Source organism: Pseudocolwellia sp. AS88 (assembly GCF_030551755.1).
In the GTDB taxonomy this organism is placed as follows: Bacteria; Pseudomonadota; Gammaproteobacteria; order Enterobacterales; family Alteromonadaceae; genus Pseudocolwellia.
In genome coordinates this window covers 1-113,927 of the sequence record NZ_JAUPEC010000014.1, presented here as the reverse complement: position 1 = coordinate 113,927, position 113,927 = coordinate 1, and the positions used below count along the sequence as shown (strand labels likewise).

Below are 113,927 nucleotides of genomic sequence, written 5' to 3'. Positions count from 1 at the left end.
CTTAAAATATAAAACGCCCAATGAAGTACATCAGGCGTTTTAATTAAATGACTGTCAACCTATATTAGGACGGGTCACTAAAATTCATTTAAAACTCAATCTTACACTGAAGTAACTCTCTCCCTTTCACGCTTTCCTTTATATAAATAAAATCCTGACTGTAAGCCGAGATCTCTGTATCGATTGTTTGCCTTAGTGCAACAATAGTTCAATTATTATATTAACGAAAAACAACTTATATAAATCTTGTTCATCATCTATTTTAGAAACATTGGTGTTATATGTTAAAAGAAAGTTCTATTCACAATCAAAAACATATAGATGTGTTTAACTTAACAATGAAAATCAGTTGGATAAGAGGAAAGGTAATTGAGGTAATTAATTAGGCTTAATAATTTAAACCTAATTAATATCATTGTATAAAGCTAATATTACTTATTAATTGAGGTAGAAATCACATCCACTAAAGCTTCAATATGTAGTTCATCGTCATTTAATGCTGGAATATAATGGTAGGTTTCACCGCCTGCATCCATAAATACCGCTCGGTTTTCATGTTCTAATTCTTCTAATGTTTCTAAACAATCAGCGCTGAATGCAGGACTAATAATGGCGATGTGCTTATGACCATCCTGAGCAAGTTTTTCTAAAGTTACATCAGTATATGGCTTTAACCATTTAGCTTTACCAAAACGTGATTGAAAGGTCATTTCAAAGTCGTCTTTGTCAAAGCCTAACTCTTCAGTGACTAAACGTGTTGTCATACTACAAAAGCAATAATACGGGTCACCCTGCTCTAAAAAAAGTTTAGGCATACCATGGTAAGAAAGAACTAATTTATCAGGTTTTCCGTGTTGTTCAATATGCTGAGTTACACTATGAGCTAACGCTTTAACATATTTAGGATTATCGTGATAACCACTAATAAAACGTAAGCTTGGTATCCAACGCCATTTTTGAATAGTTTTAACAACCGCATCAAAGGTCGAAGCCGTTGTGGGCCCTGAGTATTGTGGATATAGTGGTAAAATAACGATGTCATTAACACCTGACTCTTGAAAACTGTTCAATGCTTTTTCTATCGTTGGTTCGCCATAACGCATAGCAAGTGCCAAAGTAACATCATCACCGTATTTTTCTGTTAAAGATTGGCGGATTTTAACTTCTTGTTGCTTACTGATCACCATTAAAGGTGAACCTTCATCTGTCCATACAGATTTATATAAAGCCGCAGACTTTTTAGGTCGAACACGTAAAATAATGCCGTGCAGAATAATCATCCAAACAACACGAGGTATTTCTACAACACGAGGATCTGATAAAAATTCTCTTAAAAAGTTTCTTAAACCAGCAGATGTTGGAGCCTCAGGTGTACCTAAATTGGTTATCAATACACCGACATTTGCTTTTTTGTTATGAAGTTCTTTGGTACGACCTAAAAATCTCGCCATGATAGTTTTTACCTAAACGCCTATTTAAGGAACAATTGTATCTATAAGAAGTGATACAGGTTCTGTTGATAATACATCAGCATTAAGTAACTCTGTTTTAAAGTCGCCCGATTTAACGCCTACGCCACCACTAGCAGAAACTACAGCGTATATATTCACAGCTGGAACATCACTTAGTTTCGCTTGAGGAGACATAGCCTTGCTGTCATCTAGAACAATAGTGACAGGTAAATCGCTGGCTTTTAACTTAACCGCTGCAACAGGCATTCTGCCATGTTTAGCGTCTGCTGATACTGCATAGATAAATACGACTTTATCTTCACCTTGGATCAGTAGTTGTTTAATTTCTTCACTAAGATCAACATTAACTGTTAATTGAGGACCTGAAACTGCAGCTTCTTGTGTATTAGCCTGAACACTACCATTTTCATTATTAACTTGTTGTAATCTATTTTTAGCTTCATTTACTGCTTCACGAAGAGCATCTGACTGCACATTGGTTTTATTAGAATTAATAACAGTTTCCCAATGTTGAATAGCCAATGAGTAGTTTTCGTTTCTAAAGTTATGCATACCTATTAAGATATTTGTTGATGCATCAGTAGGATCTAAAGCTAAAGCTTTATCTATTAAATTTCTAACATCATCAGACATAGCTTGCTGATCTCGGTAATAAAACGCTTGAGCTTTAGCACCATAAATCTCAGCAGACTCACCTTCAATTTGCATAACTTTATCGAAAGCTTCTCCAGCTCTATTAAACTCACCTATGTTGATAAAGGCTTGCCCTAAGGAATACCAAGCATCAGAATTTTCAGGCTCTTTTACTGTTAAATCAATAATAGACTTAATTTGAGCAATAATCTGTTGGGCCTGATCTTCAGAACTAGCTTGTTGATTAAGTGGTTGGCTTAATTGTTGGTAAGCACCATTAAAGTTATACATCCAAAAACTAAATACGAGTACAAATACCGTTAAAGATGCTGGCCAAATTATTGATATGGTTTTGTTCTCAATAACTTCATTAGAAGAAGCTTTTTTATTTTCTTCTATGTCTTGAAGTAGGCTTTTATCTAACTCTGCAATTAAGTACTGGTAATTTTCATCATCTATACGACCTTGTTTGAAATCATTTTCAATTTCGGCTTTATGTTCGTGATAGAGAGTAACATTGGTATCGTCACGGTCTGAGTTATTTACGATAATTGTTTTGTTATTGCGTTTAATAAAATGTCCCCACACTACAATGAGTATGAGAAGAAGAAAAACGACAGTAAATATAATGAGTTCAGGCATGAATTTATTTTTCTTTTAGTAAGTTATCAAGTTTACTTTGCTGTTCAGCAGAGAGCGTTTCTTCAGCTTGTATTTTAGGCTTTTTACGAATGACCATAACAACCACTACTATCCCTATAAGTACTAAGAGCGCAGGCCCAAACCATAAAATATAAGTCAGGCTAGATACTCTAGGTCGATACAACACAAACTCACCATATCGAGCCACCATAAAATTAACGATTTCAATATCCGCTTTACCTTCATTAAGTAGATCATAAACTTCTCTTCTTAAGTCGGCAGCAATAGGTGAATTAGAATCTGCTAAATTTTGGTTTTGGCATTTAGGGCAACGAAGTTCCTTAGTTAAGGCATTAAATCTAATTTTGGTGACTTCGTCTTTAAATTCATACGTGTCTACAGGACTTGCTTGTACGTGTGAAGATGATAATGAAATCAATACAAATAAAAGTGCTGAGGTAATAATTGCTATAAATTTAGTATTCATTATTTACCTGCCTTTTGTTCCGCAAGAATTTGATTAATTAAATCTTCAAACTCATTTCGCCAAATATTTGCATCTAATGGCCCTGCAAAACGTTTACGAATAACATTATTATGATCAATAACAAAGGTTTCTGGTGCAGCATAAACGCCAAGATCAATACTTAACTTGCCTGCTTCATCAAACATTGAAAACTGATAAGGATTACCTAAATTAGCTAACCATTTTTGCGCTAATACGCGTTCGTCATCATAATTTAAACCATAAATAGTAAAACGTTCTGTATCCGCTATTTCCAATAAAAACTCATGTTCTGCACGACAAGATGGACACCAAGTTCCCCAAACATTAACTAATTTAATACCTTCTTTTAAATCAGCATTAGTTTTTAAGTCTTTAGCATCTTCTACTGTATATAACGCAAAAGCAGGAAATGTTTTCCCTACTAAAGCAGAAGGAAGTTCCGTTGGGTTTAACGATAAACCACGATATAAAACCACACCTAATACAACAAATAATATAAGAGGAATAAACCTAATAACTTTATTCACTATTCCGCTCCTGCTATTTTTGCACTTGTGTCATTTGAATATTGTAAGCTAGTAGCTTTTTTCTTAACCGTTTTCCTTCTACGATAGCGTTTATCTAATATCGTAAATAGACCACCAATTGACATAAAAATAGCACCGAACCAAATCCATCTAACAAATGGTTTATAGTGAACACGAACAGCCCAAGCATTATTAGGTAGAGGATCGCCTAATGCGACATATACATCTCTAAATAAACCTGGATCAATAGCTGCTTCTGTCATTCCCATTGTTTGTACTAAATAAGTACGTCTCTCTGGTTGTAATAAGCTGACAAACTCACCATCTTTATAAACTTCAATTTGCCCCTGTACTGCCGAGTAGTTTGGCCCTTTAACATCTTTCACACCGTTAAATTTAATATCGTAGCCAGAGATATAAGAAGTTTCTCCCTGTGACATTTTTATGTTGGTTTCCGTTTCGTACGTAGAAACAAGTGTCACGCCAACAATCGTTATGGCAATACCTTTATGCGCTAATGTCATCCCTATTTGGCTAAGAGTTAAACGTGACCAAGTTAGAGTCCCATCACTATTTTTAGCGTTATTGTATAGTTCTTTTAATACAACAAGTTCAACCCAACAAGCTAAGGTGATCCCCATAGCGACCCAGGCATCAAATTCCCCACCGTATAAAAATGGAAAAGCTAAACCTACAACAACACTAATAATTGAAGGTGAAAATAACTGTTTACGTAACTCACCTTTTTTAGCTTTTTTCCAGCGGATCATAGGGCCAATGCCCATCACAATGAAGAGTAAACTCATTATTGGAACAAATACCGCATTAAAATAAGGAGGTCCAACAGATATTTTTCCGTAACCTAACGCATCAACTAATAATGGATATAAGGTTCCGAGTAGTACGGTAACAGCAGCGATAACCAGAATAACATTACAAATAAGTAACGCTGTTTCTCTTGAGTAAAAGGCAAAACGGCTAAAGCTGGCAACATTAGATGCTCTAATAGCAAACAAGGTTAATGAACCACCAACAGCTATACCTAATAACATCAATATAAATAAACCGCGACCTGGATCAGCAGCAAATGAATGTACAGAAGTAATAACACCTGAACGAACAATAAAGGTTCCTAATAAACTTAAGCTAAATGCAAATATTGATAGGAGTACAGTCCAGTTTCTAAAAGTACCTCGTTTCTCAGTTACTGCTAATGAATGGATAAGTGCAGTTCCCACTAACCATGGCATAAATGAAGCATTTTCTACTGGATCCCAGAACCACCAACCGCCCCAGCCAAGCTCGTAATATGCCCACCAGCTTCCTAACGCAATACCAGCAGTTAAGAAAACCCAAGCACCTACTGTCCAAGGACGAGCCCATCGAGCCCAAGCGGCATCTAATTTACCGCACATTAAAGCCGCTACAGCAAAAGCAAAAGCAACAGAAAAACCAACATAGCCCATATATAGCAACGGCGGATGAATAATTAAACCAACATCTTGAAGTAATGGATTTAAATCACGACCTTCTAATGGAACATTAGGCCAAATACGTTCGAATGGATTAGAGGTTAATAAAGTAAATACAGCAAAGCCAACAACAACCATGCCTAATACAGATAAAACACGGGCAATAAATGCATCTTCAATACCGTCACTAAATTTAGCAACAGCTGCTGTCCAGGCTGTTAATGAGAATACCCACAGCAGTAATGAACCTTCATGTCCGCCCCAAACAGCACTAATTTTGAAATAATAAGGTAAATGACTATTTGAATGACCTGCAATATAAAGCACAGAGAAATCGTCGGTAACAAAGCTATAACCTAAAGTAATAATACTAATTGCTACAAAGGCGAACATCCCAAAGGTTAATGGTTTAGCATAAGTTATGAGTTGTTGCTGTTTAGTAACAACGCCAACCAAAGGTACTATGCTTAAGCAAATAGCAAAAGCTAAACCAATTATAAGAGCAAAGTGCCCTAGTTCAGGTATCATTTATTTCTCCGAATTTATCGTTCTTTGTACCTAGTAAGGTAGGTCGCGCTATACAACTAATTAAGCAACGAATTAAGCAAAAACTTAATACTTACTCAAACAAATAATTTGAATTGCATTTTAAAAGGTATTTGTCTTGCCCATACAAAAAAAGTGTAAAAACTTATGACAAACAAACTTATATAAATACCTATTTTTCAGCCCTTCAAGCCTAAAAATTGCCATTATTCTAGCATTTACCTTCATTAATATTCATTAAAGTTGTCGATAATATACAATTATATTTCGAACTGTTGCTATACCAGCCTTTATAGTATGATAATGCTGATAAATTTGGTGTGATTTACATCAAACAATATATTAACGTCTCTTATTTGGATTTTTCTTTGCCAACAATTCAGAACAACACGTCGACTCCTTTAATATCTGCTAAAAATCTTACATGTATTAGAGAAGAGCGTATTCTATTTGAAACATTAGACCTGAAAATTCATCCAGGAGAGATTGTTCAAATAGAAGGACCAAATGGCGCAGGAAAAACTAGTTTACTTCGAATTCTAGCCGGCTTGTCATCGCCTTATGAAGGTGATGTATTGTTTAGAGAAAAAAACATAAACAAAGTCCGTGAAGATTTTCATCAAAACTTACTCTATTTAGGTCATTTACCTGGTGTTAAAGGTGAGATGACGGCGCAAGAAAATTTAGCTTTTAATTTAGCTATGCAAGGAATATCAGCCGATTTAGCCGAAGAGACTTTAAGAAAAGTTAACTTATTAGGCTTTGAAGACTCTTTAGCATCTCATTTAAGTGCAGGACAACACCGTAGGATTGCTTTGGCTCAGCTGTGGCAAACAAAAGCCCCCATTTGGATTCTAGATGAACCCTTTACGGCTATCGATAAGGCAGGAGTTAAAACCTTAGAGTCGCTACTTTTGGCTCATGCTGATAATGGTGGATGTGTGATTTTAACTACACACCAAGATTTAGAGTTACCAGTAGATCGATTAAAGAAAATCACTTTAGAATATCGCTTCTTTTAAGTGTTTATTGATAAATAATATAGAGCAATAAGTAAAATGACAGATAACATTCAAAATTTAAATAACTTGTCTTATCGCTCTGCTTTTATGCTTATACTCAAGCGTGATCTCACCATTGCCTTCAGACATAAAGATGATGTGGTTAATCCTATTTTATTTTTCATTATAGTTATCACCCTTTTCCCGTTAGGTATTGGTCCTGAAATAAATACATTATCTCGTATCGCTCCCGGTATTATTTGGGTGGCAGCTTTATTATCGACACTTTTGTCGTTAGACAGATTATTTAAATCAGATTATAACGATGGTTCGTTAGAGCAAATGTTGTTGAGCCCTCATCCTATTTTTATTTTAGTCCTTGCCAAAATAACATCTCATTGGTTACTAACAGGTTTACCTCTCATCTTTATCGCACCATTATTAGCAGTGTTATTACATTTGAATGAAAACAGCTATGGCGCACTTATGCTTACGCTTTTATTAGGTACCCCCATATTAAGTTTAATTGGCGCAATAGGTGTAGCACTAACCGTTGGTATAAAAAAAGGAGGAGTATTACTTAGCTTACTCATATTACCTTTATATATTCCTGTACTGATATTTGCTACAAGCGCTATTGATACTGCTGCAATGAACTTACCTTTTACAGGGCAGCTTGCTATAATTGCCGCGCTATTTTTTACAACATTAACCTTAGCCCCTTTTGCTGTTTCATCAGCTTTAAAAGTGAGTACAAACTAACATGTGGAAATGGTTACATCCTTACGCAAACCCAGAAACAACCTACCATTTAACGGGTAGAATAATCCCTTGGTTTAGCGCTTTAACAATCGCTTTATTAACGATTGGTATTACCTGGGCTTTACTTTTTGCGCCAGCTGATTACCAACAAGGCGACAGCTTCAGAATTTTCTATATTCATGTACCTACAGCAACGCTATCTATGGGTATTTATGTTGGAATGGCAATAGCAGCTTTATGTAGCTTAGTTTGGCAATTAAGGCTTGCTGACGCCTCTGCTGCTGCATTAGCTCCTATTGGTGCTGTTTTTACCTTTGTGTCTTTAGTTACAGGTGCTGCTTGGGGCAAACCTATGTGGGGAACATGGTGGATTTGGGATGCGAGATTAACCTCTCAACTTATTCTTTTGTTTCTGTTTTTGGGGGTTATTGCTTTGCACAATGCCTTTGAAGATAAAACCTCTGCCGGTAAAGCTGCTGGGATTTTAACTTTGGTAGGAGTTATTAACATTCCTATTATTAAATATTCTGTTGAATGGTGGAATACACTGCATCAAGGTGCCACAGTGAGTAAAATGGGTAAGCCTTCAATGTCTATTGATATGCTTTGGCCTTTCATATTCTGTTATATGGGTTTTGTTTTTCTTATTGTAGTAATCACTTGTATCCGCTTTAGAAGCGAAATTATATCCAGAAATAGCATGCGCCCTTGGGTAAGAGAATTAGTACTTAATCAGGGAGTTAAATAATGCAATTCGAGAACATAAATGCATTTTTTGCTATGGGAGGCTATGGTTTTTATGTATGGCTTTCTTATGGTGTTACCGCCTTAGCAATCGTATTACTTATTATTTTAAGTAAACAAAAACATAAGAATACACTTCTTGCAATTAACCAACGTTATACCAGAGAATTAAAGCGTAAAGAAGCAGCTAAGCAACAACAAGAGCTTAAGCAAAATAACTTATCATCTTCAGAAGTAGTAGAGAAAACTAATGAATCCACGCCGTAAAAAACGATTAACCATTGTTGCATCTATCCTTATTGCATTGAGCCTTGTTTCAGGTTTAGTGTTATACGCTTTAAGCCAAAATATTGATTTATTTTATAAACCATCTGAAATTTATAATGGTAAAGAAGGCACCGGCACAAAAGCGATTAACGGGCAGCGTTTAAGAATTGGTGGATTAGTTGTTCCTGGTTCAGTTAAACGTGATGAGAATAGTCTAAAAATCGCATTCAAATTAGCTGATATGAAAATGCCAATCACCTTTGACGAAAATGATCCTATGATCACTGTTAAATATGATGGGATCTTGCCTGATTTGTTTAGGGAAGGACAAGGTATTGTAGCTAATGGTGTGTTAAATACTGATGGTTATATTATTGAAGCCACTGAAGTTTTAGCTAAGCATGATGAGAATTACATGCCAAAAGAACTTGAAATGGATGGTAGTAAAACAAGTATGGAAGCAACCGCTAAAGGTTATTAAAACGCTAATAAATATAATGAAGTTCTTTACTACCTGTATAGGACTTCATTACTTTATAAAAACATTAAGTTTAATAAGTGTTTTATTCAAATAACAATTATATTTTTAACTTGTTAAGCAACATACTCTACAGACAAAATACGCTCTCCCACTTTATTTAGAATCTCTATCTCACCATCACAAACAGCAATTATTGATTTATCTTGTTTAAAGTCGTTCGGAATGACCACTCGACCATTTAAGTTTTCTTCAAACGAACAAACGTCATGCTTTAACTCTAATGAGCCTTCAATGTAATATATAACTGTTACTGTGCGTTGTTGAGAGTGGGACATTATCTTTCCTAATTTATTTAACTGAATTATTTTCAGTTTTGGTTAAATACCTAGGCGAATATCCCTTTTCGACATGAATTAATGCATAACCTATCTGTGTAGATTTACATCATTAAAACTTCATTTCTATAATTATATAAATATTAATAAATTACCAGAACTAATTGCATACAATCTGCAATTTAAAAATCCTTATTTAACAATATATTAATGGAAACACTGGAGCAATATAGACAAAGAGTTAAAAGATGCTTTAAAAACTTATTACCTTGATATTTAAGTTTAGTGCATAAGTAGCTAAATAGCCTGAATTAAAATTAAATGAAGACTATTGAAGAATGACCTCAACTCGGTTGAGATATGATGTCTAATACAAAAAATCCAAGATTTTAAATATGAAATACCTTTGGGGTTACTTATAAATCTGTCAATTATAAATATGGCTTAGGATGATAAGTTTAAGGTTGGCAGCAAGATGGGATGAGCGCTATTTTTTATGAAGATAAATAAACAGCGCTTATTAGCTAGCTATAGCGGATATCAGTGTGTAGCTTGGAGTTATTTAGCAGTCAGGATCTAAGCCCTGCTTAATTTTTTCTAACCTTTCAAGGTGCTTATAATGAGCTCTAAAAGCCGACATTCCAAAAGCGCCAATAACAGCGATAATTGCAACAATAAGCATATGAGGTATTAGTTCCGATAAAGTAACCGAATCTATAATATTATTGATCCATTCCATTGTATCATTCCTTGAAAAATCTTATTCTTCGAAATATGTTCCCCAGCCATCATAATCTACTTTACATTGTTTAGCCAATTGAAACATTAACTTAGTCTCTTCTGAAATAATATCTACTTCAAGAGGTTGTTCTGTAATTATATCGAATGCAAAAACCTTTTCACCACTATCAGTTTCAGCTTCCTCAGGCTCCTCAACGTCATAACCTTTTTTAAATGCGGTTACAGCAGCAGCTTCTAATAACTCAAAGTTGGCACTAGAAAAATGATGTTCAATGGTGTGATCAACTTCTTCATTTGTTTCATCTTCTATAAGGTCGGCAATTAAGTTCTCAGTGTGAGTTAACCATTGCTGTAATTCATCTTCAATCATTGTTTACTCTCTATCTCTGCTTTTACTTCTGCATTAAGTTCATTAAATTTATCAGTGATCATTTTGTGTGCTTTTTGAGTGACTGATCTAATTGTGTCATTTTTTTCAGTTGTTTCATTATCAATTTCAATAGGAGCTAAAAATTCGATAATAATTTTTCCGTTATCCCAACGGTTTAATTTAATATTATTTGTACTACTTGCACAAATAGGCAATACAGGAACATTTGCTTGCTGTGCAGTACGAAAAGCGCCGGTTTTAAAAGGAAGAATACCTTTACCGTTACTACGTGTACCTTCAGGAAAAAGCCAAACAGATAAACCATCAGTATTAATTTTATTGGCTGTTTGAGCTATGGTGCTTTTAGCTTTGCTGCTATTTTTACGATCAATTAGAATATTACCTGTTAACCAGTACATTTGTCCGAAAAAAGGGATCCATTTTAAACTCTTTTTACCCACACTTACTGTATTTGGTCGAACAGCTCTAGCTAGAGTGAACATATCCCAAGTATTTTGATGGTTACAAATGTACACCACAGAATTGAGGTTTTTAATCGAATCAGTGATTCTAACCTCTATATCTACTCCTAATAATTTTGTGACTTTAGCTAAGTAAGCACATGTTAAGTGGGCATTATTTTTATGAAAAGGTCTGAAGAGACAAAATATGCATGAAAATATACATATAAGTACCAGTGCAATGGTAATCAACAGTATTCTAAGAATCGCTAACAAATTTATACCCTACATAAAATTTAAGGGCGCTAGTATACCCCTTAAATTAATCAATTAGTACATTAGTTATTAGCCACATATTCTATTAAATTAGAAGCTAAGTATTGCTCAAAGAGGAATAATAATTTGATAATTAAACTCAACACTAATGTGAACTTAGTACTATCTTCATACCCTGTTGCTTAACTATTTTATATAGTAATACTTAAAATCCTCTCTGTTTTAAAAGTAGTTATACTTTTCTAATAAGTACAGAAACAATAAGTTGGGTACATTTTAGCTTTCTCATCAACCAATAAAAAAACTCACAAGTTTTACCTTATGAGCTTTGTCAGTTGTATTCATTTGTTTAACTTGGTGATAGCCAGAATCGAATTATTTAATTAAAACAGTTCGTCTTCCATATCAAACAAGGTATTACTACCAGCTTTTATCGATTCAATTAATGAGATCCTACGCGGTAATAATTTCGCGAAATAAAACTGTGCTGTTTTAATTTTACTTGCGTAGAAGTTATCGCTTGAATCTTCTTTAGTAAACGCTTCTTCTGCCATTCTCGCCCAAATATAAGCCATAGCGGTATAACCAAATACATGAAGGTAATCGTTTGCTGCAGTACCTAATTCTTCTGTATTTTTACTCGCTGCTAGTAATATTTCTTGCGTTAAGCTTTCTAAATCATCAATAGAGGTTTTTAATGGCGTGATAAACTGTTCCATCTTAGTTGCAGAAGTTGTATCAATATATTCTCTAACCTCTTCAATAAAGATCTTCATTAACTCGCCTTTACTACCGGCAACTTTTCGAGCAAGTAAATCCATTGCTTGAACACCGTTGGTGCCTTCATATATTTGAGAAATACGAGTATCTCGTACTAATTGTTCTTGGCCCCACTCTCGAATATAACCATGGCCACCAAAAACTTGCTGTCCAGTAATCGTGCTATCAAAACCCATATCGGTAAAAAAGGCTTTAGCTAAAGGCGTCATTAATGCTGCTAATGCTTCGCCCTTTTTCTTAAACTCACCTTCACCATAGGTAGAAATATCTAATTGCATTGAGATATAGGTAGATAAGGCTCTTGAACCTTCAGTTAAAGCTTTCATGTTTAATAACATTCTTCGAACATCACCATGAACCATAATTGAATCTGCAACAGCATCTGGATTTTTTACACCCGTTAATGAACGACCTTGCAATCGATCTTTGGCGTATTCAAGCGCATTTTGATAAGACTTTGCCGCAGCACCTATACCTTGAATACCAACACCAATGCGTTCGAAATTCATCATGGTGAACATGCAATTAAGGCCTTTATTCACTTCACCAATTAAGTAACCTTCAGACTCATCGAAGTTCATTACACATGTTGCCGAAGCGTGAATTCCCATTTTATGTTCAATAGAGCCACAACTTACATTGTTAGCCTCACCAATACTTTCATCATCATTCACCTTAAATTTAGGAACAAGGAAAAGTGAAATACCTTTAGGACCAGCAGGAGCATCAGGTAATTTAGCTAAAACTAAATGAACAATATTTTCAGTAAGGTCATGCTCACCACCTGTGATAAATATTTTAGTGCCGGTAACTTTATAGCTACCATTTTCTTGAGGGATTGCTTTAGTACGAATTAAACCTAAGTCTGTACCCGAGTGTGATTCTGTTAAACACATGGTGCCTGTCCACTCACCCGTATATAAACGAGTTAAGTATCTTTCTTTCAACTCATCGCTACCGTGTTTAGCAAGTGATAAACCAGCACCTGCGGTAAGACCAGGAAATAAGGAAAACGATATATCAGCTGAACACAACATTTCTTCATGAAAAGCAGTCACAACTTTTGGCATACCCATGCCACCATACTCAACATCACCACCTAATGCTGTCCAACCACCAGCAGCATAAGTTGCATAAGCTTCTTTATAGCCAGGAGCTGTTGTTACAACTCCATTATTAAAACTTACACCTGTTTCATCACCCGTACGTGATAATGGTGCAATTTCTTGCTCTGCAATTTTTGCGCATTCTTGTAGTATTGCTTCTGTTGTTTCACGATCTACATGATCAGCTAGTGTGGGTAACTTTTCCCATAAAGCTTCCAATTTGAATACATCAAACAACAAAAAGTTCATATCTTTTAAAGGTACTTGGTAATCAGCCACAATCATCTCCAATAACAAAAATTATTTTATTATTAATCGCTAAACATTGAAACAAGCAATTAAAACACTTGTTTTAATGTTACGATAAATATTATACAAAAGCAAAATATCTATGCTGAGTTGAAACTTGCTTAGCAATACAACTAGTGCTTAAATTAAGAATAGAAACTTTAAAGGTAAACTATCTAGGATGAGTCATATCAGGCATTTATTTATCCCCGTATTATTAGTGCTTTTTTCTCATACCGTTAATGGGCAACAACTCCACTTCAGTAAAGTAGAAAAAGGGGACTCTTACCAGTTTAATTATCAATGGTTAGATCATCAGCAACAACCTCAAACTATGGTGTTTTCCTTAGAAAAAACATCGTTATTTAATAAGTTCAGAAACTTCAAAGTATATAAGCCTGAGTTAGCTGCAAAATATATTAGTAGGAGAGTCGTTAGATACTTCAATAAGAATCCAATCGATGATGTGAGCATTAATTATGACAATCAAACAGGTAATATTGTTGCTAAAGGCACTAACATGGGTTCAATTAAGAAAGCTGAAAGCAAAGTGGCTGAACTTAACAAGGAATATACGGATGCTTATATGAAGAAGCATTGGTATCAGACTTTTACTACTTATGACCAAGTACATGCAATTAAACCTGATCATGCTACTTTTGCTAGCTTGTCGGCTGAAGACATGAAACCACTAAAACCTCTTATTTTAGAGAAAGTGTCGATTAAAAACATTCGTCAAGCAACCGACTACGTTTTAGCCTTTGTTCAAAGCATTCCGTATTCACCATTAGAATCAAGAGTTGATTCATCGGGTGCTGGGTTTAATCCACCATTGAAGTTACTGTGGGAGAATCAAGGAGATTGTGACAGTAAAGTTACTTTGACCGCAGCGATACTGCGCACATTAATGCCAAGAATAAAAATGGTGTTAGTTTTTATCGATAATCATGCATTAATAGGAATAGATGCGCTCGCTAAAGGTGATGAGACTACTATTACTGTGGATGGGACAAGCTACCTTTTAGGTGAACCTACAGGGCCTGCATCACTTGCTTTAGGAAGATTAGATGAAGCTTCTGAACTTGCGATATCTCAAGGACTTTATACCGCGGAAATATTTCATTAATCTTAGCAATTATTTACTACTGAGCCATTAAAGGTAAGAATTGCTAATGGCTATTATTTCAATAACGTTAAAATTTGACTCAATAAAGATTCATATCTAACAGGCTTAGCCATGTGCAGATTCATACCTGCGGCAAGTGAATTGTCTCGGTCTTCTTCTCTTGCATGTGCTGTCATCGCAATAATAGGTAGGTTCTTATATTTTTCTTGCTCTCGAATAAGCCGAGTAGCGGTTAAACCATCCATAACAGGCATTTGTATATCCATTAATACAATATCAATCGTATTTTTTTCTAATAAATCGAGTGCGACTTTACCGTTTTCGGCAATTGTAACTTCAGCTCTCATACTAACTAACAACTCTTTCGCTACGAGTTGATTTACCAAATTATCTTCAACAAGTAATACTTTTATACCCGCTAAGTTTTCTTCTTGTTGTTTATTTTCTGATAGCGCTGTTTTTTTGATTCGAGATAGGGTTTTACTAATTGAAAGTAACATATGTCGATATAACGGCTGTTCTTGTATAATATAAGGCACCGTCAGCTCATCTAGTATAGGTTCTTGTGTATTTGTACTTTGATCTTTATTTTGAAAAACACACAACAGTTCAATCATGTCTTGAGTGTTTGTGACTGAAATATCTTGCAAGCTCGCTTGAGGTGCCAGCAGAACAATACTTTCATCTTTAGGTAAAATCTCAATTTGCTCTAACGTTATAATATCTTGATAACTCCAACCTAATGTTTTTATAGATTCAAGAATATTTTTAGGAAGTGTAATACCGTAGTTGTAGATAGTTAAAGATCTAGATGCAAGATGTTGAGTAGTTTCATCGCTTGCTACAAATGGTAATTCAACGGTAAATTCACAACCTTGATAAATTTCACTTTCAAGCGAGATATCACCACCAAGTAACTCAACTATTTGCTGACAAATAGATAAACCTAACCCTGAACCACCGTAGCGTCTAGTCATAGAATCGTCAGCTTGTTTGAAAGCTTCAAATAGGTGTGACTGCTTTTCTAGCGCGATCCCTATACCAGTATCTTTAACTTTAAAACACAGAACATTTTGATTAATTATATCAAGCGTTATTGTAATGCTACCTGTTTCAGTAAATTTAACTGAATTTTGCAATAAGTTAGTAATTACCTGTATTAAGCGCATCTCGTCTGTTTCAATAAATAAAGGTACAGATGGAGATATATCAACAAAAATGTCTAACTGCTTTTTGTTGATCATACCAATATTAAGCTTGATGGCTTTATCTATAATAGAATCAATACTGGTTCTTTCTTTAACTATAGTCATTTCACCCGACTCAATCTTTGCAAGGTCGAGAAGTTGGTCAACTAAATATAAGAGGGACTTTGAGGCGCCGTAGGCATTATCAATATGCAGGCGTTGATTATTGGTTAACTCTGAACGACCTAATAAAGTGATCATGCCTTGTATGGCATTAATTGGGGTTCTAATTTCGTGACTCATATTAGCTAAGAATTGACTCTTAGCTTTGTTAGCAAACTCAGCTTGATCTTTAGTTTTTTCTAACACAGCTTGTGTTGCATATTGCGTAGTAACATCTCGAATAATATCTATAGTACCGACTTCAATACCCGTATCACTATGGATATTTGAACAATAGATATCGTAAGTACTATTACCAGTTTGAATAATACTTTGTAGACCATTTTTAACCTGAGGAGAGGTACTCAGCTTGGTTAATTCTGTACCGAGTTCGTTAAGAATAATTTCATTCGCTTTGTGCCCTAATACGTCTTCCCGAGTTTTCCCAATGAACTCACCAAAGGCATTATTAAAACCAACAATATTACCTTCTGTATTCGTAAAGATAATATATTCAGGTATCGCATTCATAACAGAAGTTAGTAGAGCGTAATCACGTTCATGCTGAACAATTTTCTCTTGTAACTCTTTTGTTTTTTCATTAACGATAGAATCTAATAATAAATTTTGGTCCGTTAAACGTTGTAATAAACTTCTGTTCTGCCCAAAAATATTTTCGACTACTTGATACCAACGTAACCAATCGCTTGTAGGTTTTATTTTACCAGGATCACCTTGAGCACAATATTCAATATGGCTTATAAAGCGTTTGGTTGGTTTTACAAAAGTAAAATGTGTGAGTAAATACACAACAACTAGAAAGATAAATAATCCAATGAATAAAATACAAAAGCTCATAACGTAGTGTGTTAATAAAGGCTCTTTAAAATCTTCATATGATTGATATGTAATAACCTTCCAACCATTAATAGGTAAAATTTGTTTCTGTACTAGTAAATCATTTATCTCTTGATAAACACCTAAATCATTTATTTCTTCATTAGTTAATGATGACAAACTTGTTGGTGCTTGTTCTTTCCATGACCCTATGGTTTTAACTATCTCATTATTTATGGCGTTATGGATTAATACATTGTTATTACGATCAAGTATTAACAAACCAGTATTTTTATTATTTGTTGTATTAAGTTTTTGTTTTAGGCGTGCAAGGCTAATATCCATAAATATAATGCCTGCTATTTCTGACTGATTAAAGACACCAATCCCAATAGAAGTATTAAGGCCTGTGTCAGCAGTACCAGAATATGGGGTTGACCATATCACTGACTTATCTTCCAGCTTTGTTTCTAGTATTTTTTGTGCGTGCTCGCCTTCTAATAAAGCATCGTTATAATGCCAACTATTTCGATTAATAGACGGGTAAATACTGACAAACCTTTTTTTAGACACATAATAAAGCCAGACAGCTTCTTTATTGGCCTGCTTGGTACTAACAAAAGCTGGCGTTAACATATTCGCCATCGCCAACTCTTCTTTGTGAGCTTTACTGAGAAGCTTAATATCGCCTATACCGGTAATATTATTGCGCACATAATCTTTATGATCTAGAACATCATAGTGACGGTATTGAATAGAATAGTGTTCGCCTTGTTGCGAAAGTAATGGTGTTTTAGTCAGTAATTCTTGCGGGTATTTTAAATAATAATTGGCAAATTTTTGAATGTCTTTTAGTGCGTTAACATTTGAGGATAAAAGATCATTAACTTTATGTACTTGTTGATTTAAAACTTCAATCTCTTGCTTTTTTAATTCTGTGAGATCTGAAAAATATCGAAATGTAGAAATAAAAAACGCAGAAAAAACAATCAGTAAAAAAACAACAACAACCAGTAAATTGTATTGGCTAAAGACTTTGCTTTTTTCTACTTCGGTTAACACGAATTAAATATTCCTAATTATCTAACGACATTGTTCTAAGTTATTATTGAGCAGTTCAACATATTATACCATTACATTAAATTACGAAGTGATTATGTTTCTTAATAATCATGGCATTATTAGATATATGATATACCAAACAGAAGTTCAAAGTGGTGCTTAATAATATAATTATACGTTTAACTCCCCCCTAAACAAGACTTTAACCTCGATAAAACCTACCGTTCAAAAGCTTCTCACCAAATAAGACCAAATCAAGCCACTATGCACCAAAACAACACACCAACACAAAACAAAAGCACAAACAAGGTGCAAACAAGTATTCATCTTGGTGAGAAACAAAATTAAATTATTGATTTAAAAGCTTTAAAAATAATGGTCTACTTTGTGCAAAGGTTGCGTCCAACTAAAATAATAATTTTAACATTACAAATAACATAAAGTTGTAGGAACAAATCTATGCGTAAATTACTTGCTTTAATTTTTCTCTGTTTACCTTCTTTAGCTTTTGCTAGTGAAGGCGAACTTAGTGGTTCAAACACAGCGTGGATATTAACTTCCACCGCCCTTGTTCTTTTTATGACGCTTCCGGGTCTTGCACTATTTTATGGCGGACTCGTTCGTAAAAAAAATGTTTTATCCATTCTTATGCAATGTTTTGCAATTGGTTCTTTATCTTCAATATTATGGCTAGTTGTTGGCTATAGTCTTGCGTTTGGTGAAGGCAATGGCTTTATTGGTGATTTCAGTAAAGTATTCATGGTAGGCATAACGAAAGAAACTCTCTCTGGTGATATTCCTGAAAGTTTATTTATGTTATTTCAAATGACTTTTGCAGTAATAACTCCAGCGCTCATTATAGGTGGGTTCGCTGAACGCATGAAATTTTCCGCAGTACTTATTTTTAGTGGTTTATGGCTATTAGCTGTTTACACACCTGTTACTCATTGGGTATGGGGCGGTGGCTGGCTAAGTGAAATGGGCGTATATGATTTTGCAGGTGGTATTGTTGTACATATTACAGCAGGTACAGCTGCCTTAGTTGCTGCTATGGTTTTAGGTCCACGTAGAGGTTTTGGTACAGCTCCATTATTACCACATAACTTAACCATGACAGTAACAGGTGCTGGTATGTTATGGGTAGGCTGGTTTGGTTTTAACGGTGGTAGTGCACTAGCAGCTAACGGTGATGCTTCAATGGCGATGTTAGTAACTCATATCTCTGCCGCTGCAGGTACATTAACTTGGGCTTTTATTGAATGGAGAAAATTCGGTAAAGCGAGTGTTATTGGTGCTGTTACAGGTATGGTAGCGGGTTTAGGTACTATTACGCCAGCATCAGGCTTTGTTGGACCTGGAGGTGCATTAATTATAGGTATTTCAGCAGGTATTGTTTGTTATTATTCAACAGTATTTATCAAACAAAAGCTTCGTATAGATGACTCTTTAGATGTTTTCCCTGTGCATGGTGTCGGTGGTATTTTAGGTACATTCTTAGCGGGTATTTTGTCAGCAACAAGTTTAGGTGTATTCAGTGGTTTTGGTTTTGCCGATGGTATTAACACAATGGGCGAACAAGTTTATGTTCAAACTGTTGGTATCGTTTCAACACTTATTTACACAGCCGTAGTCACTTATGTATTACTTAAATTAGTTGGTTTGATGACTAACGGTTTACGTGTTGATGAGGAAGGTGAAGAGAGCGGGTTAGACTTAGTTGATCATGACGAGTCTGGTTATAACCTTTAACTCTCACAAACATTAATATTATTACCCAAAAGGCATAGCGTTAACCGTTATGCCTTTTTCTTTTTATTGAATGTTGTGACATTTATTAGCCTAAATAGAGGATACTTAATTAAAAGACAAAAACGGCAGTACTCTGCGTCTTATGGCTTCTTTTTGGCGTTTTTTATATTCACTATGAGAGGCGAGCCCTTCTCTGGTATTTCTATAACTTTTACGATCCATTAGTTGTATCTCGAATGGAAAAAAGAACGACATTTTCTCACCATTATCGTGTTTTATTTTAATACGATGCCTGCAAGTAATTTGAACCGATTTATAATTAATACCACTAAAAGGATTAGATGCATTTTCGGCCTGATTATTTCGAGAAGACAACTCCGATGATGGCAAGTGAGTTGTTTGCATAGCAATACGTATTTCATCAGTCGACATGCCTTTTGCTAAACATTTATCAATCCAAGCTAAATCAATTAAATTATTTCTTGAGCGTGAAGGCTTTAGATTAGCATAGGTAATAATATGTTTTTGTCGCAAATAAGTGAGTACATCTAAAACATCAGCTTTGTGTTCAGTAATAAAACGTATACCTATCCAATCAAATATATCTGCTGCAACATTTTCAACTTTATGAAGTAATTTTAAAGCCACGGAACGACGAGATTTAGCTTCTCTGAAGTTAAGCGCATCAAGTTTAATATCCCCTAAAAAACAACCGTGTTTATTACGTACAATATGCTTATTAAAACGATTAAATATTTGCTCTCTAATAGGTAAATGATACAAGTCATTTAAGTAAGAATGGCTATGGGATAACGTATGAATAATACGTAAAATGGCAGCACTCCACGGCGCTAAACATCTGTCACCATGACCTGAAGCATTCACCAAATATTGTCTGATGTCTTTCTGCTTTAATAGTACATCAGGAATAACTTCATCCTTTGTTAGTAACTCCTCTTGGATAAGTTTAATCGCCTCTTGACGTAAATCCTCTAATTCATCCACATCGGCCGCATCATCAAGGTCAAAGCCATAACTTTCTATAAAATCATGAGCTTCTTGCAAGCTATGAATATGAATACGTTTTTCATCAATAAAAGATAAACCATTCAAAGCAGCTCTAACAGAGGCACTACGCCAAGGATTTATATGCATTAATCCCCTCTCAAATGACAAAAGTTAAATAAAAATTATTTAAAAAGAATAGTTCAAAACTGAGTAATTAGCTAAGTAACCTAAATCCGAGATAAGCGATTATGCCTAACATTGATATTTAACTACCAGCCATCGTTGCCTAAATGGATGTAGGCAACGATGTTAGGCTTAAAAATAGCTTATTGAGTAACTTTGCATATTTCAGTCTGAGGTTAATTAGGTTTCAATATTTAGAAAGCAAAAAGGTAGCTTTCGCTACCTTTTTTATATGAGTTCAGAGCTGCAATTATCTACCGCCGAACATTCCACCCATACCGCCACCGCCAGGAGGCATCATACCTTTCATGCTACGCATCATTTTTTGCATGCCACCTTTGCCTGACATTTTTTTCATCATTTTTTGCATTTGAGTGAATTGTTTAAGTAATTTATTCACATCTTGTATCTGTGTACCAGAACCTAACGCAATACGACGCTTACGAGAGCCTTTAATAATTTCTGGACGTTGGCGTTCACCTGGTGTCATTGAATTAATCATAGCTTCCATACGAATAGTGATTTTGTCATCCATTTGACCTTTTACTTGCTCAGACATATTACCCATTCCCGGTAATTTATCCATCAAGCCCATCATGCCACCCATATTTTGCATTTGCTTAAGTTGATCGCGAAAGTCTTCTAAATCGAATCCTTTACCCGACTTAACTTTTTTAGCAAGTTTTTCAGCTTGTTTTCTATCAACCTTTTGCTCTACTTCTTCAATCAGTGATAAAACATCGCCCATGCCTAATATACGTGAGGCAATACGGTCAGGATGGAAAGGTTCTAAGGCATCAGTTTTTTCACCAACACCCATAAATTTAATTGGTTTACCGGTAATATGACGAATAGATAAAGCAGCACCACCGCGCGCATCACCATCAGTTTTTGTTAAAATAACACCGGTTAATGGTAAAGCATCACCAAAGGCTTTTGCAGTGTTTGCTGCATCTTGCCCGGTCATAGCATCAACCGTAAATAATGTTTCTACTGGGTTAATAGCTGCATGAAGTGCTTGAATTTCTGCCATCATGCTTTCGTCAACATGTAAGCGACCAGCGGTATCTACAATAACTACATCAAAGAAGTTAAGTTTTGCATGGGCTATTGCTGCATTACCTATATCAATAGGCTTTTGAGAAATATCACTCGGGAAGAATTCTACGTTAATTTCAGTAGCTAAAGTTTCAAGTTGTTTAATAGCAGCAGGACGATAAACATCAGCACTTACTACAAGTACTTTTTTCTTTTCACGCTCTGTTAAAAACTTAGCTAATTTGGCAACAGAAGTTGTTTTACCCGCACCTTGTAAACCAGCCATTAGTACAACCGCAGGAGGAACCGCCTTTAGGTCGAGTCCTTCATTTACTTCACCCATGGCTTGTTCAAGTTCAGATTGAACAATTTTTACAAATACTTGGCCGGGCGTTAGGCTTTTAGATACATCTTGCCCTACAGCTCGTTCTTTTACTTTATTAATAAATTCTTTAATAACAGGAAGTGCAACATCGGCTTCAAGTAATGCCATGCGAACTTCACGCAAGGTATCTTTAATGTTGTCGTCTGTTAAACGACCGCGACCACTGATATTTTTTAGTGATTTAGTTAATCTATCGGAAAGATTTTCAAACATGGAGAGCTCTATATATTACGAATATCACAAATTACTTTGTATTATACCCAAACCACTTCAAGATGCTAGCTTAGGCAATCCTTTACAGAACACAAATCGAGCATTTTTTATGGTCAAGTTACTTACATAAACTCAGTTGAATATTGATATGAAAGGCCACAACACCTTAAAACAAAAAATGAATCATTAAAACTGTAAAATTCTATGTTTTTATTTCAATTATCTTAAATAAAAAAATGCTCATTCAAAACACTTTAGTTCAATTAAAACGAATGAATCCTTCATAAGGAAAAACAAAACAAAAACACAATAAAGCATTGATTTAAATTAACTTTACAAGAAAAAACTCAGATAGAAAATCAAATAATATTTCTTGTAAAATATTTTCATTTAAAACAATCAGACAAAAAGAATAAATCTGTATAGTTAAAATGGATTTAATTTCCCCCCTATTTAATGATTAATTATGGCGTAGCAAAATCAATCTGATAGAATCGAAGCTTCAGGATCTAAAGATCCTATCATCATGTGTATGATCTTATTTAAATTAAAGTTCTATATTAAGTGTGGAGCACTTTGTGAGTTTACCGGACATTCTATCAATAGTGGCATCTATAAGTTATTTATTAGCTGCTTTTATCACGATAACCACCCTCTTTACAGATAAAGGGCCCAATATAATTTTAGTATTGTGCTTAGGCTGTATTGCTATAGTTGCACATTCAGTCAGTACTACTCAGCTGCTTTTTAATAGTGATACCATTAACTTTAGCTTGCCTAACGTTATTTCCTTGGTCAGCCTGATTATTTCGCTTACCGTATCAGCCATAGCAATTAAATTTAAAGTGAACTTGCTATTACCTGTCGTTTATAGCTTTGCCGCTTTTTGGCAGTTTATTTTATTTTTGATCCCCAACAACACTAAAAACCAAATAATTACAGATCAACTGAGTATGGTTAGCCATATCAGTTTTTCATTAATTGCATACTGTATACTTGTTATTGCAACTTTATATGCCTTTCAAGTGTCTTATATAAACTACAAACTTAAACATAAAAACTTACAGGCTGTAAATCACTTACCACCTTTGATGCAAGTTGAAGGTCAGCTGTTTACTTTATTAGCCATGGGAACTTTTTGCTTAAGTTTAAGTTTACTTATAGGCTTTGTTTTCTTAGAAAACTTTCTGTCTGTACAAAATGGGCATAAAATTGTTTTATCTGTAATGGCACTTGCTGTCTATATAACGATTTTATGGGGACATTTCAAACTAGGTTGGCGTGGTCATAAAGTGCTTATTTTAACTAATATAGCGACATTTTTATTAACATTAGCTTATTTTGGTAGCAGATTTGTTAAAGAGTTTATATTACAATAAGCGTATATAACTGCGAGGCGATAAAACAGATACTTTAACAAAAAGTATTAAAGTAAAACCTCGTATTTTTTAATTTTTATAGGATCCACTTTTTGGACAATATCTCAACAGAGGCACTATTTATAACATTAGGTGTCTTAGTTCTTCTCTCTGCATATTTTTCAAGTTCTGAAACAGGCATGATGTCTATTAACAGATATCGATTACGCCATTTAGAAAAGCAAAAACATAAAGGTGCAAAGCGCGTTAGTAAACTATTATCGCGCCCAGATAGATTAATAGGCCTAATCTTAATAGGTAATAACCTTGTTAATATTGCAGCATCTTCTGTTGCAACTATCATAGGTATAAGGCTTTTTCCTGATGATGAAGTTACAGGATTAGCCGTTGCCACATTTTCACTAACACTTATTATTTTAATTTTTGCAGAAGTAACCCCTAAAACTCTTGCTGCTTTATATCCAGAAAAAATAGCATTTCCTAGTTCTATTATTTTAAATATATTACTCAGATTATTATTTCCATTTGTTGTGATGTTAAATCTAATCACTAATGGTCTTTTAAAGTTAATTGGCGTTAGCCATGAAGAACGAGAGCAACACTCGCTAAGTTCTGAAGAATTAAAAACCGTTGTAAATGAAGCCGGAGCAATGCTACCAAAGCGTGACCAAAACATGCTTGTAAGTATTCTAGATTTAGAAAAAGTAACGGTTGAAGACATAATGATCCCGCGAAGTGAATTACAAGGGATCGATATAAATGACGACTGGAAAGTTATCCAAAAACGTTTAACGCAGGCTAATCACACTCGAGTACTCTTGTATCGTGACTCTATTGATGATGTGGTTGGTTACATTCACATGCGTGACGCTCTTAAATTATTATCTAAAAATCAATTTACTAAAGCCACACTTGTAAGAGCCGTAAGGGAGTTATATTTTATCCCAGAAGGAACAACGCTTAATGTACAACTATTAAAGTTTCAGCATGCTAAAGAGCGCTTAGGACTTGTTGTAGATGAATATGGTGATATACAGGGGTTAGTTACTCTTGAAGATATACTTGAAGAAATTGTAGGTGACTTTACAACAACCATGACACCTGCAGCTAGTGAAGAAGTAACTTTACAGCCTGATGGTAGTTATCTTGTAGATGGCAGCGCAAATATAAGAGATATCAATAAAGAAATGTCTTGGAGCTTCGACACAGATGGCCCTAAAACATTAAATGGTTTGATTATTGAACATTTAGAAGATATCCCTCAAGCGAACCTGAGTGTACGTGTTTCAGGTTACCCAATTGAGATTATTGATGTAAGTGAAAACATGATAAAAACTGTCCGTATTTTACCTCAGTTTTACAATATTAAGTCTGAAGAAGAAGAATAGCTCTCTACAGTTATTCTTCAATTAAACACTCAGCTCAAATATAAAAATCCATGAATCATCCAAAGCCTTACTCTTTGTTATGTAATCATTCTGCATAACAAAGATCCTTCTTTGTGTAGTAACTTTAAACTAACTAATCTGAGCTCGGTTTAATGATTCCTCTCTAGCAGTTATTTTTTCTTGCTTCATCGTTAAATTTACTTGTAATAGGCTAGTAATTGACGAGAAATCCCCTTTTAGGCAAGAAGATCTTAAATCCACTCCAAGTTAACTGAAAGCTTCCTTTATTAGCTCAATAGATCCTTAATCTATACTCTAATTTAATGGTATTTATACGGACTTAAATCGGCTCTTTATAAATGTAAACTTTTGTTCTAATTCATCACTTAACATTAGATTTAATCAGCCTTACTTTGATTATATTTGTTTGATTTTTTCTGTAATTTATAAAAATAAATCATTCAAAATAGAATACTTAAGTAATTTATTTTTAAAGAAAAGCTTGTTTATTGTGGATAATACAAGTAATAGAACTTTTTAATAACAGACTTATCCACAGGTTAATTTTACTAAGTGAATTCTCCACAATTTCTGTGGATAACAAATGCTAGCCCAATAGAATCCTGCCTTCAAAATTTGCAAACAATTTTTTCAATTTTATGAAGTTTTTTTTACACTATTTTTTGTTATTTATTTGACACACTTTTATCAATATTTATTGAATAATATTCGGCCAGTAAGTAATTTATGTGCAGAATAAACAAAGCCAATATTTCAACAATATTGGCTTTATATTTAAGGATCTTTTTTACGATCAAACCTCTAGCATTAGTTGATCGTTATCTCACTTTAATTTGGCTGAATTAAGAAAATAATCGTGACCACCAACCTTTACCTAAAGATTCTTCACATTTTTTTAACTGAGCACTGTAACGCCTAGCTCGACTATCAACTTTTTTAGCTACAGCCATTAACCATTTCTTTTTATGATAACTTTTCCGCTTAAAACCACCCCAACCTTCGTGATAATTTAGGTATTGATTGTATGCATCCCATTTAGAGGTTTTGTTTATTTTTTGAGATTTATAAATAAACCACCCCATAAAATCAATCGCATCATCGAAATCATCTCGATCTGCACCGCTGTTATCCGTTTCTCTCATATAATCTTCCCAGGTCATCGTTTTAGCCTGAGAATAACCATAAGCAGAACTTACACGACCAATAGGAATAAAGCCCAAAAAATAGTCCATAGGTGGTGTAGCATCATGTTTAAAAGAGCTTTCTTGATACATCATGCTCATAGGAACATGAATAGGCACACCCCACTTTTCTTTTGCGTCTTTAGCAGCAAAATACCAATCAGTGTTTTGTTCGAAAATACTACAAATATTTTCAGGGTTCTTCGGAGGAAGTGTTGAACAAGAAACTAATAAAAGCGACGACAAAGCGATAAAGACTTTTTTAATAGACAAATGAGTAACCTTTAATAATGATGTTTAGCCTGTCAGATAAACATAAACAATATAATCTCTATATAATTATTATATTATACCCAACAATATATATTTCTTATGATTTTTTAATAGAATCATCAGCTAAAGCGAAACTATAAAATCATGAGTAAAGAATTTAGTATAGATGAAAGCAACATTTTAAACGAGATAATGCAATACCGTCGTGATGTTCGGGGTAATCGTTTTATTAATAAGCCTATAGCTAATGATCTTATTGATAAAATTTTAGTGTCTGCTCTTTCAGCCCCTTCTGTCGGATACTCACAACCTTGGCAGTTTGTTCTCATTGACGATAAACAAGTAAAAAATAAAGTGCTTGAGTCTTTCAATGAAGAAAATCAACGAGCTAAAACACTTTTTTCAGACGAAAAACAAAAATCTTACCAAGCGTTAAAACTTGAAGGCATTATTGAAGCACCTCTTAACATTGCTGTTTTCTATAAACCATCGAAAGAGCCTACCTTAGGTCAAACAAGTATGGCGGAGATGGGAAGGTTCAGTGTGGTTTGTGCTATTCAGAATATGTGGTTAATGGCACGCTCACTCAATATTGGTATGGGTTGGGTAAGTATTGTCGATCCTGAAAAGGTAAAAGTAGCAGTTAATGCGCCTGAAGATAATGAGCTTATTGCTTATTTATGTGTTGGTTATGTTGATAAGTTTTTAGATGAACCCGAATTGAAAACTAAAAATTGGCAGCAACAGAAAAATAAAGAAGAGTTAATATTTAGAAATAGTTTTGAGCAGAATAGTTAGATGATAATTAAAAAACAGAGGTATTAAGCTAGTTTTAATGTAGAGGAAGTTTATACCGTAACTTTCTCGTGTTTGACCTTTTATGCTTTAATTTGCAGATTTGCGCATTTATAAAGAATAAATGCGCAAACTTATTTTCAATGCTATCGATTAAAGTAGTTCGTTAAAAAGTCGTCAAAACTTAACGTATCGCTATCTTCAATGTTCTTTTGATCAGTGTGTGATTGCTTAACACTTTCAACAAAAGTTTCTTCATTGAAGATTTGATAGTCTTGCGCTAATAAATCATCTTTGTACTTCTGAGCCATAGATAAAGCAACTTGCGTTAAACTCTTATTTTGATTAACTAATAAATCTAAAACTTTAGCCGAAGGCGTTAGTTCAGGATCATTAATCTTCGCTAACTCTGCAGCCAAAACTTCTTGATATTTTTCAGTGTTATTCGCTCTATCTAATATCTTAGCAATAGGTAACATTTCTTCAAAAATACTATTACCCCATTGTTTAACAGATTTAGACTCACCTTTGTCATCTAAACGTAATTCAGGATCACGACCTCTAATAACAATTTCATCCATGTTTTTCTCATAGATATTTTGTTCAGCACTGTCAAGAATGCCGTGTTCAGTTAGCGCACAATAGGTTAAGAAAATATCTAAAAAGTATACTTGCTCTAAACTGACGCCCGTATCTACAAATGGGTTAACATCTAAAGCTCTAACTTCAATATATTCTACACCACGACTTTTAAGCGCTTCTGTAGGTTTTTCTCCAGGCTTAGCGACTCTTTTAGGTCGAATAGGTGCGTAAAGTTCATTTTCTATTTGTAAAACATTAGTATTCAGCTGTTGGTATTTACCATCAACTTTAACACCTATTTTTTCAAACTCTTCTGAAGCTAAATTAATTGCATGCTTCACACCTTCAACATAAGTATCTATATGGTTATAGCAAATATGTAATGAAGACTGCTCATGATTGGTATAACCCAAATCACTCATTCTTAAAGACGTTGCATGCTCTAAATACAAATAACCTTTAGGTGATTTTTTAAAAGGTAATTGATGCGGCTTGTTTTGTAAAAACGAACTACAAATACTTGGTGAACTTCCGTATAAATAAGGGATTAACCAACAAAAACGTTTGTAGTTTCTTAATACTGAAAAGTAACGCGCAGAGATAAATTCATCACGTGGTTGTTCATCTTTAAGTGTACTTTGTAACACATCCCAGAAATTTTCAGGAAAAGAGAAGTTAAAATGAATCCCAGAGATAACCTGCATCATGCTACCGTAACGATTTTTCAAACCTTGGCGGTAAACTGTTTTCATTTTGCCTATATTCGACGAACCATATTGAGCTAGTGGAATTTTATCAGCATCATTAACAAAACACGGCATACTCATTGGCCATAAAAGCTCATCGTCAATTTGGCTTAAAGTGAATTTTTGAATGTCTTGCAATTGCGCAATAGTGTCTTCAGGATTTCGGTTTACTGGTGTAATAAACTCTAACAAAGTTTCAGAATAATCAGTGGTAATGTAAGGATTAGTTAGAGCTGAGCCTATATTATAAGCATGGGGAGTTTCAGACAGTTTACCTTCGGCTAATACACGTAAAGCTTCGCGCTCTATGCCTCTACCAAAACCTGTTAAAGAGGAAATGTTTTCTTCTTTATTGAAAACAGAAAGATACTCACTCAAAGATAATTTCAAAATAATTCCTATGCGTTTTACGCAGAAGTTAATCAATCTATTTATGGCTAAATAATGCTATTTCAATCCTATAAGACAATTAAATAGTTAAATAAATTTCAGCTATAACTTAATTAAATGTAATGTACTATGTTATCACTACACTAATAACCTGTTATTTAGGTGCATATATTAACAAGCTATTTTAAAATAGTTAGCTTTAATCATGAATAATTACAATTTACATTTTACATTTGTACGTTATTCACTCAAATCAATAAGGCTAAAGTGATCAATAGCTTAGTTTTATTGGTATAATTTGCAATTTACTGCCTATGCGGTAAAGTCACGTCAAAATCCCCAAGGTATATATAGAATGCAAGACAGCGCACTTAGCTTACTTCCTCCATTAATCGCTATTATGATTGCAGTATGGAAACGAAATGCATTAACCGCTTTATTGTGTGGCTTATTTTTCACCTATTTCTTAGTGAATAACTTCAATCCTATTACTAGTGCAACCGATAGTGCATTAGGCATATTGAATGTATTTAGCTCAACAGGTAATAGTTATATTGTAGCCTTTAGTTTATTAATTGGTGCTTTAGTTACTTTAATGAATCAATCGGGCGCGGTTAACGGATTTATTGAAAGCCTTTCAAAACTGAACTTAGTAAAAACGCAGCGACAAGCGGCTATGTTACCGACGATTATCGGTACTAGTATTTTCACAGATACCAACCTAAGTATGTTTACTGGTGGTATGGCTAGCCAACAACTTTTTGATAAACATAAACTTAGTCGTGCTCGACTTGCCTATATACTCGATTCAACATGTGCTCCTGTAAGTATTCTATTTCTAGTTAATGGTTGGGGAGCTTATGTTTTAGGTTTATTAGATGGTTATGATTTCACTGATCCTGTAGGTATTTTAATTGGTACAATCGGCTATAACTTTTATGCCATTGTTGCGTTAGTACTTGCCTACTACACTGCATTTACAGGTAAAGCATATGGTCCATTAAAGTTAGCTAAACCTGTAGATCCTGCACAAATTAATGAAGATCTCGTTACCCAAAAAGCACCGGCAATTGTGATGTGGTTGCCATTACTACTATTATTAACAACCACATTAGGTTTGTTATGGTTTAGTGGTGATGGCGATATACGCCAAGGTTCAGGCTCATTCTCAGTATTTTGGGCAATTATCACAGCTTTAGCCTGTTTAATCGTATTCATAATCAGCTATAAACTTTTATCTATTAAAGAAATTTTCACAGGAATACTTGCCGGCACTAAAAAAATGTTACCTGCTGTTGGTGTATTAGTTTTGTCTTTTGCTTTTGGTAGCGCGATAAAATTATTAGGTACTGGTCTTTATGTTAGCCAACTAATTAATCACGAATTCCCATTATTTTTAATGGCTCCTATCTTATTTATTGCTGCTGGTGTTATGGCTTTTGCGACTGGAACTTCATGGGGAACTTTTGCTATTTTGATCCCTATTGCAGTACCTATTGCCCAACATAGTGGTTTACCTATTGAGTTCATGGTTGCTGCCGTTTTAGGTGGCGGTGTATTTGGAGATCACGCTTCACCTATATCTGATACAACCATTGTAGCTTCCATAGCGAGTGGCTGTGACCATATTGAGCATGTTAAAACTCAATTACCTTACACACTATTTGGTGGTGCGGTGACTATTGTAGCTTATATATTGATTGGTCTTAGCTACTAATAAAACTGGCGATTATAACGATGAAAACAACATTTGAAATTATTGATGATCAGCCTGACTTTATCATTGTTAATAAGCCTGAAAACACCAACTTTCATGATGAAGGTGACATGGGGGCAGGCTTTTTTAATACAGTAAAAGACCAATTAGCTCAGTCAAATTCAAAAGCTAAAACTAACGAGTTATACCCTGTTCATCGCTTAGACAAAATGACTTCAGGCTTACTCATATTTGCTAAAAATAGTGAAACAGCTACAGCTTTTCAACAACTCTTTGAACAACACAGTATTCAAAAATATTATTTAGCCATAAGTGATAAAAAACCTAAAAAGAAGCAAGGCTTAATTAAAGGCGATATGGCTAAAAGTCGTCGTAGTGCATGGAAGTTACTTCGAACTCAAGCAAACCCAGCTATAAGCCAGTTCATGTCGTACAGTATCGAAAATGGCAAAAGGCTTTATCTAGTAAAACCACATTCAGGGAAAACCCATCAAATTCGTGTTGCCTTAAGCAGTATAGGATCTCCTATTATCGGTGATGCTTTGTATGGAGGAACAATGAATGAAAACTTGCTTCATGACGATGCAAGCATAAAGTCTATAGACCGAGGTTATTTACATGCTTATGCCTTACAATTTACTCTAAACGGTGTAGCTTACCAGTATATTCAAGCACCTGATTCTGGCACGCTTTTTCTCTCAAAGCCTTTGATTCAGCAACTAACGTCGATTGGTGTACCTTGGGATTTATCTTGGCCAAAAGTTTAGTTTATCTAACATTAAACCTTTTAACCTTTAAATAAACCAACCGCAAAGCCTTAGCTCAAACTACCAATATTTGATTGAAAGTATTCCAAAAACATTCTTGTTTTAAACGCAATGCTCCTACTTTGATACAATACAGTGAGCTGTAAAGCGACTGGCTCATTTGATAGTTTTATCCTTTTAACATTCAACAAATGTCCACCAGACTGACATAAATAATCAGGCAGCTTGGCAATTCCTAAGTGCTGTGAAGTTGCTTCTAACCGCATTTGTGGGCTTGATAAAATCACTTTTTCGTTTACAGAAATAAGTTGAATCTTATTATGTTCACGAAATAGCCACTGCTCATTATTGTTTGACGTAATACACTTCTCATTTTGAATATCTTCAGGTGTATGTAAATGATCAGTAGAATAATCAACGCCAGCATAAATGGATTGAGGAAAACTTAATAATTGCTTACCTACCCAGCTTGATGAAGGTAAATCTGTTTCATGCAAGATAAAAATCAAATCATAATAATAGTTTTCTTCAGGTAATTTTGAACTGTAATGGCTACAGTGCACCACAATATCAGGGTATATTTTTGCAAAATCGGTAATAATTTGGCTGATCACTTGGCTAAAAAACTCACTAGGTAGCAAAATATTTAACCGACCTTTAGGTGAAGTATTTAGTTCATGAATATCATTTTCAATGCCACTTAAGGCTTCTAAATGGGGTTTACAAGAACGATACAAAAGTAATCCACTTGCGGTAAGCTCTTGTTTTCTTGTTGTTCTTATAAGTAATTGATAGCCTAACTCACTTTCCAAATTAGCTAACCGACGACTTAATTTAGATTTAGGTACGTCCATCAATTTAGCAGCTTTGGTTAACGAGCCAGCATCAATAATAGTAGAAAAGAAAGTTAGATCGTCTAAGTTAAGCATTACCGTTGTCTCATATATAGAACAATAAATCCTATTAAACCACCTATTCAGTCAAATGAAAACCAAATAGAATAGCCCCGAGTTGATTTAGACCAATTTGAATTAGAAATTGTTCTACTTAGCATTACATACATTTAAAAATTAAAGAGAAATAAATATGAGCAACGTAGCAGTAATTAAAGCTGAAGATTTTGAACAAGAAGTAACGGCACACAAAGGTGCGGTATTAGTAGACTTTTTTGCTGAGTGGTGTGGACCTTGTAAAATGATCGCTCCATTACTTGATCAAGTAGCTTCTGAAAACGATACGCTAAAAATTGTAAAAATTGACGCTGACCACGCACAAGAGTTAATGACTAAGTTTGGTATCCGTGGCATTCCTACATTATTACTTTTTAAAGATGGTGAATTAACGGCAACTAAAGTTGGCGCATTATCTTTAACACAATTAAAAGAATTTGTTGCTTAATTAGCACTTATTCAACCTACTTAGTGTAGGTAAAGATCAGAAAAGCCCGTAATGATATTACATTACGGGCTTTTTTATAAGCTGATATTCTACAAACTTATTACTTAAAGTGAATGTAAAAACACCATAGCGATAGCTGTTGGACATACAACCTTTGTATAAACAGGCCATATTTTCCAGAAGAAACTGTCTTCAACTGATTCGTTACCTGATTTAATTTCTTCAAGTAAAGAATTACGTTGCCATATCCAACCGACAAACACACAACATAACATAGCAACAATTGGCTGACCGTATTTGGTAGACAATGTAATAACTAAACCAAATAGACTTTCGAAGTTAGACATAATAATAACGCTGAATAAGAAAATGCCTATCCCTATAAAGATAGAGGCTTTTTTACGTTCCATATTATGTCGCTCTACCGCATAAGAAACAGGACCTTCAAGCATTGAAATTGATGATGTTAGCGCTGCAATCGTCATTAAAGCGAAAAAACCAATAGCAACAAATAAGCCAACGCCACCCATGCTTTCAAATAAGCTAGGTAAAACAGTGAATACTAAAGTATCTTCGGATAACAAACTGCCGTCAGCAGCGAATATTTCAACGCCTTGCGCTTGAGCAACATACATAGCAGGAATAATTAATAACCCCGCTAAAAATGCGATTGAAACGTCAATAAGCGTAACTTGTGCACCTAAGCTGACCATATTCTCTGATTTAGAGATATAAGAGCCGTAGATGATCATTACACTCGTACCTAAAGACAAAGAGAAAAAGGCTTGCCCCAATGCACTTAATACTAAATCTGGTTCGAAGATTCGAGAAAAATCAGGATTAAGGTAAGCTTCTAAACCTTCACTAGCACCATCTAGAGTTAATACATAACCAATCAAAATCAGTAATAGCGTTAGCATTAATGGCATTAAGCGCTTAGACCATTTTTCAATCCCTTCTTCAACACCTCGAGAAATAATAAAAATAGTTAAACTAACAAACAAAGCAGTGAAGATTAAATTGCGTTCGAAAGAAAAAGCGACAAGCCAGTCAGCAACATCAGTACTTCCCACCAACTTAGCAACGGGTTCTGCGGTATGAGCAATCATCCAGCCAGCAACAATACCGTAAAAACTTAAAATAAGGCCAGCACAAATAACACCACCAAAGCCAACCACAAAAGCAAAGCGCTTTTGAAAAATGTTTTTCGACATTTTTTGTAATGCCGTAACTGCGTTCGCTTGCCCATATCGACCAATAAGTATTTCAGCCATAAAAGCAGGATAAGCTAAACAAAAAGCGAGTACTAAATACATAAGTACAAAAGCTGCGCCACCATTACTTGCTGTTTGGGTTGGAAACCCCCAAATATTCCCTAAACCAACTGCAGATCCTGCAGCCGCCATAATAAAACCCAGTCGCGAACTAAATCCGCCTCTACTTCCTGCCATGAATGTTGATCTTTTTTTATTAGGATTATGAAGAAGTAATTTACTTAATGTATTCACAAAACAACAGCAATAATTTAATAAACCCGTGTTTTGATTGAATATCAGTCAATTTTCAGTGTAAACATTTACATACGAGTAGGTTGACAGATAAACACATCGAAATAACTAAGATTAAATTCAAGACATAAAAAAACCTTTTCATCTCTTTTTTAAATAAAAATGAAAAGGTTTATATCAATTAACTCAAAGAGTGTTTATTTCAAAACGATGTAAACTAATCTCTAAAGTTATTAAATTGGAATGTTTGATCTAAGTCAGCTTCACGGATAAGTTGCATTACAGCTTGCAAATCATCACGTTTCTTACCTGTTACACGCACTTGCTCGCCTTGAATAGCGGCTTGTACTTTTAATTTGCTGTCTTTAATTAACTTAACAACCTTTTTAGCCATAGGTTGTTCAATACCTTCTTGGAAAGAAAGAGTTTGGTTAACAGTTTTACCCGAGAATTCAGCTTTAGAAACTGATAATGCTTTTGCATCAATATTACGTTTCGAAAGTTGAGATCTAAACATAGTAACTAACTGCTGTAATTGCATTTCTGCTTCAGCTTTAATAATAACTGTTGGCTTTTTCCATTCAATACTTGCGTCAATACCTCTAAAATCAAATCGAGTTTCCAATTCTTTTTTAGTGTTATTCGTGGCGTTAAGTACTTCTTCCATATTAATTTCAGAAACAATATCCATTGATGGCATAGTTTTTCTCTTTTTTAACAAATTACGATATGTAAATAATAACAGCCTCATACCTGATAACCAATAGGATCTGTTCAACTTTCGAGATTACTTTCACGGTAATATGTTCAGCATTTCAACAAGGTAAACAACAGCCAGTCTATCCAAAGCGAATTATGTTAAACACCTACTCCCCTTTGAATTCAGTTTAAGTTTCTTCCTCAAAGATCAACATAGACCATATTAGGATGATAAAATTGAGACGATAAAGGCTGCTAATTTTGATGAAACATATTAATTACCTTATGGATTGGGGCTAACCGATTGAATGGTTTCTTCGTGCTAAAACATCATGTTAATATAATGACTCTAGCTCATTATTAATGATACCTTTTATGATACTTCGCCATTACTTATTTAGTTTACTTGTTATAGTAATTTCTGTGATGGCGTTAGTCTGGCTTTACAGTACAAATGAATTAACACTTCAATTACCTAAATTAGATTCCATTGGCCACTTTCTTGGCTTTTTCTTTTTAACTTGGCTACTAAGCGCTCTGTTGAAGCAACCTTTGTTTAACTTAGCTATGTGTTTAACTTTTTATGCAGCTCTTACTGAAGTTGGTCAACATTATCTAGGCTTTAGAAATGGCGAATTTAGAGATTTTGTTGCTGATATTTTAGGTATTGCCCTATTTGTAACAGTTAAATATGTGTGGATAAAGTTTAGTGAAAGTAAGCAGTAACAAGATGAATAAACAGAAAGCTAATATACTTATTGTAGGCTCAGGTGCAATAGGTCTATTGTGGTATAGCCATTTTGCATTAAACAGTAAACACTCGATTAACTGTTATCTTTATCAATCGACTAAACGTAAAACCTTACCAAATGAGATCAAATTCACAGATATTAATGACGCTACACATGTAATCCCTAGCAACATTACTACACAGCCGAAAAGTCCAATTGATATTGTTCTTGTTTGTGTAAAAAGTTATCAACTCAATCAAGCCATTGCTGACATTCAAAGTATTATCACCCCTAATACACTTGTTATAACAACCCATAATGGTTTAGGTGCGCTAAATACACAATCAAACCAATATTTAAAAAATAATACAGTACTTGATATGCTCACTACCCATGGTTGTTTGAAAATAGCTAATGATGAAATAAAACATACTGGTGTTGGAATATCTCATTTGGGTGTGAAGTTTGACCCGACTGAAAAGTATATAGAGTCAAATAAGCAAAAAGCCATAATTGATTTATTAGATACCGCATTACCTGCAGTTGCTTGGTGCAATGATATTTTATCAAAACAATGGTTAAAGCTAGCAATTAACTGCGTGATAAATCCATTAACTGCTGTGTTTGATATTAAAAATGGCGAAGTGGCTAACCCAGAGTTTACTTCTATTATTGAGCAAGTGATTGATGAAATAGTCGCGATTGGTAATACAAAAGATATTAGTTTAAATAAAGTACAATTGCTTGAAACCGTATTATTAGTAGCAAAAAATACAGCTCAAAATAGTTCATCAATGCGATGTGATGTACAGCTAAATAGAGAAACAGAGATAGAATATATTAATGGCTATATTCATAAACTAGGGCAAGAACTGAATATTCCTACCCCGAAAAATACTGAGCTATATCAAAAGGTTTTAGCACTAAGTCTTTAATGCCTGAGCCTCTATAGTTTGTTATAGCTCGTTATTATAATGTTTACTTAGATAAATTTATGGACGATAAACTTTAACGTTAGTATAACCATTATCTAATAGGTACAAGGCTTGTAACTTACTCATCACACCTTGATCACAATAAAGGAAATATTCTTTATCTTTAGGCAACTCATCAAACTTTGTCGCCAGTTTATAGAAAGGAATATGAATCACTTCAACCTTGTCTAATGACAGTGGATTGTTATCTTCTTCGTCAGGACTTCTGATATCAAGAACAATGGCAGTATCATCAAGTTGATCTACCATTTCTACCGCTTTAATTTCGGCTTCAGCTTCTGTCGCAATATCACGAATATCATATAAACGAGTATTTTTAACTACGTTGTCTAAAATATCAAAGTCAAAATTACCTTCTTCTTCTTCAATTTTAGATAATACCGCTTTCACTGTTGGTTTATTTGAAATCACACCACAGTATTCAGGGATAGTTTTAGAGAAGTCTTCAGTACCAATTTGGCGAGCGATATCAATAATATCTTGTTTATCGTAAGCCGTTAAAGGTCTTAAAATTAGAGTTTCTGTAACACGATCAATTACGTTTAAGTTAGTCAATGTTTGGCTAGATACTTGACCTAACGCTTCACCTGTAACCAATGCTTGTATTTTAGCGCGTGCTGCAATTTTTTCTGCTGCGCGCATCATCATACGTTTTAGAATAACGCCCATTTGACCATTTTCTACTTTCTCTAAAATTTCAGCTACAACAGGCTCAAAATCAATAACGAAAAACTTAACTTTATGTGAAGCACCAAACTTGTTCCATAAATAATAACTTACTTGTTTAACACCAATCTCGTGTGCTGAACCACCTAAGTTAAAGAAACAATAATGAGTGCGAGCACCTTTTTTGATCATTTGGTAACTTGCAACAGCAGAGTCAAAACCACCAGACATTAACGATAATACATCTTCTTGAGTTGCTATTGGGAAGCCGCCTAAACCTTTATGACGTTCTGTAACAATAAAGAGTTTTTCATTTTTTATTTCTAAATGAATGGTGATATCAGGTTTACTTAATTTAACTTTTGCCGATTCAACCGCTTGGTTTAAGCCACCGCCAACATATTGCTCAACTTGAATAGATTTAAAGTCGTGCGTACCTGTACGTTTTACACGAACACAAAAGGTTTTGTTTTCAATACTTTTAGCGTGTAAAGCAACTGTTTTCTCGTAGATGCTATGTACATCGGTAAAGTCAGTTTGTACAACTTCTAAAAACATTGGAATACCAGGAACACATTTCAAAGTAGAAATCACTTTCTCACGATTCTCTGGGGTATCGTTTGGTGAATTCACTTCAATATTATCCCAAGTCATACGAACATGAACTTGTGGGTCTACACGACGTAGTACAGTTTTGAGGTTAGATTCTAATATTTTAGTAAAACGTTTGCGAACAGGCCTACTTTTAATGGTGATTTCAGACTGTAACTTTACAATAAACTTCATGGACTCTACTACCTAAAAATGTACTTGTACCAACTCCAGTAACTTAACTATCTATATAAATCAATTACAAGCTAGCTAGATAAACGCCCTGTATTTGGCAATTTATCCGTTAAATAAAATAAGTTAAATTTTTAATGGAATGGGTATCAAAAAATAATGGCGCGAATTATACACGATATCGAAGGCAATTGAATTAATGAATTGTCACTTAAAAAAGAATTGTAAAGCGCACATAACCACTATAAGTAAATAGTTAACATGCGCATAAATATAATCAATTGAAATATTGATAAAATTAATCAGTTTCGTTCAATGCGGCAAGTACATAAACTAAAGGAGCATTCCAATTTATTGTAACTTCATTTGTTGAAAAGCTACACCAATCATCCAAATAAGATTTCACTGCCTCTAAAAATACATAATTACATTTATCTTGTCGCCCAGCATGAGGGCCACCAACTAACATACCAGGAACGGGTTCTATATTATTATCGCTCTCACTCACTCGATGATGAGGATTCATTGGTGTTTTATCCCCAAAGCCTGTTACAAATGAATAATCAGTTGGATTACGTCCCAAAATATAGTCAAGAATATTTATTGCCCCATCACGATATTTACTTTCGTCAGTTAATTGGTTTGCTTGCATCAAAATTAAGGCTTTATTTAATGCAGCAGCATTACTTCCCCAAACAAAATCTGAGGTCACAAGCGAAACCCGGTAGCTGTTATCTTTATATTGTTCAACCAAATTATCAGCTAACGATAACTGATCAGTCTTCAGTGATTGGAATTCAATAGGATCAATAATGTCTTCACCTTTCATTAGCAAAGTGCTTAGTGCTAAATACGATACACTTGCCCATGAAGGAACTGATTGTCCATTTCTATACTTTTGAAATTGCTTAAGGTATTCAACGTCCTTAGTAGTTATAAATAACTCTGCGGCTGCCCAAGCGAACTCATCGTTAAGTACTATGTCACCATACTCACCACTACTCACATCTTCAGGTTGTTGATAATATTCATTTGGATTTTCAACAGCCCAATTCCAAGCCGCCTTAGCTGACGTTAACCAAGCTTCGCGCTTATTAGGTAATGAGCTTTCAAAAGGCTCATATACACGGCTTGCCATTGCGAGTACAGCAGCTAAATTCAAAGATGCTGCTGTAGTTTTACCTATAACGTAACGATCTCTTTGGTCCTCATCGGGCATCTCTAATCCAGGCCAGTTTAAGGTTGTCAGTTTGTGATACACACCTCCATCCAAATCCTGCATAGTTTCTAACCATTCAAGATTCCATAACGTTTCATTAAGGATGTCAGGAATTGCATCATTTGATTCAGGAATAGTAATGTTACGATCTTGGTAAAAGGTTGGAAAATGCTCATACGCGGCTAATAAGGTATAGGTAGAGATCCCTGAATTAACTACATATTTCCCGTAGTCGCCAGCATCATACCAACCTTTAGGTGAAGAGATCACCGTTAAAGGCGGACGTTGCTCAGTTGCTGCAGAAGCATGAACTTTGACTTGTTGATCTAAATGCCCTGCAGCCCTTATCCATTGTTCTCCATATGGTTCGATAATTTCTTGGCTAGCACGATTAAAATAATAAAACTTAAGTGCCGCATCATGCAATGAAGAATAAACATGGTTATTAATTTCAAATGTACTTGAGTCATTAACACCTGAAACTCTAATAAAATAAGTTCCTTGTGTATTAAATCCTGAAAAGTCAGCTTGTTTTGTTTTTGCTTCTCCAGCTAATTCCCAAGAAGAGGCCCCTGAAAGATTACCTTCAAAGACGACGCTATCTGTTTCGCTAGAAACGAGTTCAAATGTAGTACTCTCAACATTAGGTATAATAGCGACCTTATCTGCATTAGGTAAAAAGCCAAGTTGATTAAGCTTAATGTTTACATTACTCAACTCTTGTTGCTCTTCAGGAGTAACCGTTGATACTGGATCCTGAGTTGTTATTGGTTCTGATTTATCATTACTTGAACTTCCACAAGCACTCAATAAAAGTACACCTGATAAAATAGTTATACAATTCGTTAAATTCATTGTTATCTCTTCTTTATAATTATTATTTAGATTTGTTAATGTGTCTGTCTAGTTTGTACACTTAATATCAGCTGTGCCTGCTTGATTGGGTACATATTCAACGTTAGCAACTCGTACTTTCGCTACATCTTTGCTTGCTAGAATAAAGGGGGCACTTGAGCGCTCAAACTCAACACCAGCATTAGCGAAACAAAGTAAATCTATAGAGACTTTATTCCAAGAGTGTAATTTGAACTTATTCACCAAAGGTGAAATATCAAACGCTCCACAAGCTCCAATACTGCACCCCATTTTCACTAATAATGGTCCTTGAGGATAATCTTCAACACGAATATCAAAAGCCAAACGACTGTTATTAAATAGATAGTTAGATAGGTCTTCTCTAAACCAATTCGATGTTATGTATACAGCAACATCATTTGTACCATCCCAAGTAAACTCTTTAGCATCACCTTGAATATCTTTATCAGCTTCAATCATGCTAAAGCCATCTACTTTTCCTATTGGTGTATGGATGTCTTTTTGTAAATTCTTAGTACGTAGCTGGTAATTCCAATTTTCATTCGTTCGACCTTTCATTACCATATATGGAATGTCTTTCAGCACTTCCATTTTAAAGTCACTTTCAGTACTTAGCTCCCCAACCATCACTTTATCTTTATAAGTTAAACCATAGCCATAAGGGAAAAGAGGATCATAATTTGTGTCACCTCTATTTAGTACAACTTGAGATGATAATTTAGGCCATGAAAACGATAATTTCCCTTTAAAATCATGTTTTATATTACCTTTGTTATTTTTGAAAATAACATCAGCGATACCAATACCTTCGCTGCCAGGTAACCAAGCCGCGATAAACGCGGTAGAAGCATTAATTTCACGATTCACCCACAGTGGCCTTCCAGACAGAAATACACTAACAACTTTAATACCTTGTGCTTGTAATGATTCGATCAGTTTTGCATCTCGATGTGACTGTTGCTGATAAATGATCGATTTAATATCGCCGATCCATTCTGCATAAGGATTCTCACCAAAAACAACAATGGCAACATCGGGTTTCACTTTAAAACTACCATTAGGACTTAATGTAGATTTACCACCGCCAGCTTCTACAGCCAACTTGATCCCATCATAAATTGAAGTACCACCTGGAAAGTCTGATTTTTGGTTACCTTCACCTGTCCAGTTAATTGTCCAACCACCAGTTTGCTTACTCATGTTTTCAGCGCCATCACCAGCAACTAAAACATTCAAGTTAGTATTTAGTGGTAAAATATTATGATTATTTTTAAGTAAAACCAGAGATTCTCTAACTGCTTGTCGTGCTATATCCTTGTGAGCAGGAGCACCTAACAATTCATTTTTGTTGGCGTACTTTCTTTTAGAAGGTAATCCTTTTTCAAATAAACCTGAACGGATTTTCACGCGCAAAATTCTACGTACAGCTTCATCAATACGTGATAATGAGACTTCACCTGTTTTAACCTGTTTAATTGTGTTTTCTATGAAGTTTTTCCATTCTTCAACCACCATAAACATATCTAATCCAGCATCAATAGCTTGTGGGCAGCTGTCGTTGGTACAACCTGGAATTTTACTATGAGAATTCCAGTCACCAACAATAAACCCATCAAAACCTAACTTACCTTTTAGTACATCGGTTAAAAGATATTTACTGCCATGTAAACGTTCTCCATGCCACATATTGTGTGAAGCCATAATGCTTTGTACTCCAGCTTTAAGCGCAGGAAAATATGCGGCTGCATGATGATCAATTAAGTCTCGTTCTGCATCAAGGTTATCGCCTTGATCAATCCCATTCAGCGTTCCACCATCTCCAACCCAATGCTTTGCAGTTGAGTAAATATGATCTTCATTTAGAAATTCATTAGTTGATGCTTTACCCTGTAAACCTTCAATCATTTCTTTAGCATACAAAGCAACAATTTCAGGATCTTCTGAATAACTTTCATAAGTTCTTCCCCATCTATCATCACGTGCTACAGCTAGAGTTGGAGCGAATGTCCAATCTATCCCGGCGAGTAGGACTTCTTTTGCGGTAGCTTCACCTATTTGATGAATTAATTTGGGGTTATTAGCTGCACCTAAACCAATATTATGTGGATATAACGTAGCACCAATAAACTTATTATTCCCATGAACTGCATCAATACCATAAGTCATTGGAATAGGCAGTCCCCCCTCTGATGTGTCCATTGAAGCAAGATATAATTCATCCATAAATGTAACCCAATCATTTACAGTTGCATTACGGTTACCATTTAAAAAAGACCCTCCACCATTTAATACAGAACCTAAATGATATTTTTTAACATCTTCAGGTGTTACCCAAGTTATTTCAGCTTGAACCATTTGCCCTACTTTTTGCTCGAGGGACATTTGATTTAATAAGTTAGTGATTTTTCTTTCTATTGCAGGGTCTTTAGCCAAAGGAGACTTTATTTCTGGCCATAAAGATAAGTCAGCCGCAAATGCTGATGCGCATATATAAAAATTGACAATAATTGTTAATATTGAAAAGTGCCTAGTTAATTTCATCATTTAACCTAAAATATAAAAATAGATAAGGCATTCTTCTCTATCAAAAGAAAAAAATCGTTCAAATATAAGTTAGAAACGTACAAATACACGTAAACGAGTATATTTGAACGTAAAATACTAAAACTTATTAAGGCATTTCATTATGATATGACGTAACAAAATCACCTCATTGATAAACCTAAAATAAAAATACAATTAATAAGGTAAAGTAATTTAATGAAATCGGTTCTATTTAATACCCATGATCTAGTACTAATATTTACTATTTATATTTGTCTACTCTTCGCTCTTTTCCTCGTGACTTTAAAAAAAGGTAAAAAGCTCAGTCGTTATTTACTCGCCGGCTTTTTAATAACTCAAGCAGCTATACCTCTTGATAACTTAATTAATTTTGGCGAAGCCTTTAAAGCTTTTGCGTTGAATATATCACCAAATCTTTTCTATTCGTTTGGTTTGGCCTATTGGATAGAAGCCCCTTTATTATTACTTTATATTCGCTCTTTAGTTTACAAAAACTATAAGCTAACGATAAAAGAAGCTCTGTATTTTATTCCTTTTATTTTATTTGCGATTTATTTTACTAACGATTGGCTAATGTTAGACAATGAAATAAAAATGTCTGCATTACAAAACAATAATATTGAACAAGCACAAATACTTGACCGAGTTATTCATCTGATACGTGAATGCTTGCGTTTTATATTTGGTATTTTTTGTTTAATTGAATTACACAAATATCATAAACAAATCAAAAATCAGGTTGCTGATATTGAAGATGTAGATCTGACTTGGTTAAAGATATTAGTACTTGGCTTTTTAGTAATACGTATAAATGCGATATTTGTAGCTTTGGCGATAATTTTCTCATATGAAATGGGAATTATCGTTGACCATGAAACTCTTGGATTAACCTCTAACTACGTGGTTATGTTTTTGATCACAGGTCTCATTTTCTTTAGTGCTGGCTATTCAACAATATTTAAAGGGATTGATAAAAAGCTCGTTAATGATGAGTCAGATGAAGTAGTTAATACCTTTAACCCCGAAGAAATATCGCAAATAGAAGAGTACATGCGAGTGAAGAAACCTTATTTAAACCATTTACTCACATTAGAAAACTTAGCTAACCAGTTGGTGATTTCACCTCGACATTTATCCTCAATAATTAATCGGCATTTTGAGAAAAACTTTTTTGAATATATCAATTATTTTCGTATTGAAGAAAGTAAAGCGTTATTGGTAACAGACAAGTACCGTAAAACAACCATGTTAGATATTATGGATATGGCAGGCTTTAACAGTAAAGCGACATTTAACACTTTCTTTAAAAAATTAGTGGGTGTAACACCCACTCAGTACAGAAAAGATTTTTGGGAAAAATACAATAACGATAAATAACCCTAAAAACACTGCTATAACATGCAGTGTTTTTTTATGTATTCATGATGTCCAGGCATTATATCGGCCGAATTCTGAATAACAGATTCAATATTACGTAAGCGTCGCTCAATCTCAGATACAGGTAAACGATCAACTAAAGGATGATAGCTTTTAGGTTGGATCCCTTGCCCTTGCATAACTGCAAGCCAAGAGGTTTCGTTAAATAGTTCATCATCTTGTCTAAATATACGTCCAGTCTCTTGATACATTTCTATCTTTTGTTGAAGTGTTGATGGGATTGACATATTTCGACAATAATCCCAAAAAGGTGAATCATCCCTCTCGGTAACTTTGTAGTGCAATACAATAAAGTCACGGATCCGTTGATATTCTTTCTCGGTTTGTTGATTAAACATATCAATGTCACATTGATGAAACTGCTTGGTTGGAAAGAGTGTCATTAATTTTGCTATAGCTGATTGAATAAGGTGCAACCCTGTAGACTCAAGAGGTTCAACAAAACCTGCAGAAAGCCCAATAGCAATACAGTTTTTATTCCAGCTTTTCTTACGCATTCCCGTAGTCCAACGTAAAATATTTATATCCGCAATAGGCTCTGACTCTAAACCTTTTAATAACACTTCTTTAGCTTCAGCGTCGCTGATAAAGTCACTCGCATAAACATAGCCATTACCCACTCTATGCTGTAAAGGTATGCGCCAACGCCAGCCAACATCTTGTGCTATAGATTGTGTATAAGGCTTAAGATCTTGCGTTGGATCACAAGGAACAGCCACAGCTCTATTACAAGGTAAAAAATGGCTCCAATCATCAAACCCCGTTTTTAGTGCTTGTTCAATTAATAAACCTTTAAAACCAGAACAGTCTATGAAAAGGTCGCCACTTATACATTGTTTATCTTCTAAGAAAACCTCTTTAATAAAACCATTTTCAGCTTTCAACCCTACATCCACAACTTTTCCTACAATACGTTTCACACCTTTTTTTATTGAATAATTTGATAAAAATTTTGCGTATAAGGTCGCGTCAAAATGATAGGCATAATTAATTCTAGCCAAGGGGGAATTTTGCTGTGGTTGTGGATGCATAAATTTGTTCTGATAAGCAGCAACTGCGGCCAAAGAGTACTTAGAAAGATCTTGCCCACCTCCTTCTTGTTGCATCTTCAGCCAGTAATGGTGAAAAGGTAATGCTTCTATGTTTGTTCCATAAGCGCCAAAAGGATGCATATATGAATGATCTTTTTTACGCCAATCAACAAACTCTATTCCTAGCTTAAATGTCGCTTGAGTAAACTCTAAAAATTCTTTTTCATCTACTTCTAAAATACGATTAAATAATTGTATTTGTGGAATAGTTGCTTCACCAACTGAGACAGTCCCTATTTGATCTGACTCTATAAGGGTTATATCGCAATTTTGTGTCCCAAGCACTTTTGATAAAGCTGCGGCAGCCATCCAACCTGCAGAACCTCCGCCTACAATAACAACAGATTTAACTGTATTAGGGATATTTGAATAAGTCATACTTGATTATTCCTTAAAAAAACTGCCAACCAAATAAATGGTGGCAGTTAATAGTTATATTTAATAAGCAAGACTAGTCATTAATAATGGTATATTTTTGAATAAGTAAACCACAAAGACTAGAAAGTACCTTTAACAACAAAACTATATCTTCGGTCATTAACAAACCAGGAACGTGAAGCTTGATTCCCTTCGTTATCTATTTGCATAGATGTGCGACTAACTTCATTAGTTAAGTTATTACCTTGTAAGCCCACCTGAATATTATCGTTGATGTTATAAAATATTGATCCATCAAGCTGCCCGCCAGCTTCACTAAAAATAGGCAGCTGTGTAATAACGTCTTTTGAGGTTAATAGGTACTCTGATCGCCAGTTATAGGCTAAACGTGCAGAAAGACCATTCTTTTCATACATGGCAATGAAATTAAAGTTGTCTTTAGATAAGCCCTCCAAAGGTAGGTTATCAAATGCAACTCCCTCACCTTCTTCTGAATTAGGTTTATCCGGCGATAGCGATGAGTTAGGCGATCCTTCTTCATCAATATAGGTATAGTTAAATTGAACTCCTAAACCACTTAAAGCACCTGGTAAAAAGTCAAAAAATTGTTGGTACGCAATTTCAACACCTTGAACAGAACCTTCTTCACCATTAGTAGCACCATCGACTTGAACGGTTTGGGTTGAACCATTATTAGTAATTTCACGATCAACAGTTCCATTTATAAAGTAATTACTTAGGTCTTTATAAAAGAAAGATGTTGTTAATGAACCAACACCTTCTGCAAAGTACCACTCTATAGCTAAATCATAATTATAAGATTCCATCGGTTTCAAGAATGGATTACCCGATTTAGCAATGTAACGACCTATATTAGATGCTATAACTTGAGGTGGAGTTACACTTTCATCAACAGTTTCTACGCGATCTTCCGTTTGGATCTCAATATAATTACGTAAATTCCCTAAGTCAGGTAATGCAATACCTTCTGAAAAACCAAAGCGCACTAATACATCGTCTGAAACATTTAATTTAATATTTAAGCTCGGCAATACATTGGTATATTTACTCGTGGCGTTTTGTTCAAAAGAAGCATTATTTCCAAAAGCCGCTTGATCAGCAGGTAAAAAGTTATCTCTGTCACTTAAATCACCTGGTGTAGCAGTATTATCGGGAAAAGTAATAAAACCAGCGGTCTCATTCTCTATGCTAACGTAGCGTAGCCCTATGTTACCGCTATAATCCATGTCACCAAATTGACCTTCGAAATTAGCTTTTACATAAATAGCGTTGTTTGTTTCTTTTGTATCATTTATTTCATTTGGTAAAAAAGCACCTATCGTTCCTTCCCTGCTGGCTAACGACCTCCATTCTGCAGTATCTAATTGTGACAAGATTGCTTCAGCATTTGCATAGTCAACAGCAAGTGAGGTTTTAGGAAATAAAAATGCACTTTCTCCCGCAGTATTAAGTACACCACCTCGAGCAAAGTCATCAAAAGATATTTTCTCATATTGATTATTTAAGCTAGCACCTAGTTCATCACCTTCGGCATCAAACCAAGCATTACCACCAGCCCAAGCTTCTGAAAGAACTTTCCAGTTATAGGTAGATTGGCGAGTTATTTGCTCTCTTTCTGCGTGTCTAACACCCACTTTGACAGAACTAATAAAACCATTATCAAAGGTATATTTGCCATCTGTGGTAAAAGCTATTTCATCACCTTCATTGTCTGACGCATGGTCCATAGCGCTTCGCCAAAAATAGCTATGAGGATCAACAAAGTGATCTGCATCACCACTATTAAGTGGATCAACACTGTAACCGGGGTCAAGTAAAGTTACCTCAGCAATATCAGCACCATTTTGGTTGATTCCTACGACAGCACGTGTTGCCCCCATAATTGAAAAATCAACTATTTCAGAAGTAGATTCAACATACTGTAGATCGAAGTTAAATGCCCAAGAGTCATTAGGACGGTACCGAATGTTAAAGGCATAATCATCAACCAAGGCCTCCTGTGTTCGATGACGGGTTATCATTGCATGTTGTGCACCAAACTCACCACTAGGTAGGCGTTCTGCATCATCATTACCACGCCAGCCTGCAGTAGAAGTAATTAAACCTGACTCAAATAAACCTTGTTCAGAAACTTCAAATTCAGTGCCAGATACTGGGATTAAAGATTTAACAACATCATCGTCGGCCATTTCAATTGCATTTTCAGTCCAAGCTAAAGAAGAGTCTGAACGAATATATTGTGCCGTAGCAAGCAAAGTACCACTTTCATTTTCCCATTGTAATGCGCTAGCAAAACCTTCTCTTTTACGATCATCCTGTTTACGCGTTAAACGTACAGTACGAGGACCTTGAATTTGTTGACCATCAACTAAGTTATCTTGTTCTTCATAGCGGCCAATCTGTGTCCCGTCTGATTGTGTTTTTAACTCTGAATTTGAATAGTTAAGTAAAACACCAAAACGTCCTCCTCTTTCTAACGTAAACACATCACTGTATAAGCCAGAAAATGAAGGTGTAGTTTCTTTTCTAAAATCACCATAAGTACCATCAAGAGTGAAAGCTAAAACACGTTTATCTGAATCAAATGGCTTTCGTGTGATTAAGTTAACAGTGCCCGCGATACCACCTTCTATCATGTCGGCTGATTGATTTTTGTAGACCTCAACCCCCCCCATTAATTCAGGTGGTACATCTTGAAAACTTAACCCTCTACCTGAATCTGCCGTGAAAGTATCTCTCCCGTTAAATTCACTACGAGTATGAGTTAAACCACGTACCACAACACCACTGCCTTCAGTACTAAAATGATCAGGATCATTTGCGCCAGCAAAACGTTCAATTGAAACACCCGGTAAACGAACAATTGCCTCTAAAACACTTCGATCAGGTAATGCGCCAATATCTTTTGCTGAAATAGCATCTAAAACGGTATCACCTTCACGCTTCATGTTTTGTGCGTTGATTAAATCTCCGCGAACACCCGTGACTTCAATAACTTCTACTTCATCAGTATTTTGAAGTTCTTCCGCCCAAAGAGATGAACTCATAGGAATAGCCAGCATGGCCGATGCAATAATAGATAATTTAAATTTTCCATTATTTTTACCAGTACGGTTATATAGATATTTTTTATTCATTTTACTCCCCTGTATTACTTTAATTAACACCAAGCAATATCTTTTAGTTAGTTATTGTTTTCTTGTTTTCTTGTTTTTATGTAATTGTCAGGGATATTTTTAATTTGTTTACTAAGAAGTGTCGTCTTATTACCTGTGAATACTCATATTTGAACGTTCAATCTTCACTTTAACTCGTAATCCCCTTTCATTTTGTTGCTTATATTTTTAATCATCAGTTAGCGATATTTGTCGTATTTACTTCCCTAGTTAAGGTTTAAATAAACGCCCTTACATAAAGTTGAACGTTCAAATCTGCTTTATTACATACTCTTTGTCGATGCCTATTTATATCAATTGCTACGCTAACTGAAACTTAAAATAATAATATCCATATAGTGGTTACTAAATATGATTATATCTAAAGAAAATATCTTGTCGGTTTCGGTATCAAGTGTATTGTTAATGAGCTGTACTCCATTAAATATTGAAACTCAAAAACCTCAGGCTCAGTTTTTATTTCAAAATGAACATCTTTCTATAGAGCAAAGAGTTGATGATCTAGTTGCTCAAATGACTCTAGAGGAGAAAGTTGCACAACTTTTTGATAAAGCAAAAGCCATTAAACGCTTAAACGTGCCTGAGTATAATTGGTGGAATGAATCATTACATGGTGTTGCAAGAGCAGGAACCGCGACAGTGTTCCCTCAAGCTATTGGTTTGGCTGCAACCTTCGATGAAGATTTACTACTAAGAGTTGGTACTGCAATATCAGATGAAGGCAGAGCAAAACATCATGCTTTTTTAGCTGAAAATAATAGGTCTATGTATACAGGACTTACCTATTGGTCACCGAACATTAATATTTTTAGAGATCCAAGATGGGGAAGAGGACAAGAAACTTATGGAGAAGATCCTTATTTAACAACTCGTATAGCAGTAAATTTTGTTAACGGTTTACAAGGTAACAATGACAAATATTTAAAGTCAGTAGCAACGTTAAAACATTACGCGGTTCATAGTGGTCCTGAAATATCTCGTCATAGTGATGATTACACCGCATCAGCTAAAGATTTAGCAGAAACTTATCTGCCAGCATTCAAGAATGTAATTAAAGAAACCAACGTTGCATCCGTTATGTGTGCCTACAACAGCATTAATGGTACTCCTGCCTGTGGTAATAATGAGTTAATACAAAATAAATTAAGAGGTGAATTTAGCTTTAATGGCTACATTGTTTCAGATTGCGGAGCCATTGCAGATTTTTATGATAGAAATTCCCATAATATTGTCGCAACCGAATCAGAAGCGGCAGGTATGGCATTAAAAACAGGAACAGATTTAAATTGTGGTGATCATCACGGTAATACCTATAGTTATTTAACTGAAGCGGTTAAGAAAGGTTTAATAAATGAAGATGATATTAATATTGCAGTAAAACGTTTATTTAAGGCACGCTTTAAGCTTGGAATGTTTGATAAACCAGAACATGTACCTTTCTCGAATATCCCTCTAAGTATTGTGGGTTCAAAAAAGCATTTAGCTCTCACTCAGGAAGCTGCTGAAAAATCTCTAGTACTTTTAAAAAACAACAAGCTTTTACCGCTTAAAGGTAATGAAAAAATAGCATTAATAGGTCCTAATGCTGACAACCAGACAGTATTGCTTGGCAACTATCATGGAACACCTGTAGCTCCAATAACACCAAAACAAGCTTTAGAAGAACGTTTAGGTAAATCGAATGTAACTTATACTGCAGGAACAAGTTTAACAGGAGAAATATATACACATTATCAAACGATCCCATCACAACATTTTTTTCATATTGATCACTCAGGTAAACAACAACCAGGCCTAATTGCTGAATACTACCCTGACAGTCATTTTGAGAGGCAACCAGTTAAAAGGCAAATTGACGACAATTTAGACTTCAATTGGACACGATCTCCAATTAATGATTCTTTAGAGCAAGAGTTTGGAGTTAAGTGGCACGGACAATTAAAACCTACAAAAACAGCAAAATATCACTTCAAAGCTAAAAACCTTGTTTTTACTTTAAACGGTAAAGTAATAAATGATGAAATAGAGCTTGATAAGAATCACACTTATGATTTTACCGCACAAGCAACATTCAAACACTTTTGGCATTCAAATGTTATTGAAACAAGTGCTAGTTTATCTTGGTTAAGGGACCCTCAAAATTTATCTGAAAATGCTATAAATGCAGCTAAAGCATCTGATGTTGTTGTATTTATAGGGGGGATTAGTTCTAACTTGGAAGGTGAAGAAATGCCTCTCGAATTAGATGGATTTTCTCATGGTGATAGAACACATATTAATTTACCCAAAAATCAATTGAAGCTACTTAAACAGTTAAAAGAAATAGGTAAACCTATTGTTCTGGTAAATATGAGTGGTGGAGCTATGGCATTGAACTGGGAAAATGAAAATCTTGATGCCATTGTACAAGCTTTTTACCCTGGAGAAGCGACAGGAACAGCATTAACTCGTTTATTATACGGAGATTTTAGCCCTTCAGGTAAGTTACCTATCACATTTTATAAATCGGTAGATGACTTACCCGACTTTACTAATTATACAATGAAAAATAGAACCTATAAGTATTATAAAGGCGATGTCTTATATCCGTTTGGTTATGGGTTAAGTTACGCAGAAGTCCAATACAAAAATACAAATTATAAACTAAACCGAATATCAGGGAACTTAGAGTTAAATACAACAATTAGTAATTTGAGTGACTTTGAAAGTACTGAAGTGGTTCAAGTATATTTAAATATGCCTGATGCTCCTATAGAAACACCTCAGCAACAATTAGTGAGCTTTAGCCGTATCAAACTTATGCCGAATTCAACAAAAACAGTCGAACAAATCATACCTAAAGAAAAACTAACTTATATAAATAAACAAGGAAAAACACTGAAATACCAAGGTAAGCTAATTGTAACGGTTGCTGCTGGACAAGGAATAAAAACATCAGAAAATAAATATATTAAAACAGAAGTTACATTACCTTAATAAATTTGAGAATAAAAAAAATGAATAATAGCTCAATTGAATCATCAAAAAATATACTATCGGCCTCGACAGTAAAACCAAAAGAAGAAAACCTCCTACAAATATTCTTTATTGCGTGTGTAGCCACAATAGGTGGATTTTTGTTTGGCTTTGATAGCGGCGTAATTAATGGAACAGTAGATGGATTAAAACTCGCCTTTAGTTCAGACAGCATGGGAACAGGTTTTAATGTAGCAAGTATGCTATTAGGTTGTGCTTTGGGGGCTTTTATTGCTGGACGTAGTGCTGATAAATACGGAAGAAAAAGTATATTAATGGTAACTGCTCTGTTTTTTGTTATGAGTGCTTGGGGTTCAGGTATAGCAAGCTCATCATTGGAGTTTGTTATCTACCGTTTAATTGGAGGCCTAGCAGTAGGAGCAGCCTCGGTATTAGCACCTGCATATATAAGTGAAATAGCGCCACCACGCCTAAGAGGTATGCTAACGTCAATTCAACAGGTCGCTATTATTTTAGGTTTGTTTAGTTCATTTTTAAGTAATTATTTTCTAGTCAAAATTTCAGGAGGATCAACATCTGAATTATGGTTAGGTTTTCATACATGGCGTTGGATGTTTTGGATTGAATTAATACCTGCGATATTATTTCTAGTTACATTATTTTTTATTCCTGAAAGCCCAAGATATTTAGCAATAAAAAATAAAAAAGATAAAGGTATTAATGTATTAACACGCTTATTTGGTGCTAAAGCAGCTATAACTATGTGGAGTGATATTCGAGCTTCAATAGGTAATGATCATACACCTAAGATATCTGACATATTTAAAACAAATACTCATAAATTAAAACCTATTATTTGGGTAGGTATTGGCCTTGCTGTTTTACAGCAATTAGCTGGTATTAACGTTGTTTTTTATTACGGCGCGATTTTATGGCAAGCGGTTGGATTTTCAGAGTCTGACGCGCTTTTGATTAACATAATAAGTGGTGGTGTTAGTATTCTTGCATGCTTTATTACTTTATCCCTAATAGATAAAGTAGGCAGAAAACCATTTTTGTTAATTGGTTCTGTAGGCATGAGCTTTTCACTTCTGGGGTTAGTTACAGCGTTCGCTAATGGAACACTTGATAGCCAAGGTCAATTACAGCTGGGTGATTGGGGATTTACTGCCTTACTGCAAGCGAATTTATATGTATTCTTTTTTAACCTTTCATGGGGGCCCGTTATGTGGGTTATGTTAGGAGAAATGTTTCCAAATAAAATAAGAGGTTCAGGCCTAGCTGTAGCCGGTTTAGCTCAATGGTTAGCAAACTTTATTATTACAATGACGTTTCCTTTATTGCTCGCAAGTGCTGGATTAGCAATAACCTATTCTTTTTATACTTTCTTTGCGCTTATTTCTATTCTATTTGTTTTGTGGTTTGTAATAGAAACTAAAGGTAAAAAATTAGAACAAATGTAAGAACCATCCCTCCCAAAGCAAAAAATGCGACCACTGTGATACATAGGTCGCATTTTTTATGAATTGATAAAGGTTATCTGCTCATCAACAAGCTATGAAACCTACTGAATAATAGATACAGGTTCTGTTTCTTGAGCTTTACCTTGGTTAATAGCAATTTCTACACGACGATTTTTACGTCGATTTAAAGCATTTGTATTGGGTACTAAAGGTTTAGCATCTGCATGACCGGCAACAATAATTCGGCTTTGATCAAATTCAGGCACTTTTATTATCTCATGAGCAATAGCTACCGCACGTTTACTTGATAAGTCCCAATTAGAAGTAAATAACTCCGAACTAATACCTTGATTGTCGGTATGACCTGAAATCATTATTTCACCGGGAATAGTCATGAGTAACTCACCAATCTCTCGAATAATCGGTCTAAACTGAGGCTGTAAAAACGCTGAACCTGATGGAAACGAACCATTTTCTCTTATACGAATAATAATTTGTTGTCCTAGAGACTCTAATTCTATGGCACCATCTTGAATTTGCTTATCAAGCTGATCTGCAATTTTCTTGATTAGGTCATTTGTTTTTTCTTGAGAGGCTTGTTGTGCATCTTCCGCTGCTTGAACAATTTCTTGAGCTGCTTGTTCATTTGCTGTGCTCTGGGACTGACCACCCCGTTGCGCTCCGCGTTGCTCTTGACGTCCACCCGCAGAAGTTTCATCACCCGCCTGAAACTCTAGCATTTGCTGAGTCATTTCTACGGTTTGTTGTTGAATAACTTCAATAGGTGTTGGTTCTGGTTTACCCGGTCTAAATTCTTGAGCAATGATACTAGTACCTTTAGGAATATCTTTAACTTCAATTTTGTTTTGTACACCAAAAGCAAACTTCATAGAGCCTGCAATTTGTTTAAACTTTAAAACATCCATTTCTGAAAAAGATAAAAGTAAAACGAAAAAGCACATAAGCAACGACATTAAGTCGGCGAATGTTCCCATCCAGGCGGGGAGCCCGGGAGGTGGACATTTACATTCTTCTTCCATTTTAGCCTCCCTTACTCTTCATTCGTATCGACGGCACGCTTACCTTCAGCAATATAGTTCTTTAATAGCCCTTCAATAACACGAGGGTTTTGACCATCTTGAATACCTAAAACAGCATCAAGGATCAATTGCCTGTTCATTTTCTCTTCTTCAAGTCTTAGTTTTAATTTATTAGCGATTGGAATGGCAATTACGTTTGCTAAGAAGGCTCCATATAAGGTTGTTAAAAGTGCTACCGCCATTGCAGGACCGATGGCTTTTGGGTCATCCATATTTGAAAGCATGGCAACTAAACCGATAAGTGTACCGATCATGCCCATTGCTGGCGCTACATCTGCTAACGCCATCATCATGCCTATACCTCTTTCATGACGTTCACTCGTAAGTGAAATATCTTTTTGTAAAGTAGCACGCACAACATCTGCATCATGACCATCAACCAGCATATCTACGCCTTTTTGCATAAAAGCGTTAGTAATTTCTGCTTCTTCTAAAGCTAAAAATCCGCCCTTACGTGCTGCATCTGCCATTTCTACAGATTTTTCAATAAGTTCTTCAGGAGTTTCAAGTTTGAATAGGAAGGCTTTACCACAAATTTTTCCGATTCCGAAAAATTGCCCCATATTATAATTTGATAATACAACAAAGAGGGAGCCACAAAAAACAATCAATATAGATTGAGTATCAACAAACATGCTGATATCACCACCTAATATCATCGCCATAACAATAAAACCAATGGCGCCAACCATCCCAACCAGCGTAGCTAAATCCACAAAATGCTCCTGTTTACATGTTTATCGTTGTGCTTTATAAATAATAATACAATAACGATCGGGGTTACGCGAATACTTATATTTATGTTATCGCCACTAATCTCAATAACTTAACTTCTTTTCAGTAAAAGATAACAATCAATTAATAAATCGACGCTAATTGACCAAAATGTTAAGCTAAGGTACCTTTGCGCCTATCTATTAAATGTAGCAGTAAAAAAATAATGGCTAGAAAAAAAATTGAAAATTTAAGCTTTGAAGAATCACTTAATGAATTAGAAGAAATTGTTCAAAATTTAGAACAAGGTGAGCTAAGTCTGGAAGATTCGATGAATTTATTTGAGCGTGGTTTAAATCTTAGCCAAGCTAGCCAAACAAAGCTACAGGATGCCGAACAAAAAATCCAAATATTGCTCGATAAAAATAATCCGGAGCAAGCCCTTTCAACATTTGAATTAACACAGGACGATAGCTAAGTGGGTCAGTTACCTCAATTAGATGAATACCAACAACGTGTTAATCAATTTCTTACCAATAAATTAGATCAGTTAGCGTGTAACGACGAGCGTTTATTAGAAGCCATGCGTTATGGCTTACTTATTGGCGGCAAACGCATGCGCCCTTATCTAGCTTATATTACAGGAACAAGTGTAGGGGCAAAGTTAGAAGATATTGACGGCATAGCTGCTGCATTGGAATGTATTCATGCTTATTCATTATTACATGATGATTTACCAGCGATGGATGATGACGATTTAAGACGTGGTAAACCAACCTGTCATAAAGCTTTTGATGAAGCGACAGCAATATTAGCGGGCGACAGTTTACAAACTTTAGCTTTTGATATTTTATCCAACCATCATTTTTCAGAGCATTTACAAAGTAAGCGTATTGGCTTTGTGCAACAACTTGTTAATGCCTCTGGTTATCAAGGAATGTGCGGTGGACAGGCACTTGATTTAGCAGCTACAGATCATTCAATACCTTTAGATGCTTTACAACATTTGCATTCATTAAAAACAGGAGCGTTAATTGAAGCTTCAGTATTAATGGCTGCTGACTGTAGTAGTACAGTTTCTGTAGAAGAAAAAGCACAATTAAAAACTTTCGCACAACTTGTAGGTTTAGCTTACCAAGTAAGAGATGATATTATTGATATAACATCAAGCGAAGAAGAGTTAGGAAAACCAGCAGGTTCAGACCTAGCCGCAAATAAAAGTACATATCCAGCTTTGCTTGGTTTAGAAGGTGCTCAGCAAAAAGCTGACGACTTATACCAACAAGCACTTCAAGCTTTGTCTACTTTGCCTTACAATACCCAATGTTTAGCTGATTTTGCGACTTTCATTGTAAAGCGCACTAGCTAGTTCACTGTATAAATTTTAATAAGAATAACCGATAACACATGACAATTGATCTAACTGACTACCCACTTTTATCAAACATTAATACACCTGAAGATTTAAGGTTATTAGGTAAAAGCAAACTCACTCAAGCGAGTGAAGAATTACGTCGATACTTACTCAATTCAGTTAGTAAAAGTAGTGGCCATTTCGCTTCAGGTTTAGGTACAATAGAGCTTACGGTAGCTTTACATTTTGTGTACAACACACCTTTTGATCAATTGATCTGGGATGTGGGTCATCAAGCTTATCCTCATAAAATTCTAACCGGTCGACGCGACCAACTACATACCATTAGACAAAAAGATGGCTTGCATCCTTTTCCATGGCGCGAAGAAAGCGAATACGATGTATTAAGTGTGGGTCATTCAAGTACTTCTATATCTGCTGCATTGGGTATGGCTGTTGCAGCTGAAAAAGAAGCTAAAAATAGAAAAGTTGTTGCTGTAATTGGTGATGGTGCTATGACCGCAGGTATGGCATTTGAAGCATTAAATCATGGCGGCGATATTAACAAAGATATGCTTGTTGTACTTAATGACAATGAGATGTCTATATCTGAAAACGTAGGCGCTCTTAATAATCACTTAGCTAAAATGCTTTCGGGAAATCTATATACAGGGCTTCGTGAAGGAAGTAAGCGCATACTTAAGAACATCCCTCCGATAAAAGAGTTAGCTAGTCGTGCTGAAGAGCATATAAAAGGCATGGTTGTCCCTAGCACCTTTTTCGAAGAACTTGGTTTCAATTATATTGGCCCGATAGATGGTCATGATGTTAATGGATTAGTTGATACCATTTCTAATATGCGCAATTTAAAAGGCCCTCAGCTTTTACATATTGCCACTAAAAAAGGTAAAGGCTACGAAGCGGCTGAACAAGATCCAATAAAGTATCATGCTGTACCTAAGTTTAACCCAGAAGAAACTACACTACCCAAAAGTAAAGCGAGCTTACCTACCTACTCTAAAATTTTTGGTGATTGGTTATGTAACACCGCAGAAATTGATCCAAAGTTAACAGCTATAACTCCAGCAATGCGTGAAGGTTCTGGTATGGTTGAGTTTAGTCAGCGTTTTCCAGATCAATATTATGATGTTGCCATTGCTGAACAACATGCAGTAACTTTTGCTGCAGGTTTAGCTATTGGTGGCTATAACCCTGTTGTTGCTATTTATTCTAGCTTTTTACAACGTGGTTATGATCAACTTATTCATGATGTAGCCATTCAAAACTTACCCGTAATGTTTGCTATTGATCGCGCTGGTATTGTTGGCGCTGACGGAGCTACGCATCAAGGTGCATTCGACTTAAGCTTTTTAAGATGTATACCTAATATGGTGATCATGGCGCCATCTGATGAACGTGAATGTGTGCTTATGTTAAATACAGGTCATCAACATACAGGCCCAGCTGCAGTTAGATATCCTAGAGGGTCGGGTAATGATGCTGAGTTACCATCTATATCAGAAACCATAGAAATGGGTAAAGGTATTGTTAAACAACAAGGTAAAGACATCGCTATTTTAAGCTTTGGTACTTTATTACAAGAAGCTAACACCGTAGCAGAATCACTTAACACTACATTAGTTGATATGCGTTTTGTTAAACCTTTAGATGAAGCCTTAATTGAAGAATTAGCGAACAACCATACTTGTATAATAACGCTAGAAGATAATGCTATTGCTGGTGGCGCAGGCTCTGCTGTAAATGAGTTTATCCTTAGTAAAGGCATCGCCATTAAAATATTAAATATTGGCCTACCTGATGCTTTCATTAAACATGGAACGCAAGACGAAATACATCAAGAGCTAGGGCTAAATAGCGAAGGAATATTAGATAAAATTAATCACTTCCTTAACTTATAATTCATCATATTTAGCTAGAATATAAAACTTTCTATATTCTAGCTTTTCATAACACACGTTTACTCGCCCCCTTCCTGTAAAGTCTTAACTTAATTGATCCAAATTTATACTGCTGAAAAACCACTAGCCTTATAACTAACCTGAACTTGGGATAAGTTACTTTTAATTTATTCACATTATTATTAATCAATTTTGACTTAGACTCGGCTTAATAGTTTTTCTTAGTTCCAATTAAATATAGCGATTAAACTGAAGTATAGGGAAATAACTGCTAGAGAATAATTTATTAAACCAATCTCAGGTTATCTAAAAAATGACATAAAAAAACGAGCTAAATTAGCTCGTTTTTAATTAGGTTTAATATAAAACCGGTTTAGAACTTAGCACGAACACCCACAGTATAACGACGATCTGCTTCACTGTATTTCCAGTTACTACCTAACTCAGAAACCTGGCGAATTGGCTCACCAGTTAAATTCACGGCATTAGCTACAAGAGTGATGTTGTCATTCAAGTCATAACTTGCTGAGAAATCAACTTGACCTCGAGCATCACGGTAGTTATTGCCTAGCGTAACATCTGTTATAGTACTATCAGCAAGAGCTGCTAATGCACCTACAGGACGAACACGTTTCTCATCTTGAGTATCTAAGTACTTGTCACGCCAGTTATAAGCTAAACGAATTTGAATACCTTCGTGTTCCCAGTAAACTTGTGTGTTAAAGGTATTATTAGAAATATCTAATAATGGATTACCATCTGGTTGCTTACTGTATGCGTATGTGTAGTTTACATTAACGCCTAATCCAGCCCAAGCACCTGGTAAGAAATCAAGCTGTTGTTGGTATGCTAACTCTAAACCTTTAATAGAGCCACTTCCGCCATTAACATCGGTATTAATAACAATACCTGTTAAACCTGCATCTCTTTGCCCTTCAACAAAAGCCAAATCTTGGTTAGCACCTGCAGTTACAAGGTTATCTTGACTCACGCCTGCAACATCTAAAAGACATACATCTATAAATTCATTTACGTTCTGACCTGTAATTGTTTCTGGGTCAGCAACACAAGAACTGCTACTCTGAGTGAAAGATTGAACATCTTTGTAGAATAAAGCTGCAGATACAAGTCCACCTTCACCAAAGTAATGCTCTATACCTAAATCGTATTGAGTTACACGGTAAGGGTCTAGTTGATAAGAGCCTTGTGTACCAGTTACAAGTGAGTTATCAATATTTAGTGCTGGACTTAATTCACCAAATTCAGCACGTCGCATTACTTTTGCAGCAGCAAAACGTAAAACAGTATCATCATTTAACGTATACGTAGCATTAATACTTGGTAAGAAATCTGAATAATCATGATCCTGTGACTCATCAAAAGTAGCAGACGTTAAATCTGTAGTCACATAACGAGCACCAACAACAGCAGTAAGCTCATCAAAGTCTAAATGAAACTGAGTATAGATAGCTCTAGTTTCTTCTTCAATATGCGCATATGCACCTGTGTTACGCACCATGTTGTCGTCAAGCGAACCAGTTAATTCATGGCTAGTGCCAGCAAGCATTTGCTTAACTCTGTCGTAAGTACCGTTAATATCGTATGCTAATAATGCACCATCATATACATAGTAATTAGTTAATGCGTTATTTCCAGCAATACCGCTTTGATCGAAAGAGTTATCATGATTAATGGTTTTAAATCCACCATACGAATCATTAAAGTCATCAATCCATACTGGAGTTACAACACCATCAACTGTAACACTTGTTTGTAAGTTCTTAAGTTCGTCGCCGTTATTTCTAAGGTCATGACGATCAATTTCATAATCACGACTTGTAGTACGCACACCAGCTTTAATTGAGCTAATAAACTCTAAGTTTGCAAATGGTTCTGTATATTCTATATCTAAACGAATTGCCGTCTCTTCATTTTCTGTAACATGTCGCTGATGACTAAATTGACGAATAGCTAAGTTATCAGGATTAAGAAGAGCATCTTCATCTGAGAAGATAATACCTGGAACTTGATCTCCGCTTTCTGTCATTGTAAGGGTGAAAAGATGTTCAGTTATCGTGCCATCAGCTTCATATTGGTCACGAGAAATAGGACGTAAATTGAATTCTGAATTTCTTCTTTCAGACTCAGACTTTGTATATGCAATTTCACCCGATATTTTCAATTGGTCAGTTAACTGAAATTCACCACCTAGTGCGCTAGATGAAGAGTCGTTAGTAGTAAAATCAGACCACGTTTTAGGTTGTACAAAAACACTACCTGAACCAAAATTCTGAAGCTGGCCTTGTGCATCACCAAATGCATCATCAAGAACTAAATCGCTATAGTCTTTACTGTCGTTAAGAACTGAATAAGCTTCTTGACCACCATCTAGGTCAGTAGCATTAACATCTAAATAAATAAAGCCATCACCACTTTTAGGAGCCCATTGTAAAGATAAACCATAAGCTGTTCTTTCACGCTGTTCTGTTTTTTGCTCTACTGTATTTTGACTTCTTACTAAAAAGTTACCTGCAGGATTGTTTGCTCGATCACTTTCACCGTTTCCATCTAAGTCAAGTTCGGTAGGCGTAACTAAGTTGATAAACTCATCTCGACGTAATTCACGATCTTGGTAAGCTAAAACAAATGATGCACCAAAGGTACCTGCATCATCTAAATCCCAGTTACGACCTGCTGAAATATTAAATTTAGGCGCCCAGTTTTCAGTTTTATCTGCGTATTCACCATCTAATGTGAAAGCGACTAGTGGCTCATCTAATTCTAATGGACGAACTGTAGTCATGTTGATCGTACCACCCAAAGCACCTTCAATCATTTCAGGAGTAGGAGACTTAATAACTTCAACTGTTTTTAGGAAGCTAGATGGAAAATCATCAAGGCTAATACCGTCGCGACCAGCACCAGAAGTTGAACGACCATTTAGTTCCACACGGTTTTGTGAAATACCGCGAATGGTAACCCCATTACCTACACCAAAATCTGTGCTAATTGAAACACCTGTAATACGTTGCAACGCTTCTGCAATGTTATTATCAGGTAATTTACCAATATCTTCTGCGACAATTGCATCTACAATACGGCTATCAGTACGTTTAAGTATTGAAGCAGCCTTCATACTACCTAATATGCCAGTTACCTGGATAACTTCAATTTCATCATTATTTTTTGTTTGTGAAGCTTCTTCAGCTGCATATGCCGGCATAGCTAACATTGCAACGAGAGCAGAACTATATAGTGCAGATTTGTTTCGATTAGCTGAGCGATTCTTTTGCAACGCAGAGCTAATTTTATTTAATTTTATTGTCATATTAATTCCCCTAAACCGATTTATGAAAATAGTAAATTAAAACTGGTGATCTTTTATTTTTTATTATCACCAGTTCAATAATCCACCTCAACTTAACCAAGATTATGATGCTTGTCAATTCATTTGGCTTTACCAATTAACAAATAACTTACAAATATTTGAAGTTAAATTTAATAGAAAAATTCTAATAAAATTATGTTTTAACGAATTTATAGCAGTTTATTAAGCAAAAAAATTATGAGCAAACTGTTTGATATTTGACCTAACTAAAAATCAAAAAATCACCTAACATCATGAAAATAAAGATGAAGAAAATTCATCTATAACGATAAACAACGAATACTTTTTTGCATATTTATAAAACGAAATTATTATTCTTATAAAACAAAAATGGTCTTCAAAACCAAGTATTCTTAGAATAAATAGTTTCTAAATTATTTTTTATTCTATAAAGCTTTCTACCTTTTTAAAGAGAACGTCATAGTTATCCATTAATAATTTATTACTTTTTATCTTCTCTCATTTCATTTTTTTACTTGAAAGTATTATTTAAGGTCTCCATTATGAACTTATAACTAAATAAATTACTAAAATTGATGAAAAATACGCTTCAACTTTTATTACTATTACCTTGCATACTTTTATTTTCTTTAGAAAGTAAAAGTACTATTGCAGATGATGGTTTATGGGATGTTGAGCAATCAATAGAAGAAACACTTAGTGATTTAGATAGCCATGATATAGATGGGAGTGTTTATAAATATGAATTAACCCTCCTACCTCCCTTACCTCAAGAAAAATCCATTTCTAATAATACTTCTAAACTAAAAGCAGAAGTATCCTATAGCTTTATTCGTGCACCACCATTATTTGATATCTAGATATTTATATTAGATAGAAGATTATATTCACAATATTTAGTCTCAAGCTAGGTACTCTAATACCTGAAGTCTTGTTACTAGTGAATTTAACTCTGTTACACCTTAAGAACATCAAATAAAAGCACAGAGGCTATTATGAAAAAGTTAAAACTAGTTAGCATAGATAATATCGATTACATTGTTAAACCAGATGATTTCGAACAAGTCACCTTAAATTCTCCTGCAACCTCGATATTCACAGACTTTAAACGTTTTAATCCATCTAGAATTACAGAGAATACTAAAGCAATTGACGCGTTAGATTTAATGTTAAAAACACATGTTCACCTGAATCTTGTTATATCTGAAAACGATGATTTTGTTGGCGTGATTACTCATTCAGAGGTGTCTGAGCAAGCCATTATGCATGAAATAACTTTAGGTAATAAAAGAGAAGAGATTTTGGTTAGTGATCTAATGTTACCAAAAGAAAAAATTATGACTTTTGATATTTCACAGCTTAAGAGAGCAACAGTTGAAGACGTGGTAAACACATTAAAACAAAACGGACTGCATCATTGCTTAGTAATGGATACATTTAATCATCACATTAGAGGCATTATATCTTCTAAAGAAATTGAACGAAAATTACATATCCCTATTGAGATACCTAAAAATGTTGTTTTCGCAAAAAGATTTAATGAAATGAATGTCATTAACGCATAGCTGAAAGCTAAGGTAATGATTATATAGCGATGTAAGTTAGTTTATTAATAAAGGAGTAGACAAATACTTTTAACATTAAAAAAAGGTCTTCTGATAAACTCAGAAGACCTTTTTTGATCATAACTATTATATTAACTAACACTAACTGAATAAGCTCAATGTTAACGAATAAACAGATTAATTTAAGCGATATAAGTCATTATCAATAAAGGCTTGAAAAACGTCTTGATCAACGATTGCACCTTTATGTTGAATAACCAAAGCGGCTGATGCAGAAGCTAATTTTATAGCGTCATTACTATTAGTACCCGCTGTACGAGCGCCAACAAACACACCATTAAACGAATCGCCTGCTGATGTTGTATCAACTACGTTCTCAACTGGAGTTATCGCAATATCAGTACGTTTGTTATCTTTAATATAGACAACACCTTGCTCACCATTTTTGATAACTAACTCATCAAATGTATAGGCTTCGCTAAATGTAATAACTTCTTCAGCTGTATTTAACTGATATAGCTGTTTAAAGTCATCTACACCAGGTAAAGCGATATTACTTAATGTGAATGCTTGATGATATTCCTGTTTAGCTTCGTCAGGAGAACTCCACATTCTTGCACGATAGTTTGGATCAAAAATTATCGTTACACCTGCAGATTTTAGTTTTTCAACCATCTTCCAGAACTTAGGACGATCTTCTGGTGTAATAACAGCTAATGAAATACCTGAAAAGAAGAAAACATCACCTTGTGACATTTTCTCTATTTCAGCTGAATCAATAGATTTCATTACTTGTCTAGCAGCAGAGTTTTCACGCCAGTAAGTAAATGTTCTTTCACCTTCACTATCTGTTTTAATTGAATATAAACCAGCTATTTTATCATTAGAACGATAAACAAAATCTGTTTCTATATTCTGTTGCTGAAAGTATTCAACCATATTAGAACTAAATTCGTCAGTACCTACAGCCGTAACTATGTTTACCTTCATATCAGCAAAAACACGTTTTAAATAAACAGCAGTATTAAATACATCACCAGCAAAAGATTGTTTTAATGTTTGTGGTAATTGCGCATTAGGTGAAACATTTAATAGTTCCACCATGCTCTCACCAAATAAAAAAATATTTTTCATTCAGCTTATTTCCTTTCTAGAGGTTTTAAAGGTTCAATTTTTGGAATTAGTATCCATACTGCAGCCATTGCGATAATAGCTAAAGAAGCACCAATTACAAATGCAGGAGTATAATTACCATCTGCAGTAAGAATAGGTACTAAAGCAGTTAAGCCTAATGCACCAAGCTTAGCTGCCATACCAGCGAAACCTGAAAGTGTACCAACAGCTTTTTTACCATATAAATCACTTGGTAGTGTTTGAACGTTACCGATAGTTGTTTGGAAACCAAATAAGATTACAGCCATAATAATTACAGCAGTTGTTGGCCCACCAGGATTAGCCATAGCTAAAAGTGCAGGTAACATGATCATACAACCCAAGGTAATAGTTAACTTACGTGTTTTATCAGTGTTCCAGCCTGCTTTTAAACGGTTTTGCGCAAGAAGTCCACCAAACCAAGCACCAAACATAGCACCAACGTAAGGAACCCAACCATATATACCAATAGATTTAACATCCATGCCATATACTTCATTTAGATAAATAGGGATCCAAAATACAAATAACCACCAAATAGGATCAATCGCCGCAGAAGCGATAATTACACCCCAGCTTTGTTTACGAGAAAGCAATTCAGCTGTAGAAGGATTGTATTCATCTTCTTCTGAGTTTTCTTCTTCAGGGTTTGTACGTTGACCTGTTAAAATATACTCACGTTCTTCATCTGTGATCCAAGGGTGATCTTTAGGTGGAGCTTTAACTAAGATAATCCAAGGAATAAGCCATAAAAGACCCACTAAACCGATAACAACAAAAACCATCTGCCAGCTAAAGTAAACAGTTAAATATGCAATTAATGGAATTGCAATGATACCGCCAATTGCAGCACCTGAATTAAAGATACCTTGAGCTAAAGCTCTTTCTTTAGTTGGGAACCAATCAGCATTACTTTTTGCTGCACCAGGCCAGTTACCCGCTTCAGCAACACCTAAAATAGCACGGAAAATACTAAAACTTAGTACACCTTGTGCAAAAGCGTGAGCTGCAGTAGCAAGAGACCATACACCAATAGATAAAACGAAACCTAAACGTGTACCTACCCAGTCAAATATTTTACCAAAAATAGCTTGACCAAAAGCATAAGACAAAATGAAAACAATTGAGATGTTTGCATAAATTTGTTTACGTTCTAGAGCTGACTCGTCAGGGAAAAGATCTTCTACGATATCAGGCCACAATACGCTAAGCGCAGAACGGTCAATATAGTTAATAACAGTAGCGAGTGCGATTAACGCAATAACCCACCAACGTAGATTTTTCATTTGCATTAGATGCTTTCCTTATCAGCAGGCTTTTGTAAAAGCCCTTCTTCTACGAAATCTTCACGTGGAGGACTGAAAGTATCAATTAAAATACCGCCAGTTGGACAAGTAGCACCATGATCAGCATATGGAGGGATTAAACAGCTATCACCTGGCTTCATTACTTTAGTTACTCCATTAATGTTGAAATGGAACTCACCTTCAACAATATAAGTCACTTGAGAATGTCTGTGTGCATGGTTATATCCAATAGCACCTTTTTCAAACCAAATTTTTACGGCCATTAACTCTTCGTTATAACCAAGCATCTGACGCTTTAAACCGCCGCCTATGTCTTCGATTTCTGTTTCGTTACCGAATGAAAAAATTTCACTTTGACTCATGAGGATCTCCTACTATTTTTTATATCGAAAAATTAAATTATCAGTAAATTCAAACTTATCTTTACAAGAAAATTTATTATGTTTTTAGTTTGTTAATTCTTTATCTATCAAAAGTTAAGCTAAACTTAAGAAATACAACAGGACCATTTTACGATGTTATATTTATTTATCTTTAGTCACTCTACTTAATCTTATTTCTTTGATTATTGTACTTTATTATCACGAATTATTGCTGTGTGCTCGCCACTTGCACGTAATTCAACAACACTTGGTTGTGGTGTTTTATCAAGTGTATTGTTAGTGATATAGGTTATAGGTTCACCAACAGTATGTTCTACATTAATTTTTGCTGTGTTTTTAAAGATATTATTCTCAATAGTAGACACTTGAACACCATGTAATAAAATTGCAGATTTAGATTTATTACGCTTACCATTACCTACATTATTAATTTTATTATCTTTTAGTAATAAATGAGGCCCAAAAGTACTTTCATCTGAACCACCACGATATAAATTAACTAGCATACCTTGAACATTATTAAATTCATTATTCTTTATGTTTAGGTATTCAGCATTGTATATACCAAGATCATCAGTTTCTTTATTTAATCTAAAGATATCGCCCGTAATATTATCAAAAACGTTATTTTCTATATCGATAGATAGAGCAAATGCGCGGCTACCTGAATCAAAGAAGTGGAATGAATGGTTAATGTCTAAGTCTTTAACTATGCTATTTTTCATTGCAAAACGATAGTTCTTAAACATGCCCCATTTAGCCGTTCTAACAAAAGTGTTTCCTGAATAATCTGCACTATTAGCACCGCTAACCACAATACCATCAATACTCAAACTACCACCATTATTAATTTCAAACAGCGTAGAACGCCCAAACTCAACAGTAACCATATGACGGTTCTTTGCTTTAATTGAGATTGTTTTATCAAGTTTAATGATTTTTTCAATAGTGTAATTACCATCTTCTAATACTAAAGTATCGCCAGAGCTTGCTTGCTCAATCGCTTGGTATAAAGATTCACCACCAGCTTGAACTATTGTTGTTTTACCTGAATTAAATTCAACTTCGGGTTCAACTTTCTCATACCAAGTTGTACCTGTTTGATTTTTCTGTGTTGGCTCAAGATCTTTAGAAACTCCTGAGTTAGTCGCATTATTCACAGGGTATAACAAGCCATTGTCTGCTCTTTCTAACACAAGTGTTTGTGCTGTAATACCTGATGCAATTTTGTTATCAGTAAGTTTATTTGAAATATTGTCTTTAAATGTAATTCCACTAATATCATCAAATACTGAAAATGGAGCTTTTTCATTTTTGTTATAAAACAAATTATTTGAAACAACACTATCTTTAGGAACCGCTGAACGCTCTGCATCAGAACCTGCAGCTAAATGTACATGATCAACATTGATAATTGAGTTATTTTCAATTTTTGCATTAACGACTTGATGATAACGATTAATACTAGAATTTGGTACACCATTCATTACAGTTAAACCACTGCCGAAACGGTACCCCGTTAAACCTTCTAAGTAATTATTACGTACGGTTTGGTCTCTGTTTATTACACGTATACCACCCGTATGATCAACACCATTACCGAAAAACACATTATTCTCTATCACATTACCATTACCGTGACGAAGAGTTAACGTTCCACGAGATTCAAAAAAGGTATTATTAACAATGGTATTTTTACCTGATTTAACAGAAATAATTTCAACTTCACCATTACAACGATCAAAGTAATTATTCTCTACAAGTGTGAATGAACTAGTTAATGAGTGATGACTAGTACCAATTCTTAATGTTTCGCCACCGTTAGAACCAAATATTGGTCTTGGTCCAAAATAGTTATGATCTATTCTATGATGGTTTTCTTGACTATCTTCTGTAGTCAAGCGTACAGCAACCGTAACACCTTTGTTACGTTTACCAACTAAATGATTGTGATCAAAACGATTATCTTTACCATAAATACCTACCCAGTAATCTGCTTCAAAACGGTCTGGGTTACTGTAATTGTCTATAACAACTTCTGTCACTCTAGAATGGTAAGCAAGTTCATCTTTGTCTTCTCTAAATGAAATAACTTCGCTGCTTGGGGTAAAGCCATTTTTAAACACTAAACCAGAAACAACTAAATATTTACCTGCAATACGCAAGTTAGAGTTACCAGACAAAATCACTTTGCCTTTAGTTTCTGCAGTTAATGTAATTGGAGAGTTTTCAGTCCCCGTTCCTTTAAATAAAATTTCAAAATCTTGCCATACACCATTAGCCAGCATAATTGTGTCGCCGGGCTTAGCGTCTTTTAACGCTTCATCGTAAGCCTGAGGAGTATCAACTAGATGGGTATTGCTATCGACACTAGTAATATTAGTACACGCAAATAATGTACTCAGAACTAACAACGTAAATGTAGTAAATACGTTAGACATTTTGAAATAATGCATAAGGAACTCTTTATAATCTTTAAACGAGAAAATTCAGGTTCTCATATTATTAAATATAAGAGCCTAACTTATAGTGGTAAATATAAATTCACGACTAACTAGTACTTTCAAATTAGAATTTCGCTTTAGTACGAACAAAAAACTTACGACCTAAATAAGAATTGTTTGTGGTTATTCTTAAACCGTAAGTTCTAGTTTTACCTTTTCTAATAAGTTAAGTGTTTTTAAACTTCAATTTCGCTTTTGTTATTCTTAACTTCTATTTTAGTCTCTTCTTAAACCACATATAAATGAGTAGTCAAAGAAGTAACTAATGCAGCGCCAAACAATACACCTTGATTTTTATTGGTGTGACTTACTTTTTGCACTGAAGTAATTTAATTTACTTATTTTAATGATCCATATTTTTGACATTTGGTTAAATGACATCAAAGATCATTGAGTCTTACCATACTACCCTAAACTAACCAATTCCGACACCCTATGTCAACCATTTTGTTATACCAATTAAAGTATGCAACCCTCTAAACTATATTACCAAATAAATGAACTGGTATATTCATTACATTAACCAGCAATAAATACGAAAGTCTTACAATAGCTTACCGCTTACAATCCCTTTGCTATGGCTTTTGTAAATAGATACTATATAACTAATGTGCTAAGAAATGTTGTAATTTGAAGGAAGTAAAATGAAGAATCGTCGATTGTTTTGGCGTATTGCCGAAAGTATTGAGGCCTCGATCGATAAAGGTGAATATACGGTAGGCAGTCGCCTACCGCCTGAACGTGAGCTAGCTGATAAATTTGATGTCAGCAGACCTACAATTCGTGAAGCTATCATAGCTCTAGAAGTTAGAGAAAAGGTTCAAGTAAAGACAGGGTCAGGAGTATATGTATTACAAAGCTCAACCACATCGGATACTAATAATAACATTAGTGCTTTTGAGTTAACACAAGCTAGAGCACTCATAGAAGGTGAAGTTGCAGCCTTAGCTGCTACCTGTATTTCTGATGAGGAATTACAAAACTTACATCAAACATTAGTAATGATGGAAAATGCTAAAAAAGCCAGTAGCATTGAAGAAGCAGACAAAACTTTTCATAGTATTATTGCAGGAGCAACACGCAATGGTGCGATGATCATGTCTGTTAATAACTTATGGGCATTACGTGAATCTACAATTGAAATTATTGATGATTATAAAAATGTCTGTGGCAAGGATAGTGAGTTAACTCTAAGCGAGCACACTGCAATATATAACGCCTTAAAAGAAAAAGATGCAGCAAAAGCGCGTTTAGCTATGCATCGCCACTTTAATCGTTTAATTAATAGTTTATTTGACACTATTGAAGCTAAGTCGCTGGAAGAAGTTCGTCGTAAAAACAATGAAAAAAGAGGTTTATACTCTTTAGAAAGCCTTATTAAATAATATTTCTAGTTTATTTGAGAGCTATTAGTTCTTTTAAATCTACCTTACCAATTTATTTTACACATAAAAAAAGCCTCAAAATATGAGGCTTTTTATTATCTAACCAAACAACCTACAAGGTTGTTAGTCATTATTTGTCAAATTTAGTTTTGAAGTAATCAAAAATTACTGGAACATCGTTTTGACCTAAACCAGCATCAACTGCAGCTTGTAGGTTAGCAGATGTACCTTGAGCAATTAAAGACTCACCGCCTAAATCTGCAACCATTTGGTTGAAGTAACCAAGATCTTTGTTTGCATTAGCAACAGAAAAACCTAATTTCTCTTCACCATCTACAGCGTAGAATTTAGTAAACTGCATAAATGGAGAGTTAGATGGGCCAGCTGACATAATATCAAATAACTGTTGACCATCTACACCAGCAGCTTTTGCAACAGCAAATGCTTGTGACATAGCAGTAACCGTAGTCATACCGATAAAGTTGTTGATTAACTTAGTTGTATGACCAGCACCTAATGCACCAAGGTGAAATACATTTTCGCCTTGCTCGTCAAGAACAGGCTTAACTTTGTTAAACGTATCGATATCACCAGCAGCCATGATGTTTAATAAACCATCTTTAGCATGCGCAGGAGTACGACCTAAAGGAGCATCAATCATACCACAACCTTTAGCAGCAAGGTCAGCACCGATTTTACGAGTTGAATCTGGGATTGAAGTACCAAAATCAATTAATGTTTTGCCTTCACTCATACCTGCTAAAATACCGTCTTCGGCATAAACAACTAACTCAACAACTTTTGAAGTAGTAAGAGCAAGCATTACAATGTCACTTTTCTCAGCTAATTCTTTACCTGTAGCAACTTCTGTAGCATTACCACGAGCAAGCACTTTAGCAACAGCATCTTTGTTAAGATCCATTACGTTAACTTGAAAACCACGTGTTTGTAGGTTTTCAACCATGTTACCGCCCATAAGGCCAAGTCCAATGAAACCTATGATAGGTTTTGTCATATCTAACTCCTAAATATATTAATTTATGTTTAACTGAGTGTGAAAACAATTCACCTCATGGGTTGGTATGCTAGATACCGATTTATCATGCTCTCATTTTAATAAATATAGACTAAAAAAGAACGATTAAATTCATGCTTTGTCTTTATATAAGCAAAGACACAATTACATATAACAAATATAACCAAACAAAAAACCATTGTCAAACCAATTGCTCTGTATATACATTACCAATGTAATTGTTTTAAAAATTAAATCGATAATAACAATCATTTAACGAGTTATTTATAAACAAACAATACATAAGACATAAAAAGCTATTGTTTAATAAACAAGTACTCCCACTTAATAAATCGATTTATTAACTTTAAAATCTACTTTATGGTGGTATGATATGGGTAACAAATGATATTTTCAGTACATTTACCAATCAAAAAACAGTGGTAATACCAATAAAATAAAGATACATTACCGGAATAAGAAAAATAAACATTTAAACTTTATGCGCACTACTATCGGATGAATAACCTAAGTTCACGCTAGTAAAGAAAGTTTAATGAGCAAGCAAGAGGAAAGAAAATGAAAAACCGTCGATTATTTTGGCGTATTGTCCAAGGCATAGAAACTTCTATTAAAAGCGGAGAATACACAGTAGGTAGTAGATTACCTGCAGAGCGTGAACTAGCAGAAAAATTTAATGTAAGCAGACCAACTATTCGAGAAGCAATTATTGCACTTGAAGTAAGAGGTCAAGTTGAAGTTAAAACAGGCTCTGGCGTTTATGTAATAGAATCGGCTTCATTAGAATCAAATGTTGTTAATGCATTTGAACTCACACAAGCAAGAGCTTTAATAGAAGGTGAAGTCGCCGCTTTAGCTGCGCTTAGTATTAATGATGATGAATTAGAAGCCCTATCGGAAACTCTTGATATGATGGAAAAAAACCAAGACTCTGACAGTATTGAAGAAGCCGATAAGCTATTCCACAAGATTATCTCTACGGCAACTCGAAATGAAGCAATGATTTTATCAGTTAAAAATCTTTGGTCACTTAGAGCTTCTACTCGTGAGATAATTGAAGATTATAAAAATGTTTGTAGTAGCGATAATAAACTTACATTAAAAGAGCACACTGCAATTTATTTAGCGCTTAAAGAAAAAGATGCAGCTAAAGCTCGTTTAGCAATGCATCAACATTTCAATAGATTAATTAACACGTTATTTGATGCTATAGAATCTAAAGCCCTAGCAGAAGTTCAACGTAAAAATAACGAAAAAAGAGACTTATACTCTTTAGAAAGCTTGGTTAAATCTAAATAATTAAAGTAAATATTGGCTAATTAATTTATTAAAGCCAACAATATCGAAACTACCTTTGATTTCGAAATTTACTTGTCCAAGCTCACTTATATATAATTGAATTTCACAATCTAAATCAAGTGTACCTGAAGTCTCAATTGAGAAAGCATTAATCTTGCTATACGGTAATGAGGTATAATCAACTTTAGAACCAGTTATACCTTGTACGTTTGCTGATATAACTCGCTTATTAGTAAAAACGACTTGGTCTCTAATGCTTTTAAAAGTGGCAAATATATGTTCGCCATCAATTAAAAACGCATGAAAATCGTCTCTCGCCTCATCGTTATCAATAGGCTTTAGCTTAAACACTGACGAATTTTTAAAGTCGATCATAATAGTTCCTTTTTAGTGATGATATAAACAGTTGAATATATATTTGCTTCAACTTGCATAGTTTCAATATTCTTCAAATAATTGAGAGGGAAATTTATTAAGCTAGACTATCATACCAAGCTCAAGAACTAATTTCTCACTCTTAAAGTCATAGTTAACCTCAGCTTGGGTTAAGCTATTTCACTCAATATTGATAGTTTATGCCTAGCAAGGCGGATTTGTGTAACCAATAGCAGGCTATTGGTTACAAATATTAAACAGTATTTTATTCCGCAATATATTCAACTACTTCTAAACCAAAACCTGATAAAGAATGATATTTACTTTGCGAACTTAATAAGCGCATTTTACTTACGCCTAAGTTAGAAAGTATTTGTGATCCGACCCCAACATTACGTGAGCCTACATGACGTTTGACTTCTTTAACGACTTCGCCAGCATCTTGTTTAGCATATTTTTCAACTTCCGCTATCAGCGTATCAGTCGACTCATGCTTACCAATTAACACAAGTACACCACCCTCTTCTGATATTCGTTTTAACGCGTCAGCCATTGGCCAAGAAGATACACTTTCACGTTGACTGAATAATAAATCTCTAAACGTATTTTCTAAATGAACACGTACTAAAGTAGGTTGATCAGGTTTAATTTCACCTTTGGTTAAAGCAAAATGTGCTTGTCCATCGATAGTGTCTTTAAATACCGTGAGATCAAATTCACCAAAAGCTGTTGGTAACTTACAAGATGAAACACGTTCTATTGTTGTTTCATTTGCGTTACGGTATTCAATTAGATCAGCAATAGTCCCCATTTTTATGTCGTGTTTTTTAGCAATGATTTCTAAATCTGGACGACGCGCCATACTCCCATCTTCATTTAGCACTTCAACAATTACAGCTGTATGTTCAAAACCTGCCATACGCGCTAAATCTACAGCGGCTTCTGTATGACCCGCTCTATTTAAAACACCACCATCTTTAGCAATTAATGGGAAAATATGACCTGGTTGAACGATGCTTAGATGTGTCGCTTCTTTATTTGCTGCAGCAAGCACGGTCACCGCACGATCCGCAGCAGAAATACCGGTAGTAACACCAGTAGCGGCTTCAATAGATACGGTAAAGTTAGTACTGAACTGTGCATCATTTTTATCCACCATTAAAGGTAGTTTTAAAATTTCAGCTTTTTCACGGCTCATAGGCATACAAATCAAACCACGACCATGAGTTGCCATGAAGTTGATTGCTTCAGGTGTTACCTTTTCAGCAGCCATAATGAAGTCGCCCTCATTTTCACGATCTTCGTCATCCATTAAGATAACCATCTTACCCAGAGCGATATCATCAATAATCTCTTGTGGGGTATTTAATTTCATATCAACCTCTTTATTTGATAAAACCATTTCGTGCTAACAAGTCATGTGTAACACCAGATTGCTGATTATTTTCAGCGGTTTTATTGGTAAGTAATCTTTCTATATAACGAGCAATCAAATCGACTTCTACATTTACCTTAGAGCCAACTTTATAACTGCTTATAATTGTTTCTTGCGTTGTATGTGGTACAACCGTTAATCTGAATTTACTGTCGCTTAATGCATTAACCGTTAAGCTTGTACCATCAATAGTGATAGAGCCTTTTTCAGCAATATAAGGAGCTATATCACTTGGCATTCCAACCCAATAATGAATGCTATTTCCGTCATTTTCTATCGCAACAATTTCAGATAAGGCATCAACATGCCCAGAAACCATATGACCACCGAAACGAGTCGTTGGTAACATGGCTTTTTCTAAGTTAACTTTCTGACCACTTTTGTAATGAGCAAAGCCTGTTCGCTTTAACGTTTCATTTGAAACATCAGCACTAAAAGTACTTGTACTTACATCAACAACCGTTAAACAAATACCATTAGTGGCAATAGAGTCACCCAACTTAACATCATGCATGTCTAGCACACCTGTTGATACTGATATTCTAGCGCCTTGCGCATTAACTTGTACGGTATTTATTTGACCAACTGCTTCTATTATTCCAGTAAACATGAGTAACTCTTGTTAGTTTAGCTATTTAAATAAGTCTTATGACTTTAATTTTTATGTATTTTTGCCGTGATGCGTATATCTTCGCCTACCATACGTACATCAGTATAAGTTAGTTTTTTAGCTTCTGATAAAGCTTGAAGATTATTCATATTAAGTAGACTTTTTCCATCTGCTCCCATTAATTTAGGCGCTTGAAAAAGAATAAACTCATCTACTAGGTCTTGCTCAACAAATGCCCCCGTTAATTTGGCACCTGACTCAATCAATACATCATTCAAACCACGCTTACCTAAAATAGATAAAATACTCTTTAAATTTAATTTTTTAGTGGCTTTACTTGATGATTTTAAATCGTTTTCTTCTAGCCGATTTGTGGCAATATTTTCACTAAAAGGAACACTTACATGTTCTACAAAATATGGCCACTTTACGCTATTTTCAATACTATGAGTGAATATAATTACTGGCGATTCTATTGAAAATAAAGCTAGGTCTGGCGTTAACCTATTTTGAGAATCTATGATCACCCTAATAGGTTGACGTAAATCGTCTTGTGCATAACGCTCTTTAAGCTCACCTAATTCACTCCAACGAACATTCATTTTAGCATTATCTGTTAAAACAGAATCAGCCCCCGTAATAACAGCACAGCTTTGGGCTCGAAGACGTTGTACATTTCGCCTAGCTGCTGATCCAGTTATCCATTTACTTTCACCACTTGCCATAGCTGTTTTACCATCAATACTTGATGCTAATTTACAACGGACGTAAGGTAATTTAGTTGTCATTAACTGAATAAAGCCTACATTTAAACTTTGGGCTTCTTGTTCTAATAAACCGTATTGCGTTGTTATACCTGCAGCTTCAAGCATTTTTAAACCATTACCTGAAACTTGTGGATTTGGATCTACCATTGCAGCGATAAGATGTTTTATCCCCGCTTTTATTAAGCCTTCAGCACAAGGAGGCGTACGTCCATAATGACTGCAAGGCTCAAGAGTCACGTAAGCGGTCGCACCTTTTGCCAGATCGCCTGCCTGTTTCAACGCATTTACTTCAGCATGACCTTGCCCAGCTTTAACATGATAACCCTCGCCCACAACAATATTATCTTTTACTAGTACACAGCCAACCCTCGGATTAGGAGATGTCGTATAATGAGCAAGTTTTGCCAGCGATAAAGCTCGCTGCATATACTCGTGATCTTGTACTGAAAATATTGTCATAAGTTATTTTTCGTCACCTAAACGAGCTATTTCTTCACCAAATTCTTTAATGTCTTCAAAGGAACGATACACAGAGGCAAAACGGACATAAGCCACTTTATCTAAATCTTTAAGTTGTTCCATAATAGTATTACCTAGCATTTCACTAGAAATTTCTCGCTCACCTGTTGCGCGCAGCGCAGACTTTACCTTGTTAATAACAAGCTCTACATTTTCAACGCTTACAGGTCTTTTCTCTAAAGCTCTTACTAAACCATTACGCATTTTATCTTCATTAAACGGTTCTCTTGAACCATCTCGTTTAATGATTTTTGGCATAACAAGCTCTGCTATTTCAAACGTTGTATATCGTTCGCTACAAGCTAAACATTCACGTCTTCTTCTAACTTGATGTCCGTCAGCAACTAATCTTGAATCGATAACTTTAGTCTCTGTTTCTGAGCAAAAAGGACAATGCATGGTGTGATCCTACAACTGGTATGAAAGCAATTTATTCAATAAATAAAAATGGCCGCTAATGCGGCCATTCTATTCGATATTAACAATTCAAACTACTGTTCTGTTTAACGAATTAACCGTAAACAGGGAAACGTGAACAAAGCTCTTTAACTTTACCTTGAACAGCTGTAATCGTTTCTTCATTAGTAATATCGTCAAGAATATCACAAATCCAGCTTGTTAATTCTTTAGTTTCTTCAACACCAAAACCACGACGAGTAATTGCTGGTGTACCTAAACGCAAACCTGAAGTTACAAACGGTGAACGAGGATCGTTTGGTACTGAGTTTTTGTTTACTGTGATATGAGCTTTACCTAATGCAGCATCTGCATCTTTACCGGTAATATCTTTATCAATTAGGTCTAATAATAATAAGTGGTTGTCAGTTTTGTTTGATACAACTTTGTAACCACGGTCTTGAAGTACCGAAACCATAGCTTTAGCGTTATCTAAAACACCTTGTTGGTAAACTTTAAATTCTGGTTGTAAAGCTTCTTTAAATGCTACTGCTTTTGCTGCAATAACGTGCATTAAAGGACCACCTTGACCACCAGGGAATACAGCACTGTTTAATTTCTTGTAAATGTCTTCATCATCACATGCAGAAACAATTAAACCGCCACGTGGGCCAGCTAATGTTTTATGTGTAGTTGTTGAAACTACATGAGCATGTGGAACTGGGTTAGGGTATAAACCAGCAGCAACTAAACCAGCAACGTGAGCCATATCTACGAAGAAATATGCGCCAACTTTGTCTGCGATAGTACGCATGCGAGCCCAGTCAACAATACCTGAAAACGCTGAAAAACCACCAATGATCATTTCTGGTTTATGTTCTACAGCTAAACGCTCTAATTCTACGTAATCAATATCACCAGTTTCTGGATCTAAACCGTATTGGAAAGCTTCATAAGATTTACCAGAAAAGTTTACATGTGAACCATGAGTTAAATGACCACCATGAGCTAAGCTCATACCTAATACTTTTCCGCCTGGTGTTACTAACGCTTGGAAAACCGCTGCGTTTGCTTGTGAACCAGCATGTGGTTGAACATTCGCATATGTAGCACCAAAAAGTTCTTTAGCACGATCAATAGCTAATTGCTCAGCAACATCAACAAACTCACAACCGCCGTAATAACGCTTGCCAGGGTAACCTTCAGCATATTTATTTGTTAACTGAGAGCCTTGAGCTTCAAGTACGCGAGTACTACAGTAATTTTCTGAAGCGATAAGTTCGATGTGTTCTTCTTGGCGAACTGTTTCTTTGGCCATAGCCTCAAACAATTCAGCATCAAAATCTGCAATGTTCATGTCACGTGTAAGCATGTTAAATCCTCAAGTAATCAGCCAGTCAATCATCTTGGGCTGTGGGGGTACATTCAATAAAAATCAATAAAATTTATGGGCCGTATTTTGCCTGAATCTTGTAATTTTGTATATGCAAAATATATAAATGTTAAGTGATAATGTTAGTCGATTTAGTAATCTGTTATGCCTTAATAGTTAGAATAAAAAAATCCCTCTAAACTCGAGTTAATTTATTTTCTTCAACTCGTTATTATAAAAGGCGATGAGATCGAAAAAGTATTTTAGTAAACACGTAAATCAATCATAAATAAAAATACAACACCATCTTCTACACAATAAACTGAATATAATACGCACAAACAAACAATACAACGAATAATGTATTACCCAGAAGGCAAACACAATATTAAAGTAAGAGTACAAATCAAAAAAAACATTGCGTAAAGCTAAACTCCGCAACAAAGATCTAAAATGTAATCTTTAGCAAAGCAACGTTTAACTTGAACCTAACTTAAAGCCAAAACAACTTTTTCAGATTTTAAACGTAAAGACAGTACAGTAACTAAAATAGCGGTAATACCTATGGTTACAATCGCTGTTCCAGCAAAAGCAGCCCAGTTAATAGCTAAACCTTTAAATAAGTCGTCCATTAATAATGACTGACCCGAAACAGGTAACCAATCTAACCATGCTGGTTTGTCATCAATAAACATTAAGGCTACAGGGATCATCGCAGGTAACATAATAATCATACTCACTGTCGACTGAGCTTCTTTAAAGCTTTTGGCTTGAAAAGATACGAATAATTGTAAAGCCGAAGCAAAAAAGCTGATAGGTAATAAGAGTAAAATTAAGAATAAAACCATGTAAACGTTTAAATTAAAAGTTGCCCCTATTTTAGTTAAATCAACAAAACTTACAGAGAAGGATGTTAAGACTAAGGTTAACGTTACACCGATTATCGAAATAGTACTGGCGCAACACAACTTAGCTAATACTATTTTAAACGTACTTACAGGCTGACATAACAACATTTCTAATACGTTGCGTTCACGTTCGCCAGCACTTGAATCAATAGCAACTGAAAGTCCCGACATAAAAGCCGCCATTAATACATACAATCCAAGCATTAAGGAGATGAACATTGCATTGCTGTTAGGCTCGGAAGTATCTTGGTCATTAATATTGATCGGCCTTAAAATACGAGGATCTATTCCTCGCACAATAAGACGCTTAGCTCCTATGCTTTGACCATAAAGATTAATTTCATTTTTAACGCGTCGAATCGGTGAGTTGAGTGCTTTTTCACTAAAGTCTGCTCGTAAAGTAATTGTTATAACCCGCCCTTCTTGCATATTTTCAACAAAATCATCTGGGATCATTAATTCAATATTACGTTCTTTCCAAAGATCATGTAAATTTTCAGGGGCATCTGCTAACGAGAAAATATTATTTTGCCTAAGCTGATTCATTAACTTAGGTGCAAAATTTTCACCCGTTATATTTAAATACACAGGTGGAGTTTCTACCATTTCTTTGATCATGGTTTTAGATAGCACTAAAATCATGACAGGAGCTAACATCGCCATTGTCATAGCAACCATAAGAGCACGTTTGTCTCTGAAAGCTTCTTTAAATTCTTTTATTAAGAGCGCCTTAAACTGGATCATGCTGCTACCCCTTCATCAGAGCCAATAAGTTTAACAAAGGCATCTTCTAATAAAGCTTCACCGGCTAATTCACATAATTCTGTAGGTGTTCCTTGTGCTGCAAGCTTTCCATTTGCCACTATGATGACGCGATCACATAAAGCAGCAACTTCTTGCATAACGTGGGATGAAAACAAAATACAGTGTCCTTTATCTCGGAACTTGGCTAAATGATTTCTTAACACACGTGTACTCATAACATCTAAACCACGTGTTGGTTCATCCAGTACAAAATTTTGTGGTTGATGTACTAAAGCTTGCGCTAAAGTCACCTTCATTCGTTGTCCCTGAGAAAAGCCTTGGGTTTTACGGTGAGCAAGTTCTTCCATCTCTAATTCTTGGATAATCACTTCAATAGCTTTATGTTTGGCAGCGCCTTGTAAACCATGAATACTGGCAAAATAATCAATTTGTTCATAAGCCGTTAAGCGCTCATATAAACCAAACTTATCAGGGAATATACCTAACTTAGCACGTGCTTCAATCGGTGACTGGCTTACCTGAATACCATCAATTACTGCTGAACCTGAATCGGCTTTTAACAAACCATAAAGTGTACGTAAACAAGTTGTTTTACCAGCACCATTAGGTCCTAAAATCCCAGTAATTTCGCCATCTTTTGCTGTGAATGACAAACCATTAAGGGCTTTAACTTGTTGCTTTTTAGTTCGTAAAAAAGACTTATGTAAATTATTAACTTCAATCATAACAATCGCCTTATATACTGCCGTTTAAACTTGTCATGAATGACTCGCTAGGTAACTCTGCTAAACAAGATGAATCAACATCTTTAGGATTTAAATGTTCTAAAAATTCATTAACCATGCCAACACCACATGGCGAAGAAGCAACAATATGAGCATTATTCTTTGAAATGATGTGATGGCTATTAACTAAAGTACTTGCTGATATTTCGCCATTACTTGGAGGCGTAACAGGATCTAAATCCCCAGAAAGAATTAAGGTAGGAATATTAGCCACCACGGGCTGATAAAACTCAGCATCAACTTCATATTTAGGCCATACCTTACAAGCTGATTGGTAAACGGTTTGAGTACTGCCTCTGCCAAAATCATTGTCGCTGTCTTGCTCTAACATAGTTTGAGTTATTCTTGGTATATCCTCATTACAAACAATATTAAAAGTTAACCCAACATACATACTCATGCCGCCATCACTAGTAGAAATTAAACCAATCAAAGGTTGGTAGTTTTCTAAAAATGCTTGGTGGATGATTAAAGGCACTAAACTACGTGTTTCCATACTATAAAGCTGTTTAAAAATGTTATTTACAAACTTTAAGTGACTCAAATTAAATGCTATTTTTGTGCCTAACCTTGGATGATTGATCGATATTGACACTGTATTTTTCGATAAACGATCGACTACTGTATCAAACTCTTCTCTTAAGTTTGGATAAGCTTTATTACAGCTTTCATCATTCAAACAATGCTCTAACAATAAGTTAAAAGATCGAGCTGAGCTTGCACCAAACAAACCTATAGGTACTTCTATAGGACCTACGCTGTCGAGTACCACACTTTGAATTGAATCAGGAAATAAGCGCATATAAACCAGTGCAGCACGAGTACCATATGAAGCACCGTACAAATGCACTTTTTTATGACCTAAAGCTTGTCTTACAGCATCAAAATCGCGTATTGCATTTTCACTGTTGTATTGGCTTAGTTGGTGGCTTTCTTTAAATTGTTCTACACAATCAATAACGTCCTGTTCTGCGTAATCTTCAGGGATAACATTGTATAATTGCTCGGTATCGTTCTCATCACATAACATAGGTTGTGATAACCCGGTACCACGTTGATCTACTAAGATAATATCTCGTGTTTTTCTTATTTCAGCAAAACTATTAATTATATGCGCCGCTAATTCAACTGCAGCTTGTCCTGGCCCTCCGGCTAAAAACATTAAAGGTTCTTTATTTTCAGAATTATCTATAGCAGGTAAAACAGCAAAGTTAATAGAAATTTTCTTACCTTCAGGTTGCTTATAATTTTCAGGAACCAACAAGCTACCGCAAGTAACTTGAGTTCTTATGCCATCAAGATGGCAATTTTCTATATTAGTATTTTCATTAGCTCGAGAAGTACCATTAAAACAAATTAAAATAAGTAAAAATAGAAAAGGCAAAGCTTTATTCATTAATAGACTTCCTTTGGAAAATTAGTCATTTTAAGGTTATTTGAACATTCGAACAAACAGGATTATTGTGCAAAAACAAAGTCATACTAATTTGTGTTTATAAGGGGTAATAACTCAATTTAGCTAAAATCACTTTATAATTCGGTTTCTTAAATAACATATACTGTCACACAAGTTAGGTTATCTAAAATAACATTTAAAATACAAATCTACTATTTCAAAAAACTGTCAAAAAATAAAAGTTTAATCTGACATTTTATATTTTATGTTTAATAGAGTTGTATAACTATTATTTAAAAAGGCAGATCGCTCTTAAGTAAAGTAAAATTTATAACGTTATATAAAAAAGGTACTCATTAGAGAGTACCTTTTAGTATGAAGAAACAATTTACACAATATTATAAGATAAATTCTTTGGCTGTATCTTGAAGAGAGACAGCTAATAGCGCTTGATGTTGAGCTGTTGATAATATTTGTTTAGAACCAGCTACTGACTCTAAAGACTTGCCTTCAATGTTGACAATGTTCTGAGCAACTTCTTGTGTTACCACTGACTGTTCTTCAACAGCGGTAGCAACTTGATCAGATAAAGAAAACATATGACTAACTGAAGTAGTGATTTCATTAAGGGATTGTTCAACCTCTTTTGAATTACTTACAGCTTCAGCGGCTTTTAATTTACTATTTTCAATAACATTAAACGCATAATTTGCATCAGATTGTAAATTAGAAATAAAACTTTCTATTTCACTCGTAGATTCTTGAGTCCGTTGCGCAAGAGTTCTCACCTCGTCAGCAACAACCGCAAAACCTCGTCCTTGCTCTCCCGCCCTTGCAGCTTCAATAGCTGCATTTAAAGCTAATAAGTTAGTTTGCTCTGCAACCGATTTAATAACATCAACAATATTAGTAATATTTGAGCTACTTTCATGTAAGCTACTAATTCTTAATGCCAAGTTATTAATTTCTTCAGCAAGAAGTTCGATAGATTGATAAGATTTTTGTACAGTTTCAAGACCTAATTGTGCTTGCTCATCCGTAGACTTTGAAACATCTGCAACACTTTGCATGTTCATAGCAACTTCTTTAACAGTCATAGACAATTCTTCTACAGCAGCAGCAACTAATGATATTTCAGTCTGTTGTTCTTCAATATTTTTAAAACTATATTCACAGGTTTGCGTTGTTTCTTCAGCTTCGTCCGATAGAGCGACACTAATTGCTTTTATTTCTATAAGTGCGGTTGCGAATTCATCTAAAGTTTCATTTAAAGAAGAAGAGATTACTCCTAATTCACTTTTATCTGTGTATACAGACCTAACAGACAGATCTTTATCTTTTCTTAGTTTAAACATAACTCGCATTAGATCTTTTATTCGCTTGTTCAAATCTTTGATAATAAGTGTGCAGATAAAAAACACGAAAATAAGCATAATCACTTTACTAACGGCTGCTATTATCATCGAGTTTTTAGCTTTGTCTCTTAAATCATGTGCTAATTTGAGTGATGAATAAGCTAATTCATTCTCAAAGTTTTTAAGAAGCTTAATTCTATCTGTAGCCTTCTGAAACCAGTAAGTAGCTTCTATGCCAAAGTCTCCGGTCATTGACTTATCAAGAGCGATTTTTCTCAATCTATCCACTTCAATAACAGCATCACTTTTTACTAGTTGTTCAAAGGCACTTTTTTGTTCATGTGAGGCAAAAACAGTAAAGTTATTCAAGTAAGTTTTTTGCTCTGACAACAAGCTTATAAATTTATAGTAATTGGCTTGTGAGAATTCATTAACCGTAAATACACCACTTAGAACAGCTCTTTCTATACCCGCTCTCTCTTTTGCCTGAAGAAAGTTATAATAAGCAATAACCTGTTTACTAATTTCTGCGTTACTACTTAAATGGCTCATAACCCCAGCAACACTTAATAACTTACTATTTAAATTTGTATAAAAACCGATCGCATTTGACAAAGATATTTTTAAAGAATCTATATTTTCTCTAACAGATTTAATTTCTTTAATTTGTTGGCTAATCTTAGTATGTAGTTCAATAATTATTGAGCTATGTTCATAATTTACTTGCCAAAAATCATTTAAGGCACTTATTCGTTCGTCGGTTAATTTTCTTTGTTTTCTGAGAATGTCTCCAAACTTTTCCCCTTTTGAACTTATAAAGCCTGCTGTCGCCCCCCGTTCTTTTTGTAATTCATGAACGAGATCACTATAAACAATCGTTAACTCAGTCAAATCCGATAGTTCTGACATTTCATTTCTTGTTATTGTGTTATCGATTATAGAACTAATACTCATCCATAAAAATCCTGTTAGAGGTAAAGCTAAAAGGATTAATACCTTATTTCTAAATGATATATTTGCAAACACCATGTTATTGAAATCCCTTGTGAAAACTAATAATAAATGTTTTAAGTTATTTTAATTCTAGACTATAAAAAAATTTACACATTATAAAAACAGGTTCACTATTACTTATAGATTAAATAGTCGAAAACATAAGAAAACAGCTGACTATATCCTTGTCTTTTAGTATTTTTCACATTGTTTTATGGTAAGATAATGATGTTAAAGGTGCTTTTTGGTTTTACTAAATCCAAAAACTTAAAAGGGAATGTAGTGCGAGTCGTTATTGTTAATTTCTCAAATCTACAACTGTTCCCGCAACTGTAAATAGAATTTAAAATATAGTGACTAAACTATATTGTTTTTTTAAATATCTATGAGTCAGAAAACCTGCCTTAAATACCTTATTAGTTTCGCGTGCGGGTAACACGACAGCTAAGAATATCACCTTTGCTTTAAGTAGGTGTTTTCTTAATTAAGTGTCTGTAAATTCCCCCACAAATATACTTTCCGGTTCTGATATTTTATATATCCTGAACATTGATAATTTTGTTTATGTAAGTAAGGCATATATGTCCTCCTTTGTTTTACAAGCGAATAGCCTTACTTGGCGTGTAAATGAAAAACATATCCTCAGTGATATTAATCTGCATATAAAAGCAGGCGAGACAGTAGCGATAGTAGGACCAAATGGTGCAGGAAAAACCTCTCTTCTAAAATGCCTCTATGGAGAATATTCAAATTTCTTGGGTGATATTTATTTAAACGGTAAATCCCTAAAAACTTTTAATATAAAAGATATCGCTAAAAAAATAGCGGTTGTTAGCCAACATTCAGAATCAGCATTTAACTTAACGGTACTTGATATAGTCGCTATGGGATTAATTCCTCATAAAGGTTTATTTGATACCAATACGGATGTTGACAGACACAATATTGAACAAGCTTTAACTAAAGTAGATTTGATTAATAAAAAAAATCAAATATTTAGTACATTATCTGGAGGCGAGCAACAACGTGTATTAATTGCCCGAGCCATTGTTCAAGCACCTGATATCCTGATTATGGACGAACCGACCAATCATCTCGATATGTACTATCAACATCAAATATTAATGTTAGCTAAAACCTTAAATATTACTTTATTGATCACTATTCATGACCTTAATTTGGCTGCTCAATATTGTGACCGAATTATTATGTTAAATAACGGAAAGTTAGTAGCAGATGATACGCCTGAAGCAGTATTTACTTCTTCAAAGCTCACGGAAGTATTCAAACTCGAATGTGCTATTGATAAAAACCCATTTACACAAAGTACTCGAATTACATTTTCTGGTATAAATCATTGCGTAAATGACGAATCAGCTTGGTTACATTCATGAAAAAGTTGTCATTTAAGAACTCCTTGTTACTTATTTCTGCCCTAGTAGCTTTCTCATTAATAGCTTCTATGGGATTTGGAGTTGTTGAACTGGGCCATAAAGCGGTATGGCAATGTATTACGCAAACTTGTGAAAAAAGCATTTACGAGACTATTTTGTGGGAAATACGCTTTCCAAGAGTATTACTAGGATTTATTGCAGGCTTTGGTTTAGCTATTGCAGGGGCACTAATGCAAAATGTGACTCGAAACCCGCTTGCTGATCCTTACCTCTTCGGTATTGTTTCTGGTGCTGGCTTAGGAGCAACACTTACTCAATTCCTCCCCACAACAGTGCAAGTCATTACTTTGCCTATAGCCTCTTTTTTAGGTTCACTTTTAGCTGTAGGTATTATTCTCATTGTGATTTACCAAAATAATTGGCGACGAATAGAGCATTTATTATTGGCAGGGGTAGCAGTGTCTTTTTTACTAAGTTCTTTAACCTCTTTTATCCTATATAGCGGAGAAGCTTTTTCAACAAATCGGGTGATTTTCTGGTTAATGGGAAGTTTAGCTAGAGCAAATAGTACGGCACTTCTATGGATTTCTCCTGTCATTATTGTTGCTACAATTATTGCTATATTATTAGGTCGTCAGCTTGATGCTTTATTACTGAGTGATGATAGTGCCCGTACCCTTGGCATAAAAGTTGAAAAATTACGTATTATTACACTGATCTTATGTGCAGCGATAACAGCAGTGATTGTTTCATATTGCGGTGGTATCGGCTTTATAGGTTTAATGATCCCACATATGGTTAGGCCTTTTGTAGGCATCACAAGTTCAAAATTGTTTATAGCCGCAGGATTAGTTGGTGGTTGTTTTTTAGTATGGGTAGATGTTATTGCTCGTACTGCCTTAGGTGGACAAGAAATACCTATAGGCGTAATTACGTCAGCTATGGGAAGTTTGTTCTTTTTAGCTCTATTAAGAAAAATGTAAGCGAGATCTCATGGAAATAAATGCAGTAGACATTAAATTTGAAACGGAAATCAAAGATAAGATAAACCAAAAAACAAAACCGGTTGGATCTTTAGGTCAAATTGAAGATATAGCCTTACAACTAGCTAGTATTCAAAGCAATAAAGCGGGCAAGCTCATTTCTAACATCACAATTAATAAACCCGTTGCAGTCATTTTTGCAGGTGAACATGGTATTAGTGAAGAAAGAATTTCAATCGCGCCGAGCTGCGTAACTCGACAAATGGTGCAAACATTTTTAACAGGAAACGCTGCGATTAATTGTTTTTGTACGGCAAATAATATTGACTTAAAAATAGTAGATGCCGGCATAGTTGAGCCCATTACAAAGGCCTATCCTAACTTAATCAATATGAGACTAGGTGCTGGCACCAAAAACTTTGTAAATGAATCAGCTATGACTGATGAACAAGTTGAATTAGGCTTAAGTTATGGCGAACAAGTAGTAACACCTATTATTGAAAACGGAACTAACTTACTTATATTTGGTGAAATGGGTATAGGTAATACAAGTTCAGCAACAGCTATAACATCGCGTTTAATTTTTGCTGATGTTGATTTATGTGTTGGTGTAGGAACAGGTATTACTGCAGAGCAATTATTTAAAAAGAAAAGTTTAATAGAAAAAGCCTTAAAGCGCTTTTCTTCGAATGCACCTTTAACGGTACTAAAAGAAGTTGGCGGCTTTGAAATAGTAGAAATGACTGGTGCCATTTTAGCCGCAGCAAAAGCTGGTATATCTATTTTAGTGGATGGTTTTATCGTAAGTACGGCCGCACTATTAGCCTGTAGAATAAATAATAATGTTCGCGATTATTTAATTTTTGCCCATGAATCAGATGAATTTGGACATCAACTTTTACTCGCTCATTTAAAAGCTAAACCTTTATTAAACTTAGGCTTACGCTTAGGTGAAGGAACTGGTGCAGCAATTGCTTTACCTTTATTAAAATCAGCTGCAGCTTTCTACAATAACATGGCAAGTTTTGAAGATGCCGGAGTCACAATTTGACCGCTAAAGCACCACAAAATGTAAGTCTATATAAACGATATTTAAAACGTCAGCTTAACTTGTTTTATTTATCGTTAACTTTTTTTACTCGTATACCAGCACCAAAGAATATGTATTATAGTCCGAGCCTACTAAACAAATCAGGACGCTACTTTCCTCTTATTGGGCTACTCATTGCTGGTATCTTGAGTATTATATTTACAGTTATTTCTCCTCTTTTCCCTGTATCAATCACAGTTACCTTACTCATTATTATTAGCTTATTTATCACAGGCGCTTTCCATGAAGATGGGCTTGCAGATATGGCGGATGGTATTGGTGGAGGTATGACATTAGAAAAACGTCTTACCATTATGAAAGACAGCCGAATAGGAACCTATGGGGCTGCAACTCTTTTAATGGCGTTAGTGTTAAAGTTATTATTACTTATTGAGCTCGTGGAAGTGAATGCATTAATTCCCTCACTATTCTTAGGTTATAGTTTATCTAGAGCAGTGGCTGCTAGCTTAATATATGACCTTCCCTATGTTGCCGATATAGATACAAGTAAAAGTAAACCATTAGCCAATAAACAAAGCCCTTTTGAATTAAAGCTCTTGTTTATCATTGGGCTTATTCCCGCCATATTTTTTTCATTAACGACTTTGTTATTTATAGGTTTAACCCTCTTCATCTTTCGAATGCTTTTTAAAGCTTGGTTAATAAAAAGATTAGGTGGATACACTGGGGATTGTTTAGGTGCTTGTCAGCAAATAAGTGAATTGCTTATTTATCTGGTAATTATTGCGTGTTTGACTCCTAACCTGTCGGTATAGGTAAATGGTCTCTTCAGTCGAAACAACCTTATATTTATTGCGCCATGGCAAAGTTAATGGCCTACCTGCTTTATATGGTCATACTGATATAGATGTAACAGATGAAATAAATGCAAAAATAATTAGTGAGCTAAACCAATTACAGGCAAATTTAGGCAGTAATCGTATAAATCACATAGTAAGCTCCCCTCTACAACGTTGCGCTAAAGTTGCTGAAAAATTTGCGCAGATAAATAACTTAACGCTTGAAAAAAAAGATGATTTTAAAGAAATGGATTTTGGAGAATTAGATGGTGTTTCTTTTGATGCAATTAGAGACTCCGAATGTGGTGAACAGAACTGGAAAAAATTAGAAGAGTTCTGGCAAAATCCATCTCAATCACCTTTACCAAAAGCTGAATTATTAATGAGCTTTTATCAACGTATAGAGCTGGCATTAAATAACTTATTGCTCAGTCACCAAGGGAAAAACATATTACTCGTTTGTCATGGTGGTGTTATACGTATGATATTATCCTGCATTCTCAAACTTGATCATGCTAACAAAGCTTTATTTAGCCAACTCACGATTAAAAACAGCAGTATAACTTTAATTAAAAGCATCAGAATAGTTTCAAGCCATACAGATGAAGAAATAAGTGTGCATAATAATGTTATCACTGTATCCACACCTTTGAAGTGTATCAGCCAAAACCCTGACGAATTTGTATAAGAGGAATACCCCTATGATTGATGATAATCAGAAAAAAGAAAATCATAAAAAACGCCAACAAAAGATCAAAGAAAATGTAGATAAACGCATTGCAGCCGCTACTGAAGATAAAGGGTTATTACTTGTAATAACAGGTAATGGTAAAGGTAAGTCAACAGCCGGTTTTGGTGTAGTTACACGTTCAGTTGGCCATGGTTTAAAAGCGGGTATCATTCAATTTATTAAAGGAACCTGGGAATGTGGAGAGCTTAATTTACTCAAACAACATGGGGTAATTCACCACACCATGAAAACTGGATTTACTTGGGAAACACAAAACAAAGAATCTGACACTGCAGCAGCTCAACTTGCTTGGACAGAAGCTAAAAAACTTCTTAACGATAAAAGTATTAACACTGTATTACTTGATGAACTTACTTATATGGTGACTTATGGTTACATTGATTTAGAGGAAGTATTAACCGCTTTAGAAAATAGACCGGCCATGCAACATGTTGTGATCACAGGAAGAGCATGTCACAGAAAAATTATAGAAGTTGCCGATACAGTTTCTGAAGTTCAATCTCTTAAACATGCTTTTGACAATGGCATTCGAGTACAAAAAGGCATAGATTGGTAATTTTATGAGAAAGTTAAACACTTCATCATTTTTTTTGTGTGGAATATTCTTCGCACTATTTTCAACACTCGTTTCGGCTGGTAATACTGAAGAAGAAGAAGTTGAAAATGCTTTTAAAAACCAACGTATTATTACTTTAGCACCTCATATTATCGAGATGCTTTTTAATTTAGGCGTGGGTGAACGTGTTATTGCTACTACTGATCATTCAGACTTTCCTGAAGCCGCAAATCATGTTCCTCGTATAGGTAATTATTCTCGATTAAAAATAGAAAAAATACTCGCCTACGAACCTGATTTAATTATTGCGTGGCGAACAGGTAACCCAATTGATGACTTAGAAAGACTTGAAGAATTAGGGTTAAAAGTTGTGTATTCAGACCCTAGAAACTTAGACGATGTCGCCGCAGAATTGCGTTTACTTGGTGATTTAACAGGTACTCAAGAAAGAGCGGAAATACTAGCTAAAAAATATGAAAAAGAGCTAAAAGCCCTACGCACTAAATTTGCCAACAAAAGTCCTATTTCTGTGTTTTATGAACTTTGGTCAAATCCATTAACCACTATCAGTAATAACTCTTGGCCTCAGCAACACCTTAACGTATGTGGCGCCAAAAATCCTTTTGTTAAAAGCATAATGGACTACCCTCAAATAGGTTTAGAGCAAGTGGTCATTGCTAAACCTCAATTAATCATTCAACCTATGTCTCATGGTGAACCCAACCCTAACGCTGTAAATTGGTTCCAATGGAATGAAATTCCAGCATCAAAACATAAACAACTTATCCAACCTAATTCAGATAAATTACACAGAATGACCTCAAGATTATTAGAGGAATTAGAAAGCTTATGTATCAGTATAGATAACTCTAGAAAGTATTACCTTCAACATAATGGCTAAGCAAAATTTCAAAAAAGCTTACATTTACAATTTGGCGAATAATTAAAGAGAGACTATAAGATATTTTATCCTCAACTTTAATATGCATAAAATCAATAACTAGTCATATCTAATCTCCTAGTAATTCACCGCTTATTCTTTAGTATCCCTATTAAATTAACCTCAGCTCGGGATAAGTAAAGTTACTCAATAAGTTATTTTTATTGAATTTTATGACATTCATTATCCTGAGTTGAGGTTAAATTACATTTATTTCAACTTTTTTGTGATCTATCTCTCCTTTATTTAGAAAGCTGCTAGACTTAAAAATAGTGTTTTCTCCAATTTATTAAAATTTATGCGAACAAATATTTTACCTTTGATTTTGTCTTTTATCCTCCTATCAATTTCCCAACTTGCAATTGCAGAAGATGTCAAAGAGCTTCCTCCTTTAGATCCTAAGTATATGGGCGTTCATGGTATGAAGTTATTCAACAAAGGGCCAAGTGTTTTCGCTTCTTATATGCTGAAGTTAACTCCGCCACATAATGTGCAGGTTTTATATAAATTAAACATTGATAGCCTTTCCTTACTTCAATTAGTTAAAGATGCTGAGTTAGTAACGATTAAAACAGAAGAGTTCAATTTACAACGCTTAATGCGCGGCGAATCCTTTGAAGTTAATGCTGATATATACATGGGACACTATAAGAAAGGTGGTTTACTCACTTTTTCAAACACAAAAATATCATTCGATGAAAAGCTTTTTGTAAAAGTCTTAGATGATCTAGAAGAATCAAATAACAGGCAAAAATATGACGTTGTGAAGCTTAAAAATGATCAACGAATTCTTATACATCAAATTCAAAAACCACCAAGTTATGAGCATTTAATTTACTTATCAGATGATGTTAATTGTATAACTAATTTTACTGCATCCTCACCTGTGCCTGCAGAAAATGAAATTCATTATAAACTCACATACTGTGGGGCTATGAAACCACTTTATTATAATTCAGAAGATTTTTTATAATTTCATAGCAAACCATTTTGATAGGTGTAAACATGGATGAGATTTCTCAAAACAACAAAAATAAACGTTCTCTTCGCGTTAGTTTATGTATATGGTTTTTGATCATTTCTTTATTACCATTAACGCTCAACTCAATCTTTAATTATTATCAAGCCAAAAGTATATTAACGACTCAAGCAGAAAAAGAGCTCGCTCAGTCATCAGAGTTAATTAAACTGTACATCACAGATTGGTTTGATGACCGCTATAATGATGCCAAAACACAAGCTAAATCATCAAAAAATGTTTTACTTCTTTCAGAGCTAAAAAAAAGTTGGCAATCAAGTAACACTGATCTTAAAAACTATATTAATAGCGAACAGTGGCGACAAGTCACTCAGGCACATCAAAACGAATTAATTTCCTTTAAACAAGCATCTCAATACATTGACGATGTGTATTTAATTGATAACGAAGGTAATGTTATTTTTTCTTTGGCAAATAAAGGAAACTTTGGTGATAATGTATTTTCAAGTAGATTGGCAACCACCAAATTATCTAAAGCAATTCAAGAAACCTTGTCAACTCAAGCAACTACCTTTTCTGATTTAGAAAGAAATATAAATCCAAATAAACGCCTTACAGCTTTTATCACTTCTCCAGTACTAAATGCCAATCAAGAACTAATAGGCGCATTAGCAATAGAGCTTTCTTTAGAGCGTCTTTTCAAGATATTTCGAGAAAGTAAAGATGAACATAATCCAATAGTTCACTACATGATAGGTCAGGACGCTCGTTTACGTAGTCCATTACACAACAGCTTAAATGATGTCTTAAATGAGAAGATCTCTAATGCTTGCGTCACCGAATGGGTAAGCACTGTTAATACAGACAATTCATCAACTAACTCAGAAAAAACACATTCAAACATTGATGAAGGCACTATTCACATCCACTCCACTATCAAGATTGGCAATATTTCTTGGGGTTTAATTAGTGCAAAAGATGAATATGATGTTTTATCTGCTTCTTCAGCTATGCTGAATACCTTAATTATTTCAATTTTATTCACCATAGTTGTTGTTTTAATTGTATCGATTTTGATGGCAAGACGTTTTACAAAGCCAATATATTTATTAGCCAAAGCTAGTCAGAACTTCGCCAAAGGTAATATAGAGCATTTACATGTTCAGCAATCATCTAAAGAAATGAGTCAACTTTTTGCTTCGTTCAATGAAATGCTAAAAATAAAGCAATCTCACGAAAAACAACTAGAAAGCAATAATGAGCTTATTCAAATTAAATTAAATGTTACGGCGGCACTTTCTGAGCAAGCACCATTTGAAAACAAAATCGTTAAAGCACTTTCGTCTGTTCTGCAAATAAAAAACGTTCAGGGAACAAGTTTTTCGGGAGTATTAATTTTTGAGAATGAAACAGAATATTTTCCAGAAAAGCATGATTTTTTAAAATGGTATAGCGAAGCTCATTTAACAAAAAATGAAGAAAATCAATTAAAAGCTTTTGCATCACAATCTATGAAAAATATAGGTACTGATAAAGTCCAACATCTATTTATTGTAGAGATTAACAACGCAAACTTTCATTACTTAGCGCCTATATATAATTTAGGTTCTAATAATATCGTACTCGGATTTATAGTTTTTAGCTCTGTAGATGAACTTAAACATTACGAAGAAGGCTTTCTTACCATTTGTGAAATGAGTGATCTATTTTCTGCTGCCATTACGCAAAACAATGCTCATCATCTACTTAAAAAAGCCTCTTCTATTGCTCAACAAAACAATAATTTGAAAAGTGAATTTTTGGCGAGTATGAGTCACGAAATAAGAACCCCGATGAATGGTGTTCTTGGAATGTTAGGGTTATTACTTAATAGTGGTTTATCTACTACTCAAATAGAAAAAGCTAAGTTGGCAAAATCAAGTGCTCAATCCTTGCTTGTTATCATTAATGATATTTTAGATTTTTCTAAAGTAGAAGCTGGCAAACTTGAATTGGAATTAATTGATTTTGATTTAAGAGAAATGTTAGGTAACTTTTCTAAAGCTATCGCCTTCAATGCTCAAAATAAGGGTGTTGAACTCATACTCGATATTAAAAACATTGAACACTCTAAAGTCCGTGGAGACTCAGGAAGAATACGACAAATTTTAACTAACCTTGTTTCTAATGCTATAAAATTTACAGCCTCCGGTGAAATATTAATCACTGCATCTACATCAGAAACACAGGAAGGTAAACTCATCTTATCCTGTTCTGTAAGTGACACAGGAATAGGAATACCTGAAGACAAATTACTACTACTTTTTGAACAATTCAGTCAAGTAGATAACTCTACTACTAGGAAATTTGGTGGCACAGGCTTAGGGTTAGCCATCACTAAAAAGCTTTGTGAATTAATGAATGGAAATATTAAAGCACACAGTAAATTAGGTGAAGGAAGTCAATTCCACTTTACAATAGAAATATTAACAAGCGCCCAATCAACTAGAGTTTATCCTGAATTTGATATAACCCCACTTCACATTTTGATAGTGGACAATAATCTAACAAATAGAGAGGTGATAAATTCCCAGCTATCTTTATGGGGTGCTAATACCTATCAAGCAGGTTCAGAAGAACAAGCCATCAATATTTGTAGAGATTTTACTTTGAATCATCAAGGACGAATATTTGATCTATTACTTATTGATACAAAGATATGTGAGATCAAAGACAATCAACTTATCAGTGAATTAAAAAAACAATTTGATGATATTAACGTTGTAATGATGACACCTATTTCTTCTGATGATGACTCTCCAATCTTTACAAATTACATTTTTAATCAGAACTTTGTTAAGCCCGTAACCACACAAGATCTGTTATACGCACTGAACACTGTTTTTCAAAATAAAAGTGGCCCACAACCTGTTGAATTTATTAAGCCAATTAAACCTATTGAAGCTATAGATGGTGAAGATGAATTAATAAACACATCAAGTAAACAATATGCTTGGCCTGATAACATTCGTTTATTGATTGTAGAAGATAATAGAATTAATCAGCATGTAGCTTTAGGTATCCTAAAAGAATTTAATCTTACAGCAGACATCGCAATTAATGGATTAGAAGCTATATCAGTAATTAAAGAAGCATCAAAAACAAAACCATATTCACTTGTACTTATGGATTGTCAAATGCCTGAAATGGATGGTTACGATGCAACACAAGCCATCAGAGCAGGACAAGCAGGTAAAAAAAATAAAGATCTTGTGATATTAGCAATGACAGCTAATGCTATGGAGGGAGATAAAGAAAACTGTATTAATGTTGGAATGAATGATTACTTGAGTAAACCTATTAACCCGAATTTATTATTACAAAAACTGCAATATTGGTTACTAACAAAAAATGGCTTAGTAACGAAAAACTTTATTAAACAAGAGAAGTTAATTATAAAAAATGAGACTGTAGAGCATACAGCAAAACCAACAGCATCAAATAAGGCTAATATTACTTGGGAGAAAAAATCAGCTTTAAAACGAGTGAAAGGAAATAAAAAATTATTAAATAAACTAATCTCCTTATTTTTAGAAGATATGCCTAAAAATATTGAGCATTTACAAATTTCAATTTCAGAAAAAAACATTATAGATATAGCAGCTCTAACACATAGCATCAAAGGCGCTACAGGTAACCTATCAGCAAATAAAATGCATACACTAACAAAGAAAATAGAAAAGCTTATTTTAAATGATATTGAAGGTATTGATTTTAATGAATTAGAAACAGAAGTTTCTGCGCTAGCTAATGAATATAAAACACTGGAAGTGATTTTCTCTCAACAAATTGAAGAAGATAGATCTTTAGAAGATTAACTTCAAAAATCTCATATTTTCTCCACAAAAAAAGCCTGCATAAATGCAGGCTTTTTTAATATATGGTGCCCCGACCCGGATTTGAACCAGGGACACGAGGATTTTCAATCCTCTGCTCTACCAACTGAGCTATCGGGGCAAAACTTACTTTTTAATATTTAAGGCTTGCTGACTAAAACTAAATATACATCAGCCCTCTAAAAAGAGGCCACATCATATAGCTAATTAGTTTTTCCCGCAACCTATTTACAGTTCAAAATCATCAAAATCAAAATCATTTGATGTATCTAAAGTTTTTTTACTTGGTGGATCCAATAAAGAAGGTTGAACTATATTGCTTTCAATACTCTTTTCAACACTATTATCTTTACTGTTTTCTTTTTTTTCTATGCGTTTTTTACGCTGGATAGCACGTTTAATTATTTTCTGTTTTTCATCCGAATCAATACTCGTCCATGTTTGACGCTCAGCTCTTGTTCGAAAGCAACCTAAACATTGGCCTTTATCATTTGACTGACAAATTCCAATACAAGGACTAGGAACATCAAAAAACTCTAATTGCATACTCACATAAAAACCTTAACGCAACTGACAATAAATAAATGATTTAAACGTACTAATTAAACTATAGCACATTAGATTTGTTGCTCTTTCACCAAAATGTAGCCAGAAAATAAGTCCTGTGTATATGAAGTAAAACGTTTCTGTTATTACTTTTTCAAAATTAACGACTCTCCTTGTTATTGCTAAACTAACATATCAGGCGAGAGGCATTAAGATTTAAATGAAAAGTGTTCTAAGAGACTTTAAATACAAAGGATTCAAGCGGCGAGAATAGTATAGAGCATATAGAAAGATGTCAATAAATGCTTACTTATTAAACACACTATAAAAATAAAAGTCAGATGAACATAGTAAATTCATCTGACTTTTTTTATATGATAAATAATTAGCGTTTAAAATTTAGGCGTTAGCTAATTCACGTTCAAGTAAAAATGATTTTATTTCATCTCTCGAACCTAAAATATGTTTTCTTAAAACGGCTGTCGCTTTATCTATATCTTTATTTTTACAGTGTGCGAGTATTTCATTATGTTCAGATTCTGCTTTAGATATACCGCCCGCCCATAATAGGTGCATACGTATATAACGATCCGCATTTTTGTTTAGGGTATTAACCAAATCTAAAGTTTGTGGTTTATCTGAACCTGAATACAAGCAGTTATGGTATTTAGAGTTTAACTCACTCCATTTATTAGCAGCATTTTCTGTACCTAAAGCACGATCTAGTTGCTTTAAAATCGCTGTTGCTTCTTCTAGCGTTTCGTAAGAAAGATTTGGAATAGATGAAGCAAGCAGATCTGATTCTAACATCGCTCTTAATTCAAATAGTTCATCAACTTGGCTTACATTCAGCTCTGTAGCTGTTGCACCTTTATGTGCTTCAAAAGCGACTAAACCTTCAGCTTCAAGTTGTAATAATGCTTCACGAATAGGAATTCGACTCACATTAAGCTCACTTGCCAATGCGGCTTGGCGAAGAGGTTGCCCTGCCTTTATTGAACCGCTGAGTATTTTTTCTCGAATGGTTTCTACAACAAGTTGAGTTCTTGTTTTATAAATAATAGACATGTTCTGGCATTCCCTGAGAACGATAAGAAAAAATGTAGCATTATTGTATAACAATTACACAAAAACGCTTAAGGTTAACTTTATTTTAACCTTTTTTTAACATACAAGGAAGACACTATGATGATATTCAGTAAGCTTATTGAACTTAAATGTGTTCATTTATTAGTTTTTCAGGCTCCCAACGAAGCTTCAACCCTGTAAATACCTGTAATTTTTGGTCATCGAGATTAGCTTTCTCTAATTTTTCAATCGCATCGCACGCTAATATTATTTGTTCTGCATTTATCTCATCTCTTTGTTTCATTACAATTAATATTTTTAATAAGCTAAATAACAATTTAATATTTCTTGGTGCAAGTTGTAATGCTTGTAGTACTGACTTAAGTGCTGGTAATAACTTATTCTTCTGAAAAAACTCTACAGCCATACTATTAAGCTGTTTAGGAGTAAAGTTAATTTCAGCCCGTTCATCAATCTCTTGCTCAACATACTTACTTAAAACCTCGCTTGTTAAAGAGTCTCCCACTACTTGATTTTTAACCGCTTTTAATAAAGAAAACGCCTCTTCCCTCATACCAAGTTCATGAAAAACTTTTACTTTATCTAGATTATCTTCAACAGATTCTGAAGGCCTCAACGAAATGTGTGCTTCAATTAACCTTTCAGCCTTATTCTTCTGATTTCTTACATTATACAATCGAGCTTTAACAATAATAATTTGCTCTTTAAATAATGACGCATCTTTATATTCATGTTCTAACTGATGAATAAATTTATCCGTTTCAGCTAACACTTTATTTGAAGATTCGTCAGTAATAGTGCAAGCGAGATCTATACCTGAGCGAATAACATTCAGAAGTAATACAGGTGAATCGTGAATAGAGTTTTTGGCGTTAATGGCAATATTCTTGGTGGCGATGTATTGACCAAAATGATCATGATTAAGGCGAGCAAGATCCCAAGATTTTTTGTTTCTTTCAATGTTACGAGGGGCCAATTTAGTGGCTTTTATTATTTCTTCATAAGCAAGTTCATAATTCCCTTGCTCCATATAATATTGCGCTAATAAATCATGCATCGCAAAACGAGTATCGGGTTTATTAACTAAAGTTGTTAGTAAGTCTTTAATCTCATCCATCTTGCCTTGTTTTAATAGTGCTTTTACATAACCTAATGATACCCAAGCGTATCGGTATTGAGATTGAAGCTCTCTAAAAAATAATTCGGCAGTTTTATATTCAAGTAAATTAATAAGTGCCTCGCCCTTCATACGTTGAATATTCGCATGGTATTTTATTAAAGTTTTATCTAATAAGAATCGCTCCGCATAATAAATGACTTTTGAATGCTCACCTTCCGCTATAGCTTTGTATAAAGTAAATAAGTGCTTTTTAATATCTAAGGTATATTTGATGCGCTCGATCACTGTTTTAGGTAATAAAGGTTTAACCCAAAAATCATCGGGTTGAAGTTCTACAATGGAATTAACAAGTGACTCTTTGGTTTCTGAACTAAGAAAAATAAGAATGGTAGTTTTGTTTACATAGCCTTTAAATTTCAACTCTTCTAATAAATGAAAACCATCTTTATCACTTTTAACATTGAAAGAACAAATAATAACCTGAAAATTCGTTTCTTCACAGAGCCGTAAGCCATGATAAGCATTCTCAGCACACCTAACCGCCTTAAAGCCTAAGTTAAAAAGTATATGCTTTAAAAAGTCATGTATGAGGCGATTATCATCAATAACTAAAACATTTAGCTTGGAAAAGTTATCTAAATCATTCTTGTTTGTTATTTGCATCTAATCACTACCATAGAAAATATGCTCTATACATTGAAATGAATGTCTGGTTTATATTTATCAATTAGCTCACCCAAAAGCAACGCAAAGATAAAGGATCCCTAGTTAAAAATAATATATTATCTTTAATACACTATAGCTAAAATTTACTCATTTATTTTATGTCAGCAGCAAAACAGAAAATTTATTTTATTCCCGGCACTATGTGTGATGAACGTTTATGGACTAATACTTGGAAATCACTCGCTCCTTTGTTAACTAATAATATTGAATTTATTAATTTAGGCATCCCTTCTTTAGACACTATCAACGAGATCGCAGAGCACTTAGCAGAACAGCTTGATGAAAACAGTTCACTTGTTGGATTTTCTTTGGGTGGTTATTTTGCTTCAGAAATCGCTATTAAATTCCCACATAAAGTGTCAAACCTCCTACTGGTTTCTAATATGTCTAGCGCCTTACCAGAAAGAGAAAGTAAAGAAAGAGCGAGAACAATCCAGTTCATTAAAAAAAATGGATATACTGGCGTTCCAGACAAGCGCATTAATCATTTACTTGACCTTAGTGCGCATACTAATGAAGAAATTAAAGAAACAATACGTGCTATGGATAAAACCATGGGAGTTGACGTACTGTTACATCAACTTAATGTAACAACCCTCAGAGCTAACTTGCTACCTCAATTAGTTGAATTGAAATGCCCATTAAAGTTTTGCATCGGCGATACCGACTGCTTAGTAAAAATAGATCGTATTCAAAATCAATTAAATCAAACCAAATCTATCAACAAAACCTTAGAAATAGTGCCAAATACGGGACACATGTTGCCATTGGAGCAACCTAAAGCATTAGCTCATATTATTGCAAAGTGGTTTACAGAAAATTAATAAAGCTCAATAGCTTAGCGAAGACAAAATGACTGTCATTATCAATCAGCCTTAAAGGCAGACAAAACACTGACAAAACTAAGTTAAACCATGTAAAATAGCCGTTATATATTTACGACGAGATCCAACCATTGACTGCTAAAGCTTTTTCATCTTTAAATTTAAATCCTGACCTTCTTCATAACCTAACATCTCTTGGTTATGAAGAAATGACCGAGATCCAAGCACAAAGCTTACCTCATATACTTTTAGGGAAAGATCTTATCGGCCAAGGTAAAACCGGTTCAGGTAAAACAGCAGCCTTTGGTTTAGGTTTACTTAACAAACTTAATGTTAAACGCTTTAGAATCCAAACTGTTGTGCTTTGCCCTACTCGAGAGCTTGCCGACCAAGTAGCTAAAGAATTAAGAAAGCTTGCCAGAACCATACACAATATTAAAATCCTCACCTTATGTGGTGGTGTTCCATTTGGTCCTCAAGTTGGCTCTTTAGAACATGGCGCGCACATTATTGTTGGAACCCCCGGCAGAATTGAAGATCATTTAGGTCGAGGTACTTTAAGCCTTAATGACGTAGATACTTTAATATTAGATGAAGCAGATAGAATGCTAGAAATGGGTTTTCAAGCATCACTTGATGCCATAATTAGTAGAATTCCTGACGAACGCCAAACATTATTATTTAGTGCAACCTTTCCAAAACAAATTCAAGCTATCTCAAACAAGATAATGAATAACCCAGAAATGGTTGAAGCTAAAAGTGAACACTCACAACAAACAATCGCTCAGCACTTTTTCAAAGTTGAAAACGATGTTGAACGTATCGATGCCATTCGATTATTACTGTTATCACACAAACCAGAAACCTCTATTGTATTTTGTAATACTAAAAGAGAAGTACAAGTGGTTGCTGATGCACTTAACAACTTCGGTTTTAGTGCAGTATCTTTACACGGTGATTTAGAGCAGCGCGACAGAGATCAAACCTTAGTTAGATTCGCAAATAACAGCGCATCAATTATGGTGGCAACAGATGTTGCAGCAAGAGGGTTAGATATAGATAATCTTGATGCTGTATTTAACTACCAAATTGCACACGACAGCGAAGTACATGTTCACCGTATAGGTAGAACAGGCCGAGCTGGCAGCAAAGGTATTGCTTGCACACTTTACACAGATAAAGAGTCTTATAAATTTGGCTTATTAGAAGACTACTTAAATAAAACCATTGAAAATGAATTACTACCTGACGCTAGTGTTTTAAGTGATACACCAGTAAAACCTAAAATGACAACAATACAACTTGATGCAGGTAAAAAGCAGAAAATTCGACCGGGTGATATTTTAGGTGCACTAACAGGTGATAACGGTATTGAAGGTTCGCAAGTTGGTAAAATTCAACTAGGTGCCACTTGGGCTTATGTTGCTGTTGAAAGAAGTGTTGTTAAAAAAGCTTTAAAGAAACTTTCGCAAGATAAGTTGAAAGGTCGAAACGTGAGAACTCGCCAAATACTTGATTAGATAATTAATTCAATGCAAAGCTAATTTAATAATAAATCTGTATACAATAACCACTGTTGTTATATACAGATATCAATAATATTGTTAATATAAATTTTAAGCGTTACTCAATAATGTTAAGTAAGGAATAAAAATGGCAGTTGAAAGTCGGTTTGTTGTCATTCGACACGGTGTGGAGGTTCAAACATTCATGGACAAAAAAGCAGCAGATGAATATGATAAAATGCTTGATATGGCAGATAATTTAACTGCTATGTTAGACTCTACCCCTTTTGATCTAAGCGATGAAGTTAAAGAAGATTTAAGTATCTACCTAGCGCAAAATCGTGAAGACGTACTTGTAGCCTTACAAGCAAAGAAAGCTAAACCGGCACCAAAAGCGGCAGTTAAACCTAAAGCTCAAGCAGAGCCTAAAGTAGAAACTCCGATAGCAGAAGTAGCAGTTGAAGAGACTATTACTACTGAAACTGTTGAAGCTGCAGAAGTTGTTAAAGAAAAACCTGCACCTAAAAAAGCAGTAAGAAAAACTAAAAGCAAAACAGCAAGCGACATTGCTAATACTCCAGCTTAAAATACAGCAACTGCTACAGATTATTGTTTAATGGTATAGAGTGGAAATTGATTATAAGATTATTCGTAGTGCTAAACGTAAGACCATCGCACTACAAATAAAAAAAAATGAAGTCATTGTGAGAGCACCTCAAGGTGTTTCTCATGAATACATTCAGCTACTTATAAATGATAAATCGCAATGGATATTAAATAAACTAGCAAATCAAAGGCAGATCATTGCCGCTCCGCTTCCTACTTACCTTCCTAATAGCACTGTACTTATTTACGGTATAGAAAAAAAACTACAAATTGAATATCAAAGAAGTAAGCCTGAAGAAGTCTTAAACCTTACAGATAATGAAATCAATCTTATACTTCCTTTATATGTGCAAAAAAGATCTGATGAATCTGATTACTTAGCAACTCAAATAAAAAAACAGCTAGGCGCATGGATGAAAACACAAGCAGAAAGTTATTTGTCGCATAGATTAAACGAGCTTTCAAAACAATTAAAAATAACGCCAGCTTCATATCAAGTAAAACGTTACAAGGCCCGTTGGGGCAGTTGTAATAACAAACATGAACTTAGCTTTAATTATTTATTAGTAATGGCGCCTTCTTGGGTATTCGATTATGTGATTGTTCATGAACTTTGCCATATCAAACACTTAAACCATTCCGCAAAGTTTTGGGCATTAGTCGAAAAACATATGCCAAATTATAAAGATGCCAATCAATGGTTGAAACAGCATCAAGCTAAAATGCATTGGTGATTAGTGTTATTTCCCAGCGCAAATAATTAAAAAACTGACAAAATTCATTGTTCAAAGATCAAGTAAATTCATACCAAAGCCATTCTTTTTTATCCCTTTAACTATCTGTTTATTAATATAGCCTCAATTCGGGATAATGAATGTCATGGCTCAATATTGATAGTTTTATGGCTAACAAGACAATTTGTGTACTCAATAGCTGGCTATTGGTAACAAATACACAGTTTTTTTATTCCTGATAAAACTAAGTAACCTGAACTAGGTTTAAGATGTTTTTAATTCATTGAAATAATTACTAATAAAATTTAACTTATACTCTAGCTTGATAGTTTTTCTTTCTTCAAGGCAAATTTCGCGTCAATAGCTAGCCTATTGCAAGTAAATTTAACGATGAAGCAAGTAAAAGTAGCTGTTAGAGAAGAATATATTAAGCCGAGCTCAGATTAAGTACCTATATCCATGCAAGCAACGATGTTAGGCTTAAAATAGCTTGTGAGTAACTTTGCTTATCCCCACCTAAGGTTAATATCGTATTTCCACGGAACTTATTGTTCAAAAAACACTCTAAAAAATATCAATTATAAGTGAATCTTGTCATAAATTTGTCAATAAAATGGTGGCACAGAAATCGCTTAGTAATAATAACAGTTAAACAAGTTGTTCAGTTAAACTTTAAGGTAGGTGGTCTCATGAAACTTTATAAAGCAAATTTCACAATGGCTGGGATTTATATCGCATCAACGGTTTTATCAATTCTCACTATTTGCTATTTAATGGTTTAATATCAGGTTGAATAATAAATTGTTCAACATTGCATAAATAGCTTTTATCGAACAGGCTATGTCTTTAAGTCTGTTCGACATTCCCATTACTTCTTTTATTAGCCCCTAACATCATCGTCAATACTTGAAAGTACATTAGGTTAATGGATACTTTTTTGTCTTTTCTCATCTTCTTATTCATAAAGATAAGCTTTTATTCAAAAATCATCTTTTTTATTCATTTATACAATAGCCTTTATTCAAATCAACTGTTGACAGAATCCTCGAAATCAGGCATTTTACGCACCATGAATACATTAATCAGCACAGCTATCATTATTATTACTAACACTACTACCATTATTTGGACGGTAGTCGCTGGCTAATGTATAAACGAAAGATTTTATCAAAGCCCGTGACCTAAACTTCACGGGCTTTTTTGTATTTAAGAGGATTTAAAATGCGTGTATTAAAATTTGGTGGTTCGTCATTAGCAAATGCAAGTAAGTTTCTGCAAGTTGCAACAATCATCAAAGATCAGAGCTCAACCACACGAGTAGCTGTAGTTGTTTCTGCACCTCAAGGTGTAACGAATCACTTAGTTGCTATGGCTGAAAACATTAATGATGAAGCCAAACTAGCCTCTGACTTACACTCATTTAGAACTGCTATTGATACTATTATTAACGATTTAAGCACGCAATTACCTAGCTTTAATCGTGAACATTCAGAGCAAACTTTAGCAAAATGGGAACATAGCCTAGGTCAGTACCTTAAAGGTGCGAACATGCTTTCATTCTGTCCTGAACATATCAGAGCTATAATTATTAGTATGGGTGAAAGATTAAGTGTTACTCTACTTCAATCAGTACTTGTTGCTCAAAATGAAAAAGTTTCAGTACTAGCCCCTGAAGAGTTTTTATTCACAAATGATGTTTCACTTAATGCTGTTGCTGATTTGGTCAAATGTAAAACGACCTTCCAAAGCGTTTATTCGAATTTAGAAAAGATCGCTATTATGCCTGGCTTCATCGGTGTAAATAGTGACAAGCAAGTAACAACACTTGGTCGAAATGGCTCAGATTATTCAGCCGCAGTTTTAGCGGTTTGTGCGCAAGCAGAATGTTGTGAAATTTGGACAGATGTAGACGGTGTTTATAATGCAGATCCTCGTGTAATTAAAGAGGCATCATTACTTGATTACTTATCGTATCAAGAAGCTATGGAGCTTTCATACTTTGGCGCTAGTGTTTTACATCCTAAAACAATCGGTCCAATCGCGCAGTACCATATTCCTTGTTTGATCAAAAATACAGGTAACCCTAAAGCACCGGGTACATTAATAGCCAACGAAAATGATCAACAGAAAAAAGTTAAAGCTATTTCAAACCTAGACAACTTAACTATGGTTAACGTTTCAGGTCCTGGCATGAAAGGCATGGTAGGTATGGCAAGTCGTGTATTTGCCACTATGAGCCGTGAAAACATCTCATTAATTCTTATCAGCCAATCTTCAAGTGAATACTGCATCAGCTTCTGTATTTATTCTCATGATGCTGAACGTGCAAGAGCTAGCTTACAAGATGAGTTTGAATTAGAACTACTAAACGGTTTATTAGAGCCATTATCGTTAACAAGTAAATTATCAATTGTTTCGTTAGTTGGCGACGGCATGCACCAGCAACGTGGTGTGGCAGCTAAATTCTTTAGTTCATTGGCACAAGCGCAAGTTAATGTTGTTGCCATTGCACAAGATTCATCTGAAAGAAGTATCTCTGTTGTAATAGAAGAAGATAAATGTACTGATGCAATGAAAGTGAGCCATCAAAACTTCTTCTCTCACAAACCAACAATCGACGTATTTATGGTGGGTTGTGGTGTTGTAGGTAGCGAGCTTATTGATCAAATAGCACGTCAACAAGCCAAGCTAACTAAACAAAACATTGTTGTTAAGGTTTACGGTTTAGCGAACAGCAAAGGTATGGTATTTGACTCTGAAGGTATTGATTTAGAAAACTGGAAAGATACTTTAGGTAAAAACGCTGTTCCTGTAACAGCTGAAAACGTAAAGAAATTCGTTCGTGAAAATCATCTAATCAACCCTGTATTAGTAGATTCTACTTCTAACGAAGATATTGCAATGAGCTACGTAGACTTCCTAAAAGAAGGTTTCCACGTAGTTACACCAAACAAAAAAGCCAATACAGACTCTTGGGAATATTACCAAGCACTTCGTACAGCAGCGCAACAATCTAACCGTAGATTCTTATACGAAACTACCGTTGGTGCAGGCTTACCAGTAATCGACACTTTCCAAAGCTTATTAAAAGCAGGTGATGAACTATTACGTTTTGAAGGTATTTTATCGGGTTCTTTATCATACATGTTTGGTAAATTAGAAGAAGGTATGCCGCTTTCAGAAGCAACAGGTATAGCTAAAGATAACGGTTTCACAGAACCCGATCCAAGAGACGACCTAAGTGGTATGGATGTAGCACGTAAACTACTTATCATGGCTCGTGAAGCTGGTATGAAATTAGAACTTTCAGACATCAACATCGAATCAGTATTACCAAGCACATTTGATGCAAGTGGTGATGTAGATACCTTTATGGCTAACTTAAAATCAATTGATGCTGAGTTTAACCAACGTGTTGAAGCAGCTAAAGCTGAAGGCAAAGTTTTACGTTACATCGGTAATATCATCGATGGAAAATGCCAAGTATCTATCGAAGCTGTTGGTACAGACCACCCACTTTACAGTATTAAAGATGGTGAAAACGCATTAGCTATTCACAGTCGTTACTACCAACCATTACCATTTGTTTTACGTGGTTACGGTGCCGGTGCTGCAGTTACTGCTGCTGGTGTATTTGGTGATTTATTAAGAACTTTAGCATGGGAGCAACAGCACTAATGTCTGTTTCTGTTTTCGCGCCAGCATCTATAGGTAATTTAAGTGTTGGTTTTGACATATTAGGTTTAGCCGTTAAACCTATTGATGGCACATTACTAGGTGATGTTGTTTCTGTGGAAGCAGCAACTGAAGATAGCTTAGTAGTTATTGGGGAATTTGCTAATAAATTACCTGGTGCACCAACCGACAATATCGTATGGCACAGTCTTTTACTTTTTAATAAAGCAATGGTAAAAGCAGGTCATAAAATTGAACCTGTAAAAATGGTACTTGATAAGAAAATGCCTGTAGGTAGTGGGCTCGGTTCAAGTGCTTGTTCTGTGGTAGCTGCATTAGAAAGTTTAAATGCTTATTACCAGAAAGCCCATAATTTATCAGAAGCTTATTTTTGTAAAAAAACAATGCTTTTCATGATGGGGCAAATGGAAGCTCAAATCAGTGGTAGCTTACATTACGACAATGTTGCGCCATGTTACTTAGGTAACTTACAACTTATGGTGCCTAACGAACAAGTTATCTGTAAAGCGCTACCAGGTTTCGATAACTGTTATTACGTTATGGCATACCCGGGTATTGAAGTATCAACAAAAGCAGCTCGAGAAGTTTTACCTACTAGCTACAGTAGAAAAGACGCGATTGAATTTGCTCAAAACCTAGCAACATTTGTTGATGCTTGCCACCGTAACGACAAATTAGAAGCGTTTGCTGTAGTAAAAGACGTTATAGCCGAACCTTACAGAGAACATTTATTACCTAAGTTTAGCGATGCTAAAAAACATCTTATAGCGCAAGGTGCATTAGCTGCAGGTATTTCAGGTTCAGGTCCTACACTTTTCAGTGTATTTGAATCTAAAGAGCTAGCGCAAGAAATGGCTGAATGGCTTAAAGTTAACTATCTACAAACAGATTTAGGCTTTGTACATGTTTGTAAAGTTGATGATGTAGGCGCATGTGTTTTATAAGTTGCTCTTGATTACAGAATGAATAATGTAACGACTTAATATATACTAATCGACCCTCGCGGCTGGTTAGCAACAAAAAAATTAGTAGGAAATATAAATAGTGAAATTTTATAACCTTAAAGAGAACGATGAAACTATCAGTTTTGCTGGAGCAGTAAAACAAGGTTTAGGTAGAAATCAGGGATTATTTTTCCCACAAGAAATCCCTAAACTAGATAATATTGAAGAATTACTTGCTATGCCATTAGTAGAGCGTAGCGTTCAGGTTTTATACCCTTTTGTAAGTGAAGACTTAACAAAAGAGCAACTAACCGACATCGTAACATCAGCATTTAATTTCCCTGCTCAAATTCAACCAATTAGCGAAGATCGTGCAATTCTAGAATTATTCCATGGTCCAACACTCGCTTTTAAAGACTTTGGTGCACGCTTTATGGCTAAATGTTTACAAGCATTTAGTAAAGACAAAAAAATCACTATTTTAACCGCTACATCAGGTGATACTGGTGCAGCTGTTGCTCATGCTTTTCACGGCATCGACAACATTCGTGTTGTTATCATGTACCCAAAAGGCAAAATCAGCTTACTTCAAGAAAAAATGTTTACAACACTGGGTGGCAACATTGAAACAATCGCTGTTGAAGGCGACTTTGATGACTGTCAGGCATTAGTTAAAAAATCATTTGATGATGAAGAGCTTAAAACAACTATTGGCTTAAATTCAGCTAACTCAATTAACATTAGCCGTTTATTAGCTCAAATTTGTTATTACTTTGAAGCAGTTGCTCAATTAACTCGCCAAAAAGGCACTAAGAAATTAGACAACATCATCTTCTCTATTCCAAGTGGTAACTTTGGTAACCTTACAGCCGGCTTATTTGCTAAAGCTTTAGGTTTACCTATCAAGCGCTTTATCGCTGCGACTAACGAAAATGATACAGTTCCACGTTATTTAGAAACTGGCGAATGGACACCTCACGATACGGTTGCAACTATATCTAATGCTATGGATGTTAGTAACCCTAACAACTGGCCTCGTGTAGAGCACATGTTAAAAAGCGGCATAGTTCCAGAAGATAGTGTTAGCTCAGTATCAATTGATGAACAGCAAACACAAATTACTATGATCCAATTAGCTAAATTAGGTTACATCAGCGAACCTCATGCAGCTGTTGCTTATAAAGCATTACAATATGGCGCTCAAGATAACGAATTTGGCGTATTTTTAGGTACAGCTCATCCAGCTAAATTTAAAGATGTTGTAGAAAGCACATTAGGTCAACCTATCGGTTTACCTAAAGAGTTAGCTGATTGTGCAACTGAAACGATTCTTTCAGTTGATATGCCAGCAGACTTCAGCGAATTACGTAAATACTTATTAGCTAAAGCTTAATTAGCAAATTTACGTTATTAGCCTAGTCTTCTAGTACAAATAAAAGCTAAACTATAAATATAAAATTAAGGCAGCCAATTGGTTGCCTTTTTTATATCCGTATATCTAATACAAAACGGCTTAAGTAAAAAATTTTAAAGGTAAACATTTCATGAAAACACTTCCACAGTGGCAAGCTATTATTGAACAAGAACAAAGCAAACCTTACTTCAAAGAGTTGACTCAAAACATAGCCAGTCAACGTGAAAGTGGTGAAATAATTTACCCACATCAAAAAGATGTATTTAACGCTTTTAGCTATGCCGACTTGGCTGATGTGAAGGTTGTGATCCTCGGACAAGATCCTTATCACGGTTGTAACGAACAAAATACACCTCAGGCTCACGGATTAGCCTTCTCAGTAGCGCACGGTTTTAAAGTGCCACCATCACTGGTTAATATGTATAAGGAGCTAACAACGGATATAGACGGCTTCATAACTCCCTCTCATGGCAATCTAAGTTCATGGGCTGAACAAGGCGTATTATTGTTAAATACAGTACTTACCGTAAAAAAAGCTAACGCTCATTCTCATGCAAAATTAGGTTGGGAAAAGTTCACTGATGCTATTATTCAAGAAATTAACGTACACAACAAAGGATGTGTATTTATTTTGTGGGGGAGCCATGCACAGAAGAAAGGAAAAAATATTGATGACATTAATAAAGGTGGCAAACACTTAGTATTAGCAGGCCCTCATCCTTCTCCTCTTTCGGTATATCGTGGATTTTTTGGTTGTCAGCATTTTTCAAAAGCCAATAGCTGGCTAACTGAGAATAACCATACAGCTATTGATTGGAAAATCACTTAATGTATACCTCGATAATTTACCCCACACTGGAGTTAATTTAGTATGATGTTAATCAGATCAGCTTCTCCTCATTGTAAATAAGAGATACCTAGTGGAATTTATTGTTGTAATTGCCGTATTAATATTAGCTTGGCTAATTTGGCAACTGTTTAAGGCAAAGCAATACACGCGTTTTAAAGCGCTTATTGAAACAGAATTGAAACCTAAGGTGATAGCAAAAATAATTGAAGATTTAAATGAAAATAGATCTGAGCTATTTCCTAATAATGCCATACACGAACAAGCGGCACTGTATTACTGGACACAATACAAAAGCCGCATTTTGAAAGCGGCATTAATTCACGAAATCATTGATGAAGAATGGTTGAAGAGCACTGGTAATTTAAGAAATAGCCAGCACCTTTTTCATGTAGAGCAAGAGTATTTGTAACTTATAAAAGCCAATACTCATGCTCTTCAAATAACTTACCTAACCTATCTAGATTAACTGATACGTTGGAATTGAATATCCCAAACGCCATGACCTAAACGTTGACCACGATTTTCAAACTTAGTTAGCGGACGTGAATCAGGACGCGGTACATAGTCACTTGTTTCTGACAAGTTTTTATAACCTGGTGCTGAATTCATATCTTCAAGCATACATTCAGCATAGTTTTCCCAATCTGTTGCCATATGAAACACACCATCAGTTTTTAACTTCTGACGAATAGTTTCAACAAACTCTGGCTGCACAATTCTACGTTTATGATGCTTCTTTTTATGCCAAGGATCAGGGAAGAATAACTGTACCGTAGTTAACGAGCCATCTGGAATACAATCAGCTAAAACTTCAATCGCATCATGTTCATAAACTTTAAGGTTATTAACGCCCTCTTCTTGCGCTAATGAGATACAAGCACCAACACCTGGTCTATGCACTTCTACACCAATAAAGTTTAATTCAGGTGCGTTCTTAGCCATTTCAACTAATGACTTACCCATACCAAAACCTATTTCTAAAACAACAGGGTTAGTATTACCAAATAACGCTTCGGCATTTATTAAACCATCGCTATGACTTAATCCCATAATTCCCCAAAATTCTTCAAGGGCTTTCGCTTGGCCATTCGTTAATCGACCTTCTCGCTTAACAAAGCTGCGTACTTTTCTTATGTACTTACCTTCTTGTTCAGCTTGCTCAATAGTTTTATGGTTTCTTTCTTCAGTCATAACGTTTCTTAATTTAGTAAAAGTTAAATGATAATGTGTATTGCGCACATTATAATGGCTTATTTGCTAACAATATAGTCGTTAGCAAATAAGTCGATTAGTCGAAATAGACTATGCAGCCCACCAAACATCGTATAATGCGCTTACTGAAACAGCTTTAGCGCCATTATCAGTTAACCATTTTTCAACACTTGTGCGGTGCTCTTCAGTACATTTACCTAGTTTTTGCGTACACACTAAGCCATGCCATAAAGTATCGCCTTCACCACCAAAACCTAAACCTTGTGGTTCAATTGCTTCAGCGAAAAATTTATTCATAAAAGTATCAACTTGCTCATCAGTACTTTTTTCATCTAATGTAAAGCCAATGTCAAAACCTAACTCTTGATACTCTTCAACACGTAATTTTTTACGTAAACGACGGTTTCTATTTTTTGCATTAATTTTCATTGATGATCCTTAAAAGTGTCATGTTTTACTCAGAGATTATATGTACATTAAATAAGATATTTGCAGTACAAGGGCGAGAGGATAATGGTTACCCAAATTATTGCAACATTATTTAGATCTATTCGCATCAAGAACGCGTATTAAAGGCTATATACAAATTGAGCCACCTCATATTATTAGCTACACTAACGCCCCTATGACAAATACTATAAAAATATCTCCGACTTCGGCTAAAAAATTTGGCTCACAAGTTGTTGAGTGGTATCACAAACAAGGTAGAAAGCACTTACCTTGGCAGCAAAACAAAACCCCTTATCGCGTATGGATTTCAGAAGTTATGCTGCAACAAACACAAGTTGCTACAGTAATTCCTTACTATCAACGCTTTATGGAAAGCTTCCCAACTATTAACGATTTAGCCAATGCTGATGAAGATAAAGTACTACATCACTGGACGGGCTTAGGTTATTACGCTCGCGCTAGAAACCTGCACAAAGCCTCAAAAATAATGGCTCAACAATACAAAGGTGAATTTCCTCTAACAATAGAAGAAGTAATAGCACTTCCTGGTATAGGTCGATCAACTGCAGGTGCAATATTAAGCTTAGCTTTAAATCAGCATCATGCAATACTCGATGGCAATGTAAAACGGGTTTTAGCCCGATGCTACACAGTAGAAGGACATAACGGCCAAGCTAAATACGAAAAAGCCTTATGGCCTATTGCTGAAACACTAACACCTAAAGAATCTGTTGCTCAGTTCAATCAAGCAATGATGGACTTAGGCTCGCTTATTTGTACACGTAGCAAGCCTAAATGTGATGAATGCCCTCTTCAATCAGGTTGTTTAGCTTATTCATTAAACGAGCAAGCTAACTACCCACAGAAAAAGCCTAAAAAAGTTACACCAGAAAAAAGTACAATCATGGTTATACCTCGTGTTAACAATGAAGTACTTATGGAAAAGCGGCCTCCTACAGGTATATGGGGTGGATTATGGTGTTTTGTAGAAGTTGAAACGTTAGATAACATCACACCACTACTCGAAAAACTCAATTTAAAAAGTAATGCTCAACAAACATTACCTGAATTTAGACATACTTTTAGCCATTTCCATTTAGACATAACAGCAGTAATAGTTGATTGTGAAAGAATAAACGCCATAACAGAACATGAAATAAACGAAATAGATCAGCAACAATGGTATGATCTAACCAAACAATCGTCAGTAGGATTAGCCGCTTCCACTAAAAAGCTAATAACCCAACTAACACTTGAACAGTTTTAATAAAATTTATTAACAAAGAGAACATTATTATGAGCCGCACCGTTTTATGTCAGCACTTAAATAAAGAAGCCGAAGGATTAGGTTATCAACTTTACCCAGGTGAGGTAGGTAAAAGAATTTTCGATAATATTAGTAAAGAAGCTTGGACTCTTTGGCAAAAAAAACAAATCATGCTAATTAACGAGAAAAAAATGAACATGATGGAAGCAAATGACCGTGCATTTTTAGAAAAGGCTATGATTGAGTTTCTTTTTGAAGGAAAAGAACCTGAAATCGAAGGTTATGTTCCTGTTCAAAAGTAAGCGTTAAAATATAGAATCAACTAACTGCTGTGCAAATTTCACCTAAAGATAGATGTTAAAGACAGCAACAAGTAGAAAAAACAATCAAACAACACTTTTTTATAAAAAAAGTGTTGACTGATAAAAAGAAAAACAGTCTAATAGCGCCCGTCTTCAAGGCAAAGCCAAAAAGACGAAAGATTTAGAAAAAGCCCCGATAGCTCAGTTGGTAGAGCAGAGGATTGAAAATCCTCGTGTCCCTGGTTCAAATCCGGGTCGGGGCACCATTTTACAGAGTAAGTGTTTATTAACTTAATAAATGTTTATTCGGTGCCAAGATAGATTAGTTAACTATTAATTTATCGCACACAGCTTTGTGTGCCGACTTAGCTCAGTTGGTAGAGCAACTGACTTGTAATCAGTAGGTCGCCAGTTCGACTCCGGCAGTCGGCACCATTCATAACGAAGCCCTAACATCTGTTAGGGCTTTTTTATTTCTTAGATTATATAGTCGCCAGTTCGGTTTAAACCACAGGCAGACGACAGCATTTATAAGAAAACCCTAATATTTGTTAAGGCTTTTTTATTTCTCAGGTTAATATCCATCAGCCTACAACTGATGAAGTAAAGAATACAATTGAATCAACCTTGTTGATTCGGTGCCAAGATAGATTAGTTAGCTATTAATTTATCGCACACAGCTTTGTGTGCCGACTTAGCTCAGTTGGTAGAGCAACTGACTTGTAATCAGTAGGTCGCCAGTTCGACTCCGGCAGTCGGCACCATTCATAACGAAGCCCTAACATTTGTTAGGGCTTTTTTATTTCTCAAATTAATATGCTAACCCGAAAAATAAGCAGGTCGCCAGTTCGGTTTAAACCAGAGGCAGTCAGCACCATTCATAACGAAGCCCTAACATTTGTTAGGGCTTTTTTATTTCTCAGATTAATATGCTAACCCGAAAAATAA

General features: G+C 34.9%; 91 protein-coding genes, 4 tRNA genes and 1 riboswitch. Of the genes, 48 read left to right on the top strand and 47 right to left on the bottom strand.

Features of this window, described 5'->3' with window-relative positions:
* Positions 1 to 431: 431 nt before the first annotated feature.
* Genes hemH through Q5N69_RS11510 form a run of 5 tightly spaced genes read right to left on the bottom strand, consistent with a single transcriptional unit; the run spans position 432 to position 5,782 of the window.
* A complete protein-coding gene (gene hemH / locus Q5N69_RS11530) occupies positions 432 to 1,451 on the bottom strand; it encodes a ferrochelatase (protein WP_304369076.1) in 1,020 nt (339 codons plus the stop codon).
* 24 nt (positions 1,452 to 1,475) lie between these two features.
* Entirely contained in the window at positions 1,476 to 2,747 is a 1,272-nt protein-coding gene (gene ccmI / locus Q5N69_RS11525) for a c-type cytochrome biogenesis protein CcmI (RefSeq protein ID WP_304369074.1), read from the bottom strand.
* A 4-nt stretch (positions 2,748 to 2,751) separates the two neighbouring features.
* Positions 2,752 to 3,234 carry a cytochrome c-type biogenesis protein gene (locus tag Q5N69_RS11520; protein ID WP_304369072.1) on the bottom strand — a complete coding sequence of 161 codons (483 nt, stop codon included), beginning with the start codon at positions 3,232 to 3,234 and terminating at the stop codon, positions 2,752 to 2,754.
* Complete coding sequence (locus Q5N69_RS11515; protein ID WP_304369071.1) at positions 3,234 to 3,782, bottom strand: DsbE family thiol:disulfide interchange protein; 549 nt, start codon at positions 3,780 to 3,782, stop codon at positions 3,234 to 3,236. Before Q5N69_RS11515 ends, Q5N69_RS11520 begins: the two co-directional genes overlap by 1 nt.
* Positions 3,782 to 5,782, bottom strand: coding sequence for a heme lyase CcmF/NrfE family subunit (locus tag Q5N69_RS11510; RefSeq protein ID WP_304369070.1), 2,001 nt, complete (start codon positions 5,780 to 5,782; stop codon positions 3,782 to 3,784). Before Q5N69_RS11510 ends, Q5N69_RS11515 begins: the two co-directional genes overlap by 1 nt.
* 386 nt (positions 5,783 to 6,168) lie before the next feature.
* On the opposite strand from Q5N69_RS11510, the gene ccmA reads away from it, so the two are divergent.
* Genes ccmA through ccmE form a run of 5 tightly spaced genes read left to right on the top strand, consistent with a single transcriptional unit; the run spans position 6,169 to position 9,055 of the window.
* A complete protein-coding gene (gene ccmA, locus Q5N69_RS11505; protein ID WP_304369069.1) occupies positions 6,169 to 6,822 on the top strand; it encodes a cytochrome c biogenesis heme-transporting ATPase CcmA in 654 nt (217 codons plus the stop codon).
* 36 nt (positions 6,823 to 6,858) lie between these two features.
* The gene (ccmB, locus tag Q5N69_RS11500) at positions 6,859 to 7,563 is read left to right on the top strand and encodes a heme exporter protein CcmB (protein ID WP_304369068.1); all 705 of its coding nucleotides are present in this window, start codon (positions 6,859 to 6,861) and stop codon (positions 7,561 to 7,563) included.
* Position 7,564: 1 nt separating this feature from the next.
* On the top strand, positions 7,565 to 8,311 hold the full coding sequence (locus Q5N69_RS11495; protein ID WP_304369067.1) for a heme ABC transporter permease: 747 nt from the start codon (positions 7,565 to 7,567) through the stop codon (positions 8,309 to 8,311).
* Positions 8,311 to 8,574, top strand: a complete 264-nt coding sequence (ccmD, locus tag Q5N69_RS11490; RefSeq protein ID WP_304369066.1) for a heme exporter protein CcmD — start codon at positions 8,311 to 8,313, stop codon at positions 8,572 to 8,574. The genes Q5N69_RS11495 and ccmD overlap by 1 nt, the downstream gene beginning before the upstream one ends.
* Positions 8,558 to 9,055, top strand: coding sequence for a cytochrome c maturation protein CcmE (gene ccmE / locus Q5N69_RS11485; protein WP_304369065.1), 498 nt, complete (start codon positions 8,558 to 8,560; stop codon positions 9,053 to 9,055). Before ccmD ends, ccmE begins: the two co-directional genes overlap by 17 nt.
* A 113-nt stretch (positions 9,056 to 9,168) precedes the next feature.
* Here ccmE and Q5N69_RS11480 read toward each other — a convergent pair whose 3' ends face one another.
* The 5 genes from Q5N69_RS11480 to Q5N69_RS11460 all read right to left on the bottom strand — a co-directional run bounded on the left by Q5N69_RS11480 (position 9,169) and on the right by Q5N69_RS11460 (position 13,409).
* On the bottom strand, positions 9,169 to 9,390 hold the full coding sequence (locus Q5N69_RS11480) for a TIGR02922 family protein (RefSeq protein ID WP_304369064.1): 222 nt from the start codon (positions 9,388 to 9,390) through the stop codon (positions 9,169 to 9,171).
* Between the two features lie 562 nt (positions 9,391 to 9,952).
* Positions 9,953 to 10,129, bottom strand: a complete 177-nt coding sequence (locus Q5N69_RS11475; protein WP_304369062.1) for a hypothetical protein — start codon at positions 10,127 to 10,129, stop codon at positions 9,953 to 9,955.
* Between the two features lie 21 nt (positions 10,130 to 10,150).
* Positions 10,151 to 10,501 (bottom strand): ribonuclease E inhibitor RraB, encoded by a 351-nt coding sequence (gene rraB, locus Q5N69_RS11470; protein ID WP_304369061.1) that lies wholly within the window; start codon positions 10,499 to 10,501, stop codon positions 10,151 to 10,153.
* A complete protein-coding gene (locus tag Q5N69_RS11465) occupies positions 10,498 to 11,214 on the bottom strand; it encodes a 1-acylglycerol-3-phosphate O-acyltransferase (RefSeq protein WP_304369080.1) in 717 nt (238 codons plus the stop codon). The genes rraB and Q5N69_RS11465 overlap by 4 nt, the downstream gene beginning before the upstream one ends.
* Before the next feature lie 407 nt (positions 11,215 to 11,621).
* The gene (locus Q5N69_RS11460) at positions 11,622 to 13,409 is read right to left on the bottom strand and encodes an acyl-CoA dehydrogenase C-terminal domain-containing protein (RefSeq protein WP_342866556.1); all 1,788 of its coding nucleotides are present in this window, start codon (positions 13,407 to 13,409) and stop codon (positions 11,622 to 11,624) included.
* 184 nt (positions 13,410 to 13,593) lie between these two features.
* Here Q5N69_RS11460 and Q5N69_RS11455 point away from each other — a divergent pair, with 184 nt between their 5' ends.
* Entirely contained in the window at positions 13,594 to 14,538 is a 945-nt protein-coding gene (locus Q5N69_RS11455; RefSeq protein ID WP_304369059.1) for a hypothetical protein, read from the top strand.
* Between the two features lie 53 nt (positions 14,539 to 14,591).
* Here Q5N69_RS11455 and Q5N69_RS11450 read toward each other — a convergent pair whose 3' ends face one another.
* Entirely contained in the window at positions 14,592 to 17,786 is a 3,195-nt protein-coding gene (locus Q5N69_RS11450; RefSeq protein ID WP_304369058.1) for an ATP-binding protein, read from the bottom strand.
* Positions 17,787 to 18,245: 459 nt separating this feature from the next.
* Between Q5N69_RS11450 and Q5N69_RS11445 the strand changes: the two genes are divergently transcribed.
* On the top strand, positions 18,246 to 19,535 hold the full coding sequence (locus Q5N69_RS11445; RefSeq protein ID WP_304369056.1) for an ammonium transporter: 1,290 nt from the start codon (positions 18,246 to 18,248) through the stop codon (positions 19,533 to 19,535).
* Positions 19,536 to 19,640: 105 nt separating this feature from the next.
* Here Q5N69_RS11445 and Q5N69_RS11440 read toward each other — a convergent pair whose 3' ends face one another.
* Both Q5N69_RS11440 and ffh read right to left on the bottom strand, forming a co-directional pair.
* The gene (locus tag Q5N69_RS11440) at positions 19,641 to 20,690 is read right to left on the bottom strand and encodes a TIGR04552 family protein (RefSeq protein ID WP_304369055.1); all 1,050 of its coding nucleotides are present in this window, start codon (positions 20,688 to 20,690) and stop codon (positions 19,641 to 19,643) included.
* A gap of 286 nt (positions 20,691 to 20,976) precedes the next feature.
* Positions 20,977 to 22,362 carry a signal recognition particle protein gene (gene ffh / locus Q5N69_RS11435; RefSeq protein ID WP_304369054.1) on the bottom strand — a complete coding sequence of 462 codons (1,386 nt, stop codon included), beginning with the start codon at positions 22,360 to 22,362 and terminating at the stop codon, positions 20,977 to 20,979.
* A 578-nt stretch (positions 22,363 to 22,940) separates the two neighbouring features.
* On the opposite strand from ffh, the gene Q5N69_RS11430 reads away from it, so the two are divergent.
* On the top strand, positions 22,941 to 23,741 hold the full coding sequence (locus Q5N69_RS11430; protein ID WP_304369053.1) for an inner membrane protein YpjD: 801 nt from the start codon (positions 22,941 to 22,943) through the stop codon (positions 23,739 to 23,741).
* Between the two features lie 92 nt (positions 23,742 to 23,833).
* A complete protein-coding gene (locus Q5N69_RS11425; RefSeq protein ID WP_304369052.1) occupies positions 23,834 to 25,129 on the top strand; it encodes an HlyC/CorC family transporter in 1,296 nt (431 codons plus the stop codon).
* A gap of 863 nt (positions 25,130 to 25,992) precedes the next feature.
* Here the strand turns inward: Q5N69_RS11425 and Q5N69_RS11420 are convergent.
* Positions 25,993 to 26,598, bottom strand: a complete 606-nt coding sequence (locus tag Q5N69_RS11420; RefSeq protein WP_304369079.1) for a hypothetical protein — start codon at positions 26,596 to 26,598, stop codon at positions 25,993 to 25,995.
* Between the two features lie 150 nt (positions 26,599 to 26,748).
* On the opposite strand from Q5N69_RS11420, the gene bluB reads away from it, so the two are divergent.
* The gene (gene bluB / locus Q5N69_RS11415) at positions 26,749 to 27,402 is read left to right on the top strand and encodes a 5,6-dimethylbenzimidazole synthase (RefSeq protein WP_304369051.1); all 654 of its coding nucleotides are present in this window, start codon (positions 26,749 to 26,751) and stop codon (positions 27,400 to 27,402) included.
* A 143-nt stretch (positions 27,403 to 27,545) separates the two neighbouring features.
* Here the strand turns inward: bluB and gshA are convergent, their stop codons facing one another.
* The gene (gshA, locus tag Q5N69_RS11410; protein ID WP_304369050.1) at positions 27,546 to 29,117 is read right to left on the bottom strand and encodes a glutamate--cysteine ligase; all 1,572 of its coding nucleotides are present in this window, start codon (positions 29,115 to 29,117) and stop codon (positions 27,546 to 27,548) included.
* A gap of 355 nt (positions 29,118 to 29,472) precedes the next feature.
* On the opposite strand from gshA, the gene Q5N69_RS11405 reads away from it, so the two are divergent.
* Both Q5N69_RS11405 and Q5N69_RS11400 read left to right on the top strand, forming a co-directional pair.
* Complete coding sequence (locus tag Q5N69_RS11405; protein WP_304369049.1) at positions 29,473 to 30,834, top strand: Na+/H+ antiporter NhaC family protein; 1,362 nt, start codon at positions 29,473 to 29,475, stop codon at positions 30,832 to 30,834.
* Positions 30,835 to 30,854: 20 nt separating this feature from the next.
* Complete coding sequence (locus Q5N69_RS11400; RefSeq protein ID WP_304369048.1) at positions 30,855 to 31,601, top strand: TIGR01621 family pseudouridine synthase; 747 nt, start codon at positions 30,855 to 30,857, stop codon at positions 31,599 to 31,601.
* A gap of 50 nt (positions 31,602 to 31,651) precedes the next feature.
* Here Q5N69_RS11400 and Q5N69_RS11395 read toward each other — a convergent pair whose 3' ends face one another.
* Positions 31,652 to 32,530, bottom strand: a complete 879-nt coding sequence (locus Q5N69_RS11395; RefSeq protein ID WP_304369047.1) for a LysR family transcriptional regulator — start codon at positions 32,528 to 32,530, stop codon at positions 31,652 to 31,654.
* Positions 32,531 to 32,687: 157 nt separating this feature from the next.
* On the opposite strand from Q5N69_RS11395, the gene trxA reads away from it, so the two are divergent.
* Entirely contained in the window at positions 32,688 to 32,999 is a 312-nt protein-coding gene (gene trxA, locus Q5N69_RS11390) for a thioredoxin (RefSeq protein WP_304369045.1), read from the top strand.
* Positions 33,000 to 33,103: 104 nt separating this feature from the next.
* Here the strand turns inward: trxA and Q5N69_RS11385 are convergent, their stop codons facing one another.
* On the bottom strand, positions 33,104 to 34,450 hold the full coding sequence (locus Q5N69_RS11385; protein ID WP_304369044.1) for a sodium-dependent transporter: 1,347 nt from the start codon (positions 34,448 to 34,450) through the stop codon (positions 33,104 to 33,106).
* A 274-nt stretch (positions 34,451 to 34,724) separates the two neighbouring features.
* A complete protein-coding gene (locus Q5N69_RS11380) occupies positions 34,725 to 35,207 on the bottom strand; it encodes a YajQ family cyclic di-GMP-binding protein (protein ID WP_304369043.1) in 483 nt (160 codons plus the stop codon).
* Positions 35,208 to 35,632: 425 nt separating this feature from the next.
* Here Q5N69_RS11380 and Q5N69_RS11375 point away from each other — a divergent pair, with 425 nt between their 5' ends.
* Both Q5N69_RS11375 and Q5N69_RS11370 read left to right on the top strand, forming a co-directional pair.
* On the top strand, positions 35,633 to 35,932 hold the full coding sequence (locus Q5N69_RS11375; protein ID WP_304369042.1) for a VanZ family protein: 300 nt from the start codon (positions 35,633 to 35,635) through the stop codon (positions 35,930 to 35,932).
* A gap of 4 nt (positions 35,933 to 35,936) precedes the next feature.
* On the top strand, positions 35,937 to 36,872 hold the full coding sequence (locus Q5N69_RS11370; protein WP_304369041.1) for a ketopantoate reductase family protein: 936 nt from the start codon (positions 35,937 to 35,939) through the stop codon (positions 36,870 to 36,872).
* A 57-nt stretch (positions 36,873 to 36,929) separates the two neighbouring features.
* On the opposite strand, the gene thiI is transcribed toward Q5N69_RS11370, so the two are convergent.
* The 3 genes from thiI to Q5N69_RS11355 all read right to left on the bottom strand — a co-directional run bounded on the left by thiI (position 36,930) and on the right by Q5N69_RS11355 (position 43,017).
* Complete coding sequence (gene thiI, locus Q5N69_RS11365; protein WP_304369040.1) at positions 36,930 to 38,384, bottom strand: tRNA uracil 4-sulfurtransferase ThiI; 1,455 nt, start codon at positions 38,382 to 38,384, stop codon at positions 36,930 to 36,932.
* 295 nt (positions 38,385 to 38,679) lie between these two features.
* Positions 38,680 to 40,455 (bottom strand): glycoside hydrolase family 9 protein, encoded by a 1,776-nt coding sequence (locus Q5N69_RS11360; protein ID WP_304369039.1) that lies wholly within the window; start codon positions 40,453 to 40,455, stop codon positions 38,680 to 38,682.
* A gap of 48 nt (positions 40,456 to 40,503) precedes the next feature.
* Positions 40,504 to 43,017, bottom strand: a complete 2,514-nt coding sequence (locus Q5N69_RS11355; RefSeq protein WP_304369038.1) for a glycoside hydrolase family 3 protein — start codon at positions 43,015 to 43,017, stop codon at positions 40,504 to 40,506.
* A gap of 219 nt (positions 43,018 to 43,236) precedes the next feature.
* Between Q5N69_RS11355 and Q5N69_RS11350 the strand changes: the two genes are divergently transcribed.
* A complete protein-coding gene (locus Q5N69_RS11350; protein WP_304369037.1) occupies positions 43,237 to 44,418 on the top strand; it encodes an AraC family transcriptional regulator in 1,182 nt (393 codons plus the stop codon).
* 14 nt (positions 44,419 to 44,432) lie between these two features.
* On the opposite strand, the gene Q5N69_RS11345 is transcribed toward Q5N69_RS11350, so the two are convergent.
* Both Q5N69_RS11345 and Q5N69_RS11340 read right to left on the bottom strand, forming a co-directional pair.
* Positions 44,433 to 45,947 (bottom strand): tryptophan halogenase family protein, encoded by a 1,515-nt coding sequence (locus Q5N69_RS11345; protein WP_304369036.1) that lies wholly within the window; start codon positions 45,945 to 45,947, stop codon positions 44,433 to 44,435.
* 119 nt (positions 45,948 to 46,066) lie between these two features.
* Entirely contained in the window at positions 46,067 to 49,105 is a 3,039-nt protein-coding gene (locus Q5N69_RS11340; RefSeq protein ID WP_304369035.1) for a TonB-dependent receptor, read from the bottom strand.
* Between the two features lie 390 nt (positions 49,106 to 49,495).
* Here Q5N69_RS11340 and Q5N69_RS11335 point away from each other — a divergent pair, with 390 nt between their 5' ends.
* Positions 49,496 to 52,120, top strand: coding sequence for a glycoside hydrolase family 3 C-terminal domain-containing protein (locus Q5N69_RS11335; protein ID WP_304369034.1), 2,625 nt, complete (start codon positions 49,496 to 49,498; stop codon positions 52,118 to 52,120).
* A gap of 20 nt (positions 52,121 to 52,140) precedes the next feature.
* Positions 52,141 to 53,583: a sugar porter family MFS transporter gene (locus Q5N69_RS11330; protein WP_304369032.1), complete on the top strand. Its 1,443-nt coding sequence runs from the start codon at positions 52,141 to 52,143 to the stop codon at positions 53,581 to 53,583.
* A 101-nt stretch (positions 53,584 to 53,684) separates the two neighbouring features.
* On the opposite strand, the gene Q5N69_RS11325 is transcribed toward Q5N69_RS11330, so the two are convergent.
* Together Q5N69_RS11325 and pomA are read right to left on the bottom strand one after the other, a co-directional pair.
* Positions 53,685 to 54,623: a flagellar motor protein MotB gene (locus Q5N69_RS11325; protein WP_304369031.1), complete on the bottom strand. Its 939-nt coding sequence runs from the start codon at positions 54,621 to 54,623 to the stop codon at positions 53,685 to 53,687.
* An 11-nt stretch (positions 54,624 to 54,634) separates the two neighbouring features.
* A complete protein-coding gene (gene pomA / locus Q5N69_RS11320) occupies positions 54,635 to 55,399 on the bottom strand; it encodes a flagellar motor protein PomA (RefSeq protein WP_304369030.1) in 765 nt (254 codons plus the stop codon).
* A 224-nt stretch (positions 55,400 to 55,623) separates the two neighbouring features.
* Between pomA and Q5N69_RS11315 the strand changes: the two genes are divergently transcribed.
* Genes Q5N69_RS11315 through dxs form a run of 3 tightly spaced genes read left to right on the top strand, consistent with a single transcriptional unit; the run spans position 55,624 to position 58,670 of the window.
* Entirely contained in the window at positions 55,624 to 55,875 is a 252-nt protein-coding gene (locus Q5N69_RS11315; protein ID WP_304369029.1) for an exodeoxyribonuclease VII small subunit, read from the top strand.
* On the top strand, positions 55,876 to 56,766 hold the full coding sequence (gene ispA, locus Q5N69_RS11310; RefSeq protein WP_304369028.1) for a (2E,6E)-farnesyl diphosphate synthase: 891 nt from the start codon (positions 55,876 to 55,878) through the stop codon (positions 56,764 to 56,766).
* A 38-nt stretch (positions 56,767 to 56,804) separates the two neighbouring features.
* Positions 56,805 to 58,670, top strand: coding sequence for a 1-deoxy-D-xylulose-5-phosphate synthase (gene dxs / locus Q5N69_RS11305; RefSeq protein WP_304369027.1), 1,866 nt, complete (start codon positions 56,805 to 56,807; stop codon positions 58,668 to 58,670).
* Between the two features lie 373 nt (positions 58,671 to 59,043).
* On the opposite strand, the gene Q5N69_RS11300 is transcribed toward dxs, so the two are convergent.
* Positions 59,044 to 61,998, bottom strand: a complete 2,955-nt coding sequence (locus tag Q5N69_RS11300) for a TonB-dependent receptor (RefSeq protein ID WP_304369026.1) — start codon at positions 61,996 to 61,998, stop codon at positions 59,044 to 59,046.
* A 596-nt stretch (positions 61,999 to 62,594) separates the two neighbouring features.
* Between Q5N69_RS11300 and Q5N69_RS11295 the strand changes: the two genes are divergently transcribed.
* Both Q5N69_RS11295 and Q5N69_RS11290 read left to right on the top strand, forming a co-directional pair.
* Complete coding sequence (locus Q5N69_RS11295) at positions 62,595 to 62,879, top strand: hypothetical protein (protein WP_304369025.1); 285 nt, start codon at positions 62,595 to 62,597, stop codon at positions 62,877 to 62,879.
* A gap of 135 nt (positions 62,880 to 63,014) precedes the next feature.
* Positions 63,015 to 63,584, top strand: a complete 570-nt coding sequence (locus Q5N69_RS11290) for a CBS domain-containing protein (RefSeq protein WP_304369023.1) — start codon at positions 63,015 to 63,017, stop codon at positions 63,582 to 63,584.
* A gap of 177 nt (positions 63,585 to 63,761) precedes the next feature.
* On the opposite strand, the gene Q5N69_RS11285 is transcribed toward Q5N69_RS11290, so the two are convergent.
* The 4 genes from Q5N69_RS11285 to Q5N69_RS11270 all read right to left on the bottom strand — a co-directional run bounded on the left by Q5N69_RS11285 (position 63,762) and on the right by Q5N69_RS11270 (position 68,882).
* A complete protein-coding gene (locus Q5N69_RS11285) occupies positions 63,762 to 64,718 on the bottom strand; it encodes a sugar kinase (RefSeq protein WP_304369022.1) in 957 nt (318 codons plus the stop codon).
* Positions 64,719 to 64,723: 5 nt separating this feature from the next.
* Positions 64,724 to 66,028: an MFS transporter gene (locus Q5N69_RS11280; protein ID WP_304369021.1), complete on the bottom strand. Its 1,305-nt coding sequence runs from the start codon at positions 66,026 to 66,028 to the stop codon at positions 64,724 to 64,726.
* Positions 66,028 to 66,405: a cupin domain-containing protein gene (locus Q5N69_RS11275; protein ID WP_304369019.1), complete on the bottom strand. Its 378-nt coding sequence runs from the start codon at positions 66,403 to 66,405 to the stop codon at positions 66,028 to 66,030. The genes Q5N69_RS11280 and Q5N69_RS11275 overlap by 1 nt, the downstream gene beginning before the upstream one ends.
* 203 nt (positions 66,406 to 66,608) lie before the next feature.
* Positions 66,609 to 68,882: a polysaccharide lyase 6 family protein gene (locus Q5N69_RS11270; protein ID WP_304369018.1), complete on the bottom strand. Its 2,274-nt coding sequence runs from the start codon at positions 68,880 to 68,882 to the stop codon at positions 66,609 to 66,611.
* Between the two features lie 692 nt (positions 68,883 to 69,574).
* Here Q5N69_RS11270 and Q5N69_RS11265 point away from each other — a divergent pair.
* Positions 69,575 to 70,315: a FadR/GntR family transcriptional regulator gene (locus Q5N69_RS11265; RefSeq protein WP_304369017.1), complete on the top strand. Its 741-nt coding sequence runs from the start codon at positions 69,575 to 69,577 to the stop codon at positions 70,313 to 70,315.
* A 130-nt stretch (positions 70,316 to 70,445) separates the two neighbouring features.
* On the opposite strand, the gene Q5N69_RS11260 is transcribed toward Q5N69_RS11265, so the two are convergent.
* A complete protein-coding gene (locus Q5N69_RS11260) occupies positions 70,446 to 71,330 on the bottom strand; it encodes an NAD(P)-dependent oxidoreductase (RefSeq protein WP_304369016.1) in 885 nt (294 codons plus the stop codon).
* 579 nt (positions 71,331 to 71,909) lie between these two features.
* Here Q5N69_RS11260 and Q5N69_RS11255 point away from each other — a divergent pair.
* On the top strand, positions 71,910 to 72,650 hold the full coding sequence (locus Q5N69_RS11255; protein WP_304369015.1) for a FadR/GntR family transcriptional regulator: 741 nt from the start codon (positions 71,910 to 71,912) through the stop codon (positions 72,648 to 72,650).
* On the opposite strand, the gene Q5N69_RS11250 is transcribed toward Q5N69_RS11255, so the two are convergent.
* The 10 genes from Q5N69_RS11250 to Q5N69_RS11205 form a co-directional block, all read right to left on the bottom strand.
* Entirely contained in the window at positions 72,651 to 73,025 is a 375-nt protein-coding gene (locus Q5N69_RS11250; RefSeq protein WP_304369014.1) for a PH domain-containing protein, read from the bottom strand.
* A 265-nt stretch (positions 73,026 to 73,290) separates the two neighbouring features.
* The gene (gene ribB, locus Q5N69_RS11245) at positions 73,291 to 74,400 is read right to left on the bottom strand and encodes a 3,4-dihydroxy-2-butanone-4-phosphate synthase (protein ID WP_304369013.1); all 1,110 of its coding nucleotides are present in this window, start codon (positions 74,398 to 74,400) and stop codon (positions 73,291 to 73,293) included.
* 10 nt (positions 74,401 to 74,410) lie between these two features.
* Positions 74,411 to 75,070: a riboflavin synthase gene (locus Q5N69_RS11240; RefSeq protein ID WP_304369011.1), complete on the bottom strand. Its 660-nt coding sequence runs from the start codon at positions 75,068 to 75,070 to the stop codon at positions 74,411 to 74,413.
* A 44-nt stretch (positions 75,071 to 75,114) separates the two neighbouring features.
* Positions 75,115 to 76,296 carry a bifunctional diaminohydroxyphosphoribosylaminopyrimidine deaminase/5-amino-6-(5-phosphoribosylamino)uracil reductase RibD gene (ribD, locus tag Q5N69_RS11235; protein ID WP_304369010.1) on the bottom strand — a complete coding sequence of 394 codons (1,182 nt, stop codon included), beginning with the start codon at positions 76,294 to 76,296 and terminating at the stop codon, positions 75,115 to 75,117.
* 3 nt (positions 76,297 to 76,299) lie between these two features.
* The gene (gene nrdR, locus Q5N69_RS11230) at positions 76,300 to 76,755 is read right to left on the bottom strand and encodes a transcriptional regulator NrdR (RefSeq protein ID WP_304369009.1); all 456 of its coding nucleotides are present in this window, start codon (positions 76,753 to 76,755) and stop codon (positions 76,300 to 76,302) included.
* A 112-nt stretch (positions 76,756 to 76,867) separates the two neighbouring features.
* On the bottom strand, positions 76,868 to 78,124 hold the full coding sequence (gene glyA, locus Q5N69_RS11225) for a serine hydroxymethyltransferase (RefSeq protein WP_304369008.1): 1,257 nt from the start codon (positions 78,122 to 78,124) through the stop codon (positions 76,868 to 76,870).
* A gap of 488 nt (positions 78,125 to 78,612) precedes the next feature.
* A complete protein-coding gene (locus Q5N69_RS11220; RefSeq protein WP_304369007.1) occupies positions 78,613 to 79,776 on the bottom strand; it encodes an ABC transporter permease in 1,164 nt (387 codons plus the stop codon).
* Positions 79,773 to 80,522 carry an ATP-binding cassette domain-containing protein gene (locus Q5N69_RS11215; protein WP_304369006.1) on the bottom strand — a complete coding sequence of 250 codons (750 nt, stop codon included), beginning with the start codon at positions 80,520 to 80,522 and terminating at the stop codon, positions 79,773 to 79,775. The genes Q5N69_RS11220 and Q5N69_RS11215 overlap by 4 nt, the downstream gene beginning before the upstream one ends.
* A 10-nt stretch (positions 80,523 to 80,532) precedes the next feature.
* A complete protein-coding gene (locus Q5N69_RS11210) occupies positions 80,533 to 81,978 on the bottom strand; it encodes an alpha/beta fold hydrolase (RefSeq protein ID WP_304369005.1) in 1,446 nt (481 codons plus the stop codon).
* Between the two features lie 398 nt (positions 81,979 to 82,376).
* Complete coding sequence (locus Q5N69_RS11205) at positions 82,377 to 84,242, bottom strand: methyl-accepting chemotaxis protein (RefSeq protein ID WP_304369004.1); 1,866 nt, start codon at positions 84,240 to 84,242, stop codon at positions 82,377 to 82,379.
* A gap of 312 nt (positions 84,243 to 84,554) precedes the next feature.
* A riboswitch (cobalamin riboswitch) is annotated at positions 84,555 to 84,748 on the top strand.
* 159 nt (positions 84,749 to 84,907) lie between these two features.
* Here Q5N69_RS11205 and Q5N69_RS11200 point away from each other — a divergent pair.
* From Q5N69_RS11200 to Q5N69_RS11160, 9 genes are all read left to right on the top strand, one after another.
* Positions 84,908 to 85,720 carry an ABC transporter ATP-binding protein gene (locus tag Q5N69_RS11200; protein WP_304369003.1) on the top strand — a complete coding sequence of 271 codons (813 nt, stop codon included), beginning with the start codon at positions 84,908 to 84,910 and terminating at the stop codon, positions 85,718 to 85,720.
* Entirely contained in the window at positions 85,717 to 86,703 is a 987-nt protein-coding gene (locus Q5N69_RS11195; protein WP_304369001.1) for an iron ABC transporter permease, read from the top strand. Before Q5N69_RS11200 ends, Q5N69_RS11195 begins: the two co-directional genes overlap by 4 nt.
* Before the next feature lie 10 nt (positions 86,704 to 86,713).
* Positions 86,714 to 87,754 carry a nicotinate-nucleotide--dimethylbenzimidazole phosphoribosyltransferase gene (gene cobT / locus Q5N69_RS11190; RefSeq protein ID WP_304369000.1) on the top strand — a complete coding sequence of 347 codons (1,041 nt, stop codon included), beginning with the start codon at positions 86,714 to 86,716 and terminating at the stop codon, positions 87,752 to 87,754.
* Positions 87,751 to 88,569, top strand: coding sequence for an adenosylcobinamide-GDP ribazoletransferase (locus tag Q5N69_RS11185; RefSeq protein ID WP_304368999.1), 819 nt, complete (start codon positions 87,751 to 87,753; stop codon positions 88,567 to 88,569). Before cobT ends, Q5N69_RS11185 begins: the two co-directional genes overlap by 4 nt.
* A gap of 4 nt (positions 88,570 to 88,573) precedes the next feature.
* On the top strand, positions 88,574 to 89,281 hold the full coding sequence (locus tag Q5N69_RS11180; protein ID WP_304368998.1) for a histidine phosphatase family protein: 708 nt from the start codon (positions 88,574 to 88,576) through the stop codon (positions 89,279 to 89,281).
* A gap of 13 nt (positions 89,282 to 89,294) precedes the next feature.
* Entirely contained in the window at positions 89,295 to 89,900 is a 606-nt protein-coding gene (cobO, locus tag Q5N69_RS11175) for a cob(I)yrinic acid a,c-diamide adenosyltransferase (protein WP_304368997.1), read from the top strand.
* A 4-nt stretch (positions 89,901 to 89,904) separates the two neighbouring features.
* Positions 89,905 to 90,801 carry a cobalamin-binding protein gene (locus tag Q5N69_RS11170; protein WP_304368996.1) on the top strand — a complete coding sequence of 299 codons (897 nt, stop codon included), beginning with the start codon at positions 89,905 to 89,907 and terminating at the stop codon, positions 90,799 to 90,801.
* Between the two features lie 337 nt (positions 90,802 to 91,138).
* Positions 91,139 to 91,813 (top strand): hypothetical protein, encoded by a 675-nt coding sequence (locus Q5N69_RS11165; RefSeq protein WP_304368995.1) that lies wholly within the window; start codon positions 91,139 to 91,141, stop codon positions 91,811 to 91,813.
* Between the two features lie 32 nt (positions 91,814 to 91,845).
* On the top strand, positions 91,846 to 95,676 hold the full coding sequence (locus Q5N69_RS11160) for a response regulator (RefSeq protein ID WP_304368994.1): 3,831 nt from the start codon (positions 91,846 to 91,848) through the stop codon (positions 95,674 to 95,676).
* A gap of 63 nt (positions 95,677 to 95,739) precedes the next feature.
* Here the strand turns inward: Q5N69_RS11160 and Q5N69_RS11155 are convergent.
* The 4 genes from Q5N69_RS11155 to Q5N69_RS11140 all read right to left on the bottom strand — a co-directional run bounded on the left by Q5N69_RS11155 (position 95,740) and on the right by Q5N69_RS11140 (position 99,112).
* Positions 95,740 to 95,815, bottom strand: a tRNA-Phe gene (locus Q5N69_RS11155).
* Positions 95,816 to 95,922: 107 nt separating this feature from the next.
* Complete coding sequence (locus tag Q5N69_RS11150) at positions 95,923 to 96,240, bottom strand: DUF1289 domain-containing protein (RefSeq protein ID WP_304369078.1); 318 nt, start codon at positions 96,238 to 96,240, stop codon at positions 95,923 to 95,925.
* A gap of 399 nt (positions 96,241 to 96,639) precedes the next feature.
* Positions 96,640 to 97,308, bottom strand: a complete 669-nt coding sequence (locus Q5N69_RS11145) for a GntR family transcriptional regulator (RefSeq protein ID WP_304368993.1) — start codon at positions 97,306 to 97,308, stop codon at positions 96,640 to 96,642.
* 145 nt (positions 97,309 to 97,453) lie between these two features.
* A complete protein-coding gene (locus tag Q5N69_RS11140; RefSeq protein ID WP_304368991.1) occupies positions 97,454 to 99,112 on the bottom strand; it encodes a response regulator in 1,659 nt (552 codons plus the stop codon).
* Between the two features lie 161 nt (positions 99,113 to 99,273).
* Between Q5N69_RS11140 and Q5N69_RS11135 the strand changes: the two genes are divergently transcribed.
* From Q5N69_RS11135 to Q5N69_RS11095, 9 genes are all read left to right on the top strand, one after another.
* Positions 99,274 to 99,999, top strand: a complete 726-nt coding sequence (locus tag Q5N69_RS11135; RefSeq protein ID WP_304368990.1) for an alpha/beta fold hydrolase — start codon at positions 99,274 to 99,276, stop codon at positions 99,997 to 99,999.
* A gap of 131 nt (positions 100,000 to 100,130) precedes the next feature.
* A complete protein-coding gene (dbpA, locus tag Q5N69_RS11130; RefSeq protein ID WP_304368989.1) occupies positions 100,131 to 101,519 on the top strand; it encodes an ATP-dependent RNA helicase DbpA in 1,389 nt (462 codons plus the stop codon).
* Between the two features lie 133 nt (positions 101,520 to 101,652).
* Positions 101,653 to 102,090: a YebG family protein gene (locus tag Q5N69_RS11125; RefSeq protein ID WP_304368988.1), complete on the top strand. Its 438-nt coding sequence runs from the start codon at positions 101,653 to 101,655 to the stop codon at positions 102,088 to 102,090.
* Between the two features lie 40 nt (positions 102,091 to 102,130).
* Entirely contained in the window at positions 102,131 to 102,844 is a 714-nt protein-coding gene (locus Q5N69_RS11120) for a M48 family metallopeptidase (RefSeq protein WP_304368987.1), read from the top strand.
* A gap of 1,221 nt (positions 102,845 to 104,065) precedes the next feature.
* Complete coding sequence (thrA, locus tag Q5N69_RS11115) at positions 104,066 to 106,522, top strand: bifunctional aspartate kinase/homoserine dehydrogenase I (protein WP_304368986.1); 2,457 nt, start codon at positions 104,066 to 104,068, stop codon at positions 106,520 to 106,522.
* Positions 106,522 to 107,484, top strand: a complete 963-nt coding sequence (gene thrB / locus Q5N69_RS11110) for a homoserine kinase (RefSeq protein WP_304368985.1) — start codon at positions 106,522 to 106,524, stop codon at positions 107,482 to 107,484. The genes thrA and thrB overlap by 1 nt, the downstream gene beginning before the upstream one ends.
* 100 nt (positions 107,485 to 107,584) lie before the next feature.
* The gene (gene thrC, locus Q5N69_RS11105; RefSeq protein WP_304368984.1) at positions 107,585 to 108,877 is read left to right on the top strand and encodes a threonine synthase; all 1,293 of its coding nucleotides are present in this window, start codon (positions 107,585 to 107,587) and stop codon (positions 108,875 to 108,877) included.
* A 151-nt stretch (positions 108,878 to 109,028) separates the two neighbouring features.
* Positions 109,029 to 109,727, top strand: coding sequence for a uracil-DNA glycosylase (ung, locus tag Q5N69_RS11100; RefSeq protein WP_304368983.1), 699 nt, complete (start codon positions 109,029 to 109,031; stop codon positions 109,725 to 109,727).
* Between the two features lie 91 nt (positions 109,728 to 109,818).
* Positions 109,819 to 110,157, top strand: a complete 339-nt coding sequence (locus Q5N69_RS11095; RefSeq protein WP_304368982.1) for a hypothetical protein — start codon at positions 109,819 to 109,821, stop codon at positions 110,155 to 110,157.
* 53 nt (positions 110,158 to 110,210) lie between these two features.
* Here the strand turns inward: Q5N69_RS11095 and trmB are convergent, their stop codons facing one another.
* Positions 110,211 to 110,939, bottom strand: coding sequence for a tRNA (guanosine(46)-N7)-methyltransferase TrmB (gene trmB / locus Q5N69_RS11090; protein ID WP_304368981.1), 729 nt, complete (start codon positions 110,937 to 110,939; stop codon positions 110,211 to 110,213).
* Between the two features lie 111 nt (positions 110,940 to 111,050).
* On the bottom strand, positions 111,051 to 111,389 hold the full coding sequence (locus tag Q5N69_RS11085; RefSeq protein ID WP_304368980.1) for a 50S ribosome-binding protein YggL: 339 nt from the start codon (positions 111,387 to 111,389) through the stop codon (positions 111,051 to 111,053).
* A gap of 196 nt (positions 111,390 to 111,585) precedes the next feature.
* Between Q5N69_RS11085 and mutY the strand changes: the two genes are divergently transcribed.
* From mutY to Q5N69_RS11060, 5 genes are all read left to right on the top strand, one after another.
* The gene (gene mutY, locus Q5N69_RS11080) at positions 111,586 to 112,677 is read left to right on the top strand and encodes an A/G-specific adenine glycosylase (protein WP_304369077.1); all 1,092 of its coding nucleotides are present in this window, start codon (positions 111,586 to 111,588) and stop codon (positions 112,675 to 112,677) included.
* Positions 112,678 to 112,706: 29 nt separating this feature from the next.
* Positions 112,707 to 112,979, top strand: a complete 273-nt coding sequence (locus Q5N69_RS11075) for an oxidative damage protection protein (RefSeq protein WP_304368978.1) — start codon at positions 112,707 to 112,709, stop codon at positions 112,977 to 112,979.
* Positions 112,980 to 113,169: 190 nt separating this feature from the next.
* Positions 113,170 to 113,245 (top strand) — tRNA-Phe (locus tag Q5N69_RS11070).
* A gap of 93 nt (positions 113,246 to 113,338) precedes the next feature.
* Positions 113,339 to 113,414, top strand: a tRNA-Thr gene (locus Q5N69_RS11065).
* Positions 113,415 to 113,667: 253 nt separating this feature from the next.
* Positions 113,668 to 113,743, top strand: a tRNA-Thr gene (locus Q5N69_RS11060).
* Positions 113,744 to 113,927: the final 184 nt, after the last annotated feature.

Bases quoted from the DNA above. Each gene is read 5' to 3' on its own strand.
- Q5N69_RS11150 (WP_304369078.1), bottom strand. From the start codon at position 96,240: ATGCAATTAGAGTTTTTTGATGTTCCTAGTCCTTGTATTGGAATTTGT.
- Q5N69_RS11440 (WP_304369055.1), bottom strand. From the start codon at position 20,690: ATGCATATAAATCCTTGGCGTAGTGCCTCTGTTAGAGCTGCTTTGAAT.
- Q5N69_RS11280 (WP_304369021.1), bottom strand. From the start codon at position 66,028: ATGCAAATGAAAAATCTACGTTGGTGGGTTATTGCGTTAATCGCACTC.
- thiI (WP_304369040.1), bottom strand. From the start codon at position 38,384: ATGAAGTTTATTGTAAAGTTACAGTCTGAAATCACCATTAAAAGTAGG.
- ccmB (WP_304369068.1), top strand. From the start codon at position 6,859: ATGACAGATAACATTCAAAATTTAAATAACTTGTCTTATCGCTCTGCT.
- ribD (WP_304369010.1), bottom strand. From the start codon at position 76,296: ATGACAATATTTTCAGTACAAGATCACGAGTATATGCAGCGAGCTTTA.
- Q5N69_RS11255 (WP_304369015.1), top strand. From the start codon at position 71,910: ATGAAAAACCGTCGATTATTTTGGCGTATTGTCCAAGGCATAGAAACT.
- Q5N69_RS11340 (WP_304369035.1), bottom strand. From the start codon at position 49,105: ATGAATAAAAAATATCTATATAACCGTACTGGTAAAAATAATGGAAAA.
- Q5N69_RS11085 (WP_304368980.1), bottom strand. From the start codon at position 111,389: ATGAAAATTAATGCAAAAAATAGAAACCGTCGTTTACGTAAAAAATTA.
- Q5N69_RS11380 (WP_304369043.1), bottom strand. From the start codon at position 35,207: ATGCCATCAATGGATATTGTTTCTGAAATTAATATGGAAGAAGTACTT.
- ung (WP_304368983.1), top strand. From the start codon at position 109,029: ATGAAAACACTTCCACAGTGGCAAGCTATTATTGAACAAGAACAAAGC.
- trxA (WP_304369045.1), top strand. From the start codon at position 32,688: ATGAGCAACGTAGCAGTAATTAAAGCTGAAGATTTTGAACAAGAAGTA.
- Q5N69_RS11325 (WP_304369031.1), bottom strand. From the start codon at position 54,623: ATGGAAGAAGAATGTAAATGTCCACCTCCCGGGCTCCCCGCCTGGATG.
- ccmD (WP_304369066.1), top strand. From the start codon at position 8,311: ATGCAATTCGAGAACATAAATGCATTTTTTGCTATGGGAGGCTATGGT.
- Q5N69_RS11335 (WP_304369034.1), top strand. From the start codon at position 49,496: ATGATTATATCTAAAGAAAATATCTTGTCGGTTTCGGTATCAAGTGTA.
- Q5N69_RS11360 (WP_304369039.1), bottom strand. From the start codon at position 40,455: ATGAATTTAACGAATTGTATAACTATTTTATCAGGTGTACTTTTATTG.
- Q5N69_RS11250 (WP_304369014.1), bottom strand. From the start codon at position 73,025: ATGATCGACTTTAAAAATTCGTCAGTGTTTAAGCTAAAGCCTATTGAT.
- ribB (WP_304369013.1), bottom strand. From the start codon at position 74,400: ATGAAATTAAATACCCCACAAGAGATTATTGATGATATCGCTCTGGGT.
- Q5N69_RS11355 (WP_304369038.1), bottom strand. From the start codon at position 43,017: ATGAAATTAACTAGGCACTTTTCAATATTAACAATTATTGTCAATTTT.
- hemH (WP_304369076.1), bottom strand. From the start codon at position 1,451: ATGGCGAGATTTTTAGGTCGTACCAAAGAACTTCATAACAAAAAAGCA.
- Q5N69_RS11160 (WP_304368994.1), top strand. From the start codon at position 91,846: ATGGATGAGATTTCTCAAAACAACAAAAATAAACGTTCTCTTCGCGTT.
- thrB (WP_304368985.1), top strand. From the start codon at position 106,522: ATGTCTGTTTCTGTTTTCGCGCCAGCATCTATAGGTAATTTAAGTGTT.
- Q5N69_RS11350 (WP_304369037.1), top strand. From the start codon at position 43,237: ATGAAATCGGTTCTATTTAATACCCATGATCTAGTACTAATATTTACT.
- Q5N69_RS11195 (WP_304369001.1), top strand. From the start codon at position 85,717: ATGAAAAAGTTGTCATTTAAGAACTCCTTGTTACTTATTTCTGCCCTA.
- Q5N69_RS11455 (WP_304369059.1), top strand. From the start codon at position 13,594: ATGAGTCATATCAGGCATTTATTTATCCCCGTATTATTAGTGCTTTTT.
- Q5N69_RS11295 (WP_304369025.1), top strand. From the start codon at position 62,595: ATGAAAAATACGCTTCAACTTTTATTACTATTACCTTGCATACTTTTA.
- trmB (WP_304368981.1), bottom strand. From the start codon at position 110,939: ATGACTGAAGAAAGAAACCATAAAACTATTGAGCAAGCTGAACAAGAA.
- Q5N69_RS11275 (WP_304369019.1), bottom strand. From the start codon at position 66,405: ATGAGTCAAAGTGAAATTTTTTCATTCGGTAACGAAACAGAAATCGAA.
- Q5N69_RS11145 (WP_304368993.1), bottom strand. From the start codon at position 97,308: ATGTCTATTATTTATAAAACAAGAACTCAACTTGTTGTAGAAACCATT.
- glyA (WP_304369008.1), bottom strand. From the start codon at position 78,124: ATGCTTACACGTGACATGAACATTGCAGATTTTGATGCTGAATTGTTT.
- ccmE (WP_304369065.1), top strand. From the start codon at position 8,558: ATGAATCCACGCCGTAAAAAACGATTAACCATTGTTGCATCTATCCTT.
- Q5N69_RS11385 (WP_304369044.1), bottom strand. From the start codon at position 34,450: ATGGCAGGAAGTAGAGGCGGATTTAGTTCGCGACTGGGTTTTATTATG.
- Q5N69_RS11260 (WP_304369016.1), bottom strand. From the start codon at position 71,330: ATGACAAAACCTATCATAGGTTTCATTGGACTTGGCCTTATGGGCGGT.
- Q5N69_RS11510 (WP_304369070.1), bottom strand. From the start codon at position 5,782: ATGATACCTGAACTAGGGCACTTTGCTCTTATAATTGGTTTAGCTTTT.
- Q5N69_RS11240 (WP_304369011.1), bottom strand. From the start codon at position 75,070: ATGTTTACTGGAATAATAGAAGCAGTTGGTCAAATAAATACCGTACAA.
- Q5N69_RS11135 (WP_304368990.1), top strand. From the start codon at position 99,274: ATGTCAGCAGCAAAACAGAAAATTTATTTTATTCCCGGCACTATGTGT.
- mutY (WP_304369077.1), top strand. From the start codon at position 111,586: ATGACAAATACTATAAAAATATCTCCGACTTCGGCTAAAAAATTTGGC.
- Q5N69_RS11520 (WP_304369072.1), bottom strand. From the start codon at position 3,234: ATGAATACTAAATTTATAGCAATTATTACCTCAGCACTTTTATTTGTA.
- Q5N69_RS11265 (WP_304369017.1), top strand. From the start codon at position 69,575: ATGAAGAATCGTCGATTGTTTTGGCGTATTGCCGAAAGTATTGAGGCC.
- Q5N69_RS11170 (WP_304368996.1), top strand. From the start codon at position 89,905: ATGAGAAAGTTAAACACTTCATCATTTTTTTTGTGTGGAATATTCTTC.
- Q5N69_RS11290 (WP_304369023.1), top strand. From the start codon at position 63,015: ATGAAAAAGTTAAAACTAGTTAGCATAGATAATATCGATTACATTGTT.
- Q5N69_RS11445 (WP_304369056.1), top strand. From the start codon at position 18,246: ATGCGTAAATTACTTGCTTTAATTTTTCTCTGTTTACCTTCTTTAGCT.
- Q5N69_RS11475 (WP_304369062.1), bottom strand. From the start codon at position 10,129: ATGGAATGGATCAATAATATTATAGATTCGGTTACTTTATCGGAACTA.
- Q5N69_RS11220 (WP_304369007.1), bottom strand. From the start codon at position 79,776: ATGATCCAGTTTAAGGCGCTCTTAATAAAAGAATTTAAAGAAGCTTTC.
- Q5N69_RS11125 (WP_304368988.1), top strand. From the start codon at position 101,653: ATGGCAGTTGAAAGTCGGTTTGTTGTCATTCGACACGGTGTGGAGGTT.
- ffh (WP_304369054.1), bottom strand. From the start codon at position 22,362: ATGTTTGAAAATCTTTCCGATAGATTAACTAAATCACTAAAAAATATC.
- Q5N69_RS11460 (WP_342866556.1), bottom strand. From the start codon at position 13,409: ATGATTGTGGCTGATTACCAAGTACCTTTAAAAGATATGAACTTTTTG.
- Q5N69_RS11495 (WP_304369067.1), top strand. From the start codon at position 7,565: ATGTGGAAATGGTTACATCCTTACGCAAACCCAGAAACAACCTACCAT.
- Q5N69_RS11205 (WP_304369004.1), bottom strand. From the start codon at position 84,242: ATGTCAGAACTATCGGATTTGACTGAGTTAACGATTGTTTATAGTGAT.
- Q5N69_RS11480 (WP_304369064.1), bottom strand. From the start codon at position 9,390: ATGTCCCACTCTCAACAACGCACAGTAACAGTTATATATTACATTGAA.
- Q5N69_RS11075 (WP_304368978.1), top strand. From the start codon at position 112,707: ATGAGCCGCACCGTTTTATGTCAGCACTTAAATAAAGAAGCCGAAGGA.
- Q5N69_RS11405 (WP_304369049.1), top strand. From the start codon at position 29,473: ATGCAAGACAGCGCACTTAGCTTACTTCCTCCATTAATCGCTATTATG.
- thrA (WP_304368986.1), top strand. From the start codon at position 104,066: ATGCGTGTATTAAAATTTGGTGGTTCGTCATTAGCAAATGCAAGTAAG.
- bluB (WP_304369051.1), top strand. From the start codon at position 26,749: ATGAGTAAAGAATTTAGTATAGATGAAAGCAACATTTTAAACGAGATA.
- Q5N69_RS11315 (WP_304369029.1), top strand. From the start codon at position 55,624: ATGGCTAGAAAAAAAATTGAAAATTTAAGCTTTGAAGAATCACTTAAT.
- Q5N69_RS11165 (WP_304368995.1), top strand. From the start codon at position 91,139: ATGCGAACAAATATTTTACCTTTGATTTTGTCTTTTATCCTCCTATCA.
- cobT (WP_304369000.1), top strand. From the start codon at position 86,714: ATGGAAATAAATGCAGTAGACATTAAATTTGAAACGGAAATCAAAGAT.
- Q5N69_RS11200 (WP_304369003.1), top strand. From the start codon at position 84,908: ATGTCCTCCTTTGTTTTACAAGCGAATAGCCTTACTTGGCGTGTAAAT.
- cobO (WP_304368997.1), top strand. From the start codon at position 89,295: ATGATTGATGATAATCAGAAAAAAGAAAATCATAAAAAACGCCAACAA.
- nrdR (WP_304369009.1), bottom strand. From the start codon at position 76,755: ATGCATTGTCCTTTTTGCTCAGAAACAGAGACTAAAGTTATCGATTCA.
- Q5N69_RS11210 (WP_304369005.1), bottom strand. From the start codon at position 81,978: ATGAATAAAGCTTTGCCTTTTCTATTTTTACTTATTTTAATTTGTTTT.
- Q5N69_RS11215 (WP_304369006.1), bottom strand. From the start codon at position 80,522: ATGATTGAAGTTAATAATTTACATAAGTCTTTTTTACGAACTAAAAAG.
- Q5N69_RS11300 (WP_304369026.1), bottom strand. From the start codon at position 61,998: ATGACAATAAAATTAAATAAAATTAGCTCTGCGTTGCAAAAGAATCGC.
- Q5N69_RS11180 (WP_304368998.1), top strand. From the start codon at position 88,574: ATGGTCTCTTCAGTCGAAACAACCTTATATTTATTGCGCCATGGCAAA.
- ccmI (WP_304369074.1), bottom strand. From the start codon at position 2,747: ATGCCTGAACTCATTATATTTACTGTCGTTTTTCTTCTTCTCATACTC.
- Q5N69_RS11375 (WP_304369042.1), top strand. From the start codon at position 35,633: ATGGCGTTAGTCTGGCTTTACAGTACAAATGAATTAACACTTCAATTA.
- dxs (WP_304369027.1), top strand. From the start codon at position 56,805: ATGACAATTGATCTAACTGACTACCCACTTTTATCAAACATTAATACA.
- Q5N69_RS11395 (WP_304369047.1), bottom strand. From the start codon at position 32,530: ATGCTTAACTTAGACGATCTAACTTTCTTTTCTACTATTATTGATGCT.
- Q5N69_RS11270 (WP_304369018.1), bottom strand. From the start codon at position 68,882: ATGCATTATTTCAAAATGTCTAACGTATTTACTACATTTACGTTGTTA.
- rraB (WP_304369061.1), bottom strand. From the start codon at position 10,501: ATGATTGAAGATGAATTACAGCAATGGTTAACTCACACTGAGAACTTA.
- Q5N69_RS11370 (WP_304369041.1), top strand. From the start codon at position 35,937: ATGAATAAACAGAAAGCTAATATACTTATTGTAGGCTCAGGTGCAATA.
- Q5N69_RS11285 (WP_304369022.1), bottom strand. From the start codon at position 64,718: ATGAAAAATATTTTTTTATTTGGTGAGAGCATGGTGGAACTATTAAAT.
- Q5N69_RS11330 (WP_304369032.1), top strand. From the start codon at position 52,141: ATGAATAATAGCTCAATTGAATCATCAAAAAATATACTATCGGCCTCG.
- Q5N69_RS11140 (WP_304368991.1), bottom strand. From the start codon at position 99,112: ATGCAAATAACAAACAAGAATGATTTAGATAACTTTTCCAAGCTAAAT.
- Q5N69_RS11345 (WP_304369036.1), bottom strand. From the start codon at position 45,947: ATGACTTATTCAAATATCCCTAATACAGTTAAATCTGTTGTTATTGTA.
- Q5N69_RS11400 (WP_304369048.1), top strand. From the start codon at position 30,855: ATGAAAACAACATTTGAAATTATTGATGATCAGCCTGACTTTATCATT.